Below are 114,212 nucleotides of genomic sequence, written 5' to 3'. Positions count from 1 at the left end.
TGATCGTGACGGGCTTTGCTCCAGTGCAGGATATTCGTCAGACCCTGACGCCTGAGCTGCGCATGGATAAAGGCGAAACGGACTTGATCCTGATCGACCTTGGCCGAGGCCAGAACCGCCTGGGTGGTTCAATTCTGGCGCAGGTTCACAACAAGATCGGCCACAAGGCACCTGATGTGGATGATGCAGAGGACCTCAAGGCCTTCTTTGCAGTCATCCAGGGGCTCAATAAGGACGGGCTCATCCTGTCCTATCATGACCGTTCCGATGGTGGCTTGATCACGACGCTCGCGGAGATGGCATTTGCCGGTCACTGTGGCCTGTCTCTGAAACTGGATGCCTTGGCCGCTACCCGTGATGAACTGACCCGCGCCTTGTTTGCCGAGGAATTGGGTGCTGTGATCCAGGTGCCTCAGGATTTCACATCCGAAGTGCTGGCTCAGTTCACTGCTGCAGGTCTTGAGGATTGCGTGGCGGTCATTGGCCAGCCGGTAAACGGTTACGAGGTCAATATCACCTATAACGAGCAGAACGTCTTCAAGGCCGAGCGCCGCTCGTTGCAGCGTATCTGGAGCGAAACCAGCTATCAGATCCAGCGACTGCGTGACAACGCTGACTGTGCTCAGCAGGAATACGACGCATTGCTCGAAGAGAACAATCCGGGCCTGTCTGCCAAGCTGAGCTTTGATCCGAACGAAAACATCGCTGCACCTTATATCAAGACAGGTATACGGCCTCAGGTCGCGGTTCTGCGTGAGCAGGGCGTTAACGGTCAGGTCGAAATGGCTGCAGCGTTTGACCGTGCCGGCTTTGCCTCGGTAGACGTGCACATGAGCGATATTCTTGCTGGTCGTGTCGATTTGAACGACTTCAAGGGTGTCGTTGCGTGCGGCGGTTTCTCCTACGGTGATGTTTTGGGTGCCGGTGAGGGATGGGCCAAGTCGATTCTGTTCAACGCCCGTGCACGTGATGCGTTCCAGCAATTCTTCGAGCGTACGGATAGCTTTACGCTGGGCGTCTGCAACGGCTGTCAGATGGTCTCGAACCTGCGCGAGCTTGTTCCGGGCAGTGAATTCTGGCCACGCTTCGTGCGTAACCGCTCAGAGCAGTTCGAAGCGCGTATTGCCATGCTACAGGTACAGGAGTCGCCATCCCTGTTCTTTGCCGGCATGGCAGGCTCGCGCATGCCGATTGCTATTGCGCACGGTGAAGGCCATGCCGAGTTTAGGGACGCTGCGGCCCTGCAGGCAGCAGATGCCTCTGGCACCGTCTCGCTGCGCTTCGTTGACAACCATGGGCGTGTCACCGAGACGTATCCGGCCAACCCCAACGGCTCGCCGCTGGGTATTACGGGCCTGACCAGCCGTGATGGTCGCGTCACCATCATGATGCCGCACCCTGAACGCGTTTTCCGCGCAGTTCAAAATTCCTGGATCCCACGTGATTGGCAGGGCGAGGACGGCGGCTGGATGCGCATGTTCCGTAATGCGCGTGTCTGGGTAGACTGATAAGTCCGAGAAGGCCGGTCATACTGTTTCAGGTATGACCGGCCTTTTTGCATCTGGAGGATTTATGTACAAGTTATGCTTCTATGTGCCAGGCAGCCATCTGGAGTCCGTCAAGGACGCGGTATTTGCTGCAGGAGGTGGTCGCATCGGTAATTACGAGGCGTGCTGCTGGCAGGTCTTGGGAGAGGGGCAGTTTCGCCCCTGTGCTGGAAGCAACCCTTTTCTAGGGAAGATTGGCGAGCTGGAGCGCGTGGCAGAATGGAAAGTAGAGCTGGTCGTGACCGATGACTATGTAAAGCAGGCTGTCGAGGCGTTACGCAAAGCCCACCCCTATGAGACGCCAGCCTATGAGGTGTGGCAGCTGGCGTCATTCTAGGTCAAGGCCGAACGTTGTGACTCCTGTGCTTCAGGTGTGTACTGGAGCTTCAGGGGCGTATCTCGATCAACGTACCGTCCTTGACGAGTGTCCAGATTTCACGCATATCTGCATTGGTTAGCGCAATGCATCCATTCGTCCAGTTCAGCGAAGAAAAATACCACTCCGGGTATTCTTCATCGATAGGTGTGCCGTGAATCATGATCATGCTGCCCGGTGGCACGCCTGCTGCTTTTGCGCGTGCCAGGTCCTGTGCATTGGGATATGAGATGTGCATCGACAGATTGAACTTGTCGCTCGTCTTTCGCCAGTCTATCCAGTAGAAGCCTTCTGGCGTGCGCTGATCCCCTTCGCGAAACTTGGGCCCCTTGGGGAATTTGCCCAGTGATACCCGGTAAGACTTGATGGTTTCGCCCTTGCTGAGCAGCTCAAGCTTGTTTATCGACTTTATGACCAGCACCTTGTCGATTGTCCGGCCATCAAGTGTTGTTGTCGTGCTGGCAAGGCAGAGGGTAGAGAAAAACAGGCAACAGAAAGCAGTAAGCCAATACATCCGGCGCATTTGAAAAATAATCCCTAGCTAAGCGACTGCAGAAAGCAGCCAAGGCGTGCTGCTGTTCACTCTGTATATATCAGCTGGAGCTAGCGTTCCAGCATGGGTGCGATGCCTTCATGATGCACTGAATAGTGACCGGTTCGGCGATCAGCAAAAAAGCATTCTAGGGTACGCGCAATGGTCGGAAAAGCGAGTGACGACCAAGGGATATCTGCTTCGTCAAACAGGGCTGTTTCCAGGCTTTCTTCACCGATGCCAAACGACCCGCCGACAAGCTCGCCGCGGAAAAGCATATAGACCTGATTGATATGGGGCAGGTCGAATAAGGTATAGAGCTTGAGGTTGCCGACGTTAGCGCAGGCTTCCTCCCAGGTCTCACGGGCGGCGGCCTGTTCGATCGTTTCGCCGTTTTCCATGAAGCCGGCCGGGAGTGTCCAGTAGCCGCGGCGAGGCTCAATGGCGCGGCGACATAAAAGTACTTTATCTCCCCAGACGGGCAGGCATCCCGCCACAATGCGAGGGTTCTGGTAGTGCACCGTGTGGCACTGTGTGCAGATGTAGCGAGGGCGCGTATCCCCCTCGGGAACGCGCTGAACTAGCGTGCCGCCGCAATAGTTACAGAATTTCATGATGCCTCCTCGTCGTCCTGCCATCTTGCGAGGAGCTAAGGCTGCAAGCAAGGGGTTGGGCAAGCTGGATATTCCATGCCATGATGCCTCAAGAGTAAGCGTGTGGAGAAAGCATCGTGGATGAGTTGCTCCATCGATTGCGGCATTATCGACCGCGTCACCTGGAGACAGATCGTACACACCCCGAAGCCGCCGTATTGTTGCCTATTATTCGAGGTGATGATCCTGAGCTGGTTCTGACGCTGCGCGCCAGCAATCTGTCGACGCATGGGGGAGAGGTCGCATTACCAGGTGGGCGACGTGATCCGGAAGATCCGGACCTTATTCATACAGCGCTGCGTGAGGCGTATGAGGAGATTGGTCTGCCGCCGGGGCTGGTTGAAGTAGTAGGGCCGTTGAGCCCCTTGATTTCTTATTACGGGATCAAAGTAACGCCTTATGTCGGCATTATTCCCGATTACGTGGAGTACACGCCCAACGACGCTGAAATCGCAGCCGTATTTACGGTTCCGCTCAGCTTTCTGTGCGAAGTGCCTCCAGAAGTCACGCTGAGGATCGATGAGCAAGGGCGACGTTCCTATATCCCAAGTTATCAGTACGGTGAGTATCGGATCTGGGGCCTGACGGCTGCCATTATCGTGGAGCTGGTCAACCTGCTCTATGATGCCGGCATTTCGCTCCATGAGCCGCCTCATTCAGTTGAGAAATGATGCCTTTTGATGCACTTCTGCCATCAGGCCAAGTAGAATTCATGCCAACGATACGTTATCAGGCCGCTGCCTGTACGAGATGACAGCCTTGGACATGAATGAAAACGAAAAGCCTGTTCGCTCTCCCTGCGTGCAAGTCTGTGTGCTGGATGAGGCCGATATGTGCACAGGATGCCAGCGCACCGCTCAAGAAATATCTCAATGGGGACGCATGACCAACACCGAGCGGCGTAGGGTCTTGCAGCTGTGTGAGGAACGTGCCTGCGCCGCTGGCCACTATTTCTAAGGGCACCTCAGATAGCGATCGAGTGCGTTGTCGCTATGGGGCAGCCCGGTTAAACCCATGACTGTATACACCAGAGGATGCTGCATGACCCAGATAGGAACTCCATTGTCACCTACCGCCACTCGCGTTCTGTTATGTGGCTCTGGTGAGCTTGGTAAAGAAGTTGTCATCGAGCTACAGCGTTTGGGTGTGGAGGTCATTGCCGTCGATCGTTATGCCAATGCACCGGCCATGCAGGTAGCCCATCGTAGTCATGTCATCAATATGCTGGATGGCGCCGCGCTTCGCGCGATCATCGAGCAGGAAAAACCTCATTACATCGTGCCCGAGATCGAGGCAATTGCCACGGCAACCCTCGTTGAGCTGGAGGGCGAAGGGTATACCGTCGTGCCTACTGCACGCGCTGCGCAGCTGACCATGAACCGCGAAGGTATTCGCCGTCTGGCTGCGGAGGAGTTGGGTTTGCCCACTTCACCGTATCACTTCGCGGACACCTTTGAAGAGTATGCCGCTGCCGTCGAATCTGTAGGCATGCCTTGTGTCGTGAAGCCGATCATGAGCTCCTCCGGCAAGGGGCAGAGTGTTATCAAGTGCAGCGAAGACATTCAGGCCGCCTGGGATTATGCTCAGGAGGGCGGACGAGCGGGTAAGGGACGCGTCATTGTTGAAGGCTTTATCGACTTTGATTATGAAATTACCTTGCTGACAGTTCGTCATGTCAATGGTACATCCTTCTGCGAACCTATTGGTCATCGTCAGGTAAAAGGTGATTACCATGAGTCCTGGCAGCCGCAAGCGATGAGTCCCAAGGCACTTGCTGAGTCCGAGCGTGTTGCCAGGGCGGTCACCGAGGCGCTGGGCGGGCGTGGTCTGTTTGGCGTTGAGCTGTTTGTAAAAGGCGATCAGGTGTGGTTCAGCGAAGTCTCTCCACGTCCCCATGATACAGGCTTAGTAACGCTGATTTCTCAGGATCTCTCTGAGTTTGCCCTTCATGCCCGTGCCATTCTGGGATTACCGATACCGGTCATTCGCCAGTTTGGTCCATCAGCCTCTGCCGTACTGCTGGTTGAAGGACAATCTACCCAGACAAGTTTCGGCAATCTAGGTGCAGCGCTAAGTGATCCGGATACGGCCCTGCGCCTGTTTGGCAAGCCTGAAGTGGCAGGGCAGCGCCGAATGGGCGTGGCACTGGCTCGAGATGAGTCGGTGGAAGCGGCCCGTGAAAAGGCGACCAAGGCGTCGCAAGCCATCAGCGTAACGCCTTAATCCTTCAGGACGACAGCCCTGCCTGCACAGGGCTGCCGCTTGATTACAATTCCCGATCTCGTGTTTCCTTAAGGCACAGTACGGCAATCAAGCTGATTAGCGCCGCTGCGGAAACATAACCTCCTACCCAGCTCAAGCCTCCGGTATCGGCCAGCTTCTGCGCAATATAAGGCGCTACCGAGGCACCCAGGATGCCGCCAAGGTTATACGCGGCCGAGGCGCCGGTATACCTGACGTGGGTGGGGAAAATCTCCGGTAACAGCGCGCCCATCGGTGCGAACGTCATACCCATGAGAAACAGCTCCAGCGCTAGGAAAAGCGCAATGCTACCTGTTGAGCCATGGGTAAGCAGCGGCTCCATGGCAAAGCCTGACAGCAGGGCGGCTGCTGCACTGATTGCTAGAACTGGTTTGCGGCCATAACGGTCGGCAAGCCAAGCCGACAGAGGTGTAGCCAGAGTCATGAACAGAACGGCAAAGCACAGGAGCCCTAGAAAGCCCTCTCGGCTGAACCCTAGTGTTTTAACGCCATAGCTCAGCGAAAACACCGTTGAGATATAGAACAGCGCATAGCACACCACCATGGATAAGGCGCCCAGCAGCATGGGATGCCAGTGCTTGGTAATTGCTTCGGTTAATGGAAGACGCAGCTTTTCGTGTCGCTCCATCGCTTTAGCAAATACTGGTGTTTCACTTAATTTGAGGCGGACATAAAGGCCAACCATTACCAAGGCGGCGCTCAGGATGAAAGGAATTCGCCAGCCCCAGGCCTTGAATTGCTCGTCCGATAGCAGCACGGCCAGCGCGAGAAACAAGCCGTTAGCCGCAAGGAAGCCGATAGACGGGCCCAGTTGGGGGAACATGCCAAACCAGGCTCGCTTGTTCTTCGGCGCATTTTCCGTTGCCAGCAGCGCGGCGCCACCCCATTCTCCGCCCAGTCCAAGCCCTTGGGCGAATCTGAGAACGCACAACAGCACGGGGGCCCAGCCACCTATGCTGGCATAGCCAGGGAGCAGGCCGATCAGCGTGGTCGAAACACCCATCAAGAGGAGCGAAGCCACTAGAGTGGATTTTCGACCAATCCGATCGCCGAAATGGCCAAACAGTGCAGAGCCGAGAGGACGGGCCAGGAAAGCGATGCCAAAGGTGATGAATGCGCTGAGTGTTTGCGCAATCGCAGATGTTTGTGGAAAGAACACCGGGCCGATGACGAGTGCAGCGGCGGTAGCGTAGACATAAAAATCGTAAAACTCGATAGCCGTGCCGATAAAGCTTGCCGTTGCGATACGGGCTGTAGAGTTTGCAGGCGCGGCAGGCGAAACAGGTTCCGCCTCGTAGGTTGCAGTAGCAGTCATTGGATGTCCCAGGCGCTGTCGTTTTTTATGGCCTGACTCGTACGCTTGCCCGGGTAGGGCACAGGTGCGTAATCATCCGGTGCGGATGTGAATCGTTAGCCTGTTATGACGCGGCTCTATCGGCGAGGGGGTAACCGCAGAGAGAGACGTTTAGCTGGGTAAGCCTTTGGATTATGGACAAGCCTTGCCGGAAACGGCAAGGCTTGCGAAGGGCAAAGGGCCTATGAGGCGATCTTCAGATATGCAGGATGAATTCACGTACCAGCTTGCTGCCGAAATACGCGAGCATCAACAGGCAGAAGCCGGCCAGTGTCCAACGGATGGCCTTGTGTCCACGCCAGCCCATGCGATGACGCCCCCACAGCAGGACGCCAAACAGGACCCACGCCACACAGGACAGAACCGTCTTGTGCACTAGGTGCTGGGCAAGCATGTCTTCGAGAAACAGCCAGCCGGAAATCAGGGACAAGGACAATACAGCCCAACCTGCCCACAGAAAACCAAACAGCAGGCTTTCCATGGTTTGCAGAGGGGGGAAGCTCCGGATCAGCCCCGATGGGTGCTTGTTCTTGAGCTGCCTGTCCTGAATCAATAGCAGCAACGATTGAAAAACAGCCAGTGTTAACAGACCGTAGGCAACAATCGAGAGCAGGACATGGGTTAATATGCCCGGCGTGATATCAATCGGTTGAACAGTGCCCGACGGTAACACGTCAGCTAGGAGCGTCGTAATGGCTCCTAAGGGATAAATCAGTACCAGTAATGTCTGTAACGGCATGCGGATGCAGCCGAGCAGAATCAGGAGTATGGCTACCGCCGCGATCAGGCTGGACGCATCAAAAAAGTCCAGTGAAAGACTGCTGGGTAGAATCAGCTGAATGAACAAGGCCGCGCCATGGGCGAGCAACGCTACTACGCCCAACGAGACCAAAAGGGTATTGTTGGGACGCTTGCGCGTGGTCAGACACACACTTTGATAGGCCGTGGCGACACTATAGAGAAGGGCAGCCGTCAGGCTGGGCAACAGGGATGACATAAATCCTTGAATCACTGAGCCGAAAGCAGATGAGTTTGGCACAGATGCCAGTGTTCAAGGAAGACTGTAGACGATGCCAGCCGACGTCCTCTTCGTTATACTTCACAACCTGCCGCCAGTTTTGGACGCATTTGCATGTTTGAAAACCTGACAGATAGACTTTCACAGAGCCTTCGCCATATCACTGGCAAGGCAAAATTGACCGAAGACAACATCAAGGACACGCTGCGTGAAGTGCGCATGGCGCTCCTTGAGGCGGACGTGGCGTTGCCGGTCGTCAAGGATTTCGTCAATAAGGTCAGGGACCGTGCCGTAGGCACTGAAGTCTCTAAGAGCCTCACTCCTGGCCAGGCCTTCGTGAAAATCGTTCGAGCCGAGCTCGAAGAGCTGATGGGGGCTGCAAACGAAGATCTGGCTCTCAATGTCTCTCCACCGGCCGTTATTCTCATGGCCGGTCTGCAGGGTGCAGGTAAGACCACTACAGCAGGCAAGCTGGCGCGCTTCCTGAAAGAACGCAAGAAGAAAAGCGTTCTTGTTGTCTCTGCTGACGTCTATCGTCCTGCCGCGATCAAGCAGTTGGAAACCCTGGCTCATGAGGTCGGCGTTACGTTCTATCCCTCCGATATCAGCCAAAAGCCTGTTGCGATCGCCGAAGCTGCTGTGCGTGAAGCCAAGCTCAAGTTTATTGATGTCGTAATCGTGGATACCGCTGGTCGTTTGCATGTCGATGCAGAAATGATGGCTGAAATCCAGCAGGTTCATGCCGCAATCAAGCCTGCCGAAACGCTGTTTGTTGTGGATGCCATGACGGGTCAGGACGCGGCTAATACCGCCAAGGCCTTCAATGACGCGCTTCCCTTGACAGGCGTCGTGCTGACCAAGGTCGACGGTGACGCCCGGGGCGGTGCGGCATTGTCCGTGCGAGCCATTACAGGCAAGCCGATCAAATTCCTGGGTATGGGAGAAAAGAGCGAGGCGCTGGATCCTTTCCATCCTGATCGTATTGCTTCCCGTATTCTGGGTATGGGCGATGTGCTCAGCCTTATCGAGCAGGCCGAGCAGAACCTGGATAAGGAAAAAGCCGAAAAGCTGGCCAAGAAGCTCAAGAAGGGCAAAGGGTTCGATCTGGAAGACTTCCGTGACCAGCTTCGCCAGATGAAGAGTATGGGCGGCCTTGGCTCGCTTATGGACAAGCTTCCTACCATGATGGGTGGTGTCAATTTATCCCAGATGGGAAATGCTCAGGGAGCAGCCGAAAAACAGTTTAAGCAAATGGAGGCCATTATCGACTCCATGACGCCTGCCGAGCGGCGTGATCCTGAAACAATCAGCGGCTCGCGCAAGCGTCGAATCGCCATGGGTTCCGGAACCCAGGTACAAGATGTAGGACGCCTTATCAAACAGCATAAGCAGATGCAGAAAATGATGAAAAAGGTGACCTCCAAAGGCGGCTTGTCAAAGCTTATGCGTGGCATGGGTGGCATGTTCCCAGGAGGAATGCCCAAGCTGTAAATCCCCAGGTTGCTGCCGTTGGGCGATCAGCCCTGCATACGATAGGGAAAAAGAGTTTGCAATCGCTCGGATTATCCTTAGAATATGCGGCCTTTCGGGCCTGAGGCCCAGCGTGCGTAACATTTGTAAAGCACCGACTACAGGAACAAAGTTCACATGTTAACCATCCGTCTTGCCCGTGGTGGCTCCAAGAAGCGCCCCTTCTATCACCTGACCGTGACTAACAGCCGTAACGCCCGTGATGGTCGTTTCGTTGAGCGCATCGGCTTCTTCAATCCGGTTGCTTCCGGTAATGAAATCCGTTTGTCTGTTGACTCCGAGCGCGCTAGCTACTGGCTGAGCCACGGTGCACAGCCGTCTGAGCGCGTTGCTCAGCTGCTCAAGGACTCTGCTAAGGCAACTGCCTGAAATTTATGAGTCAGACGCCTGCGCCTGAAGAGGACCTGGTTGTCCTCGGTAAGATTGTCTCGGTGTATGGCGTGCGTGGCGAAGTGAAGGTCTATTCCTTCACCGACCCCTTGGACAATCTGCTGGAGTATCGTCATTGGACCCTGCGTCGTGATGGCGAAATCCGCAAGATAAGTTTGGTAAAGGGCAGCCTTCACGGCAAAGTCCTGACGGCCAAGCTTAAAGGTCTGGATGATCGCGAAGAGGCGCGAGCCCTTTCAGGGTTCGAAATTTGTGTGCCTCGCCATGAGCTTCCAGGCCTGAACGAAGGTGATTACTACTGGTATCAGCTCGAAGGGCTGAAAGTGATCAACCAGGAAGGGCAGATGCTCGGCGTGGTGGATCATTTGCTTGAGACTGGTTCCAACGATGTCATGGTGGTAAAGCCATGTGTCGGCAGTCTGGACGATCGCGAACGCTTGTTGCCCTATGTTCTGGAGCAATTCGTCAAGTCGATTGATCTAGTGGCAGGTGAGATGCGGGTTGACTGGGACGCGGATTTTTAAATCATGCGTGTCGACGTCATCAGTATCTTTCCTGAAGTATTCACAGCCGTCCGTGATTTCGGAATTACCGGTCGTGCGGTCAAGCAGGGGTTACTTCAACTCAATTGCCTGAGTCCGCGGGACTATACCGAAGACCGGCATCAGACTGTTGATGATCGTCCTTTTGGGGGTGGTCCCGGCATGGTGATGAAAATTCAGCCATTGGAGCGGGCATTGAATGATGCACGCAGCAAGGCTGAGGGCTCGGTAAAAGTAATTTACCTTTCCCCTCAAGGGCGACAGCTGTCGCAGCAAGGGGTAAAGGAGCTGGCGAAAGAAGAACACCTCATTCTGATCGCTGGTCGTTACGAAGGTATCGACGAGCGCTTTATTGAAGCGCACGTTGATGAAGAATGGTCGATTGGTGACTATGTGCTGTCTGGCGGCGAGCTGCCAGCAATGGTCCTGATCGATGCGGTGACGAGGCTACTGCCTGGAGCGTTGGGGCATGTAGATTCCGCCGAGCAGGACTCGTTTACGGACGGTCTGCTCGATTGTCCTCATTACACTCGACCTGAGGTGTATGAGGGACGGCGGGTACCTGATGTGCTGCTCAGTGGTAATCACGAGCATATCCGGCGTTGGCGTTTACAGCAGTCCCTTGGAAGGACCTATAAACGGCGCGCTGATCTTCTGGAAAGACGCTCGCTTTCTGGAGAAGAGCAGAAGCTGTTGGCGGAATTCCTTCGTCAACAGGACGATAGTTAACGTATCGATGGCAGGTCTGACGGCTTGTCTTAGGAGCACACTAGCATGACCAACAAGATTATTGCACAGCTTGAAGCTGAACAAATGAACAAGGAAATCCCGGCTTTCGCGCCCGGTGATACCGTAATCGTTCAAGTAAAAGTAAAGGAAGGCGACCGTCAGCGTCTGCAGGCCTTTGAAGGCGTTGTAATTGGCAAGCGTAACCGCGGCCTGAACAGTGCTTTCACCGTTCGCAAGATTTCCAACGGTGTAGGTGTAGAGCGTACCTTCCAAACTTACAGCCCCATGATCGACAGCATCAGCGTCAAGCGTCGCGGTGATGTTCGTAAAGCCAAGCTGTACTACCTGCGCGAACTGTCTGGCAAGGCAGCACGTATCAAGGAAAAGCTGGCTTAATTCAGCGATTCCACAAAAAAGCAGCCCTAGGGCTGCTTTTTTGTTGCGTGGATGAAAAGTCAGTATGGTGAGTTAGCTAAGCGAGTTCCCGGATGTCCATGACCCCTAGAGAGCAAGAAATCGCACGCCGAACAGAGCTGTCTGAAACGCGCGTGGCCAAAGCGGTATTTCCTCCTAATACCAATCATCATCACACGTTATTTGGCGGGCAGGCGATGGCGTGGATGGATGAAGTCTCTTTCATTACGGCGACACGGTTTTGCCGTTTGCCGCTGGTAACGGTATCGACCGACCGTATCGATTTTAATCACGCCATTCCAGGTGGCTCTATCGTTGAGCTGATTGGTCGAGTGATAAAAGTGGGTAATACCAGCATCAAGGTGGGTGTCGAGGTTTACCTCGAGAGTATGTATAACGAAGGACGTGAACTGGCGATCAGTGGTGCGTTTAGCTTTGTTGCAATCGATGAGGATAAGCGTCCTATCGCTGTTCTGCCGGACTTCCCTCAACACTCTTGAGTTGTAACACTGCCGATGCGAGATCATCCGTACATCAATCGATTTTTGGATGCCTTATGGCTTGAGAAAGGCTTATCCGAACACACGCGTGACGCCTATTCCAATGATTTAGGGCAGTTCAACGCCTGGTTGACGGAGCAGGGCGTTTCGCTTGAAAAGGCTGGTCGAGAGATGATTCTTGATCACTTGGCCTGGCGGCTGGACAAGGGTTACAAGGCACGCTCAACGGCGCGTTTTCTATCGAGCGTTCGTGGTTTTTATCGATATGCGGTTCGTGAAGGACTGATCGATGTTGATCCTACGCTACAGGTCGATATGCCTCGCCTTGGCGCTCCTCTACCCAAAAGCTTGTCCGAGGCAGATGTCGAGGCATTGCTTGCCGCACCGGATACTGATGACCCGCTGGGCTTGCGTGATCGAACCATGCTGGAGGTACTGTATGCAACGGGTCTTCGAGTCAGCGAGCTGGTTGGGTTGACGCTTCAGCAGGTAAATCTGCGACAGGGCTCAATGCGGGTGTTTGGCAAGGGAAACAAGGAGCGTCTGATTCCTCTGGGGGAGGAGGCTATCAATTGGCTGGAGCGGTATGTGAAGGAAGCGCGCGGCCTGTTACAGAACGGGTTGGCATCTGATGTGCTGTTTCCGAGCCTGCGTGGGACTGAAATGACGCGGCAGACCTTTTGGCACCGCATCAAGCTGCACGCCCAGGTGGCCTGTATCGATAAGCCGCTTTCACCCCATACGCTGCGCCATGCCTTTGCAACCCATCTGCTCAACCATGGTGCTGACTTGCGTACCGTACAAATGCTTTTAGGCCATTCAAGCCTTTCGACAACCCAGATTTACACACATATCGCCCGGGCTCGTTTGCAGGCTCTGCATGCGGAACATCATCCTCGCGGTTAAATTGTAGGGTCGGCCTCTGTGGTAGGCTGGCAGCTATTGTTCACAGGAGTTATTCATGCGCATTACTCGTTTGGTGCTGGCGGTTTGCCTGGGGCTCGCAAGTACTTTTGCAATGGCTGAATCCGAGCAGGCTATCCGTAAGACCTTGAGTGCATTACAGCCTGATCTGGGTATCGAGTCGATTGGGAAAAGCCCTTTTGAAGGCCTTTATGAGGTTCAGCTCAAGGGCGGGCGTATCCTGTATGCCAGTGCTGATGGGCAATACATCGTTCAAGGATACCTGTACCAGTATAAGGACGGTCACGCCGTTAACCTGACGGAACAGGCTGAAAATGCAGCAGTGGCCAAGCAGATCAATGGCTTGGACAAGCAGCAAATGGTCGTCTTTCCGGCCGTGGGCGAGACGAAAGCTCACATTACCGTTTTTACGGATACCACATGCCCTTATTGCCAGAAACTACACGGCGAAGTTCCCAAGTTGAACAAGCAGGGTATCGAGGTGCGTTATCTGGCATTCCCGCGTCAGGGTTTAAATTCGGCGGGGTATAAGCAGCTTGAGGCAGTATGGTGCTCTAAGGATCGGGCCGAGGCGATGGAGCGCATGTTCGAGGGTAAGGAAATCAAGGCTGCCTCCTGTGATGATCCGGTTGCGAAGCAGTTCACTCTGGGGCAACAGATTGGCATTCAGGGCACGCCTGCCATTATTCTTGCCAATGGACATATGATCCCTGGTTACCAGCCAGCGTCAGAATTGGTAAATGACGCGCTGGCAGCCGGTAAATAGGTATAGTGCAGTCATGACGGCCGAGCTAAGCTCGGCCGTTTGGTCTTGATGATAAGCCTGAGCGATACGTGGCAGCCAAGCGGCGTGCTTGAGGTAAACTCCGTTTCCAAGTTTTTATCAGCCCGGGTGTTCTACCGAGGCCTACAACAGGGGAATAAAGCGTGAAACCGGTAAAAGTGGGTATTTGCGGACTGGGTACCGTGGGTGGCGGTACTTTCAATGTGCTCAAACGAAACGCTGAAGAGATTGCACGTCGTGCCGGCCGTGGTATTGAAGTAGCACAGATTGCTCAGCGTCGTCCTAATCCCAAGTGTGATACCGGTATTACCCCGATTACCGACGATGTGTTCGCTGTGGTGGATAACCCGGAAATCGACGTGGTGGTCGAGCTAATTGGTGGTTACACAGTGGCCCGTGAATTGGTCATGCGTGCAATCAACAACGGCAAGCATGTGGTTACCGCAAACAAGGCGTTGATCGCGGTGCATGGCAACGAGATTTTTGCCAAGGCGCGTGAAAAAGGCGTCATCGTAGCCTTCGAAGCGTCGGTTGCTGGAGGCATTCCTGTTATCAAAGCTGTGCGTGAGGGCCTTGCGGCTAACCGCATCAATTGGGTGGCGGGAATCATCAACGGTACTGGCAACTTTATCCTGACCGAAATGCGCGAAAAGGGCCGTACGTTCGAAGACGTACTCAAGGAAGCCCAGGCGCTCGGTTATGCCGAGGCGGATCCAACCTTTGATGTTGAAGGTATCGATGCGGCGCATAAACTTACCATTCTGGCATCCATTGCCTTTGGTATTCCGCTTCAGTTCGATAAGGCCTACACCGAAGGCATTACCACGCTGACCACGGCCGACGTTGGTTATGCCGAGGCGCTGGGTTACCGCATCAAGCACCTGGGCGTTGCGCGCAGCACCGAGAAGGGTATTGAGCTACGTGTTCATCCCACCCTGATTCCAGCCGATCGCCTGATTGCCAACGTAAATGGGGTAATGAACGCCGTCATGGTCAACGGTGATGCGGTGGGTTCGACACTGTTTTATGGCGCAGGCGCTGGTATGGAGCCAACGGCTTCTTCCGTAGTGGCTGATCTTGTCGATGTGGTACGTGCCATGACGTCAGATCCGGAAAATCGCGTTCCGCACCTGGCCTTCCAGCCTGACGCTTTGTCCGATCATCCGGTATTGCCTATCGAAGCCTGTGAGAGCGCCTACTACCTGCGTATCCAAGCCAAGGACCATCCAGGTGTGTTGGCCCAGGTGGCAAGTATCCTGTCGGAGCGTGGCATTAATATAGAGTCGATCATGCAGAAGGAAGCCGAGGAACATGACGGCTTGATTCCCATGATTCTGCTGACCCACCGGGTACATGAACAGCATATGAATGAAGCCATCAAGGCGCTTGAGTCACTTGAGGATGTGGTAGGGGCTGTTGTTCGTATCCGAGTCGAACATCTGAACTGATCCAGGCCGGCCGGATAATGGATCCGGCTATCAGCTGCTCTAATTGAAGGTTAAATCGATGCGTTACATCAGCACCCGCGGCAATGCGCCAGCGTTGAATTTCGAAGACGTTCTGTTGGCTGGCCTGGCCAGTGACGGAGGTCTGTATGTGCCGGAAAATCTGCCGCGGTTTACTCAGGAAGAGATTGCTTCCTGGGCTGGGCTGCCTTATCACGAGTTGGCGTTCCGCGTCATGCGCCCGTTCGTTGAGGGCAGTATCAGCGATACCGACTTCAAACAGATTCTTGAGGAAACGTATGGCGCATTCGCTCACAGTGCGGTTGCGCCGCTGCGTCAGCTTAATGCCAATGAATGGGTGATGGAACTTTTTCATGGCCCAACCCTGGCGTTCAAGGATTTCGCATTACAGCTGCTGGGCCGTCTGCTGGATCATATTCTGCTCAAGCGGGATGAGCGCGTCGTGATCATCGGCGCTACTTCGGGCGATACGGGGTCTGCTGCTATTGAGGGCTGCCGTCGTTGCGAGAATGTAGACATTTTCATTCTGCATCCTCACCAGCGTGTATCTGAGGTCCAGCGCCGTCAGATGACGACCATCCTTGGCGAAAATATCCATAACATCGCCATCGAAGGCAATTTTGATGATTGTCAGGAGATGGTGAAGGCGAGTTTTGCCGATCAGAGCTTCCTCAAGGGCACGCGTCTGGTTGCCGTAAACTCGATCAACTGGGCGCGCATCATGGCCCAGATCGTTTACTACTTCCATGCAGCGCTGCAGTTGGGTGCCCCGGCGCGCTCCGTAGCATTCTCGGTTCCGACCGGTAACTTTGGCGATATATTCGCAGGATACTTGGCGCGTAACATGGGGCTGCCTGTAAGTCAGCTTGTTGTAGCAACCAATCGCAACGATATCCTGCATCGCTTCATGAGCGGCAACCAGTATTTCAAGGAAACGTTGCACGCCTCGCTATCGCCCTCCATGGATATCATGGTGTCGTCCAACTTCGAACGTTTATTGTTCGACCTGCACGGACGTAACGGTGTGGCGTTGGCCGAGCTGATGAGCACGTTCAAGGCCACGGGCAAGCTCTCCGTTGAAGAGGATCGTTGGGTTGAAGCACGTAAGCTGTTTGACTCATTGGCGGTAAGTGATGAAGACACGTGCGCTACCATCGCTGATGTCTTCAAGCGTACCGGCGAGGTGCTTGATCCGCATACGGCAATTGGTGTCAAGGCGGCGCGAGAGTGTCGTCGTAACCTGTCTACGCCGATGGTAGTGCTAGGAACAGCACACCCCGTCAAGTTTCCTGACGCGGTCGAGAAGGCCGGTATTGGTAAGGCGCTGGAGCTTCCGGCTCACCTGAGCGATCTATTCCAACGCGAGGAGCGCTGCACTGTGCTGCCTAACGCCATTGAGGCGGTACAGGCTTTTGTCGCTCAACATGGTAATCGCGGCAGGCCGCTCTAAATAGCGTTCAGGGGCGGATGCTGTTCTGGCATTCGCTCCTGACCAGCTTCCCCTTGCTCGTTTGATTGACACGCGTGCTGCCAGGAGGGCTGCCGTGACTTTGAGCATGCCTACGCTACTTGTGACCAATGTGTATGTACTCGTTCTGCTTGGCGTGCTGATGCTATTTGCATGGGCAAGAGGGAGCCGCGAGGCAACTCTGGGCTTTCTGTGCGTGATGCTATGGTCGGGCGCGCTGGGGCTGGTAATAGGTAGCCTGCGTGGACGAGGAATGGATGCGTTGCCTATCATGCTGGGGAACGTGCTTGTTCATGTCTGTTATGCCATGGGGTGGACTGCCATGCGGGCTTTTTCCGGGCGACGAGTACTCTGGTCCGGAGTGTGGGCTGGAAGTGTCCTATGGTTGCTTGCCTGTCTAATTCCCGCATTTTATGGCTCGCTGGCCGCGCGAATTCAACTGAGCTCGCTGGTAATTGTCAGCTATACCGTGTTGGCAGGTTATGAACTCTGGCGCTCCCGGAACGAAAATCAGGTATCGCTGGCGGCCTTGTTCAGTCTGTTTGGATTGCACAGTGCTTTTTATGTCGGTCGTTTCTTTCTGGATCGCTCACTGCCGTTCGCCGGGGAAAGTCATGGAATCGACTTTGCGGCGTTTCTGCTGCTCGAGACCTTGTTGTACAGCATTGGTCTGACGTTTGCGGCGACAGCCATGGTGCAGCAACGAACGGAGAGGCGTTACCGGCAAGCCTCGTTGACGGACTCGCTGACAGGTATTGGCAATCGACGGTTCTTCGTCGAAGACAGCGAAAACATGCTGCGTCACTGCCAGGTTCAGCATAGCCCTGTGACATTGCTACTGTGTGATATGGATAATTTCAAACAGCTCAATGACAGGCATGGTCATCAGGCTGGAGACCAAGCATTGGTAGCCTTTTGTGAGGTGGCCAGGATGCGGCTTCGAAAACGTGATGTTTTTGGTCGTTTGGGCGGCGAAGAGTTTGCGTGCCTGCTACCAGACACCACTACTGAAGCGGCGTATCAAATGGCTGAGCGGATGCGGAAGGAATTTGCTTCATGCTCACGGGTAGCAGGGGTTTCCTTGAGTATCAGCATTGGTGTAGCCAGTTCGGCGGAGGCGGGTTATGTGCTTGATTCGCTGATTGCCCTGGCTGATAAGGGATTATATGAAGCCAAGGGGCTCGGCAAGAATCGAAGTGTCATTAGCCAGCCTGTCTGAGCAAGCCACTTTTCAGGCGTTTTCACGGTACACTGGTCAGCTTTACTTTCGAGCGGACATTCATGGCCCTGCAAGCCACGCCTTATAAAGTTGAACTTAACCTGACGGATCTGGACCGCAGCGTCTACGAGAACCTGCGTTTTACCGTTGCTCGTCATCCCTCCGAAACCGAAGAGCGTCTGGCTGTGCGCATCCTGGGGTACGCCTTGTGGTACGGCGAGCAGCTTGGGTTTGGTCGGGGACTTTCCGATGTAGATGAGCCTGCCCTTTGGGAAAAGAGTCTCGATGATCGTGTACTGCATTGGATTGAAGTTGGGCAGCCTGATGCTGAGCGCCTGGTCTGGTGTTCTCGGCGTGCGGAGCGGGTCAGCTTGCTTGCCTATGGCAATTTGCGGGTCTGGCAGAGCAAGGTAGTCGATTCGGTGAAGATGTTGAAGAACCTGAACATTGCAGCGGTGCCTGTTGAGCCGCTGGCTGCATTGGCTACTGACCTGCCACGCTCGATCAGTTGGAGCGTAATGATCAGTGAGGGGACTGTGTTCGTGACGGACGAGCGTGGTCAACACGAGCTTCATCTCGACTGGTTGATGGGTGAGCGTTGATTCATCGGAAAACACTTTAAAAGCCATGGAAGCAGACGCATCTTGAATCTATCCATGGCTTGAGCCGTCTGTTCGGCCTGTTCTCTATTTCTGTTGTAATACTTGAGTAATCGATGCGTATCGAACTTCGTTCCCTGCCGGATGAATTGCCCGATCTGGGTGATCTTCCGCCGCTACTGACCCGTCTTTATGCCGCGCGTGGCGTGAAGAGTGCTGATGAGCTTGAAAAAGGGCTGGCGCGGTTACATCCCTATCGGTTGTTCAAGGGGATGGATGACGCCATCGAATTGCTGGTCGATGCGCTGGCCAAGCGTCAACGCATTCTGGTCGTGGGTGATTTTGACGCTGATGGCGCAACCGCTACCAGTGTGGCTGTTCTTACCTTACGCAGCCTGGGCGCCGCTTGGGTCGATTACCTTGTTCCCAATCGCTTTGAATACGGGTATGGGCTAACGCCTGAAATCGTCGCGGTTGCCCGGGAGCGCCAGCCTGATCTACTGGTGACCGTGGATAACGGAATTTCCAGCATAGACGGTGTCGAAGCCGCCAAAGCCGCAGGAATGCGCGTGCTGGTGACCGATCACCATTTGCCGGGCCATGAGTTACCTGCTGCTCATGCGATCGTTAACCCCAACCAGCCTGCCTGTGAGTTTCCCAGCAAGTGCATTGCTGGCGTGGGCGTTATCTTCTACGTGATGCTTGCACTGCGGACGCGGCTGCGTGAAGAGGGCTGGTTCGATGCGCTGAACATAAAAGAACCTAATCTGGCTGAGCTGCTGGATCTGGTTGCGCTGGGCAGTGTTGCCGACGTGGTCCCGCTGGACGCCAATAACCGGATTCTGGTCCATCAGGGATTAGCGCGTATACGTGCCGGTCGCGCTCGTCCGGGGCTTAGAGCATTGCTGGAGGTAGCTGGGCGGCAGCCGGGTAAGATTACTTCTACTGACCTGGGATTCATTCTGGGGCCGCGCCTCAATGCGGCGGGGCGGCTGGATGATATGTCGCTTGGAATCGAGTGCCTGCTGTGCGAGGACGAAGCCCTTGCACGAGACATGGCCGTCCAGCTGGACCAGCTCAATAAGGATCGAAAGCTGATCGAGCAGGGCATGCAGCGTGAGGCCTTGGCGCAGCTCAAGGAGTTACCCAGGGACGATATGCCGTTCGGATTATGTCTGTTTGATCCCGAATGGCATCAGGGCGTCATTGGTATTCTGGCGTCTCGTCTCAAGGAACGTTACCACCGGCCCACGCTGGCCTTTGCCGATGCCGGTGACGGCATGCTCAAGGGCTCGGCGCGTTCGGTTCCAGGGTTTCATATCCGTGATGCGCTGGATGCTGTTGCGGCGCGTCATCCTGGGCTGATCACTAAGTTCGGCGGGCACGCCATGGCAGCGGGGCTATCACTGCCTCAAGAGAATTTCGGTGCGTTTGCTGCGGCTTTCGATGCGGAAGTCAGACGGCATCTAATCGAGGATGATCTGACAGGGCGTTTGCAGTCGGATGGTTCGCTGGAAACCTGCGATTTTCAACTGGAGATTGCACGTGCACTCAAGCATGCTGGCCCCTGGGGGCAGCATTTCCCCGAGCCGATGTTTCACGGTGTGTTTGAGGTCGTGCAGCAGCGTATTGTAGGTGAGCGGCATTTGAAGCTGGTCTTGAAGAGTGAGTGCGGAAGCATCCAGCTGGACGGCATTGCGTTCAACATCAATCGCGAGGTCTGGCCGAATCCGCAAATTCGCTGGGTCGAAGCTGCCTACCGCCTGGATGTGAACGAATTTCGTGGTCAGGAAAGCGTGCAGCTGATTGTGGTTCACCTGACGCCAAAGTGAAGTAATAGGCCTCATAAAAATAGTTGCATTGCTATCGAAATGATCATTCCGGCAAAGTAAGGCTCTAATAGATTCAAGTCATTGTGCCGAGAGCGATCATGAGCAAACTTTTTGAGCCTTTTACCCTTCGCCAACTGACGCTTCCGAATCGCGTTGTGGTTTCCCCCATGTGCCAATATTCGAGCGAAGACGGTTTCGCCAATGATTGGCACTTGGTCCACCTGGGCAGCCGTGCCGTTGGTGGCGCGGGTCTGGTCATCAGTGAAGCTGTTGCCGTTACGCCAGAAGGTCGTATTACTCCGCAGGATCTGGGTCTATGGAAGGACGAGCAGATCGAGCCGCTGCGCCGCATCACTCAATTCATTCAGTCACAGGGCGCGGTACCAGGTATCCAGATTGCCCATGCCGGGCGTAAAGCCAGTACGTGGCGTCCTTGGGAAGGCAAGCACGGCAGCGTTCCTATCGCTGAAGGTGGCTGGGTTCCCGTAGCTCCGTCAGCGATAGCCTTTGACCCCCAGCACACACGTCCTACCGAGCTGGATGCTGAGGGTATTGCCGGTCTCACCAAAGCCTTTGTCGCAACAGCCGAGCGCGCACTGGCTGCCGGGTTCAAGGTTGCGGAAATCCACGCGGCCCACGGTTATCTGCTACATCAGTTTCTTTCACCGATTTCAAACCAGCGTAGTGATCAATACGGTGGCAGCTTCGATAACCGTATACGTTTCCTGTTGGAGGTTACACAAGCCATTCGGGCAGTCTGGCCTGATGAGCTGCCTGTCTTTGTTCGGTTATCAGCAACCGATTGGGTCGAAGATGGCTGGAATGTGGACGAGACGGTAGAGCTGGCCAAGCGCTTGAAACCCTTGGGTGTCGATCTGATTGATGTCTCCTCGGGAGGTACTGCGGCAAACGCCGAAATCCCGGTAGGCCCAGGTTATCAAACGCAATTTGCAGAGCGGGTTCGCAAGGAGGCTGATATTGCCAGTGGCGCCGTTGGCATGATTACCGATGCAGCCCAGGCTGAGCACATCATTCGTACCGGTCAGGCCGATGTGGTACTGCTGGCACGCGAACTGCTGCGTGATCCGCACTGGCCGCTGCAGGCCGCTGAAGCATTGCGCGACAAGGTTTCCTGGCCCGCACAGTACGTTCGCGCGGCACACCGGGATACGCCCCTTCGCAAGCCGCTATCGTTCGATTGACCCTGTCAGGGCGAGCTTCCAGTAGGTTCGCCCTGTTTAATCCTCCCTCCAAGCGTCCCTGCAATATCTCGCAGCAGAAGAGCGCTCCGCTGCATGAACCATCTGCCGGTGTGTCTTGCCCTAATAGGTATCTGCCATTATCTGGAGAGCAATGATGCAAACACGTGGCCTGCTGGATCAATTACTCAAGACAGGGCAGGACATGCTCGCCAAGCAGGGCGGCCTGTCCGGTGCACTTGGAAAGTTGAATCAAGGTAATACGAAGTCTCAAACCCCTTCGTCGAAAGACCCTCTGGGCGGCATGCTGTCGAGTGCGGGCGGCGGAGCGCTGGCCGCTAGTGTGTTGGGGATGCTTTTGCGCGGCAAGGGCGCCAGCCGTATGGGAGGTGGCCGGATGGCCAAGTATGGTGGGCTGGTCGCGCTGGGTACGCTGGCCTACCAGGCTTATACAAACTGGCAGAAAAGCCAGGCCAATGCGCCTCAGACCGAGCCTCAGACAGTGGATCGTGCGCCGGAAGGAAAGGTGGAGCAGCACAGTCAGGCCATTCTGAAGGCACTTATTGCGGCAGCCAAGGCAGACGGGCATATCGATGATCAGGAGCGTAAGCTCATTGATGACGAAATGAATCGACATGCAGATGATCCTGAGCTTCAGAATTGGCTGCGTCAGGAAATCAATAAGCCACTGGACCCTGCCGAAATTGCTGCCAGCGCCAAGACGCCGGAAATGGCTGCCGAGATTTACCTGGCAAGTCTGTTGATGGCCGATGATCAGCAAGTGATGGAAAAGGCCTATCTCGACGAGCTGGCGCGTCATCTAAACCTGGATCCCGCCCTCCGGGCTGAGCTGGATAGCAAGGCCAAGGGCTGATCATGCGTCCGGGCCGTCTTGCTCGGCGGTCTGGCACATCAAGACATATTGATGTTTGCCGGGGGCAGTCTGGTGGTAGGCCTGCTCTTCCTACGTGAGACCCGCCACGTCGATATCCATGCAGATTGAGCGCGCTGCGAAGTTCAGGTCGGCTGCGTAAGCTGCACTATATACGTTGCGCTACCTGAATCGGACGTGCTGTGACGGTAAACGCCAAGCGGCATGAGTCGACCGGAGCCTGCAGCAGTGCTTTTCTATGCTGCTGTAGGCCATTCGGAGGGGCTGAATAACGGAGGGACGAACAAATACCCGCAAAGGCTGCCGGATCGGAGCCGGTTGCAGTATACTCGCAGGCTTTTCCACGTTTTCCGCGAGTGATTGCCAGCCATGGAAATCAACCCGATTCTGAACAGTATCAAAGACCTCACCGGACGTACCCAGACCATTCGGGGGTATCTTTGACTACGATCATAAAAAAGATCGTTTGACCGAAGTTGAGCGCGAGCTCGAAGATCCAAGCGTCTGGAACAAGCCTGAGTACGCTCAGAGCCTTGGCAAGGAGCGCGCCCAGCTGGCTCAGGTAGTCGAAACCCTTGATGAGCTTTCCGGTGGTCTGGCCGATGCAAACGACCTGCTGGAAATGGCTGCCGAGGAAAATGACGAAGGCGCTGTCAATGATGTGGCCACCGAGGTCGAGCGTTTGCGCGAGATTCTCGAGAAGCTCGAGTTCCGTCGCATGTTCAGTGGCGAGATGGATCCGAACAATGCCTACCTCGACATCCAGGCTGGCTCCGGCGGCACTGAGGCTCAGGATTGGGCCAATATGCTGCTGCGCATGTACCTGCGCTGGGCAGACAAACACGGCTTCGAGACGACCATCATGGAGCTCTCCGAAGGTGAAGTGGCAGGGATCAAGGGCGCAACCGTTCATGTGAAGGGTGAGTATGCGTTCGGCTGGCTCAAGACTGAAATCGGCGTACATCGGCTGGTTCGCAAGAGTCCATTCGATTCGGGCAACCGCCGCCACACGTCGTTTACAGCCGTCTTCGTTTCGCCGGAGATCGATGACAACATCGAAATCGAGATCAACCCAGCCGACCTGCGAATCGATACCTACCGTTCCTCCGGCGCGGGTGGTCAGCACGTTAACACCACGGACTCGGCGGTGCGTATCACCCACGTGCCCACCAACACGGTGGTCAGCTGCCAGAACGAGCGTTCCCAGCACGCCAACAAGGACACCGCCATGAAAATGCTGCGGGCCAAGTTGTATGAGCAGGAAATGCAGAAACGTACGGCCGCTTCCCAGGCGTTGGAAGACTCCAAGTCCGATATCGGCTGGGGCCACCAGATCCGCTCCTATGTACTCGACCAGTCTCGGATCAAGGATCTGCGTACCGGCATCGAGAACAGCAACTGCGATGCGGTACTGGACGGCGACCTGGACGAGTTTATCGAGGCCAGCCTCAAGCAGGGCCTGTAACACTACCTTAAACGCCCTCTCCGACAGGAGAGGGCTGATCCCGTGATGGAAATACCCAGACCATGAGCGAACAACCTTTAGACCAACATGCCCAAGAGCAGGAACACAACAAGCTGATTGCCCAGCGCAAGGAAAAGCTTGCAGCCCTGCGCGCCGAGCAGCGCATCGCGTTCCCGAATGACTTCCGCCGCGACAGCTACTGTGCGGACCTGCAGAAAGCCTATGAAGGCAAAAGCAAGGAAGAGCTGGCCGAAGCGGGCATCAAGGTCAAGATTGCTGGCCGCATCATGCTCAACCGCGGTGCGTTCATGGTTCTTCAGGACATGACCGGCCGGCTTCAGGTTTATGTAGACCGCAAGAAGCTGCCAGCGGAAACGCTGGAAGCCATCAAGACCTGGGATTTGGGCGATATCATCGCGGCCGAGGGCACACTGGCCCGCTCCGGCAAGGGCGACCTGTATGTAGACATGGACAATGTTCGTCTGCTGACCAAGTCTCTGCGTCCTCTGCCTGACAAGCATCACGGCCTGACCGATACCGAGATGCGCTACCGTCAGCGCTACGTCGACTTGATCGTCAACGACGACGTCCGCCATACGTTCCGTGTACGCTCGCAGGTGATCGCTCACATTCGCCAGTTCCTGCGGGATCGTGACTTCCTCGAAGTCGAAACGCCCATGCTGCAGACCATCCCAGGCGGTGCGGCGGCCAAGCCCTTCGAGACGCATCACAATGCGCTGGATATCGATATGTTCCTGCGTATCGCTCCAGAGCTTTATCTGAAGCGCCTCGTAGTAGGTGGCTTCGAGCGCGTGTTCGAGATCAACCGCAACTTCCGTAACGAAGGCGTATCGACTCGGCATAACCCCGAATTCACTATGCTTGAGTTCTACCAGGCGTATGCCGATTACGAAGACAACATGGACCTGACCGAGGAATTGTTCCGCGAGCTGGCCATGGCGGTTCTGGGTACCACCGATGTGCCATACCAAGGCAAGGTCTTTCACTTCGGTGAGCCGTTTGCACGCTTGTCCGTGTTCGACTCGATCCTGAAGTACAACCCCGAGATCAGCGCTGATGATCTGCGTGACATCGAGAAAGCACGTGCGATTGCCAAGAAGTCCGGTGCGGACGTCAAGGGCTTCGAAGGGCTCGGCAAGCTACAAACCATGATTTTCGAAGAGCTGGTCGAGCACAAACTGGAGCAGCCTACGTTCATTACTCAGTATCCGTTCGAAGTCTCTCCGCTGGCCCGTCGTAACGACGACGATCCAAGTGTGACTGACCGCTTCGAGCTGTTCATCGGTGGCCGTGAAATCGCCAACGCCTATTCCGAACTTAACGATGCGGAAGACCAGGCTGAGCGCTTCCACGCTCAGGTGGCCGATAAGGACGCCGGTGATGACGAAGCCATGCATTTCGATGCCGACTTCGTGGCGGCGCTGGAATACGGCATGCCGCCAACGGCAGGTGAGGGCATCGGTATCGACCGTCTGGTCATGCTGTTGACCGACTCTCCGTCGATCCGTGACGTAATTCTGTTCCCGCATATGCGCCCGCTGTAAGCAGTTGCTGTAAACAAAGAACCGCCTTTATGGCGGTTCTTTTATTTCTGGCGTACCGAGATCTGTCGAACCGCCGTCTACCCAGACAGTCGATACGCTATCCTGCATACGTCAGGGTTTGTCTTCCCTGTAATGAGGTGGGCATGAATTCACGCAAGGTGAAAAACCAGTACCAAGAGACGATTCGCACGCTTTCCGATCGTATCGTGGCGGCCCAGGCCCCCATCCGGATTCTCGATGCGGTGAAGTGGGATGATGAGGTCAAACAGCGCTTTCTCGATGGCAAGGGCAAGATGCTACCCCCGGTGGATCGCGCCTACTATGAACAGCGGCCGTTGGGGTTCGACCCGGATGAGGTCAAGGGCGAGTTTCAAAGCATCGAGCGGGAAGTGACCCGGCACCTGGGGCAATTCAGCCCGGTGGGGCAAATCATGCGGCGTATGTGCCGTGAGTACCGCATGGTCGTGCGGATGCTTCAGGCGCGAGGGACGCGAGATTTTGGCCTGATCTCGCAGGAGCTCTATGGGGCGGCGTCCGATGCCTTTCATGCCGGTGACCCGACCCTGGCTGATCTAGGCATGATGATGTCGGACTATCTGAACAACATCGATAAGCGCAGCGATCTCAAAGACGAGCCCAAGACACTCACCGCCAAGGAAGCTGCACCGATGCTGCAGCAGCGTCTGAATGCAGTGTTTGGAGAAGACGAAGGCACTATCCGTGTGTTCGAATCAGATGGAATCGTTGCCGACGCTGCCGCAGGTGCGGATTACATCAAGATTCGGGCGGACGCCATGTTCAACGAGCGCGATATTCGTGCGTTGGAGGTTCATGAGGGGTTGGTCCATGTCGGGACAACACTGAACGGTCAGAATCAGCCGATCTGCACCTTTCTCTCGAAAGGACCGCCATCGTCCACCGTTACGCAGGAAGGCTTGGCTATCCTCATGGAGGTCATTGCCTTTACTTCTTACCCTTCACGCCTGCGCAAGCTAACCAATCGTACCCGTGCTATTCACATGGCAGAGGAGGGTGCTGATTTTCTGGATGTCTTCCGATTCTATGAGGAGCAGGGTTACAGCCTGGAGGATGGTTACCAGAATGCCAGTCGCGTATTCCGCGGTTCTACGCCTTCCGAGTTACCGTTTACCAAAGACCTCTCCTATCTCAAGGGCTTCATTCTCATCTACAACTACATTCAGCTGGCCGTTCGTAAGGGCAAGGTAGAGCAGATTCCCCTGTTGTTTTGTGGCAAGACCACCCTGGAAGACATGCGCATCCTGAGCCAGCTGGTTGAAGAGGGTCTAGTCGCGCCGCCCAAATACCTGCCGCCCCAATTCCAGGATCTCAATGCCTTATCGGCCTGGATGTGTTTTTCCAACTTCCTGAACCATCTCAGCCTGGATCGAATCGAAGCGGATTACGCCAATATCATTTGACCACGCCGACGCCTTGTGTCGGCTTACAGGAGTAAGCCATGCCCAGTCATGAGATCGATTACCGCATCATTGGCGAGTCCATGCAGGCGGTGGAAATCGGACTTGATCCCGGCGAGACCGTTATCGCCGAGGCAGGTGCCATGACCTATATGGAAGAAGACATCGATTTCACTGCCCGCATGGGGGACGGATCCGGCGGAGTGCTGGGCAAGCTGTGGAGCGCTGGTAAACGCATGATGGGCGGCGAATCGCTATTCATGACGCACTTCACTAATGAGGGAAAGCGCAAGCGTCATGTAGCCTTCGCTGCGCCTTATCCAGGACACGTTGTGCCGGTTGACCTCTCAGCTATTGGCGGTACGCTTTTCTGTCAGCGCGATGCCTTCCTCTGTGCTGCGCTAGGTACGCGTGTAGGCGTAGCGTTTAACCGCCGCCTGGGGGCCGGCTTCTTTGGTGGTGAGGGTTTCATCCTGGAAAAGCTGGAAGGCGATGGTCTGGCCTTCATGCATGCGGGCGGTACGGTCATTCGCAAAGAGCTCAATGGGGAAACGCTCCGGCTTGATACCGGGTGTCTGGTTGGTTTTACCGAAGGTATCGATTACAGCATTGGCTTGGCAGGCGGCCTACGCAGCATGCTGTTTGGCGGTGAGGGCTTGGTGTTGGCAACCTTAAAAGGACACGGCTCCGTATGGGTCCAAACGCTCCCTTTTTCACGTCTCGCTGAGCGCGTCTATGAAGCAACGACCAAGGCGCAAGGCGAGAAAGGCAGTGAATAGCCATTCATTGCTCGTAGAGGTTTGAATGAAAATTCGGGTATGGCAAGGGGATATTACCGCGTTGGATGTTGATGTCATCGTCAATGCGGCGAATGAGCGTCTGCTAGGCGGGAGTGGCGTTGATGGCGCGATTCACCGGGCAGCGGGTCCTGAGCTCTTGGAGTATTGCCGACGACTGGGCGGATGCCCGGTTGGAGAGGCCAAGCTTACGCCTGGTTTCAATCTTCAGGCCCGCTTCATCATTCATACCGTCGGGCCGGTTTGGAGCGGAGGCAATTCAGGTGAACCCGAGCAGTTAGCGCGGTGTTACCGAAACACGTTGGCGCTGGCTGAAAGTATCGATGCCCGTACCCTGGCCTTTCCTGCGATCAGCTGTGGTGTCTATGGATATCCTGCGGAGCAAGCGGCACGCGTTGCGGTATCCGTTCTCCAAGAGCCCAGACCGGAAGGCAGCTCGGTTCGTGAAGTCATCCTCGTAGCGTTCTCCACTGAAATGGCAGAGGTATTAACTAACGCTACGCTCATTGATTGATCACCCGCCCATAAAAAAGCCCGACATTAGCCGGGCTTTTAGGACGGTCACCTATTACATGCGTGGTGCAACCGGATTCGCGTCGTTGGAAATAGTAACCTCTACGCGACGATTCATGGCGCGATCAGCTGCGGTAGAGTTGCTAGCTACCGGGAATGCCTTGCCATAGCCTCGGGTTACGATGCGATTAGGCGATATGCCCATGCTGACCAGCGCGGTCTTGATAGCATTCGCACGGCGCTCGGACAGCTGCTGGTTGTATGAGTCGGAGCCAGTGCTATCAGTGTAGCCTTCAACAATGACCTGACGTTCTGGGTTCTGCTGCAGGAAGCTGGCTAGCTGCTGAACGTTGGTCATGCCTGCGGGCTTAAGTGTGGCCTGGTTCAGATCGAATAGTACGTTGCCAAAGGTTACGACAGTACCACGATCCGTCTGCTTGGCGTTAAGCTGGCTTTGCAGCTGCTTGAGCTGCGCAGTACGGGCATCCAGACGAGCCTGGGTACGCTGTGCGTCAACGCCTTGCAGTTGCTGCTCGGTCATGCGCAGTTTGACAGTTTGCATGGCCAGTTGAATGCGCTGGTTGGCCAAGTACGCTAGCTGGTCGACTTTCTTTTCATTCTCGCCTTCACGGTAAGCACGGCTGGCTTTATCTACCCAATCGCCTGCATCTTTGGTTTCCAATGCCGCTAATTGAGAAGCTTGGGGCTGTGCCTGCAAGGCAGCATAGTCAGCCTGGGCCTTCTCAAGGTTCGGGTTTGGTGGAGTCGAACAGGCAGCCAGGGCGATGCTCAGGGCAGATACGGCAGGGATAAGAAACTGTTTACGCATAACATTCATCCTTTAGGCATAAGACGGGAATAGGGGATGGGTCAGCTTATTGCTGGCGTTGGTTCTGCTTTTGCTGCAGCTCGCCGTTGATCATCCCTTCCTCGCGGATCTGCTGAATGCTCTTCTGAGCGTCCTGGAGGGCTGCATCAGCCTTGGCAGCCTGGGTCTTGCGAGTTGCAAGACGTGCGTCCCACTCGGCCTGCTCAGCCAATTGCTTGGCCTTTTCGTAGTTCTTTTCGTTCAGTGCTGTTTGAGCCTGTGTCCACTTGTCCTGGGCGGATTTAGTTTCCAGCGGAGCGTACTGGTTACCGCCACCACTTACCGCTTCATTGACTGCGGATTGAGTAACGGCCATCTGCTCACTAGGCGGATCACCTGCGCAGCCGGTTAGGATCAGTGCACTGCCTAGCGCCAGTGCAGCGAATTTCAGACCACAGGCCTTTTGTATCGATTTCTTGGCAGTCAATGTATTCATAGGGCTCAGCTCCATTAATAGTCCAAACAGCTAAATTGTTCCCTGGCTGACAGGGTGGCCGAGGCCTTTTATTACCTTCGCTATTTATCGGATCGAAGGTTATTGACAAAAAAGCCTCTTATTTACTGACTAACGTATGGACCGCTTCAAGTCACGAAATGTTCATCCTTTGTCTAAAAATCCATAGCACGCTAAGCGGTAAAACAGCATTTCAATCTAGCTAATGGCTTGTTCTGGCTAGAGTTATTGTGCGTCTGCCGATCATGTGGACGAATCGTTTTTGTTGAGCTCAGCAAGGTACTTCTTCGACAGTTCCAGAAAGCGTGGCGTAGGGCCAACATCTTCATAAAGTGGATCACCCAGCTCGTCCGTTGCTACGACTCGCTGTCCCTTGACATAGGGAAAACTGGCTTCAAGTTCCTCTAGCGCCGCGCCTACCAGCTCAGCCAAGAGTTCTTCTACGCTACGCTTTGGATACATTTCGTGGAGGGCATGCAACCGGGCCGCGGATTCAAGGTCCAGAACCAAGTTGTAGTGTGCGTGGGCCATACGGCCTGTAGCGTTCTGCTCCCATTCCTGTACGAGCTCGCTGATCTTCATGAGAATCTCCTTCGCCTGACCGTTTCGTTGCAGTTCTACAAAAGCTAGACAGCAGAGTGTCGTACGAGGTCCCTGGCGCAGGTGTGCTAGAACAACAAAGAGAACAACGAAAGAGGGATAAACATGGTCGTCGAGATTGATGTTCGTCTGCGGGAAGATGTTCACCGACTGGGAGAGCTGTTAGGGCAGACCATTTCCGATCAGTATGGTCCTGCCTTTCTGGAAAAGATCGAGCGTATCCGAAAGGGCGCGAAAGCTTCGCGTGGCGGGTCGCTCCGTGGCGAAAGACAGCTGTCTGAGACGCTCAATTCGCTGGATGAGTCCGAGCTGCTACCAGTTGCCAGAGCCTTCAACCATTTCCTGAACCTGGCCAATATCGCCGAGGAGTATCACCGTATCCGTCGGCGTGGTGCTGACGAGCCGGCACCGCTGGAAGACCGGGTGCTCCAGGAAGTTCTGTCCCGGCTTAAACAGGCGGGGCACACTGGGCCAAAGCTTGCCGAGCAGCTGTCTCAGCTGAGTGTCGAGTTAGTTCTCACGGCGCATCCAACGGAGGTTGCTCGCAGAACGTTGATTCAGAAGTACGAGGAGATTACCGAGCAGCTGGCAGCCCAGGATCACGATGATTTGACGGCTGCCGAGTGGCACGAGGTGCACCAGCGACTGCGCCGCCTTATTGCGGAAGCCTGGCATACTGAAGAGATTCGCCGACAGCGGCCCACGCCTGTCGATGAGGCCAAATGGGGATTCGCAGTTATTGAAAACTCGCTTTGGCATGCAATACCCAGACTGCTGCGACAAGTAGACGAAACCTTACAGGAGGCTACTGGAGAACGTCTGCCGTTGCTGGCAACGCCTGTTCGATTCGCTTCCTGGATGGGCGGCGATCGTGATGGGAATCCGAATGTAACGGCTACGATAACGCGCGAAGTACTGCTGTTGGCACGCTGGATGGCGGCAGACTTGTACATGCGTGATGTAGACCGCCTTGCATCGGAGCTTTCCATGCAGCGTGCCTCGGCTGAACTCATGGCAGAGGTAGGTGATACACCTGAGCCGTACCGCGCCCTGCTCAAGCAACTACGCGAGCGACTCAAAGCCACGCGCGACTGGGCTGCCAGAGCCGTTCATGAGCCTCATATCCCCAGCACAGGGGTGCTTGAGCACAATGAAGAGCTCCTGGGACCTCTCAAGCTCTGCTATGAGTCGCTCCATGCCTGCGGAATGGGCGTTATCGCTGACGGGCCGTTGTTGGATGCGTTGCGTCGCGCTACTACCTTCGGACTTTTCCTGGTGCGGCTGGATATCCGTCAGGATTCGACCCGCCATGCGTCAGCCATGAACGAAATTACAGAATATCTGGGGCTTGGCAGCTATGCCGAATGGGATGAAGCGCGTCGGCTGACGTTTCTGGAGACCGAGCTTTCCAATCGCAGACCCTTGCTGGCACCGGATTACACGCCCTCGGCAGACACTGCCGAAGTGCTTGCAACCTGCCGTGTAATTGCCGAGTCACCTGCAGCAGCGCTGGGGTCCTATGTGATATCGATGGCGGGCTCAGCGTCAGATATCCTGGCCGTGCAACTCTTGCTCAAGGAAGCAGGCGTACGTCGACCCATGCGGGTGGTACCTTTATTCGAGACACTGGATGATCTTGATCATGCAGGCGAGGTCATTGAAAGCCTGCTGGCGCTGCCAGGCTATCGCGAACGGCTTCAGGGACCCCAGGAGGTCATGATTGGCTATTCCGACTCGGCCAAGGATGCAGGAACCCTGGCTGCGGCCTGGGCGCAGTACCGTGCCCAGGAAGCCTTGGTAGACATCTGCAGTCGGCAGGGTGTTGAACTCATCCTTTTCCATGGGCGCGGAGGCACGGTGGGACGTGGTGGCGGTCCTGCCCATGAGGCGATCCTTTCGCAGCCGCCAGGTTCGGTCTGCGGCCGTTTCCGGGTAACGGAGCAGGGCGAGATGATACGCTTCAAGTTTGGTCAGCCCGATATCGCGCGGCAGAATCTCAACCTTTACCTAGCTGCTGTCTTGGAGGCTACATTACAGCCGCCTCCAGTCCCTGAGCCGGAGTGGCGGGCTGACATGGATCGTCTGGCTGCAGACAGCCTGAAGGCTTATCGTGGCGTGGTACGGGAGCATCCCCAATTCGTTGACTACTTCCGCAGGGCTACGCCTGAGCAGGAACTGGGCCGTCTGCCCTTGGGCAGCCGCCCGGCGAAGCGTCGTGAGGGCGGGGTGGAAAGCCTGCGTGCCATCCCTTGGATTTTTGCCTGGACACAGACCCGCCTGATGCTGCCTGCCTGGCTAGGCTGGGAAACAGCGTTGGCTAGGGCCCTGGAGCGGGGTGATGAGCAGCGGTTACAGCAGATGCGTGAGTGCTGGCCGTTCTTTCGTACTCGCATCGATATGCTGGAAATGGTTTTAGCCAAGGCTGACGGAGACATTGCCCGGCTCTATGACGAGCAGTTGGTGCCGGAGCAGTGGCGTGCGCTAGGGCAAGAGCTCCGCGACCTGTTGTCGCAGGCGGAGCGCTCTGTATTGCGTCTGACCGGTCAGGGCGAGCTGCTGGCTCACAACCCTCAAACGCGGGCGTTTATTGCCGTACGTAACATCTACCTTGATCCGCTACACCTGCTTCAAATCGAGCTGCTGGAACGTTCTCGGCAGGCTGGAGAGGGCACGGCAAGCCCCCTGGATCAGGCCCTGCTGGTCAGCGTTGCAGGCATTGCGGCAGGCCTTCGCAATACGGGTTGAGGGCCGGTCCTGTTGTTTGAAAACGTCCTGTCTGCTCCTCATGAGGGAGCAGCAGGACGGTCAGCCAGGCAATCCTTCCATTTCATCTGGAAAGCACGAATAAATCCCTGCGACTTTTAGTGGCTTGTGCCCCCTCGTGATGCTGTGTATTTTGAATCCCCTTGACCGTCAAACGGCCAAATAAAACATCGAGACAGCCTGAGGATCGCAATGGCTCTGTTGAGCGGGCCACTTCAAGGCAAGTCCTGGATACCATCATTTAAGGAGCGACGTGCATGCGCGTGATACTGCTAGGGGCGCCCGGTGCCGGTAAAGGTACTCAGGCTCGGTTCATTACCGAGAAGTTTGGCATTCCGCAAATTTCCACTGGGGACATGCTGCGTGCTGCCGTCAAAGCCGGGACTCCGCTAGGTCAGCAGGTCAAAGGCGTCATGGACAGTGGTGGCCTGGTTTCCGACGAGATCATTATTGCCCTGATTTCCGAGCGTATTCTGGAAGCCGATTGCTCCAACGGCTTCCTCTTTGATGGTTTCCCTCGCACCATTCCACAGGCCGAAGCGCTGAAGAATGCTGGCGTCACCATCGATCACGTGCTTGAAATTGCCGTGGATGATGAAGAGATCGTCAAGCGTATGTCGGGTCGTCGCGTACACCCGGCTTCAGGTCGTGTGTACCATACGCTCTACAATCCGCCGAAAGTCGAAGGTAAGGACGACGAAACCGGAGAGGATCTCGTTCAGCGTGAAGATGACAAAGAAGAAACCGTACGTAAGCGTCTCGATCTGTACCATTCCCAGACCAAGCCGCTGGTAGACTTCTACCAGAAGCTAGCAGACGCTGAAGGCACGCCGAAGTGCAGCCGGGTTGAAGGTGTCGGGTCCGTCGAATCGATTACGGCCAAGGTACTCGAAGCGCTCAAGTAAAGGCGTTTCTATCTGTTGCCAAACGGTCCTTTCAGGGCCGTTTTTAGTATCTGAAGGGAAAATGCAAAAAACCAAAAGCCAGCCTCTCAAATAAGAATAGTTGAACTCCTTTGTCTTGCGCTCAGTCCTAATAAGGCACACAACGAAATTAGGAGAACGCTATGAGCAGCACAACAGATAAGATCAAAGGCACTGCGAACGAAGTAGCGGGTAAAGCCAAGCAAGGTGTAGGTGAGGCCACCGATAATCAGAGCCTCAAGAATGAAGGCGATACCCAAGAGATCAAGGGTAAAGGCCAGAAAGTGGTTGGCGATGTCAAAGATGGCGTCAAGAAAGCCGGCAACCTGTAAGCATTAGAGATTCGATCAACGGCCATCTTCGGATGGCCGTTGTCGTTTCTGGAACTTATACTGGCAGACTTTGCTGTTTTGTCTGGATACCACCGATGCCTACGCTGTTGGCCATTGATACTGCTACCGAAGCTTGTTCTGTTGCGCTCCTCCATGAAGGAAGCGTCATGTGCCGCTATGAAGTGATTCCCCGTATGCATGCACAGAAAGTGCTGCCCATGGTTCAAGAACTCATGGCTGAATCAGAACTTGCGCTAACGGCCATAGACGCCATCGCATTCGGTCGCGGTCCTGGCGCATTTACCGGCGTGCGTATTGCGATTGGTGTTGTTCAAGGCCTGGCTTTCGGTCTGGACCGGCCAGTGCTGCCGGTGTCCAATCTGGCTGCACTGGCGCAGCGGGCTTATCGTGAGCGAGGCGTTAATCAGGTAGCCGCCGCTATCGATGCACGTATGGATGAGGTCTACTGGGGTTGTTATCGCTTGGAGCAAGAGGTGATGCAACTGGTTGGAGTTGAAGCGGTGCTTCCTCCCGAGCAGGCGCAGCTTCCAGCAGGCAGTGCAGGAGAATGGTTTGGGGCCGGTACAGGATGGGGGTATGTTGGCCGCATAGCCGCTTCTGTTGCCGAAACGGATGGTAATCTTCTGCCCCATGCCAAGGATATCCTGACCCTGGCGACGTATGCATGGAGTCAGGGAGGCGCCGTATCAGCAGAAGAAGCGCAGCCTGTCTATTTGCGTGATCAAGTTGCCACGCCTAAGCAGCCACGCTGATCCGGCCTCGACAGCAACAGGCGACAGGCGGTAAAACCCTGTGTGTATTACTGAGTTCAATAGATGAACTGCTGATTTCATCGACCGTATGGTATTTGAGATAGTTTGCTAAGCGCAGGCGATCTCATACAGTGGCGATACTGGCAAAAGGGCATTAATCATGCGTATCGATAGCTACACTTCCTCTTACTCATTAGATCGTCCTGGTCGTAATCGGGCGGACAGCTCGTATCATGAGATACAGAATGAGGAAGAAGTCCGTCGTGAGCAGCCCGCTACGGGTAATGTTTCCTCGCAGGGGTTGGGTACTGCGCCACTGATTCGCAGAGTCGAGTCAACCCAGCCAGATGATGAAGTGACCAGTGATGCTCAGCTGCTGACAGCGCGGGAATATGTTCTCTATGAACAGCCGATCAGCGCCCGTAGCGCACGTGCCATTGCCAGTTACGACAGTATTGCCATGCTGCCACGAGATACCGGGGCCGCTCAGGTAGTAGGCCTGGACTTTTATGTCTGAAGCTTGATGCTGCCTTATTATATTGGTTGCCCATCATGGAGTGATCCTCACTGGCGAGGTTCACTCTATCCAGCATCTACACGATCCTCGGAGTTTCTTCCGCGCTATGCTCAAGTGTTTAACGCGGTAGAGGGAAACACCACGTTCTATGCCGAGCCCTCTGTCGAGACGGTATCGAGATGGGCTGAGTTGATGCCGGATCACTTTCGCTTCTGCGCCAAGTTTCCTCGCGAGATCAGCCATGACGGTGATCTAAGAGCCTGCTTATCCCATGCGCATTCCTTCATGCAGTTGCTGGTCCCGTTAGGGAGGCGTGTCAGCCCATACTGGCTTCAGTTTTCTTCAAGCTTTGGTCCGAATCGACTGGCCGAGCTGGCTGATTTTCTGGATGCACTGCCTTCCTCAGGGCGAATAGCAGTAGAGGTGCGACATGACGATTTTTTCAGCAAGGGTATGGCTGAGCGTGAGCTCAACAATTTGCTGATGGCCAGAAATGTCGAGCGTATCGGGCTGGATTCCCGTGCCTTGTTCAGTAGCGAACCGGTCTCCGATGTCATTCGTGACGCGCAAGCCAAAAAGCCTCGCGTGCCTGTCCGTGTTCCTGCTTTTACCCAATCACCACAGATCCGCTTCATTGGTCGGTTGGAACTTGAGGCCAATGATATCTATCTAGAACCTTGGGTGAATAAATTTGCAGAATGGATCAAGGAAGGGCGTACCCCTTACATATTTCTGCATACACCTGACAACCGTCATGCTCCTGAACTTGCCATGCGTTTTCATGCGCAACTGCAGGAGCGCTTGCCGGAACTACCGCCATTGCCAGTCATGGCTGAGCCTGTCGAGCAGCTAGGCTTGCTGTAAGCCAGATCATATACGCCAGTCATGACCGCTCACCGTCAGGACAGGTATGCGTTACGTCTTTGCTCTAATGTGCTTGATCATTCTGGTGGCCGGGGTCGGTCTGGCCTATGACTGGATCCGTGTTCCGCCTCAATGGAATCCATTTAAGCCGCTTGATGTGCGACAGCCACCCAATTTTCTGACCCGATACAAGCTGATGAGGCTGCAACACGATCCTGAGCTATGCGCACAGGCGTTGCAGACGTCACCGCTGCGCTACGCCCAGATGCCTGCTAATGCCGGGACCAAGCAGTGCCCGCTGGAGAATGTCGTTAGGGTGCAACGCTCCAATGTAGCCTTCAGCGGCAGTTTCCTTGCGACATGTCCTTTAGCAACAGCCTACGCCTTGTTTGAACTGCACACGTTACAACCAGCAGCAGAGGCCGTTTTCGGGCAGCGTGTCGTCAGTGTCGAGCATTTTGGAAGTTTCGCCTGCCGCAATATCTATCATCGTGCCAATGCCCGTCGTAGTGAGCATGCTACCGCCAATGCGTTGGACTTGGCTGGCTTTCGCCTGGAGAACGGACAGCGCATTACCGTAGCGCGTGATTGGAAAGGGGACGATAGCAAGACACGGTTCTTACATTTGCTTCGAGAAGGAGCCTGTAAATCCTTTAACACGACGCTGTCTCCAAATTACAACGCGGCGCACCATGACCACTTTCATCTCGACATGGGGGGCTTCCATGTGTGCCGTTAAGCGTGCCTATCCGGCAGCGCTCTGGCAGAATGCGGGCTTTGTTTCTTGATTGACCTTGTCATGATTACTGATCCAAGTGCTGTCGCCGTTTCCATCCAACCGCTTGATGCCGCATGGCAGGGACAGGCAGATGCCTTGGGCTTGCAGCTAGGCCTGCCTGTCACCCAAGCGCCTGAGACGGATTTTGTGCTTCAGTTGGGGGCGTCGGGTCTTCAACTGGTTCAGCGTGGCCCAGATGCGCCAGGACCGGTGCGGGTTGATCTTTTGGAAGGTGCAGCAGCGCATCGGCGACGGTTTGGAGGCGGCAGTGGGCAGATGATTGCCAAGGCTGTCGGTGTTGGCACAGGCATACGTCCGAGTGTACTCGACGCCACGGCCGGCCTTGGCCGTGATGCCTTCGTTCTGGCGACGCTGGGCTGCGCGGTCACATTAATCGAGCGCCAGCCCTTGATTGCTGCTCTGCTTGAGGACGGTCTAAGGCGTGCAACAGGCGACGAGGAAGTCGGCGCTATCGTGGCGCGCATGACCCTTCTCAAGGGAAATGCCATTGAGTTGATGCGGAAGATGGATGAGGCACCTCAAGTGATCTACCTCGATCCCATGTTTCCCCATCGTGATAAGTCGGCGCTGGTAAAAAAGGAAATGCGCATTTTTCGTCCCTTGGTAGGTGATGATCCTGACGCACCAGCCTTGCTTGAGGCTGCCCTCGGGTTGGCCAGTCATCGCGTGGTGGTGAAGCGTCCACGCAAGGCGCCTCCTATCGAGGGGGCGAAGCCCAGTTATAGTCTGGATGGCAAATCCAGTCGCTACGATATTTATCCCAAAAAGGCGTTGGGCAAGGGCTAATCGCTAGTCAGTCGCTCGGCGCATCCAGAGCCGGTAGACCGGTTGTGCCAGGAAAAGAACCAGCAGCAGCCGAAGCACCTGCATGGCGGTGACCAGCGGTACCAGCAAATGCAATGCTTCGGCGGTCAGGCTCATCTCGGCGATACCTCCAGGTACCATCCCCAGCAAAAGCGAGCGGGCATCGAGTCCGGTCAACCAGCCCAGTCCCATTGCAATAGGGGTGGCAATGAGGATGGCCACGCAGGTAGCCAACACCGTGCGTGCCATGAAGGCGGGCGCCTGGCGAAAGAAGGGGCGATCGAAATAGCATCCTAGTGAGCTGCCAATGAGCCACTGGCCGATGTCCCCCGCTCCTGCAGGTAAGCCGATATTCAAATTGAATGTCACGCTGGCTGTAATGCTGGTCAGGAGAGCGCCCAATTGCCAGGCGTTTGGCAGTCGCAGCTTTTGAAAGATGAATGCCAGACCGGCACCGGCCACCATGATGGGCAATAACCAATAAAAACTGACTTCAATAGTGTGCGAAACAAGAGCATGCTCGCCACCAAATAAATACTTGTAAGCTGCCGGAACGCTTAACAGCACAAACACCATTCTCAAGCTCTGAGCAGCGGCCACTCGAGCCAGTACGGCGTCATTGCGTTTGGCCAGATTGACCATTTCATTGGCGCCCCCAGGCATGCTGGCAAAAAAAGCAGTTGCATGGTCCTCGCCGCTGCGTCGCAATAACACGATGCCTATCACACTAGCGGTGACGGTCAGCACCGTGCCAAGCACAATGATCAGCGCGTGCGCTGCAATCTGTTCAACAATGGTCTGGTTGAAGTGTAGGCCAATGCCTGTGGCGATCACCCATTGGCCTCCTTTGCGCGCGTGAGGCATTTCCTGAGTCAGCCAGCCACAGCAGCGGATAGCGATAACTCCAAGCAGTGAGCCGATCATCCAGGGAAGGGGCCAGTGCGCTAGACTGGCCAAGTATCCTCCGGCTGCTCCGGCTAGGGGAGTCATCCACCAGGGCCGGAGCGAGACGATCAACGTTTGACAGAAACGCTTCACTGTTTGGTTTTTGCCTTTATCACGCGTTGGCCAAGTTGGCTTTACGGCGAAGAGAGCGACGACGCCAGATGCGAACTATCGGCAGGATCAACATGACGATGACCAGCAGCCATACGATTTGGCTGATGCCACTGGACCATAGAATGTCCATGCTGCCATTGGAGATCGAAAGCGCCCGGCGCAGGTTCTGCTCCATGAGGCCTCCCAGAATGAAGCCCAACAGCAGCGGCGACAATGGGAAGTCCAGCTTGCGCAGGATGTATCCAATGATTCCGATGATCACCATTAGGATCAGGTCAAACGTTGTCGCATGCACGGCATAGACGCCAATTGACGTGATGATGGCAATGATAGGGACCAATGCCCAGTTCGGTACTGCCAGGATCTTGGTGAAGACCTTGATCATGGGTACGTTCAGGATGAGCAGCATCACGTTGGCAATGAACAGCGAAGCGATCAGACCCCAGACCAGCGTAGGTTCGTTCTGAAACAGAAGCGGGCCAGGAGTGATGTTGTACAGCGTAAGGGCACCAATCATGACTGCTGTCGTTCCCGACCCTGGAACACCCAGCGTCAGCATAGGAATCATGGCGCCACAGCAGGACGCACCGATCGCGGTTTCTGGCGCAGCAAGGCCGCGAAGGTCTCCTTTGCCAAACTCACCCTTTTCACCAGCCATGCGCTTTTCAGTCATGTAGGCCAAGGCACTGGCCAATGTCGCACCCGCACCGGGCAATACACCCATGACAAAACCGCCAACAGCACAGCGAAGGTTGGTCAGAAATACCGACTTGGCTTCCTTGAAGTTGAACAGCATGCGACCTGTTGCCTTGACAGCTTCCTGGCCATGGTGGGTTTTCTCAAGCAGCAATAACACCTCGCTTACCGAAAACAGGCCCAGGACCAGCACAACAAACTGGATGCCGTCTGCCAGATGGATGCTGTCAAAGGTGAAGCGATAAACACCACTGTTGGCATCAATACCGATGGCCGCCAGGAAAAGCCCTAGCAACGAGGCGACCAGCGTTTTGACGGGTTTGTCACCCGCCATGCCTGCCAGACAGACAATGGCAAAGACCATCAGCACGAAGTATTCAGCTGGGCCAAAGGCAATTGCCCATTTAGCCAGCAGCGGGGCAAACAGTACCATGCCGCATGTCGCCACGAAGGCGCCAATAAAGGAGCTCCAGGCCGACAAGGACAGGGCTACGCCGGCCAATCCTTTACGGGCCAGTGGATAGCCGTCCAGGGTGGTCATGAGCGTTGATGCTTCGCCCGGGATGTTCAGTAGAATCGACGAAATACGTCCGCCATATTCACAGCCAAGGTAAACCGCTGCCAAAAGAATCAAAGCGGATTCAGGCGGCAGGCCTAGCGCAAACGCTACCGGGATCAACAGGGCCACCCCGTTGATAGGGCCTAAGCCTGGGAGCAGGCCAACCACGGTTCCGATCAGCGTACCGATCAGGGCGATAATAAGGTTGGTAGGCGTTAAGGCAACACCAAAGCCTTGGGCAAGAAAATTCAGGGTTTCCATCTTAGATCTCCAGGCCGTCTAGGATGCCCAAGGGCAGTGGAACGTCCAGAATGCGATCGAACAGGATGTATAGGCAGATGGACATGACAATGCTGGTCACGAGGCTGGGCAACCAGCGCCCGCCATAGAGTCGAGCAAACAGAAAGCCTGCAACGATGCTGCTGGGAACAAAGCCGAATGGCTCGAACAGCAGGGCGTAAGCCAGTAGCAGCAGAACGCAGCTGACTACCTTGCGCGCAGTTGGTGCATCCATGGGTTGTTCGTCATGGGCGTGATCAATTGGCGTAGGCTTGATCAGAAGGTAAGCCAGCCCTGCTGACATCAGTCCCAGCATCAACATGGGGTAGGCGCGGGGGCCGACCGGCTCGTAAGAGAACGGTGCCTGATAATCCAGGGCAAGGTACATCATGACCAGGCCGGCAATTAGCCAGACGCCCAGAAAGAGACGTTGAAAAAGCATGGCATTTCCCTCGAACGCTCCGCCTGCGCGGAGCGGCAGGTAGTGTTATTGGATCAGGCCAAACTCTTTAGCCATACTCCGGTACTTGGCAACTTCCTTCTGTACATAGGCATCCAGCTCACTGCCAGTCATGGCAAAGGGGAAAAGCTCACGCTGGTCGCGTAGTTTGGCAAAGTCATCCGAAGCCAGCAGTTTGTCGAAGGAGGCTTTCCACCAGTTGTAGTCTTCATCACTGACTTTCGGGCCAAGGTAATAGCCACGCACTACAGGCCATACGATGTCGTATCCCTGTTCGCGAGCGGTTGGGATGTTGGCCATGGCAGGCTCCTCCAGACGGTTTTCAGAAAAGACCGCCAGGATTCTCATATCACCGCTCTCGATGTGAGGCATAGAGTCGGAAATATCCGTACTGCCCACCTGAATATGCCCACCCAGCAGAGCCGTTGCGATCTCGCCACCGCCTTCCAATGAGACATAGCGGAGGTCACGCGGATTGATACCCGCGGCCTTGGCAACGAGCGCGGTCTGCATCCAGTCCTGGCTACCGACGGTTCCGCCAGAGCCAATGACCACTTTGCCTGGATCCATTTTAAGCGCTTCGACCAGATCGCCAAGGGTCTTGTAGGGAGAATCATTCTTTACGGCGATGGCACCGTAACTGGTTCCTACTGCTGCCAGCCATTTAACGGCCTTTTCATCGAAGCGGCCAAACTTGCCTTGTGCCAGGTTGAGCAGGGAGCCGCTTGAAAACGCAACGATTGTTCCACCGTCCTTGGGGCGTTGTGCCACGACGGTATTGTAAGCCACTGCGCCTACACCTCCTGGCATGTAGGTAACCCGCATAGGTTTTTCTAGCAGCTTGGCGTTTACCAGCGCGCTCTGGGCAAGTTTGCAGGTCAGGTCGAAACCACCGCCTGGAGAGGCTGGTGCAATACATTCAGGGCGTTTGGGTTCAGCTTGCAGCTGTGTGGAGAGCATTGCTGCAACAGCAGCGATTGCCAGGGGGCGTAGGGATAGGGCCATGGTTATCTCCTTTTGTTTTTATAGTGCGGAACGGCAACGGAGCAGCGTGATTCTATTGCTGAGGCAATCTTGCGTCAGTTAAAAACTGATACGTAAACAGGTAGCGAGCCTGACGGCTGGCGAAGTGCGTAAGTAGGGTAGGGCGGAAGAGTTTCCGACGAGGCGAGTATGCGACGGGTCTGCATAATGGGATTCCGTATTGTTGTTTTTGTAGGGTCTTTGGTGCGTATAAGGCTTATTAACCTGATCGTAGTGGCACAAGCTTTCACGAAGCTTTCAATCTGAAAGGATCTAGACCATTTATCAGTCGCTCTGGGTACACTGAGACGATCTAACACGATTTCGGAGAATCGAGTGCGTATCTTGCTCGTCGAAGATCATCTGTCACTGGCTGAAAGTGTGGCGCAGGCGCTGAAGGGAGAAGGTTGGACTGTCGACGTCATCAATGACGGTGTCGCTGCTGACCTGGCACTGGCAAGTGAGGAATATGCATTGGCCATTCTAGATATTGGGTTGCCGCGAATGGATGGCTTCGAAATCCTGGCCCGTCTTCGTGAGCGGGGTAACCGTTTGCCGGTATTGATGCTGACGGCGCGCGGGGAAGTGAAGGATCGGGTTCAGGGGCTTAACCTAGGGGCTGACGATTACCTGGCTAAACCCTTCGAACTTACCGAGCTCGAAGCTCGAGTCAAGGCACTGCTTCGACGCAGTGTGTTGGGCGGCGAGCGCCAACAGCGCTGCGGCCCGCTCGTTTATGACCTCAACACCCGACGCTTCACGCTTGATAATGAGCCCTTGACCCTGACCTCGCGCGAGCAGGCAGTGCTTGGCATTCTGATTGCCCGACCCGGTCGGGTGATGAGTAAGGAACAACTGGCTTCCCAGGTCTTTGGTCTGGATGAAGAAGCCAGCCCTGAGGCCATCGAAATCTACATACATCGTTTGCGCAAGAAGCTTGAGGCCAGTGCTGTTCGTATCGTGACCTTTAGAGGGCTGGGCTACCTGCTGGAGTTTTCAGGTGCTTGAACGCAGGGAAGGCGTGAGGGTAAGCCCGGAAAGTTCTGAAGCCAATAGCAGTGTTGTCATCGAGGGCAGTCTGCGAGGTCGATTGCTTGGCCGTCTGGCTGTCTTGCTGGCCTTGTTATTGATCGTGAGCAGCCTTAGCGCCTATATCAATGGTCGCCAGGTTGCCGACACCGCCTATGACAGGACGCTTTTGGCATCAGCCCGAACCATCGCAGCCGGGCTGTCCGCAGAGGACGGTACCCTGAGGGCCGATGTGCCCTATGTCGCGCTAGATACCTTTGCTTATGACAGTGCCGGCCGAATCTATTATCAGGTGCTTGACATTGAAGGGCATCTGACCTCCGGGTACGAAAATCTTCCGCCACCTCCTCCGGATACGCCGCTGACTCAGGACTATCCTGCCTTGGCGCGTTTCTATGACGGACAGTACCGGGGGCAAGGTGTACGGGTTGTCAGTTTGATGCAGCCGGTCAGTGAAACCAATATGAACGGCATGGCTGAAATACGGGTAGCGGAGACAGAGCAGGCTCGTGAAAACATGGCGCGTAGCCTGCTGGTTGATACCTTGTTGCGGCTCTGCCTTCTTTCCGTGGGAGCTTTGCTGCTGGTTTGGTGGGTTGTAAGCGTAGCGCTTCAGCCGCTTGAGCGATTAAGGGCTGCGGTTGAGGAGCGTCAGGCGGACGATTTGCGTCCGCTGCCTAGGGTGGTGATTCAGCGGGAGCTGTTTCCCTTGGTAAGCGCATTGAACCAGTTTACGGTCAGGCTGAGAGGGCTCTTCGAGCGTCAGGCTCAGTTCATTGCCGACGCTGCCCATGAATTACGTACACCACTGGCCGCGCTAAAGGCTCGCCTTGAGCTGGGTGTTCGTGAGCAGAGCCCGCAGCAATGGCATGCAACCCTGCTTGATGCCCAGCGCAATACAGACCGCTTGGCTCATCTCGCCAATCAGCTCCTGTCCCTGGCAAGGATCGAAAGCGGGGCACAAGCCATTGCCGAAGGTGGAGCAGAGCGCATCGAGTTGGGAGCCTTGGCCAGAGATCTTGGTCTTGCGCTTGCGCCGCTGGCCTATAAGCGAGGTGTCTCGCTGGAGCTGGAAGCGGAAGCTGAGGTATGGGTAAAGGGCGAGCCAACCTTGCTCAATGAGTTGTTATCCAACCTTATCGATAACGCACTGGCTCACACGCCTGAAAATGGTACGGTCATTATCCGGGTGCTCACACCCTGTATTCTTGAGGTCGAGGATGATGGCCCGGGTATTCCTGCCGATGCGCGAGCGCACGTTTTCGAGCGCTTCCACCGGCTAGATCCCCAGCGGGGCGGTGCCGGGTTGGGATTGGCTATCGTAGGAGAGATCTGCCGCGCCCATCAGGCTGCTATAACCTTGCATGATGGCGCGGCGGGAGGGCTGCGTGTAAGGGTTGTATTCCCTGACGAGCGCGTGATCCCCAATATCGATTGGACGGCCTATTGAAGGAAGTGCTTGGACTGTTCCAGTGCTTCCCCTAGATCCTCATCGGCCTTGATGTCGGTAGAAGGATCCAGCCCCAGCTTTCTGAAGGAAGCGATAGGCGTCCAGTCCATTTTAGTCAAGGGATGCTCCGTGCCGCTAAGGCTCTGCAGGTAAGCAACCTGAACAATGTCGGCGTAATCCACCTTGGGCGTATTGCGCTCGAAGTCCAGATAATCCTGAGGCACGTTGACAATGGACTCCTGGAAATCCCAGGCTTTCAGAATCCGCTTCCCTATCTTGGGATGGATTTCCTCGATTACACGATCCAGTGTCAGCGAGTTGGCCAGCAGTGAACTGTGCTCTTCGGCATACGTCAGGATGGGTAGCACACCGATCTGATGCACCAGGCCCGCCAGTGCAGCCTGATCGGGAGAAAGGCGAGTGAAGTGCTTGCACAGAACATAGCTGATGCCCGCGATTTCCGTGCTTTTAGCCCATACCTCACGCATCTTGTGATCAACCGCGTCGGTAGTAGCTTGGAACATCTGCTCCATTGCAAGTCCGATTGCAAGATTGCAGGTGTAGTTGATACCTAGCCGATTGATAGCGGTGTGAAGATCCGTGATCTCGTTGCTAATTCTGAGCAGCGGACTGTTTACTACCTTAATGATTCGCGCCGTCAATGCCGTATCGTTGCCGATGAGCTTGCCCATGTCAGCGCTTGTGACATCCGGGTCCTCGGCTGCCTCGCGAACACGCAGGGCCACTTCAGGTAACGTTGGCAGAACCAGCTGATCGTTTTCAATGGCCTCGTTGAGCTCTTGAGCTACCTGTTCGGCAAGCATGATCATTCTTTATCCCTCGAAAAGCATTCGTCTGATACGTCAGCGTTGAATTTCGCGATCCGTATCGATTACATAAGGCAGATCCAAGAGCTCGCACACGGGGCCCTCGTTAGACGCGAGATGAATGCGGCCATCCTCTTTCGCATCGATTTGTAAAACAGCCAGAAACTCTGTTCTACCGTCATCCCGCGCAGCCAATACCACTTCTCCCACGCTGCTATTATGCACCGGAGAAAACAGCTCGGTGCCAGGCGCTGGTGCATCAGCGTCTACCTTTAGGCGATAGAGTCGGCGCTTCAGTCGCCCAAGGTATTGCATGCGTGCGACGATTTCCTGACCGGTATAGCAGCCTTTCTTGAAGCTGACGCCATCCACAGCCTGCAGGTTGATCATTTGAGGAATGAACAGCTCGCGGGTGGGGCCGAACACCTGTCCGATTCCCTCGCGTATCTGGCCCAGCAGCCAGTGCTCTAGGACGACCTCAGGCGCTATGCTGCTTAATTGCTGATGGAAGGACTCAGCAAGCGCGCTAGGAGTCCAGATTTCGATACGCTGTCCACTCAGACGTATCGCTAACATGCCGTCAAAATGAGCAACACCATTAACCTGTTCGGGAAGAGTCAATGACGGCAGTGCTTTCTGCGCCGTCTCAACACTGGCGCCGAATCGCACCCATTCAGCACTTTCGTCTGCCAGCGTCGACTTGGAAAACACTGCGTATTTCTTTAGGTCCGTCAACTGCGGCTCTACTAATTCCTTCGCCATCGCCAGCAGGTATCCTTCCTGGATTTGCACGATGCGAAAGCTCGAAACCATTCTTCCCTTAGGCGTACAGCGAGCACCCAGGCTGGATGTTTCTGCATTGAGATAATTGATGTTGCAAGTCACTTGGCCTTGCAGGAATTTTCCCGCGTCCGCTCCGCGAATCGCCAGGATGCCTTCATGAGACAGTGCGCAAAAATATAAGGAGTCAGCCATAGAGCATCAACGGCAAGAGAATGAACGCTCATCATAGAACGCAGGCGTGTTCTTGTCAGTTGCGATAACAACAAGATGCTTTGCTGCAGGTAGAGCTGAGCAATCTGATGAACTCGCCTATAATGCGCCCAACTTTGAGGAGCCACCATGACAGACGAAACTGAACTCAAGCGACTTTTCTGGCACAGCCGTCGCGGCATGCTTGAACTGGACGTGTTGCTGGTACCTTTCGTTCAGGAAGTTTACCCTTCACTGAGCCTGCAGGATCAAGACCGCTACAAAAAACTCCTCGACTGTGAAGATCAGGACATGTTCGTCTGGTTTATGCAGCGGGGAGAGCCTGAAGATCCAGACCTAAAGTATATCGTTCGGATGATTCTGGATCGTGTCCAACCGGATTGAGCCGTTTGAATGCCACTGGCAGCACTCTCGACAATTATTTTGTGTCTATTGTGCGACCTTGCTGTTGGCCTTCGTCTCGTTATTTATGGCCAACATTCCGACATGGGCGGCCATCATGGGCGCTCTCATGTGTGTCGCCCATGCTGCCTGGGTAATTCCGGGCGCCATATTATTGCATCGGCCAAATGAGCCGCGCCGCCTGAAACATGATGAGAGCGGATGGCAACTCTGGTCTCCAGGGCAGGGGTGGCACCCTGTTCAGCTATGCAGGGATAGCATGGCGCTGCCGCTTATTATCGTGTTGCGATATCGGCGTGTAGATGAAAAGTGGACCCGGGCAGTTTGTATCCCGCCCGATGCCATGACGCCGGATGCTCACCGGCGTCTGCGGGTCAGGCTCAGGTTTGCGCAGCGACGTTGGGCGGCACCAGAATAGTATCCTGTACCTGATTGCACGGCCTGGGATAATCCAGTGTGTAGTGCAGGCCACGGCTTTCCTTGCGCGCCATGGCGGAGCGGACAATCAACTCTGCTACTTGGGCAAGATTTCTAAGCTCAATCAGATCACGGCTTACTTTGTAATTGCTGTAGAAGTCATCTATTTCTTTCATTAAAAGCTGTATGCGGTTGTAGGCGCGTTGCAATCGTTTGTCGGTTCGGACGATGCCTACATAGTTCCACATGAAGCGGCGCAGCTCCTCCCAGTTGTGCGTAATAATGACATCCTCATCCGAATCGGTTACCTGGCTGGCATCCCAGTTGGGAAGGTGGGGAGGGTGCTCTGTCTTGTCGAGTTGACTCTCGATATGCCTGGCCGCTGAGCGCGCATAAACGAAGCATTCGAGTAGTGAGTTGCTGGCCATTCGATTGGCACCATGCAATCCCGTAAAGCTGGTTTCTCCGACGGCATAGAGCCCCGGCAGGTCAGTACTTCCGTTTTCATCTACGCATACCCCGCCGCAGGTATAGTGAGCAGCTGGTACGACAGGGATTGGCTCGTGGCGAATATCGAAGCCCAGGCTCAGGCATCGCTCATAGACCGTAGGAAAGTGTGCAGTAATGAAGTCGGCCGGCTTATGGCTAATATCGAGATGGACATAAGGAATGCCAAGTCGCTTCATCTCATGGTCGATCGCCCGGGCTACGATATCGCGTGGCGCCAGTTCGGCTCTCTCGTCAAAGCGCGGCATGAACCGCTCACCGTTTGGCAGCTTCAAAAGAGCCCCTTCGCCTCGCAATGCTTCCGTAATCAAAAAGTTGCGGGCCTGCGGATGATAAAGGCAGGTAGGGTGGAATTGATTGAATTCCATATTGCCTATACGGCAGCCGACTCGCCATGCCATGGCAATGCCGTCACCGCAGGCGCTTTCTTGGTTGCTGCTGTACAGGTACACCTTGCTTGCTCCACCGGTCGCTAAGACTGTAAAGCGTGCACCGTATGTATCAACTTCACCGGTGTTTCGGTCAAGTACGTATGCACCTAGGCAGCGGTTGTTTTTTAGTCCGATCTTGATGCCTGTAATCAGATCGACCGCAACCTGTTGTGAAAGCAGATGAATATTAGGCCGTTCCTTAGCGGCAGCCAGTAGAGTATCGAATATTGCAGCGCCAGTTGCGTCGGCAGCGTGGATGATCCGTCTATGGCTGTGGCCACCTTCACGGGTAAGATGAAGAGGAAACCTTTTCTGCGCGTCTCCTTCGCTTCGAGTAAAAGGAACGCCTAAGTCGATTAGCCATTCCATGGCCTCACGGCTTCTTTCCACCGTGAAACGAACAGCCTGTTCGTTGCATAATCCAGCACCCGCTATCAATGTATCCTTGACGTGGGAGTCTATGGTGTCGTCCTCATCCAGCACAGCGGCTACGCCACCCTGTGCCCAGTAGGTTGAACCATTGGAAAGGTTGCCTTTGCTGAGAACTGCGATCCGAAGGTGCGAGGGTAAGGTTAGTGCCAGAGTGAGGCCAGCAGCGCCGCTGCCGATGATCAGAACATCATGATCGATGTGTTGGCCCATATATCGTCTCTTTTTGTTGGTTTAGCTATACGATTAACTAGCGTAATGGCGATGTCATTCTATGGAGGAAGGAACTTTATAGGGCCCGGAGCCGTCCATGTGAGGATAATTTTCCACACGGACAGTAAAAAGTGGCCGAGAGAATGAATAGTGGAATGACTGCTAATAGCTATCAGCGGATGTCGGCGGAAGACCGGCTTACCGATCAGCGAATCGAAGACAAGGTTCGCCCGATATCTGCCGTGGGGAGAACTTTTACGCAGCACCCTGGTCTATCCAAACAACAGGATGAGAAGGGTGAAGCGGGTCTCCTTCGGAATCAACAAGGAGTTCCCATGCAAACCCAGGAACAGGATCAGCAGCTTGTCGAGCGCGTGCAGCGAGGCGATAAGCGTGCATTTGATCTCCTGGTGCTGAAATACCAGCACAAGATTTTAGGGTTGATCGTGCGCTTCGTGCACGACACCCAGGAAGCGCAAGACGTAGCGCAAGAAGCTTTTATCAAAGCCTATCGCGCGCTAGGGAATTTTCGTGGTGATAGTGCGTTCTATACCTGGCTATACCGCATTGCGATAAACACAGCAAAAAATCATCTGGTTGCTCGTGGTCGTCGTCCACCGGACAGCGACGTAAGCGCAGAAGATGCTGAGTTCTATGAAGGCGACCATGCTTTAAAGGATATCGAGTCGCCTGAGCGGTCGTTGTTGCGGGACGAAATTGAAAGTACCGTTCATCGCACTATTCAGCAATTGCCAGAAGATTTAAGGACCGCGCTAACTTTGCGTGAATTTGAAGGTCTTAGTTACGAGGACATTGCAAATGTGATGCAGTGTCCAGTAGGTACAGTACGCTCGCGCATATTCCGTGCGCGGGAAGCCATCGATAAAGCCCTGCAGCCTTTGTTGCGGGAAGCATGAGACAGCGGCGACAGCTATGAGAGAGGTTGATATGAATCGTGAAGCTCTGCTGGAATCACTGTCCGCTGTTATGGATAACGAAGCGGACGAACTGGAAGTCAGACGTGTACTCGCGGCGACAAGCGAGGACCCTGAACTCCGTGCTACTTGGTCCCGTTATGCAATGGCTCGTGCAGTCATTCGCAACGAACCTATCATGCCAAAGCTTGATATCGCATCTGCAGTGTCAGCTGCGCTGGCTAACGAAGAGGCGCCTGTGGTGACTACACCTGCTGCAGTGGCTAAGCCCAAGGCAAGCCGCTGGAGTGCGATCAGCCGAGTGGCAGTCGCGGCCTCTGTAACAGTGGCTGTATTGGCAGGTGTGCGCCTGTATAACCAGGAAGGCGTATCTGAGCAGATGGCCCAACAGTCTCCAGCACTTATCAGCGTACCGCAGGTACAGAGTCCTGCTGTATTGGCTAATTACAGCGAAGAAAGTGCTCAGAATGCTGAGTCCAAGGCGGCTAACCCGGCTGCAATGGCCAACCCACAGCTGCCTGGTTACATTCGTCAGCATGCACAGCAGGCTACTTTCAACAGTGTTGAAGGTTCAGCGCTTCCTTATGCACGTGGTGCTAACGCAGAAACTCGTTAATCCCTGATAAGGAAGAGCATGCGGTTTGCTCCAGTTATATATGGAATAGGCGGTTTGTTACTGATGGCTCAATCAGTACAAGCCGCCGAGTCAACGGATTGGTTGAACAAGCTATCAACCAGTGACAAGGTTAATTCCCAAGGTTCTTTTATCTACGAGAGCAATGGGAATCTAACTTCACATCATATCGCCAGAAAAGTCGATGCCAATGGGGATGTTAAAGAGCGTCTCTACCGGCTTGATGGCACTCCTTATGAAGTAGTGCGTAATAATAATCGCATTATCTGCAGTACTTCAGCAGATGATCAGGTTGATGTGGCAAAAAGCCTTGCTCCCAAATTGAGGCCTGATCAAATCGATAAAGGGTATACCCTCAAGCATCTCGGAGAGTCGCGCGTTGCAGACAATCCCACGGATGTCATAGCGTTTATTCCCAGAGATTCCTATCGATACGCTTATGAAATGCAACTAAGCAAGTCGACTGGACAGGTCCTCAAGTCGACCACATTCGATCAAAAGGGTAATGCACTGGAAAGACTACAGTTCATTACTTACTCGTCGCTTGCGCCAAGTGCAGCTGAGCTTGATCCTAAAGGTGACTGTGCTCCTGGCGCGGAAGCGGAAGAGGCGAGCCATGCAGACCAGGCTACATGGGCGGCTTCCTGGCTTCCCTCCGGCTTCGAGCAGGTGCGATCATTGAAGAGCTGGCAGGCAGGTGGGGACGAACGACCTGTACAGTACCTTCTATACAGCGATGGTCTGAGTAGTTTTTCTGTATTTGTTGACTCTGATAGTCATACAGCGATGACCGATAGTCGAAACCAGTTTGGTCCTACCAGTGTCGTATCCAAGCGCATCAATCCATCTGACAAGGATGTGTTGATTACTGTCGTAGGCGAAGTTCCTGCCGGTACGGCCGAGCGCATAGCGTTATCCGTACGGCCCGACTAAGTCTGTGCCGCTAATAAGTACATGTTTCTTGATACTCATAGGGAGTATCAGGAAACATTCAGCTTTTCTATGGTATTTCGTCAGGTGACTCTTTTAAGGCGGTTCGTCTGCTGCCTGAAGTAGTGATGCGGTGGGTACTGCACCATCGCTTGGTAAAAGCTAACTGTTAGCACTGTCTGTCCCCTGAAAGAACGGGAGCTGTATTTCATGCGAATGTTTAAACATTACCTGGCAGCCTTGATGGCAACATGGGCGCTAGGCGTATCGCTATTGGCCCATGCGGATCTTCCAGACTTTACTCCGCTGGTAGAGTCGGCAAGCCCTGCCGTTGTTAATATCAGTACTCGCCAAAACCTGCCGGCTAGCCGTGGCGGTGCCATGTCCATGCCTGATCTCGAAGGGCTGCCGCCAGGTATTCGTGAATTCTTCGAGCGAAGCATTCCTCAAATGCCGCAAGGGCCGGACAGTCGTCGGCGAGAAGCCCAGTCGTTGGGGTCCGGTTTTATTATCTCGGCTGATGGTTATGTCCTGACCAACAACCATGTGGTAGCCGATGCGGACGAAATCATCGTGCGCCTTTCTGACCGAAGCGATCATACTGCCAAACTAATTGGTGCTGATCCGCGTACAGATGTGGCGCTCCTCAAGATTGACGCCAAGAATCTTCCGACCGTTAAGTTAGGTAATTCTGACAAGCTCAAGGTCGGTGAGTGGGTGCTGGCTATTGGTTCACCCTTCGGGTTCGACCACTCCGTGACAGCCGGTATCGTAAGCGCCAAGGGGCGTAGCTTGCCAAACGAGAACTATGTTCCATTCATCCAGACGGATGTTGCGATCAATCCTGGCAATTCTGGTGGCCCGCTGTTCAATCTGAGTGGGGAAGTGGTAGGTATCAACTCTCAGATATTTACGCGTTCGGGCGGCTTTATGGGGCTTTCCTTTGCTATCCCAATCGATGTCGCTATGAATGTGGCCAATCAGTTGCGTACCGAGGGTAAGGTGACACGCGGTTGGTTGGGAGTTGTCATTCAAGAAGTAGACAAAGACCTGGCAGAGTCCTTTGGCTTAGAGAAGCCAGCCGGCGCTTTGATCGCACAGGTTTTGGAAAACGGACCTGCAGCCAAGAGTGGCTTGAAAGTGGGAGATGTCATCCTGTCGGTTAATGGGCAACAGATTGTTGAGTCAGCAGATCTGCCTCATCTGATCGGTAACCTGAAGCCTGATGCCACCGCGGAAATGAATATTGTGCGTGAAGGCGCACGCAAGACCGTATCCGTTAAGGTCGGTGATATGCCCGATGATGATTCCATTGCAGCCTCAGGTCAGCCCGGCGCTGAGCGTAGCAGTAATCGAATGGGGATTGCTGTTGCGGATCTGACTGATGAGCAGAAGAAAAGCCTTCAGTTGCAAAGTGGCGTGGTAATCAAGCAGGTAACGGACGGACCGGCTGCCATGATTGGCTTGCGTCCGGGCGATGTGATTACTCATTTGAATAATCAGCCGGTTTCCTCGGCGCGCCAATTCCAGGACACAATGAAGAAGCTTCCTGCCGACAAGTCCATTTCCATGCGCGTCATGCGTGATGGCCGAGCCAGCTTTATTACCTTCAGGCTGCCCAAGTAAGGCCTATGAGGCGAGGTGGAAACACCTCGCCTTTTTACCTTATGTAAGTCCGTGCGTGACGGGTTTCCATAGTATCGGGTAAACTCCCAGGCTATTTTTTCCAGCGGGCATTCCGCTGCTGGCCTTTCGAGTGTTGATCCGTGAGTGACCTAAGTCATATCCGTAACTTTTCCATCATTGCCCACATTGACCATGGCAAGTCGACGCTAGCCGACCGCTTTATTCAAATGTGTGGCGGCCTGTCCGACCGCGAAATGGAAGCCCAGGTGCTGGACTCCATGGACCTCGAGCGCGAGCGCGGAATTACCATTAAAGCTCACAGCGTGACGCTGCACTACAAGGCGCAGGATGGTAAAACATACCAGCTCAACTTTATCGATACCCCTGGGCATGTCGACTTCACCTATGAAGTAAGCCGCTCTCTGGCTGCCTGTGAGGGCGCTTTGCTCGTTGTTGATGCTGCTCAGGGCGTTGAGGCTCAGTCCGTAGCCAACTGCTATACAGCGATTGAGCAAGGTCTTGAAGTCATGCCTGTGCTCAACAAGATGGACCTGCCCCAGTCCGAGCCAGAACGCGTTAAGGCAGAGATCGAGCACATCATTGGTATCGATGCCACTGACGCGGTTCCCTGCTCAGCCAAGAGTGGCATGGGTGTTGTCGATGTCCTGGAGCGACTGGTCAAGGTAATCCCTGCTCCTGAAGGCAATATCGAGGCGCCTCTACAAGCATTGATCATTGATTCCTGGTTCGACAATTATCTAGGTGTTGTGTCCTTGGTACGCGTCAAGCATGGACGTGTGAAAAAAGGCGACAAGATTCTGGTGAAGTCCACCGGCAAAGTACATCAGGTGGATAGTGTTGGCGTCTTTACGCCTAAGCATACCGAAATGCAGGATCTCAAGGCCGGTGAGGTAGGTTTCATTATCGCTGGTATCAAGGAGATCCTGGGGGCGCCAGTAGGTGATACGCTGACGCTTTCCAGCACGCCAGACGTAGCCATGCTGCCGGGCTTCCAAAAGGTCAAGCCTCAGGTCTATGCAGGCCTCTTTCCGGTCAGCTCGGATGATTTTGAAGACTTCCGCGAAGCGCTGCAGAAGCTGACCTTGAACGATGCGTCTTTGCAGTACGAGCCTGAAAGCTCAGAGGCACTGGGCTTTGGCTTTCGCTGCGGTTTCCTCGGTATGCTCCATATGGAGATTATCCAGGAGCGTTTGGAGCGCGAATACGATCTGGATCTGATCACGACTGCACCGACTGTAGTGTTTGAAGTCGTGCATAAGAATGGCGAAATCGTATACGTAGACAACCCCTCAAAGCTGCCTGATCTTGCGTCGATTGCGGAAATGCGCGAACCGATCGTGCGGGCCAATATTCTTGTGCCTCAAGAGCACTTGGGCAACGTCATAACCCTGTGTATTGAGAAGCGTGGTGTGCAGCGGGACATGCAGTTCCTTAGCAGCCAGGTTCAGGTTAGTTATGATCTGCCTATGAATGAAGTTGTTCTGGACTTTTTCGATCGACTCAAGTCCGTTAGTCGTGGGTATGCTTCGCTGGATTACAGTTTTGATCGCTTCGAGGCTTCTAATCTGGTCAAGCTTGATGTCCTTATTAATGGTGAGAAAGTCGATGCGCTGGCATTGATCGTTCACCGAGACAAGGCTCACCACAAAGGTCGCGCTCTGACAGAGAAAATGAAGGAGCTGATTCCACGTCAGATGTTTGATGTGGCGATCCAGGCAGCTATTGGTGGGCAGATCGTAGCGCGGACAACCGTAAAGGCATTACGTAAGAACGTATTGGCCAAGTGTTACGGTGGAGACGTATCCCGTAAGCGTAAGCTGCTAGAGAAGCAGAAAGCGGGTAAGAAGCGGATGAAGCAGGTTGGTAGTGTGGAAATTCCACAAGAAGCCTTCCTGGCTGTACTCAAAGTGGATAGCTGAGAATATGTCATTCAATTTTCCTTTGCTTTTGGTTATCGCTGTCGCAGTGTGTGGCGGTTTGGCACTGTTTGATTTGGTCTTTCTGGCGCCACGCCGGCGTACAAGAATTGCGACATACGAAGGGCAGGTTACCGAGCCCGATCCAGTTGCTTTGGATAATTTGAGGAAGGAGCCACTCTTGGTTGAGTATGGGAAGTCATTCTTTCCTGTGCTCGCCATCGTTTTGGTTCTGCGGTCGTTTCTGGTGGAGCCTTTCCAGATTCCTTCGGGCTCAATGAAGCCCACATTGGAAGTAGGCGATTTCATCTTGGTAAACAAGTTCGCCTATGGAATCCGTTTGCCGGTTATCGATACTAAGATCATCCCGGTTGGAGACCCGCAGCGTGGTGATGTCATGGTATTTCGCTACCCCAGCGACCCCTCCGTTAATTACATCAAGCGTGTTGTAGGCTTGCCTGGCGACACCATTCGCTATACTCCAGAGAAGCAGCTTTTTGTGAACGGTCAATTGGTCTCAAAGCAACTGATCGGAGAGGAGCCTGGCTCTTTGGGTAGTGCAAAGCTATACAAAGAGAAATTAGGCGAAGTAGAGCATGTCATTCGTGAGGAGATGACTCGTTATAACCTGCCGGCGGATAGTCAGTGGGTTATACCGGCTGGTCATTATTTCATGATGGGGGACAACCGGGATAACTCCAATGACAGTCGTTACTGGAGCGACCCTGGTATTCCACACGAATTGCTTGGCATGGTTCCCGATAAAAATATTGTTGGCAAAGCCTTCGCTGTCTGGATGAGCTGGCCTGACCCAAAGGTCAAAAATTTACCTAACTTTTCCCGTGTAGGGATCATTCATTAAATAGGAAATGCGTCATGTCTATGTCGCACAGGCAAAAGGGACTTTCCTTCATAGGCTGGCTGCTAATGCTGTGCATTATTGCTTTCTTGGCAAGCACAGCCTTTAAGCTTATTCCTCATTATCTGGATTATCAGGCGATGACCAAAGTCATCACCTCTATAGAAAGTGAGAAAGCGATAAATATTCATAGCGTGCCCGATGTGTATTCGTATGTAAGCAAGGGCATGCAGGTTAATAGCATTAATGATATTGACCTTGATAAAGCCATGCAGGTGAAGACTGAGGACAATAGATTCCTTATCCATCTGAATTATGAAAAGCGTGAACCTCTAATCCGTAATATTGATTTAGTGGTTCATTTTGAACGCGACTTCCGTATAAGTATCCCGTGAACCCACCCTTAGATCGTCTCGAGCGCCGGCTCGGTTACACCTTCAAAGACCAGGGCCAAATGGTCCTGGCTCTCACTCATCGCAGTTTTGCCAGTAAGAATAATGAGCGTCTTGAGTTTCTAGGAGACGCTATTCTTAACTTTGTGATTGGCGAAGCGCTCTATCAACATTTCCCTCAGGCCCGTGAAGGCCAGCTTTCTCGCCTGCGCGCAAGATTGGTAAAAGGAGAGACCTTGGCTGTCCTGGCCCGTAGTTTTGAGATTGGAGACTATCTCCGGCTAGGCTCGGGCGAGTTGAAAAGTGGCGGCTTTCGCCGCGAGTCTATTCTGGCAGATGCGATGGAGGCTCTGATTGGCGCTATCTATCTGGATGCTGGGATGGAAGCCGCCAAAGATCGGATCATGGCTTGGCTAGGGCCGCAACTTCGTGAGCTTACGCCAGTCGATACGAACAAGGATCCCAAAACACGCCTTCAGGAGCATCTGCAGGCGCGGGGCTGTGAGTTGCCAAAGTATGAAGTGGTCGCGATCGAAGGCGAGCCACATTGTCGCGTCTTTTTCGTCGAGTGCGACATATCGATGCTAAGCGAAAAAACCAGTGGCCAAGGGCCCAGTCGCCGCATCGCAGAACAAATAGCTGCAACAGCCGCGTTGATTGCTTTAGGAGTAGAGAATGGCCATGACTGACCCGGTATCCCGTTGTGGATACGTAGCTATCGTTGGGCGTCCTAACGTGGGCAAATCTACTCTGCTGAATCATATCTTAGGGCAGAAGCTTGCTATCACCTCTCGAAAGCCCCAAACGACACGTCATACGTTGTTGGGTATTAAGACAGAAGGGGATGTTCAGGCTGTTTATGTCGATACGCCTGGTATCCACAAAGAGAATCAAAAAGCTCTCAATCGCTATATGAATAAGACCGCATCCGCAGCCCTCAAAGATGTAGATGTAGTTATCTTTGTGGTGGATCGCATGCGCTGGACTGAAGAGGATGCGTTCGCTCTAGAACGAGTCCGCCATGTCAAATGTCCGGTGATTGTGGCGGTTAACAAAACGGACCGCATGGAAGATAAAGCAGAGCTTCTACCTCAGTTGAAGTGGCTATCCGAGCAGTTGCCTGAAGCAGAGGTTATCCCTATCTCTGCGCAAAATGGTGTGAATCTGGATTCCCTCGAGAAGCTTGTAGCGGATCGGCTGCCTGAAGGGGACCACTTCTTTCCTGAGGATCAGCTTACTGATCGTAGTAGCCGTTTTCTGGCTGCAGAGCTCGTACGTGAAAAAATTATGCGTCAGCTGGGTGCTGAACTTCCCTATCAGGTCACGGTTGAAATTGAGGAGTTCAAACAGCAAGGGAATGTGTTGCACATCCATGCGCTGATTCTGGTAGAGCGTGATGGACAGAAAAAGATACTCATCGGAAATGCAGGTGAGCGAATCAAGCGGATTGGTCAGGATGCTCGGAAAGATATGGAGACCCTCTTCGATTCGAAGGTCATGTTGAACCTTTGGGTGAAGGTAAAAAGCGGCTGGTCAGACGATGAGCGCGCACTCCGCTCTTTGGGATACGCAGATCTTTGATGCAGGAACCTGAGAAAGTCTTCGTTCTTCATGCGCGGCCCTTTAGGGAAAGTAGCACGCTCGTAGACTTTTTTTCACTGCGTGGGAGGTTTCGAGCAGTCTATCGAGGCGCTCGTGGAAAGTCTGGCAGTGTTGTTCGGCTGTTTCAGCTATTTGAAGGGCAGTTCCGGGGACGTACTGAATTAAAAACAGTTCACCGCATGGAGCCTTTGGCTCCTCCCTTTCTTCTGAGCGGAGATGCTCTGTTTAGTGGCCTTTATCTCAATGAGCTCATCGTACGTCTTCTTTTGCCAGAAGAGCCGCACCCGGCGATCTTCCATCAGTATGCAAATACTTTACGTGCATTAAGTAATCATGCAGACGTGGAACCTCCGCTAAGGAACTTCGAGTGGACGTTTCTCGATGAGCTGGGTTATGGCTTTTCATTAGAAGTAGATAGTCGCGGCAACGCTATAGATCCCAAAAATATCTATCGTTTTGTTCCAGATGAAGGCCTTGAATGTATACCTGTGTATCAGCCTGGTGCATTCCAAGGAAGTGAGCTGCTGGCTTTGTCTGGTGCTGACTGGAATGACGCGGGTGTCCTTAAATCAGCTAAACGACTCATGCGCCAGGCTTATGCTCCGCTGCTTAATGGCAAGCCACTTATTAGCCGTGAATTGTTTCTTAAGTGAGAGTTGAATGCGATGTTTGCTAGCCGACTTTTATTAGGCGTCAACATTGATCATGTGGCAACTTTGCGCCAGGCGCGCGGTACACGTTATCCCGATCCTCTTAAGGCAGCGCTTGATGCAGAGGAGGCCGGTGCAGATGGAATTACACTGCATTTACGTGAAGACCGTAGGCATATTCAGGAGCGAGACGTTCGCCTCTTCAAGGCAGCCCTTCAGACGCGCATGAATCTTGAGATTGCAATAACTCCGGCGATGCTGGATTTGGCCTGCGATGTCAGGCCGGAGCATGTCTGTCTTGTACCTGAAAAAAGGGAAGAATTGACAACGGAGGGTGGCTTGGATGTTCTAGGACAAGAACATAGGATAAGGGAAGCTATTGCTAGGCTTGCGTCGGCAGGTTGTCAGGTATCACTTTTTATCGATCCCGATCAGCAGCAAATAGAGGCCGCCGCGAGAGCTGGCGCTCCTGCCGTTGAACTTCATACAGGAAAGTATGCGGATGCAGCGAGCGAAAAAATTCAAACCCTTGAACTTGAGCGTATTAAAGACGGTGTTGAGGCGGGTTTATCTAACGGGTTAATAGTGAATGCAGGTCATGGCCTTCATTACCATAATGTAGAGCCAATAGCGTCAATCCCAGGTATTAATGAGTTGAATATAGGTCACGCCATTGTGGCCCATGCTGTATTCGTTGGCTTTAAGCAAGCAGTAATAGAAATGAAAGCGTTAATGTATTCGGCTTGGCTCAAAAATAAAGCTTGACCTGTGAGCGGAGGGGCCTATAATGCGCCCCACTTCCGCTGCAACGGAACAGTAAAAGCCTTGTAGATCAATGGCTTAGCTGTTTAGTCAAGGTCAGGCCTCCGGTCTGGCAGAAGTGGAAAGAGGGAAGCGGTAGTTGACAAGCCCCTGGGCTTGTGTAGAATACGCCTCCCGCTGCCAGAACAGGTTTTCTGATCCGGCAGGTCCGGCAAGCGGTTCGGCTGGTTAGACCGGTTGAACAAAAAGCTTGACAGGACAAGAGGTTAGCGTAGAATGCGCGCCTCGGTTGAGACAAGGTCTTAACCAACCGCTCTTTAACAAGTTGAATCAAGCAATTCGTGTGGGTGCTTGTGCTGTAAGACTGATGGATCGACAAGATTATCAGCAAGACAAGTAACACTCGTGAATTCGAGAGTTTATTTGCGATTGCTGAGCCAAGTTTAGGGTTTTCTCAAAACCCGGATATGTTTGAACTGAAGAGTTTGATCATGGCTCAGATTGAACGCTGGCGGCAGGCCTAACACATGCAAGTCGAGCGGATGAGGAGAGCTTGCTCTCTGATTCAGCGGCGGACGGGTGAGTAATGCCTAGGAATCTGCCTGGTAGTGGGGGACAACGTTTCGAAAGGAACGCTAATACCGCATACGTCCTACGGGAGAAAGTGGGGGATCTTCGGACCTCACGCTATCAGATGAGCCTAGGTCGGATTAGCTAGTTGGTGGGGTAACGGCTCACCAAGGCGACGATCCGTAACTGGTCTGAGAGGATGATCAGTCACACTGGAACTGAGACACGGTCCAGACTCCTACGGGAGGCAGCAGTGGGGAATATTGGACAATGGGCGAAAGCCTGATCCAGCCATGCCGCGTGTGTGAAGAAGGCCCTCGGGTCGTAAAGCACTTTAAGCTGGGAGGAAGGGTTGTAACCTAATACGTTGCAGCTTTGACGTTACCAGCAGAATAAGCACCGGCTAACTCTGTGCCAGCAGCCGCGGTAATACAGAGGGTGCAAGCGTTAATCGGAATTACTGGGCGTAAAGCGCGCGTAGGTGGCTTGGTAAGTTGAATGTGAAATCCCCGGGCTCAACCTGGGAACTGCATCCAAAACTGCCTGGCTAGAGTACGGTAGAGGGTGGTGGAATTTCCTGTGTAGCGGTGAAATGCGTAGATATAGGAAGGAACACCAGTGGCGAAGGCGACCACCTGGACTGATACTGACACTGAGGTGCGAAAGCGTGGGGAGCAAACAGGATTAGATACCCTGGTAGTCCACGCCGTAAACGATGTCAACTAGCCGTTGGGGTCCTTGAGACTTTAGTGGCGCAGCTAACGCAATAAGTTGACCGCCTGGGGAGTACGGCCGCAAGGTTAAAACTCAAATGAATTGACGGGGGCCCGCACAAGCGGTGGAGCATGTGGTTTAATTCGAAGCAACGCGAAGAACCTTACCAGGCCTTGACATGCAGAGAACTTTCCAGAGATGGATTGGTGCCTTCGGGAACTCTGACACAGGTGCTGCATGGCTGTCGTCAGCTCGTGTCGTGAGATGTTGGGTTAAGTCCCGTAACGAGCGCAACCCTTGTCCTTAGTTACCAGCACATCATGGTGGGCACTCTAAGGAGACTGCCGGTGACAAACCGGAGGAAGGTGGGGATGACGTCAAGTCATCATGGCCCTTACGGCCTGGGCTACACACGTGCTACAATGGTCGGTACAAAGGGTTGCCAAACCGCGAGGTGGAGCTAATCCCATAAAACCGATCGTAGTCCGGATCGCAGTCTGCAACTCGACTGCGTGAAGTCGGAATCGCTAGTAATCGTGAATCAGAACGTCACGGTGAATACGTTCCCGGGCCTTGTACACACCGCCCGTCACACCATGGGAGTGGGTTGCACCAGAAGTAGCTAGTCTAACCTTCGGGAGGACGGTTACCACGGTGTGATTCATGACTGGGGTGAAGTCGTAACAAGGTAGCCGTAGGGGAACCTGCGGCTGGATCACCTCCTTAATCGATAGATCCCAGCTTTGGCATAAGCTCCCACACGAATTGCTTGATTCACTGAAATAAAGACGCGAGATGAGTCAAGACTCAAGCGTTAGACGATTGGGTCTGTAGCTCAGTTGGTTAGAGCGCACCCCTGATAAGGGTGAGGTCGGCAGTTCGAATCTGCCCAGACCCACCAATCGATGGGGCCATAGCTCAGCTGGGAGAGCGCCTGCTTTGCACGCAGGAGGTCAGGAGTTCGATCCTCCTTGGCTCCACCATCTAACACCGCGTTAAAGCTCAGAACTGAGTGCTTACCCCCCCCCCCCTAAGGGTTGGGTCGGAGCATTGACTTCTGAACTTTGTTTTCAGACTGTTCTTTAAAAATTTGGGTATGTGATAGAAGTACGAACACATAGGCTGTTTCACTGCAGACTATGTGGTCAAGGTAAATTTGCGAGTTCAAGCGCAAGTTTTCGGCGAATGTCGTGTTCCAAACCAAACATAACTTCAGATTCTTTGGGGTTATATGGTCAAGTGAATAAGCGCATACGGTGGATGCCTTGGCAGTCAGAGGCGATGAAAGACGTGATAGCCTGCGATAAGCTTCGGGGAGTCGGCAAATAGACTGTGATCCGGAGATCTCTGAATGGGGGAACCCACCTGACATAAGTCAGGTATCTCACACTGAATCCATAGGTGTGAGAGGCGAACCAGGGGAACTGAAACATCTAAGTACCCTGAGGAAAAGAAATCAACCGAGATTCCCTAAGTAGTGGCGAGCGAACGGGGACTAGCCCTTAAGCTCAATTGATTTTAACCGAACGCTCTGGAAAGTGCGGCCATAGTGGGTGATAGCCCCGTAGGTGAAAGGATCTTTTGAGTGAAATCGAGTAGGACGGCGCACGTGAAACGTTGTCTGAATATGGGGGGACCATCCTCCAAGGCTAAATACTACTGACTGACCGATAGTGAACCAGTACCGTGAGGGAAAGGCGAAAAGAACCCCGGAGAGGGGAGTGAAATAGAACCTGAAACCGTATGCGTACAAGCAGTGGGAGCCCACTTTGTTGGGTGACTGCGTACCTTTTGTATAATGGGTCAGCGACTTATATTCAGTGGCAAGCTTAACCGTATAGGGAAGGCGTAGCGAAAGCGAGTCTTAATAGGGCGTTTTAGTCGCTGGGTATAGACCCGAAACCGGGCGATCTATCCATGAGCAGGTTGAAGGTTAGGTAACACTGACTGGAGGACCGAACCCACTTCCGTTGAAAAGGCAGGGGATGACTTGTGGATCGGAGTGAAAGGCTAATCAAGCTCGGAGATAGCTGGTTCTCCTCGAAAGCTATTTAGGTAGCGCCTCATGTATCACTCTGGGGGGTAGAGCACTGTTTCGGCTAGGGGGTCATCCCGACTTACCAAACCGATGCAAACTCCGAATACCCAGAAGTGCAAGCATGGGAGACACACGGCGGGTGCTAACGTCCGTCGTGAAAAGGGAAACAACCCAGACCGTCAGCTAAGGTCCCAAAGTTGTAGTTAAGTGGTAAACGATGTGGGAAGGCTTAGACAGCTAGGAGGTTGGCTTAGAAGCAGCCACCCTTTAAAGAAAGCGTAATAGCTCACTAGTCGAGTCGGCCTGCGCGGAAGATGTAACGGGGCTCAAACTACACACCGAAGCTACGGGTTCATCGCAAGATGAGCGGTAGAGGAGCGTTCTGTAAGCCTGTGAAGGTGAGTTGAGAAGCTTGCTGGAGGTATCAGAAGTGCGAATGCTGACATGAGTAACGACAATGCGAGTGAAAAACTCGCACGCCGAAAGACCAAGGGTTCCTGCGCAACGTTAATCGACGCAGGGTGAGTCGACCCCTAAGGCGAGGCTGAAAGGCGTAGTCGATGGGAAACAGGTTAATATTCCTGTACTTCTAATTACTGCGATGGGGGGACGGAGAAGGCTAGGCCAGCTTGGCGTTGGTTGTCCAAGTTTAAGGCGGTAGGCTGACTGTTTAGGTAAATCCGGACAGTTAAGGCCGAGAGCTGATGACGACTCTTCTTATGAAGAGGAAGTGGTTGATGCCATGCTTCCAGGAAAAGCCTCTAAGCTTCAGGTAATTAGAAATCGTACCCCAAACCGACACAGGTGGTCGGGTAGAGAATACCAAGGCGCTTGAGAGAACTCGGGTGAAGGAACTAGGCAAAATGGCACCGTAACTTCGGGAGAAGGTGCGCCGGTGAGGGTGAAGGACTTGCTCCGTAAGCCCATGCCGGTCGAAGATACCAGGCCGCTGCGACTGTTTATTAAAAACACAGCACTCTGCAAACACGAAAGTGGACGTATAGGGTGTGACGCCTGCCCGGTGCCGGAAGGTTAATTGATGGGGTTAGCGCAAGCGAAGCTCTTGATCGAAGCCCCGGTAAACGGCGGCCGTAACTATAACGGTCCTAAGGTAGCGAAATTCCTTGTCGGGTAAGTTCCGACCTGCACGAATGGCGTAACGATGGCGGCGCTGTCTCCACCCGAGACTCAGTGAAATTGAAATCGCTGTGAAGATGCAGTGTATCCGCGGCTAGACGGAAAGACCCCGTGAACCTTTACTGTAGCTTTGCACTGGACTTTGAGCCTGCTTGTGTAGGATAGGTGGGAGGCTTTGAAGCGAGGACGCCAGTTCTCGTGGAGCCATCCTTGAAATACCACCCTGGCATGCTTGAGGTTCTAACTCTGGTCCGTTATCCGGATCGAGGACAGTGTATGGTGGGCAGTTTGACTGGGGCGGTCTCCTCCTAAAGAGTAACGGAGGAGTACGAAGGTGCGCTCAGACCGGTCGGAAATCGGTCGCAGAGTATAAAGGCAAAAGCGCGCTTGACTGCGAGACAGACACGTCGAGCAGGTACGAAAGTAGGTCTTAGTGATCCGGTGGTTCTGTATGGAAGGGCCATCGCTCAACGGATAAAAGGTACTCCGGGGATAACAGGCTGATACCGCCCAAGAGTTCATATCGACGGCGGTGTTTGGCACCTCGATGTCGGCTCATCACATCCTGGGGCTGAAGCCGGTCCCAAGGGTATGGCTGTTCGCCATTTAAAGTGGTACGCGAGCTGGGTTTAGAACGTCGTGAGACAGTTCGGTCCCTATCTGCCGTGGACGTTTGAGATTTGAGAGGGGCTGCTCCTAGTACGAGAGGACCGGAGTGGACGAACCTCTGGTGTTCCGGTTGTCACGCCAGTGGCATTGCCGGGTAGCTATGTTCGGAAAAGATAACCGCTGAAAGCATCTAAGCGGGAAACTTGCCTCAAGATGAGATCTCACTGGAGCCTTGAGCTTCCTAAAGGGCCGTTGAAGACTACAACGTTGATAGGTCGGGTGTGTAAGCGCTGTGAGGCGTTGAGCTAACCGATACTAATTGCCCGTGAGGCTTGACCATATAACACCCAAACAATCTGTTGTTTGGTAAAGACCAGCCGAAAGCTTGGTTGAACCGCAAATACCGATCACATACCCATTCGGGGAAACGACTAGACACCGGTTCCCCACCCGAATTGCTTGACGACCATAGAGCGTTGGAACCACCTGATCCCTTTCCGAACTCAGAAGTGAAACGATGCATCGCCGATGGTAGTGTGGGGTTTCCCCATGTGAGAGTAGGTCATCGTCAAGCACCTATACCCAAAACCCCCAGGCCTAACCGCCCGGGGGTTTTGCTTTTGTGGCAGAAATAAAAGAGATAGGCTGCTCTTTCCTGCGTGGCCTGCTGGCTAATCTTGTAAGGCGATATAGCAGCCGTATAGACAGCTGCTATGCAAAGGCTTTCTATGGCTTTTCGGCTATGAATGTGGCACGCAGTGGGGCCGGAAGACCTTCTATAGTGCGGCTCATATCAGTAGTGTCAAGAAAGTCAGGCAAAGATTGAAATTTCATCCATTCAGTAGAGCGCTGCTCCTGAATAGAGGTTCTGCTGATATCCGCCAGTCTTATATTTTTGAATCCCGCCCGACGCAGCCATAGTTCTAATGCTGCAGGCGAGGGCAGAAACCAGACATTCCTCATTTGAGCATAACGATCTTCTGGTACCAGTACAGTCTGCTCGTTTCCTTCTACAACTAATGTCTCGAGTACTAATTCACCTGATGAGCGCAGACATTCTTTAAGTGCTAGAAGATGATCAATGGGCGAGCGTCTATGGTAAAGCACGCCCATCGAGAAGACGGTATCGAACCCGTTGAGAGAGGGGGGAAGCTCTTCAAGCGTTAGAGGAAGACTCCAAACTGGAATATCGGGCAAATACTTTTTCATGGCCATAAACTGACATAAAAAGAGCCAGTTAGGATCAATCCCGATTACTGTATGAGCGCCGGCACCTACCATGCGCCATGCGTAATAGCCGTTCCCGCAACCTACATCCAAGACAACCTTATTGTTCAGATCCAAGTGTTTGGACACGCGCTCCCATTTCCAGTCGGAACGCCATTCTGTGTCGATGTGAATACCGAAGATATCGAAAGGGCCTTTGCGCCAGGGTGATAATTGAAGTAGCGCGTTTTTTAAGGTTTGTTGAGCCTCAACGTCTAAAGGCTTTTCTAGACAAAACCTATCCTTTAAAACAATCGAATCGGGCTTTAAGTCAGGTAGGGTCTTGAGAGCTGTTTGCCATCTCGCAAGGTCGCCATGACCTTTTTCAAGCTTTGCTGCAATCGCAGGTGGCAGACTGGCTAACCACTTTTCTAAGGGGCCTTCACCCAAGCGATTGGCAAGGCCTTCAATATTTAGTGTGTTGATCATGGAAGAGCTACAAACGAAGCGAAGTTGAAGCATTGAAACCAAGGTATAACTGAACTAAAGCCAGCCTCTTTCAAGCGCGCACGATGTACTTCAATGGAGTCAATCATCATGACATTCTCCAAAGCGCTACGCTTTTGAGCGATTTCCATCTCGCTGTAGCCGTTAGCTCGCTTGAATGCGATGTGAAGGTCGTTAAGCAGTACTTGCTCTTCTCGAGATTCAAATCTGATCTTTTCCGATAGAAGCAAAGCGCCCTTTGGGTGAAGGGTACTGTGAATTTTACGCAACAGGCCTAGGCGTTTTTCAGGAGCGATAAACTGCAAAGTGAAATTCAAAGCCACCACTGATGCAGGCTGAAAATCCAGCGAAAGGATATCCGTTTCAACAATATCAATAGGTAGCAGTTGCTCATACATTGAGCTTTGCGCAGACATGTATTCACGGCAACGCTCAATCATGGCCGCTGAATTATCAACCGCAACAACCTTTGTTGATTCACTCTGAACGTGCCGTCTCAGCGACTGGGACACCGCGCCTAGAGAGCAGCCTAGATCATAGAGAATCGTGTTAGGCTGAGCGAATTGTGCAGCAATAACGCCTATATTTTCGACGATAGTGGGATAGCCTGGTACTGAACGCTTGATCATGTCGGGGAAGACCCGAACGACATCTTCGTTAAACGCGAAGTCGGCAACAGTAGCCTGTGGCTTGGCAAATAAACGGTCCTGCTCACTCATTAAGAGGTACCACTAGAAAATGTAAATGGTGTAGCTGAGCGGTGAGTAGCTATTTTACTTCGATACGACAAGTAAAGGCCTTTTCGGGAGTGCTATCTGCGTCCCAGGGCTGCTGATATTGCAGCTTAAGCTCAGTCGCTCCTGATTGAATCGCTTGGAAGCGCCAGGAAGATATTCCTGCCGAGCCTATTCCATCTTCGCTCTCGTCAGAGGATGAAAATACCTCAGGCCCTAGGCTTTTCAGCACGGAAGGAATCGTGTTTTCGAGCTTCCATCTATAGCCTGTTGTAGGGGCACTGGGAAGTGAGAGGTGTAGCTCTTGACCTTGTGTTAGTAAAAGAGGTTTACAGCGCGTGCGCTCGTTGATTGCGACGGTATGCTCGGGGCTGCTTGCACAGCCGGTCATTAGCAGCGTTGTCAATAAAGCGCAAAGCGTAGCTGATTTTAACATTCGTATCTCCAACCAAACTCTTCAACCGGCTGCAAGGATAACGAAGTTAAGATAGGCAAGGGCAAGCTCGTACACAAACTGCCCTTGCTAATGGATTAAAAAAGGATTTTGGCTACATCTGCAAAACGCTTTGCAAAGTGGACAGTCAGCTCCTCCTTCAAGTACTCAGGAAGCTCTTCGAAGTCTCCTTTGTTAGCGTCTGGCAAAATAAGCTCAAATATTTTCTGCCGACGTGCTGCGATAACTTTTTCCCTGACGCCACCAATGGGCAAAACCTGGCCGGTTAAAGTCAGCTCGCCTGTCATGGCTACATTTTTCTTGGGTGCCTGATTTCGTGCCAAAGATAACAAGGCGCTGGCCATGGTAATACCGGCACTTGGTCCGTCTTTAGGAGTAGCACCTTCTGGAACATGCAGGTGTACAAAGGCTTGGTCGAAGAACGTAGGATCTCCCTTGAACTCCTTCAGGTGGGAGGTAACGTAGCTGTACGCAATTTCAGCAGACTCTTTCATGACCTCGCCCAATTGACCGGTCAGTTTGAATCCACGGTTTAAGGTATGAATGCGCGTAGCTTCTACAGGTAAGGTAGCGCCTCCCATGCTGGTCCAGGCCAAGCCGGTGATAATGCCTACGCCGTTTAGAACCTGTTCCTTACGGAAAACAGGCTTCCCTAGATAACTTTCGATGTCACTCGCACCTACCTTGATCCGGAGCTCAGGTTCTTCAATGAGCCTTAGAACAGCCTTACGTACCAGCTTACCCAACTGTTTTTCAAGTTGGCGTACGCCAGCCTCTCGAGCATAGCCTTCAACGATACTTTTCAACGCGCTGTCGCTGATGGTCAGGCGCTCTTTAGACACACCGGCTTTTTCCAATTGCTTAGGCCACAAGTGGCGTTTAGCAATCGCTTGCTTTTCTTCCGAGATATAACCTGAGAGGCGAATGACTTCCATACGGTCCAGAAGAGGCCCAGGAATGGAGTCCATGGTGTTTGCGGTGCATACGAACAATACATTAGATAGGTCTAGTCGCAGATCCAGATAGTGATCCAGGAAATCTACATTCTGTTCAGGGTCCAGCGTTTCCAGCAAGGCAGACGCAGGGTCACCTTGATAGCTGGCTCCCATCTTGTCTATTTCATCCAGCATAATGACTGGGTTCATTACTTTCACATCACGTAAAGCTTGAACAAGCTTGCCCGGCATGGCTCCGATATAGGTACGACGATGCCCCTTGATCTCTGCTTCGTCTCGCATACCGCCTACGCTGAAGCGATAGAAGGGGCGGCCCAGTGATTCGGCAATCGATTTGCCGATACTGGTTTTACCTACGCCTGGAGGGCCTACCAAAAGTACGATGGAGCCAGATACTTCCCCTTTGAACGCGCCAACAGCCAGAAACTCAAGAATGCGGCTTTTGATGTCATCAAGGCCGGCGTGGTGACGGTCCAATACCTTACGCGCACGTTTTAGATCAAGGTTGTCCTTGCCCTGTATACCCCAGGGTAAATCGGTGGCCCAATCCAGATAGTTACGTGTGACACCATATTCAGGCGAGCCGGTTTCAAGGATAGATAGCTTATTAAGTTCGTCGTCGATGCGTTTACGTACCGGTTCCGGCAGGACTTTGCCTTCCAGGCGCTGCCTGAAGCTTTCGAGGTCGCTGCTGCGGTCATCTTTCGTTATACCCAGCTCCTGCTGAATCAGTTTGAGCTGTTCTCGAAGGAAGAACTCTCGTTGCCGCTCATTGATTTTTCGGTTGACCTCAGCAGACAGTTCTTTCTGCAAGCGTCCGACCTCAACCTCTTTACGCAGCAATGGCAAAACCTTTTCCATGCGCTTAAGGATCGGGACGGTATCCAAAACCTGCTGCAATTCTTGACCAGGTGCGGTTGTCAGGGCGGCAGCGAAATCTGTTAAAGGCGAGGGGTCGTTGGGGCTGAAGCGGTTGAGATAGTTCTTCAGCTCTTCGCTGTAGAGTGGATTGAGTGGAAGTAGCTCCTTGATGGCATTAATCAATGCCATGCCATATGCCTTGACCTCATCGCTTGGGTCAGTCGGGGTCTTGGCATGCTCGACTTCAACAAGATAAGGATGCTTGCGTCTCAGCCAGCCGCTGATCCTGACGCGGGAAAGACCCTGCGCTACAAATTGCAGCTTGCCGTTTTCCCGACTGGCATGATGGATACGAACCAGTGTGCCGTGCTCTGGCAGGTTATCAGGGTCGAAGCTGTTTCCATCCTCGGGAGGATTGTCCATATAGAACAATGCCAGACAGTGATGATCGGTTTTGGCCACCAGCTCCAACGTTTCGGCCCAAGGCTCTTCATTCACAATAACAGGCAATACCTGCGCTGGGAAAAAAGGCCGGTTATGGATGGGGATGATGTAAAGCTTGTCGGGAAGATTTTGTCCAGGCAGTGCAAGGCCGGTCTTTGAACCGTCGCCACTGATGATTTCGGGAGTATGTTCCTGATCGCTCATTGACTTACCTTAGAATGACTATTTGCGACCAACATGGGGAGGGCTTTGAAGCTTTTCAATGTGGTCGATGGCTGCTCTAGGCTTGACCGCAGATAAATAGGCAAGTGCGCTTCATTTGAGTAAGTGCACATAAACAAACTGGCTCCGTCCTATGTTGTTTGCTTGGCTATTATCCCTGGAAGGGCGAGGTAGAGAGCGTGCCGCCTGCAAGCCTGCACTGCTCTTGGCGAACGTGTTTATGCTTTTACAAGGTTAGGCGATAACCAGACGTTGATTGTCTATCTTGATGAAGATGACATGACGGAAAACGTTTCTAATGTCATGGAAAGGTTGCGTGTTTTAGCGCGTTATCCTGCGCCGGACCCAGTTTTCAACACATGTTGTATTACGCCTGTGAAGAACTGTTCTCGTTACGGCAATGACCAGCCTCTGTCCAAAGCTCTGTTGACGGGCCTGCTTCAGGCGCTTTATGCCCTTTAGATCGATAAGTGATCATTTCCATTAGCCGGGGCGTTGGATTTTGAGGCGATTGAGTACTATGTCAGTGCTCACCTTGATCGCCGAATCACGGTGGCGGAATTAACTTGGCAAGTCCCGCCAAGCCCTAGTTATTTCCATATCCAGTTTAGGACGTTACAGGCATGACGCCGCATTGATAGCTGTTGAAGGCTCGCCTGGGTTAGACGCTCCATCTGCTGCGCGAGACGGAGATACCCTTTAGGCGAGTAGCGGCCAGATGCGGCGTTTTCTGCCAGAATACGTAAGGCTATTGGGCTTCGCCTTGGCTAGAGAGCGCTAGATTCCTTTACAAACATCATAGCGCCTCAACTATCCCGACACTGTGCCGATAAGGACGAGTAGGTAATTGCCAAGCCGTGTTCGAAGGATAACCTCATGTCTTCATCTATGATGCGTATAGCGCGGTGGCTAACCGGTGGGCTTATGGCACTCTCTGTTCCGGTATGGGCCACTCAAGTGCATATCGCAGTTATCGATGGACAGGATAATCCGTTAGCGGATGCGGTTGTTGCGTTAAGCGGAGGCACTAATCTTGCTGTGCTCCAGCCTGCGGTCATGGATCAACGGGAACGTCGTTATGTGCCGCATGTACTGGCGGCTCATACCGGAACGCAGGTCAGTTTCCCTAATAGTGATAATGTTCGTCATCAGGTGTATTCCTTTTCACCTGCCAAGCGATTCGACTTGCCTCTTTATCACGGCATTCCAGCTGATCCAGTAACATTCGACAGACCAGGCGTTGTCGTATTGGACTGCAATATTCATGATTGGATGGTGGGTTATATCGTTATTACCGATGACCCATGGTTTGCTGTCAGTAACGAAAAAGGTGAAATAACGTTCGATTTGCCACCCGGCAAATACGATGTCTCTTTATGGCACCCCTTTGCAAAGGCCAGACAGCTGACTCATGGAGGGGATCTGATTGTATCGGCCACTGCGGTGGGCACAACTCGATACGCTATTGAGATAACGCCTGGTAATGGACCCTCAGAGCCGGCGCCGAGTGCGTTGGAGCAAGCCTTTCGGAGCGCTGCCGATGACGCTGCGAAATAGCTTTCAGGCGCGCATCGCTAGCGCCATGTTCATCCTGGCGTTGCTAACCATCGGAACGGTTTATTTTGCCGTAAAGGCTGCTACCCAATCATCTGTACGGGCTGAGTCGCTTTCACAGCTCAATACCGGCGCTCGGGTATTCGAGCGTCTTGTGGAGATGCGCGGACGGCAACTGCATGACACGGTACAGGTTTTGACATCCGATTTTGCTTTCAAAGGAGCTGTCGCTTCTGGAGATGGGCTAACGATAACTTCAGCGCTAGCTAATTATGGCGCTCGGATCAAGGCGGATGAGGTGTTGCTGCTTGACCTAACGGGAAGGGTAATCAGTAGTACCGTTTCGCTCTATACAGTTGGGTCGATATTTCACGAGGGCAACAAGGTCCAGGTAGACGGTGCAACTGATCAAACGATGCGTATCGTTTCCCTGCAACGTGTTCCGCATCTGATGGTCGAGGCTCCTGTACTTGCCCCTCTACCGGTTGCGCGCGTAGTAATGGGCTTTGCCATGGATCAGAGCCTGGCGAGCGAATTGCGCTCGCTAAGCGGCCTGGATGTGTCTTTTATTGCGCAAGAGGGGGGCGTTCCAGGTGAGCCGATCAGTACCCTTTCGGATCAAGCCGCTGACGAGCTGCTAAGCCATCCGGCCAATGAAATCAGGCTAGGCAAACCGTTGCCGCTCAGATTGGATGGTCGTAACTATCTGACGGAGCGGCTGACGTTAACTGATGCCGATACCTTCAAGGTATCCGCTTTTCTGCATCGTCCGCTTGACGAAGCCATGAAAGCGTTTTCTCCTCTCATGCATCAGTTGTTCTGGATAGCCGTACTGACGCTTGTCCTGGCGCTGGGTCTGGCTTTACTTATTGCAAGAGGGGTTGCTGAGCCTGTTCGACGATTGGCGGCTGCTACCCAGCGGATCGGTAACGGCGATTACACCACGCCAATTGCCCTGGCGCGAAGTGATGAGTTTGGCCGGTTAGCCAGCACACTTGACACCATGCGGATCGGAATCGCCGAACGAGAGCGGCAATTGAGCCATAACGCACTTCATGATGCGCTTACAGGGCTTCCCAATCGGGCGTTGGCCATGGAGCGACTGTCTCACGCCATTGCGGGGGAACAGTCTGTTGCGGTCATGTATCTGGGGCTTGAGCGTTTTCGAGAGGTCAATCAGAGCAGTGGCACTGCAGGTGGAGATGTGGTTCTGCAAACCATTGCAGATCGACTTAAACGTCGTGTAGGAAATGGAGATTGTGTTTCTCGTCTGGTTGGCGACGAGTTCCTGCTGCTGCTCAATCCAGGTACGCCTGATACTGCTCTGGCAGCCGCTGAAGAAATTCAGCAGGCAATTGCTTTGCCTATTGCTGTAGGGCTGAACGAATTCAAGATGAGCTGCCGCGTGGGGGTGGCTTGCTACCCTCAGGATGGTCATGAGGCCCATGAGTTGCTCCTGCGGGCCAGTATTGCAATGCGGGACGCAGGCAGTCAGGCCGGGCGTCTGCAGCTTTACGAGAATGGTCGGGACGACGCTTATTACCGTCAGATCAGTCTTATCAGAGATCTTCAGCATGCAGGCTCAAGGGGTGAGCTGCTCTTGCATTATCAGCCCAAGCTGAGTCTGAATGGACGGGGGCCTTTCATGGCTGAGGCGCTTCTACGTTGGCAGCATACTCAGTTCGGTATGGTATCGCCGGGGGAATTTATCCCGTTGGCTGAGCGTACCGGCAGCATCACCCTATTGACGATTTGGGTAGTCGAGGAAGTGTTTCGGCAGTTGGAAGAGTGGAACGAGCAAAGCCTGACTGCGCGAGTGTCTCTTAATATATCCGCTGCCGACTTGGTTGATGGCGATCTCCCCAATCGTTTGGAGCGACTACTTAAAGGTTCGACTGTACGAGCAGACCAGCTTGTTCTGGAGGTAACGGAAAGTGCCATCATGCAGGATCCTGAGCGAGCAGTAAGCATTCTGCAACGTCTCCGGGATCAGGGTATCAGTCTGTCCGTAGATGACTATGGTACCGGCTATGCTTCATTGGCTCATTTGAAACGCCTGCCGGTAAGCGAGTTGAAGATCGATCAGTCGTTTATTCGCGACCTGAGTGATAACAGCGAAGACGCTGTGATTGTTCGCTCCACTATCGACATGGGACATAACCTTGATATGAAGGTTGTTGCCGAAGGTGTGGAATATGCTCAGGCGCTGGAGTTGTTGACGCTATGGGGCTGCGACATGGTGCAGGGTTACCTGATCAGTCGTCCGCTGCCGGCGCAGGCGTTTAAGCATTGGATGAGTGACCGCGGTGTTCAGACACCTGTTGAGGCGCTAGCACTGTGACGCGCTCATGGATCGCCGCGGTCGCGATACTTCTTGTCATGAGCTTCCGACCCGCTTGGGCGGATGATGGGCGTCTGCTGGCCACCTTGTTCCGACGCAAAACAGATTGTTTGCGCGTCTTGCGCCTATACGCAAAGACATTATTCATCAATGATAAGCGTGTGAGGCGCAACCAATCGGTTGCACCTGTCTCTTTCGTCGCTCAATCAATCCTGCTGACATAGAAGGTTAAGACCTTGTTTCAGGAAGCGTTTTTGATTGTCAGTGGCTATCCCAACTTGTTTGCCAATTCCGTAGAATGTTCATCCGGCTACGGTTGCACTTCGTCTGATGACGCTTTTGTCGTCTGGTAGCCCAAGGTAATACCTAATTTGATCCAAACACGCCAGGAAACTGGTAGTTCCAGAAGACAGAATGGAACTCTGTCTGGTGCATACCTGATGGGTTGCCCAACGGTGACGGCACGTGCGTCGCCCTCTGCCAACGTGGGAGCGATGAGTAATTGATCCCACAACAACAAATAATGAGGGAATAATGAGCGTCAATACTCCAACGTTGATCACTTTCCTGATCTATATCGCTGCCATGGTCCTGATCGGCTTTCTGGCATGGCGATCTACAAAAAACTTCGACGATTACATCTTGGGGGGAAGAAGCCTCGGTAGTGTGGTGACAGCGTTGTCCGCCGGTGCTTCGGACATGAGCGGCTGGCTGTTGATGGGGCTGCCAGGCGCTATTTTTCTCGCCGGTATTTCTGAAAGCTGGATTGCCATTGGCCTGATAGCAGGTGCCTGGCTGAATTGGCTTCTGGTTGCAGGTCGGCTACGTGTCCATACCGAGCACAACAATAATGCTCTGACACTGCCAGACTATTTTACGCATCGCTTTGAGGATCACAGTCGTGTCCTGCGTATATTCTCGGCAATCATCATCCTGGTTTTTTTCACCATCTACTGTGCTTCCGGTATTGTGGCTGGGGCTCGTCTGTTTGAAAGCACCTTTGGCCTTTCGTATGGAACAGCCTTGTGGGCGGGTGCACTGGCAACCATTCTCTATACCTTTGTAGGCGGCTTTCTGGCAGTAAGCTGGACGGATACTGTGCAAGCTACGCTCATGATCTTCGCCTTGATTCTGGCGCCAGTCATGATACTCAATGCCACAGGTGGTCTTGAGCCAGCATTTGCTGCCATCGAAAGCGTAAACCCCGCCCATTTCGACCTTTTTAAAGGGGCTACCTTCGTTGGCGTTATTTCATTACTGGCCTGGGGACTGGGTTATTTTGGCCAGCCTCATATCCTGGCACGCTTCATGGCTGCAGATTCGGTCAAGTCAATGCGCTCAGCACGTCGAATCGGTATGACCTGGATGATTCTGTGCCTGGCGGGTGCGGTGGGTGTAGGCTTCTTTGGAATTGCTTATTTTGCCGCGCATCCTGAGCAGGCTGGCGCAGTGACAGAAAACCCTGAGCGGGTTTTCATCGAGCTGGCGAAGCTGCTGTTCAATCCATGGGTGGCCGGTGTTCTGCTGTCAGCCATTCTGGCAGCTGTCATGAGTACACTAAGCTGCCAGCTTCTGGTCTGCTCAAGTGCGCTGACTGAAGATTTCTATAAGGCTTTCCTTCGCAAGCACGCATCCCAGAAAGAGTTGGTGTGGGTAGGACGTCTCATGGTTCTTCTGATTGCAGTCATTGCGATCGCAATCGCTTCCAATCCTGAAAACCGCGTATTGGGACTGGTCTCCTACGCCTGGGCAGGTTTTGGTGCAGCCTTTGGTCCGGTTGTCCTCTTCTCGCTCCTATGGAAGGGGATGACACGTAACGGTGCATTGGCCGGTATGATCGTTGGTGCTGTGACTGTGGTGGTCTGGAAGCAGCTGGGATGGCTTGGCCTGTATGAAATTGTGCCTGGCTTTATTCTTGCGAGCCTAGCTATTGTTGTATTCAGCCGACTGGGTAGCGCTCCGAGCGCATCAATGAAGCAGCGCTTCGAGGTCGCGGAGCAGGAATACCGCAATAGCTGAGAGGAATGTCAGCTAAGCGTAAAGAATGGTGAGCTGGGGGTAAAGTCGTTCGAGAAAGAACGATGTGCCGGGTAGTGTTGGCTTTACAGGCTCCTTTGAGGAGGAGCTTTTAAATAAGCTGATCGACCTGCGAGGTAAACCATGCGTCATCGTGCTTTGCTAGCGACTACTTTAGCGGTCAGTTTGCTGCTGAGCGGCTGCTGTGGATGGTGGGGGCCTCATGGAGGTCACCATGGAGGTCCCGGTGGGCCAGGGCCAGGATTTGAACAAGGGCATGGCCGCCCCTAAAAAAGCCGGAGCAATTGCTCCGGCTTTTTTATCGCTGCTTTGTAGCGTCAAACCTGGTACGTCATTTGCTCAGCCGATGGTTATCGGTCAAGTATTTATCCAATAGTGTTCGGAGGATAATCATGCCATGGCTCTTTCGACATAGCCGCTGGACAATAGGCTTGTTGCTGATTGCGAGCCTAAGCGTAGCCGCAGCGCCTGCACCTTTCTTCAAATGGCGTAGCAAGTTCAACGGGCAGGTGGTATGTCAGAGGACATCACCCGGCGATGGATGGGAACGACTGGCAGGGCCGTTTCGAGATATCGGCTGTCAGCAGTCTGGAGAGAAGCCGTTACAGCGATGGGACAGGGTAACTGCTTCCCCACGGTCCTGAGGAAGCAGTATTTATCAGGTCAAGGCGTCTCGTTGGTGTACAGGGCGGCCTTGATCAAGTCCTGCCCGATCTGTTTCTCGAAGTGCTGCCATACAGGTAGCATGGCTGCTCTCCAGCGCTGACGCTGATCATTGGTTAACGTGATGACTTCATTGTTACCAGCACTCACGATCTTGGCCTTGTCTTTCTGATTGAGTGCGTCTGCCTGTCGATTCACCTCATAGGTCACTTCGCCAAGAATAGTTTCCAGCTTGATGCGAACATTAAAAGGAATCTGGCGCCAGAAGCTGGCGTTGGTAATAAGCATGTAATCCAGAGAGCCATGGTTGCTCTCGGTGATATAGCGCTGCTGCTCGTAAAGATGCTTGCTATAAAGGTTGGTCCAAGGGTTTTCTGCTGCGTTGATGGTCCCGTCAGCAAGTGCCTGGTTTACCTTGCTGAACGACAGCTTGACGGGCGTAGCACCCAACGACTGGAATTGAGACTCAAGGACGTCCGAATCCTGAATGCGAACCTTTAGGCCTCGCATATCTTCCGGCTCACGCAGCGGCTTCTGAGCGGAAAGCTGCTTCATTCCGTTATGCCAGTAAGCCAGCCCTGCGATGTTCTGCTTTTCCATGGACAGGAGCAGCTGTTGTCCGGTTGGCTTGCTTTGGAACCGGTCCAGTGCGGCCTGGCTGTCAAACAGGAAGGGTAGGTCAAACAGCTTCAGTTTGGGTGAATAAGTACCCAGTTTGGCCAATGCCACTGCCAGCATTTCTACCTTGCCATCTTGAAGCGCCTGAATTTCTTCCTTATCGCCATACAAGGATGAGTTGGGGTATACCTCTACCTTGACGGTCCCTCCCAGCTGTTCCTCTACCTTCTTCTGAAACAGTAGCGCACCCTGGCCTTTAGGCGTATCTGGCGCGGCAACATGCGAGAAACGGATAACGATAGGGTCGGCTGCCATGCTTATTACAGGAGAAAGCATGGTGAGCGTGCATACCAGGAGTTTGGAAAGAGAGCGGTACATGTAGAAGTCCTTGAGGCGCATCAAGTAATTGCCAGTTCCAGGTTTGGCGGGGGCGCCACTTTATCAGTGAGATCCGTCTCAATCGAGTGCCGACAGGCAGGCGACGTATGGTCATTCCGACCTTTTGACAGAACGCAAGACAAACACGGCGTCTAAGTTCAATAGACTTCAGGAGGATCGTTCATGACTTCTACCCCTTCGGCGGCACATGGCTTTGCCATTCCCTACCTTCGCTACCACGACGCTCCCGCTGCCATTGACTGGTTACGCCTGACGTTTGGGTTCGAGGTAAAAAGCCTGATCTCGAATGAAGACGGCAGTATCGAATATGCACAGCTTGTTTATGGACAGGGAATGCTCATCGTAACGTCCGTGCTGCATAACGATGTGGATGCCTATATGGTCCAACCGGAACAGGCTAGAGGGGTGACTCAAGGAGTGTATCTGGTAACCGATGAACCTGATGTCTTATGCGAGCGTGCCAAGGCATCGGGTGCCGATGTGATCATTGATATCCGTGAGGCGCCTTATGGAGGCCGTTCCTTTACTTGCCGGGACCGTGAAGGGCATCTCTGGAGCTTTGGCAGTTTTAATCCGTGGAAGGATGAGCCTGCCAAAACATCGGGTAACGGGTATGCCACCGAAGGGTACACGTCATGAAAACGGTTCGTTTACCTGACGGCACAACTGTCCCTGCGCTTGGCCAGGGTACTTGGCATATGGGTGAGCAGGCATCAGCACGTGAAAGAGAAATACACGCTCTACGCCGTGGGATCGAGCTGGGTATGACCTTGATCGACACGGCTGAAATGTATGCCGAAGGAGGTGCTGAACATGTCGTTGGCGAAGCCATTCAAGGTCAGCGTGACAGTATTTTTCTGGTCAGCAAAATCTATCCCCACAATGCGAATCGCGAGGGTGTTTTGCAGGCATGCGATCGCAGCCTCAGTCGTCTGCGTACAGATCGTATCGACTTCTATCTTCTGCATTGGCGGGGAAGAACACCGCTGAGCGAAACGGTAGAGGCATTCGAGACGCTGCGAGGACAAGGCAAGATTCTGCATTGGGGCGTGTCGAATTTTGACGTGGACGATATGCTTGACCTTGCGGACGATCGCTGTGCCGCGAATCAGGTTCTGTATAACCTGGAGGAGCGAGGCATTGAGTTTGACCTCCTGCCTTGGTGCCAACGGCAGCAAATGCCTCTTATGGCTTATTGTCCGGTAGGGCAGGGTGGCGGCATGCTCCAGCATCCAGCTCTTCTGGCCGTCGCGGAGCGACTTGAGGTTACACCGGCTCAGGTAGCGTTGGCTTGGGTGCTTCGACAGCCTGGGGTGATCGCCATACCCAAGGCCGTCGGGCTTGATCATATCGAGCAAAATGCCAAATCTGCGACGCTTCAACTGTCGGAGCACGATCTGGCATTACTTGACGCGGCGTTTCCTCCGCCCCGGCGAAAGCAGCGGTTAGCGATGGTATGAGTATGTCGTCAGGTTTGGCCCCTGATAACGGCTCTCAGAGGAAACCGGTTAGGGTGACAGGCCTCTGCTACGGCACGAGGTAATGGCAGTGGCTCATTGTTCAACCAAGCCGCCAACAGCTCGCCGGAAAGTGGCGCGGTGATCAGGCCGCGAGAACCGTGGCCTGCATTGACAAACAGGTTATTCAGCCAAGGTACCGGACTCTCTGGTACTTGCCGAGCATCTTTGCCGAGAATGGAATAAGTATGCGCAAAGGCGGCAGCATCAGCTATCGGGCCCACGACTGGAAGATAGTCAGGGGTCGTACAGCGAAACGCAGCCCGTCCTTCCAGTATTGCTGGATCCAGTTGTTCGGCGCCAAGTGCCTTGGCCAGCACGGGTGAGAGGGCATTAAGTAATGCAAGATTACCTTTATGTTCTTCAGTGCACAGCTCAAGATCGTCACGCTTGAAGTCGAAGCTGGCTCCCAGTGTATGGAGATGATTCCGTGGAGGAGCAATGTACCCTTCACCGCAAACTACGCATTGCAGCGCCTGGCTTGCGCGTGTCGCTGGCAAATGAGTTATCTGTCCACGAATACGTTTGAGTGGTAGTTGGGCGTTCTCTATCAGTGTTGCCGTCTCGGTCGCGCTGGCCACCACAACAACAGACGCTTGAGCTAAAAGTGCTTCGTTGCCGTACACCTTCCATTGGGCGTGGTGACGCCCGAGCCGAATAGCCTCCTGATGGGTCATTAGCGTGATATTGGGATGCTGCAGTAAAAATCGACAGAGCGCAGGTGGATGAACCCAGCCCGACTCCGGAAAGTGAACTCCCCCTTGGGAAAGCTCAACCCCAGAAAGTTTTGAGGCTTCATCAGCACTGACTCGGCGCAGTAAAGCTGATGGCAACCGTTCTGCTAGTTGCTGCTGACGTTTGTCCTCGGCAGGGTCAGTAGCCAGTTGTATCGTACCGCACCCATCCCAGTTCAATGTTTTGTCCAGACCCTCCAGCAGACGACGGGTATAGCCAAAACCGCTTAAGGCTAAGCGGGTAAGCGGTGTGAAGTGAGGGGAGAGTTTAAGGTATAGAACGCCTTGCAGATTGCCAGACGCCTCTGCTGCAGAAGTTGCATGGCGCTCCAGAACCGTTACCTGCCAACCGCGCATTGCGAGACTGGCCGCTGTCGAAGCGCCTGCCAGCCCTGCACCTATTACTATGGCTGTTCTAGGGCCGATATGGAGCAGCGGCCGCTCAAACCATGGCTTGACAGAGCTAGGTACCGGCGACACAAGACTGCCTTTGAGCATTTCCCGCTTATGTCCAAAGCCTTGCACTTTCTTCATTGCAAAGCCGGCCTCTATCAGGCCGCGGCGAACAAATCCGGCACAGGTAAACGTAGCGAGTGTTGCATCATCAGCCGACAGCCGGGCTAGTTGCCCAAACAGAGCGCTTGTCCACATGTCCGGATTCTTGGCTGGAGCAAATCCGTCAAGAAACCAGGCATTGCACCGAGCATCCAGCTCCGGCAGACAATTGAGTACATCCCCTACCAAAAGCGTTAGCGTAACTCGGCCATCATCTAGGGAGAAACGCTGAAAGCCAGCATGTACGGCAATATATTGAGCCAACAGCGCGTCGGCGTAATCCACTAATTCAGGCCAAAGGGCCAGAGCTTTTTTCAGGTCCGAAGCACTCAGCGGGAATTTTTCAACACTAACGAAGTGCAGCCGGGCCTCAGCGGGTGCTGTCTGTGTAAAGAGCTGCCAGACACAAAGAAAATTGAGTCCCGTTCCAAACCCTGTCTCACCAATCGTGAAGGCCTCACCTGCATGAAGCGCGGCGAAACGACGTGGGAGCTCATTTTGAGCCAGAAAAACGTAACGGGTTTCTTCAAGGCCACTCGCCTTGGAAAAATAGACATCGCCAAAGGAGCGGGAGATCGGTTGACCCTGATCGTCCCAGTCCAACTCGGCGTGAAAGGTATCTGACATCGACTGCACTGCTTATTTGGGCCAAGCAAAGCGCAAGTCTAGCCGATCCGAACGCGAGATTTTAGAGGAATTAGCCAGCTCGCTTTTGAATTTCAGCGGCCTGGGTCATTCTGGAGATATACCGTCCGATCTGGTGCTCGGCCTCTTCACGGGTAAAAAAAGGCCCTTCGAGCGTACCTTCTCGCGTTGTGAAGAAATAATTGCCATTAACCCAGCTAATGCGCTCGCTGCGAAAGTGAGTGGCTGAATTACTATCTTCAGTGCGCTTACCAAACATGACTGATCTCCGAACCGATTTACTTTCTGACCGCGCAAAACAGCGTTGGTTTGCTTTACCGTCAACTATTTTGGCTATGGATATATTGCCAAGCGTTTCCAGAATGGCAGAGTTACAGCGCAAGTCGTATCACTAAAGGTGTAGGTGATAATTCGCTACCTGAAAAGCTTGAGATATAACCGCTGAACATTAGAGTTCAGTTTTTAGGTATCTGTTGCGTCCATTCATCCAGACACGGTTGATTGGTAGTCGCCTCGCTGTTATCTGTATATACATCCACCCTGTGTTCGAAAGACCTTCTTCATTCAACTACGCAAAAACGGGCTTCTTTTGTTAAGGTCCGTAGCGGTACTGTGACCCTCCATGCACGCTACTCGAATTCTGGAAGATCCGTTTTATTACCTGAATAATTTCCACACGGTACTGGCCTGGACCGGCGAGCGTTACAGTGATCTTCTGAATGAGACGGAGAGGGTGTTTCTCCAGGTTTTTCCTTCGCTTCCTAAAGCCTCGCAGGCCCTGTTGGTTAGAATGGTCATGCGCAAAGGGGCGCTGTTCCGAGGCAGCAAGCTGTGCTACCAGGAGATTGGCTGCCCCCATCAAGCAGTGTTGCCACTGGTTGAGCTGGGCTGGGTATCGGATAGGCCGGTACTTTCTCTAGAGCAACTGTTCGGTTTGCTGAAAAAGGCAGAATTGGCTCAGGTCTTTCCTGAGCAGTTATCTCGCTCATCTTTAAAGAAGTCAGAGCAGCTTGAAGCGCTCAAGGCTGACTTTAATGATCCGAGGCTGCTGACGGAATGGTGCAGCTCGCTAGATGACCGCGTCTATGAAATTACCGTCACAAACATATGTGACCGATTAAGGCTTATGTTTTTCGGTAATTTACATCAGGACTGGAGCGAGTTCGTCTTATCGGATCTCGGAATTTTCCGTTATGAAAAGGTGGAATTTTCTGATTCATCACGGGGCTTCCGTGTCCGCAAAGACATCGATGATTACGTAGCACTGTATGACTGTCGTGAGCGCTTTCGTGACGGAACTGCATTGGACGACATTCTAGATGTGCTCCCCAGATTACCGTTAGATAATGATTGGCTGGAGGCACGCAGAGGTAAACTGACTTATGAGGTTGCCTACTGCTGTGAACAGCAGGGCAACTTTACTGCCGCCCTGGAGCTTTATCAAAGTTGCCGGCATCCTGGCGCAAGAATTCGCGCTATCCGTGTACTAGAAAAAACCGAGCAGTATAAAGCCGCTTTCGAACTGGCCTGCCAGGCAGAGCGAGCTCCAGAAAGTGACAGTGAAGCCCAGCTATTGGCCCGCATGTTACCCCGACTGCGGCGTAAGTTGAGTATGCCCAAGTTGCCCAAGCGCATCGAACGCTGCGTTGAGCGTATCAACCTGACGTTACATCGTCTGGATGCTTGTCGTCCTGTTGAGTTATGTGTTCAAGAGTATCTGTCGGGACCTGATGCGCCGGTCTTTTATGTTGAAAATATCCTGATCAATGCGCTACTTGGTCTTTTATGCTGGGACGCAATTTTTGTTCCGTTGCCTGGAGCCTTCTTTCATCCTTTTCATCGCGCTCCTGCCGACATTCATATGCCGCAATTCGCAACCAGGCGTGCACAGCAATTTGAAGCATGCCTGTCTCAGCTCGAAAATGGTTGTTATAAGGAAACCATCAAACGCAACTTCCTGGAAAAGCAGGGTATCCAGGCCCCTTTTATTGCATGGGGAGCCGTAACGGCAGAAGTATTGGAGCTAGCATTGCAGTGCTTGCCTCCCCAGCATTTACGCGTGTGGTTCGAGCGAATACTTCAAGATGTAAAGGTCAACCGGACAGGATTTCCAGACTTGATCCAGTTCTGGCCCCACGAGCGACGGTACCGCATGATCGAGGTGAAGGGACCGGGCGATCGTCTCCAAGATAATCAGGTTCGCTGGTTGGATTACTGTATGGCTCATGAAATGCCGGTATGTGTGTGTTATGTGCAATGGAAGGAGTCTGTTGCGTGCAGTACAGCGTTGCTGTAAGGGCTCTGTGTGAGTTTGTTGCTAAGCAGGGAGACCTTGATCTGCGTTTCACGCCATCACCGACAGCCCTTGAGGGCATTCAAGGACATGGCATCGTTACCGCGCGTCGAAAGCAGTCTTACCAGCGGGAGGTAGCGCTGGAGGGTGAGTACAGGCATCTTCGCATCAAAGGGCGGGCCGATGGATACGACCCGGAGCTGAACCGGCTCGAGGAAATAAAAACTTACCGGGGCGACCTGACTCACATGCCGCCCAATCATCGTCACCTGCATTGGGCACAAGCGAAAATATATGGATGGCTGTTCTGCCAAAAATTGTCGCTTCATGAGCTCGAGCTGGCGTTGGTGTATTTTGACGTAGGCAGTCAGAAGGAAACTACTCTGCTTGAGCAGTTTACATCTGGAGTGCTTAAAGAGTACTTCGAACGGCAGTGCAGCCTGTTTCTGGACTGGGCTGAGCAGGAACTGACTCATCGTGAGCACCGCCAGCGTTACCTGGAGGCGTTACCCTTTCCACATGCCTCCTTTCGTACGGGGCAGCGTGATCTTGCCGAGGCTGTCTATAAAGCGGCCCATGTAGGCTGTAGCCTCATGATCCAGGCGCCCACGGGGATAGGCAAAACCATTGGCACCTTGTTTCCATTGCTCAAGGCTATGCCACGGCAAAATCTGGACAAGGTCTTTTTTCTTACCGCAAAGAATTCTGGTCGGCAGTTGGCTTTCAATGCGATGGGCGCTATCACTCAGGCCGCACCAAAGCTTTCGCTGCGTATTCTGGAACTGAGGGCACGCGACAAGGCATGTGAACACACGGATAAAGCATGCCATGGGGAATCCTGCCCTCTGGCCAAGGGGTTCTATGACCGTTTGCCCCAAGCCCGGCAAGCCGCCTTGAGGGAAAAGGTACTGGATTATGACTCGCTACGTACCATAGCGCTTGGATGGCAGGTTTGTCCTTACTACCTGAGTCAGGAGATGGCGCGCTGGTGCGATGTCATCGTAGGGGATTACAACTACTACTTTGACAGCAGCGCTATGCTTTTTGCCTTAAAGGAGCAGAGCCAATGGCGGATCGGAATCCTCGTTGATGAAGCTCATAATCTATTGGAGCGTGCGCGGGGGATGTATACCGCCTCTCTGGATCATGCTGTGGTAGCGTCACTTCGCAAAGAGAGACATCCAGTGCTGAAGCAGCCACTGGATCGGATCAATCGTTGCTGGAATACCTTAATCAAGGAACAACCTTCAACCTATCAGGCATACGACGAAATTCCCGCGAAGTTGTTATCCGCGCTGCAAAAAGCGATTTCAGCTATAAACGACCTGCTTAACGAGACGCTGGCTCCACTGGATGCCACGCTTCAGCGTTTCTATTTTGATGCAATTCAATTCGTTCGGATGGCTGAAAGTTTTGGTGAGCACTCACTGTTCGAATTACTGAAAAAAAATGAGCTGGCACGTAAGCCAGCCGTGCAACAGTCCGTTGTAACCATACGGAATGTGGTCCCGGCACCTTTTATCGGCCCGCGCTTCAACGCAACCCATGCCGCTATTCTTTTTTCCGCGACCTTAAGTCCGCCTCACTTCTTGCGGGATACGCTTGGGCTTGCAGCGGGTACACCTTGGGTTAACGTAAAGTCCCCGTTTGCGGCGGAACAATTATCGGTTCGCCTCGTAGACAACATTTCGACGCGTTATCAACACCGAGAGCAATCCCTGCGGCCCATTGCTGAGTTAATGGCTTGGCAGTACAGACAGGAGCCAGGAAATTATCTAGCTTTCTTTAGTAGCTTCGACTATCTCGAAAAGACTGCATCGTTATTTTCCAATCTTTTCCCGGACATTCCGCTTTGGCTCCAGGCACGGCGGATGAATGAGGCAGACAGGGTCCAGTTTCTGCAACGGTTTACAAACACCAGCAGCGGTGTTGGTTTCGTAGTACTAGGGGGGAGTTTTGGCGAGGGTGTCGATTTGCCAGGGCAGCGGCTGATAGGAGCTTTTATCGCAACACTTGGCCTTCCTCAGATCAATCCTGCCAATGAACAAATCAGGACGAAGCTCGACCGACAATTTGGTACCGGTTATGACTATGCTTACTTTTATCCAGGTATGCATAAGGTCATTCAGGCAGCAGGTCGGGTCATAAGGACAACCTCTGATCGTGGTGTGCTGTACCTGATTGATGACCGTTTTGCTCAGTCCAAGGTCAGACGGTTATTGCCTGAATGGTGGAGGGCGCAGACCTTTCGATGGCCTTACAGCGTTAACCGGAAATAAGTCTGAAGGAAAAAGCGTAGGCTGAAGAGGCGGTAGTAGGGGAGGGGACTCAGGACCTGAACGAGTGGTCCAGGCCCTGAGGTGAGGCACTGTTAGCGAGCCATCGCTACCAGTACTTCAGAGGCAGGAACATTGAAGTCTACCGACATCATCACGCTCAGCGCAGTGATCGTAACGATGGAGAAGACGAACAATTTTCTTGCCCAGGCATTGTCATCGTTGGTCTTGTAGCCCATTAGAGCCATGCGCAACCAATAAACGCCCATGGCTGCTGCAACCACCAAGTACTTATAACCGGCGTAGCCCCCAATCGTGAGCGCTAGCGTAGCGGCCAGAAAGGCCAGGATATAGACCGTAATATGGCGCTTGGTTACAGGGATACCCTTCATGACTGGCAATACCGGAATTGAAGCTGCCCGATAGTCGTTCAGTCTGAAGATTGCAATGGCGTAGGAGTGCGGCATTTGCCAGAGGCAGAAAATCAGCAGAAGGATAGCGGCACCCATATCGAACTCATTGCTAACGGCGCAATAGCCGATTACAGGAGGTGCCGCACCCGACAGGCTACCCACTAAGGTGCCATACACAGATTTACGCTTCAGGCACAGGCTGTATAGACCCACATACACAACGAATCCCATGAGCCCAAAGGCTGCGGATAGCGCATTTACTTTGAAGTAAAGAAGCGCGATACCTGCAATGCCCAAGAGCGTGGCATAGGACAATGTGACACTTGGAGAGATAAGTCCTTGGACGAGGACACGATTTTTCGTCCGTTCCATGACCTTATCAATGTCACGGTCAATATAGTTATTGAAGACGCAGCCGGAAGCGATGACCAGAGACACCCCTACTGCGGTAGCTAAGAAAAGTGCTAAGTCGATGCTTCCTTTCGAAGCAAGGAAAAAACCTCCGGCAACCGAGATCAGGTTGCCGAAGATAATGCCTGGCTTCGTTATAAGTAGGTATTTCTTGATCATCGAAGCGACTCTTAGTGGGCCAGCATGTTGCTATGCATGCCGTGAATGATCCACAGCGAGCCCGCGACCACGATAACAGTAATCAGAATAGTGAAAGCAAAAGCGATCACATTCCAACGCTGCTCGGAGGACGTGTTCATGTGCAGGAAGAACACTAAGTGTACAAAGATCTGCACAAGTGCCATCACCCAGATCACGATCAGCGTAGCCGACTGTGACAACACAGGGTTCATGACAATGCCGAATGGGATCACGGTCAGGATGACAGACAGAACGAAGCCGATAATGTAAGACTTCACAGTGCCGTGGCTAGAGCCCGCATGGACGATATGTCCGTGTTCGTGAGCCATTACATAACCCCCATCAGATATACAACGGTAAACACGCAGATCCAGACGATGTCCAGGAAGTGCCAGAAGAGGCTCAGGCACATCAGGCGGGTCTGGTTGGTCGCAGTCAGACCTTTCTGGCTAACCTGAATCATCAGGATTGCCATCCAGATCAGACCGGATGTGACGTGCAGACCGTGAGTACCGACCAGGGTAAAGAACGCAGATAGAAACGCGCTACGCTGAGGGCCAAAGCCTTCAGCAATCAGATGATGGAATTCGTTGATTTCCATCACGATGAAGCCAAGGCCGAGCAGGAAGGTAACAGCCAGCCAGCCCAGCGCCTTGCTCTTTTGCTCCTTGTGTGCAGCGATCATGGCAAAGCCATACGTGATACTACTGAACAGCAGCAGGAAGGTTTCTACCAGAACATAAGGCAGTTCAAAAATTTCTTTACCGGTAGGACCGCCGGCAAAGCTACCGCTCAGGACAGCATAGGATGCGAAGATAGTCGCAAACAGAATGCAGTCCGTCATCAGGTACAGCCAGAAACCGAATACAGTCATGGATCCGGCATCGTGGTGCCCATGCTCCTCAGCATGGGCAACTTGGTTGTGAAGAACTTGACTAGACATAAGTTTAAGCCTGACTCGCTGCTAGTTTCTGGAGATGTTCATTCTCGATACGTGCCACTTCAGCGGCAGGTACGTAGTAGTCGATGTCATCGTCGAAGCTGCGAACGATAAAGGTAGCGATCATGCCGACGAATCCAACAGCAGCTAGCCACCAGATGTGCCAGATAAGAGCAAAGCCGAGGGCTAAGCTGAACATACCCATGATGAATCCAACGCCTGTGTTGCGCGGCATGTGAATGTCTTTGTAGTCAGCAGCTTTACGCTCAGCCAGACCTTTTTCCTTAGCTCCCCAGTACGCGTCGATATCATCAACAACCGGCTGTTCTGCGAAGTTATAGAAAGGTGGCGGAGAAGAAGTAGACCATTCCAGTGTACGGCCACCCCATGGATCACCGGTTACATCCTGGTTCAGTTTACGGTCACGGATGCTGACATAGTACTGAAGCAACTGGCATAGGACGCCGCACAGGATGATAGCTGTACCAATAGCTGCCACGATTAGCCAAGGATGCCAGTCCGGGTTGTCATAGTGGTTCAGACGACGAGTCATACCCATGAAGCCCAGTACATACAGCGGCATGAAAGCTACATAGAAGCCCACCAACCAGCACCAGAAGGCGTATTTACCCAGTCTTTCATTAAGCGTGAAACCGAAGGCTTTCGGGAACCAGTAGGCAACACCTGCAAAGTAACCGAATACAGCGCCACCAATGATCACGTTGTGGAAGTGAGCGATCAGGAACAGGCTGTTGTGCAGAACGAAGTCGGCACCTGGAACAGCCAGCAGAACGCCGGTCATACCACCGATACTGAAAGTGACAATAAAGCCAATCGTCCACAACATGGGAGTAGTGAAGCGGATACGGCCTTTATACATGGTGAAGAGCCAGGTAAAGATCTTCACACCGGTTGGGATGGCAATAATTGTCGTAGCGATACCGAAGAACGCATTGACGTTAGCGCCGGAGCCCATGGTAAAGAAGTGGTGCAGCCATACAATGAAGGACAGTACAGTAATGGCCAGCGTTGCCCATACCATGGACACGTAGCCGAACATGCGCTTGCCACTGAATGTAGACGCTACCTCAGAGAACACGCCAAAGGCGGGCAGAATGAGGATATATACTTCCGGGTGACCCCACGCCCAAATCAGGTTGACGTACATCATGGGGTTGCCACCAAGCTCATTGGTGAAGAAGTGCATGCCCAGATAACGGTCAAGCGAGAGCATAGCCAATGTGGCGGTCAGAATCGGGAAGGCTGCAACGATCAGAATACTGGTGCACAGGGCGTTCCAGGTGAAGATCGGCATTCTCATTAGAGTCATGCCAGTGGTACGCATTTTTAAAATGGTTACCACAAAGTTCACACCTGTTAACAACGTACCCAGGCCCGAAAGCTGCAATGCCCAGATGTAGTAATCTACCCCTACGCCCGGGCTATATTGAATACCCGATAGTGGTGGATAGGCTACCCAGCCGGTTGCTGCGAATTCACCTATGGCTAGAGACAGGTTGATGAGGATCGCACCTACCGCGAACACCCAGAAGCTGAAGGAGTTCAGGAAGGGGAAGGCAACGTCCCGCGCACCGATTTGTAGCGGCACGACAAGGTTCATCAGGCCAGTCACCATCGGCATGGCCACGAAGAAGATCATGATCGTGCCGTGTGCGGTAAAGATCTGGTCGTAGTGATGTGGAGGCAGATAGCCTTCTGCACCGCCGGCTGCGATAGCCTGCTGTGCACGCATCATAATGGCGTCGGAGAAGCCGCGGAGCAGCATGATGAGCGCCACCAGGATGTACATCACCCCGATTTTCTTGTGGTCAACTGTCGTGATCCATTCGGACCACAGGTAACCCCATTTCTTGAAATAGGTGAGGCCGATAAATACGGCTATCACACCCAGAATCATGGCACCGACCGCACCTACGATGATCGGTTCATGATAAGGAATGTCTGCGAGACTTAATTTTCCGAACATGATTTACTCCGCCGCACCTTCGTGCGCACTCTTATTCATTGCCTGATCCATTACCTGATCTACACGCTTGCTGTAATCGCCTTTCAAGTATTTATCGATGATGTCCTGGAAAAGGTGAGGAGCCACGGATGAGTAATACTCGATCGGGTGCTTCTCGCTGGGCATGGCCAAGTCTGCATAGACCTCAGAGCTCAGTGTCTTAGGAGAAGCCTTGACCTTGTCGACCCACGCGTTGAACTCTTCAGGTGTCGTAGCGTGTGCGATGAACTTCATATCCGAGAAGCCAGCGCCGCTGTAGTTGGCCGAGCCACCGCCATACTGGCCAGTTTCATGAGCCATCAAATGCAGTTGGGTCTGCATGCCACCCATGGCGTAGACCATGCTGCCCAAGGCCGGAATAAACAGAGTGTTCATGACGGTATCGGAGGTGATGCGAAAGTTAACCGGCGTGTTGGCCGGGAATGCAATCTCGTTGACCGTAGCGATGCCCTGTTCCGGATAAACGAAAACCCACTTCCAATCGGTAGCAATAGCTTCGATGGTAATCGGCTTGACGTCAGAGTCGAGTGGCCTGAAAGGGTCAAGAGAGTGGCTGGTCTTCCAGATGAGCACGGCCAGAATAGCCACGATCACCAGCGGAACACCCCACACCACCACTTCAATCTTGGTCGAGTGCGCCCAATTGGGTGCGTAATCGGCATCCTTATTGGAGGCGCGATATTTGATTGAGAAAAGGATCGCCATGACGATGACTGGGATAACGACAATCAACATCAGGCCAGTGGCAGTCAATATAAGGTGTTTTGATTCTAGACCTACTGGGCCTTTAGGGTCTAAAAGCGTCATGTTACAACCACTGAGTAAACCAGTGGCACCTAAAGCCAATAGGCTAGAAAAAATACTATGTTTCTTTTTTCTCATCTCACGACCTCGGTTGAGGGGCACTCTTCGTTTCAGGGGGATAGCCAGTAATCGGTACCATCACTTATTTAAGTGCGGCGCAGAAATAGGTCAGGCTGATGAAGCTTTGGGTGTCGCGGTCATTACAAACGTGTCGATGACGTCGTGCGTCATTGAGTCACATGTAAGGATATGTTACGACCGAAATCCATTTGAGCCAAGCTGAGCCAGTCTTGGGCCTACGTCTGGATTGCACGTTTCACCAGTCCTCCTTACCTAGCCTGCGTAGAGTGCGGGCTTGTTCGGGCCTTAATGTTGAAATCGATCGCAACTGGAAAACAGGACTCTCCCAGACAGGCTACGCGCTCGTGGTATTACCAAGCATAGCAGGGGATACATTTAAGGCTTGGCCGTGCCATGAATCTTATTCACGTCAGTGCCGTGTACCAAAAAATAACGCTGCAACTTGGGTAGCGTAAGCTGTACCAATAAGCACGAGGCCTATGCGGACGCGCTAATGGGCAGCATCCGGACCAATCTCGCTTGCTTACCAACCCGGTGGACTTGAAGCCATCTGCTTGCGAGCGAGCATATTGTTGCAAGTTGAAAATTCACCCTGCCTTATGTAGGCATATTGCTATCAATCAGGTGTTTTTTCTCTCTCTCAAGAGCGCTTCAAGGCACGCCTTATTGGGCCGTGCGCAGTTTAAGTTCATCTAGGGTTCACGTCTATCATTGAGTCGCTTTTAGGCGATACAAGGAGCTAGCTAAGTCCTTGATTTTTCAATACCTGCTTCAATATGTCGCACCTTGGTTGAGAGATTGTTGATTGTAGGGAATTGACAGCAGGCAAGCACTACAAAAAGAAGCGGAAAAGGAGTCGAAGCGAGAGTGCTAAAAATAAAGATTGTTACATATTATGAAATTATGTTTTGTCATGAAAGTGCGCTGACAAGCATACGCCAGCGCAACTCAAATAAGGTTTGGTTTCTACGAAGTCAGTTCTGTTATGCATATTGGGGCTTTCTTATTTAAAAGACTATTTATTAAGTTCAGGTAATTAATTTAGCAGCATACCTTTTAATAAAGGTTTCTAGTTCAAGTATGACCCCATTCTTTGCACATCTTGAAGCCATCTCAATCGTTGTTCCTCGCTACTTGCTCTTATTGGTGCGAATTCCAGATGTTCACGAATCTGTATGCCACACACATCCAAGGCCTCTCGCATCATGAGGCGATGCGGAGAAAGTCCTCTCAGGCGCTTCCAGGGAGTAGGCAGGCTGTCAGCAGTGACGATAAGGTCAGCGCTTCGGCCTGATAGAAGTTGTTCACCTCCCCAGATCTGATCGCGATAAGCGAATGCAAAGCCTGGCAAGAAAACACGCTCGATAAAGCCGCTTAAAAGGGCAGGTAGACCACCCCACCAGATGGGGTAAACAAATAGAAGATGTTCTGCCCAATGAATCAGTCGTTGAGCTTCCAGCAAATCTTCTTCAAGAATCTGGCTCTTATCGTAGCCTTCTCGAAGTACCGGGTCGAAACTAAGCTCTCCCAGTCGTAGTTCACGTACCACATGATTATGTTGGCGAGCCCCTTGTATATAGGCTGCGCTCAGCGCATGACAGAAGCTTTCGCTCTTGGGCGAGCCCTGGATAACCAGGACTCGTTTGCCATCGCCCTCTAGAGGTGTTGCGCCCGTTCTTGGCTCAGCCATGGCTGCCTGCTTCCAGCATGGTTTCAGGCCTTACCCACTCATCGAACTGCGCCTCGTTCAGATGACCAAGCTCAAGGGCCGCTGTTCTGAGGGTCTTATTTTCGGCATAAGCCTTCTTCGCAATTTCAGCGGCCTTGTCATAACCAATGTGGGGGTTCAAGGCTGTTACAAGCATCAGACCTTGCTCAAGGTGAGCTGCCATTTTCTCGGCGTCAGGCTCCATGCCGGCTACGCAATGTTTGTTGAAATTGCGGCAGCCGTCGGCCAGTAAGCGAATGGATTCAAGAATGTTATAGGCAATGACAGGCTTGAAGACGTTCAGCTGCAGATGCCCCTGGCTGGCAGCGAAAGTGATGGTGGTATCGTTCCCCATTACCTGGCAGGCCAGCATGGTCAAGGCTTCCGCCTGGGTTGGGTTAACCTTGCCGGGCATAATGGAACTGCCAGGCTCATTGGCTGGTAGCTTGACCTCGGCAAAGCCTGCCCTAGGGCCGGAGCCCAGCAGGCGCAGGTCGTTACCAATCTTCATGAGGGCTACAGCTAGCGTTTTCAGTGAGCCTGACAGTGCGGTAAGTGGTTCGTGACCTGCCAGGGCAGCAAACTTGTTGGGTGCAGTAACAAAGGGTAGGCCGGTAAGTGATGCAATTTCTTTTGCAATCGCCTCGTCGAAGCCTTTGGGAGAGTTGAGGCCGGTTCCTACTGCCGTTCCGCCCTGAGCAAGTTCATAAATGGCTGGAAGGGCTGCACGAATGGCGCTCTGGGCAATGTCGAGCTGAGCGACGTAGGCCGACACTTCCTGACCGAAAGTAATAGGTGTTGCGTCCATCATATGGGTACGGCCAGTTTTGACCAGACTCATATGGCGTGCGGCCTGCTGGGCCAGACCTCCGGAAAGCTCATCGATAGCAGGCAGCAGATCTCCCAGTACGGCTTGTGCGGTTGCGATGTGCATTGCAGTCGGGAAGCAGTCGTTGGAGCTTTGGCCGCGGTTGACATGGTCGTTAGGGTGCACAGGCTTCTTGCCGCCCTTGCCCTGGCCTGCAAGTTCATTGGCGCGCCCCGCAATCACTTCATTGACGTTCATATTGCTTTGGGTGCCGCTGCCGGTTTGCCAGACAACCAAGGGAAACTGATCATCATGACGCCCTTCAAGCACCTCATTGCTTGATTGCTCGATAAGGTCCGCTATCTCTTGCGGCAATTCGCCTAGCCCTGCATTCACCCGAGCCGCTGCTTTCTTGATCAGCGTAAGTGCATGCACGATCGCCAGCGGCATTTTCTGGCCACCAATGGCGAAGTTTTCCATGGAGCGCTGTGTCTGAGCTCCCCAATAGGCATTTTCGTCGACTTCTACAGGACCTAGGCTGTCGGTTTCGGTACGGCTCATGATGCTCTCCTGCATGCAGATTTGGGTGGTCGGCGCGCTGGCCAATGAAAGGCTTTCAAGCAGTGATGGGAAACCAATAGAGCCAAGGCTAGCGCTTATCGGTGATTAGTCTATTCAGATGTGGGGTGGGTTCCGAAAACATCAGGCGGGTCAGATTTCAGCTGGACTTACCATTGAAGATGCTGAAGCTTGCCTGAACGGAGCCGGAATACGACTTGAGTCATCGGGAAACACGTGGGCAGAATACGGATCTTTTAGCTATCGCTATTCATGTTTAAAGGATGTCCGATGAAGACTTTTCGTGCTGTCTGCACCGCTGTGATGCTCTCTGGTGTCAGTGGCCTGGCCCTGGCTGATGCGGCTAGCCATGCTGCCCAAGCCGAGCGGTTTCTAAAGCTGGCCAACGCCGACAAGCTTACTACACCGGTTTATGCCCAAGTGCATGAATTGTTTGATCAGCATTTCGCCCAGGCCAAGGCTCCGAGCAAGAAGGCTGTTCTTGAAAGCTACGTTGCGCGTGCTAATGCAACACTGGACAAGTCGATTGGTTGGGACAAGGTTAAGCCTGATCTGGTCAAACTCTATACTCAGAACTTCAGTGAAGCCGAGCTGAAAGACTTGATCGACTTCTACCAGTCTCCACTGGGTAAGAAAATGATGAACACGCTACCGCAGATCTCCATGCAGTCTGCCCAGCTGACCCAGGGCAAGCTCGAGCAGGCAGTTCCCCAGGTCAACAAGCTGCTGAGTGATATGGATAAGGAGCTGGGTGTTAAGCCACAGGCTGCTCCTGAAGGTAGCGGTTCCAAGAAATAAGCGAGACCTATCCATGAGTATGCGCGACCGTATTCTTTCAACGTTAAGCATGCTGCAGCCGCAGCATCTTGATGTTGTTGACGAAAGCCACATGCACAGCCGTGGTCAGGAAACCCATTACAAGGCTGTAGTGGTCAGTGAACAATTTGAAGGGTTGAATGCCGTTAAGCGGCATCAGAAGGTCTACGGGGCGCTGGGTGGGCTGATGGGTGAGTTTCATGCCCTGGCGCTTCATACCTACACACCTGAAGAGTGGGCCAGACAAGGAATGGCACCTGAGTCGCCGACATGTCGCGGTGGCAGCAAGCATGACGGACTGCACGGTTAGAAATGGCTGTGATCCGCTTGAGGGCTCTGTTCAAGCCCGTCGCGCTTCCTTAGACTTGTCGCTCCAGCGCCGGCCATTGCCGGCGTTGTGCATTAACCGGTCCGTCCCTTACGAGGACGACCACTGGAGAAGTCGACATGTCTGGTTCTATTGTTGTAGCTGCACTGTATAAATTTGTCACCCTTGAAGATTACGTCGAGCGCCGTGAGCCCTTGCTTACTGTCATGTTGGACAATGAGGTAAAGGGCACCCTGCTACTGGCGGAAGAGGGTATCAATGGCACCATTGCCGGCTCTCGGGCCGGAATTGATGCGGTTCTGGCTTTTTTGAAGGCAGACTCGCGTCTTGTTGATCTTGAGCACAAGGAATCCTATTGCGATGAGCAGCCGTTCTATCGGACTAAGGTCAAGCTCAAGAAGGAAATTGTTACCTTGGGCGTGCCGGGCGTCGATCCCAACAAGAAGGTTGGAACCTACGTAGATCCGAAAGACTGGAATGCGCTTATTTCAGACCCTGATGTTGTATTGATTGATACGCGCAATGATTACGAGGTCGGTATCGGGACCTTTACCAATGCGGTGGATCCCAAGACCAAATCCTTCCGCGAGTTTCCTCAGTATGTCAGGCAGAATTTTGATCCTTCCCGTCATAAAAAAGTGGCCATGTTCTGCACTGGTGGTATCCGCTGCGAGAAAGCATCGAGCTTCATGCTCAATGAGGGCTTTGAAGAGGTCTATCATCTTAAGGGTGGTATTCTGAAATATCTGGAAGAGGTGCCGCAGGAAGACAGTCTTTGGCAGGGCGACTGTTTTGTGTTCGATAACCGTGTAACGGTCAGGCACGATCTGAGTGAAGGGGAGTATGATCAGTGTCATGCTTGCCGGACGCCCATATCAGCTGCAGATCGGGAATCTGAGCACTACGTGCCTGGCATTAGCTGCTCTCATTGCTGGGACTCATTGCCAGAAAAAACACGTATCAGCGCACGTGAGCGTCAGAAGCAGATTGAACTGGCCAGGCAGCGGAATCAGCCGCATCCCATTGGTCGGGATCCCCGACAGGTTTCCAAGCTATCGCAGGAGGCTTGACCTATGAAGGCGCGATTGCTCTATGTGATGGATCCTATGTGTTCCTGGTGCTGGGGGTTCGCGCCTGTCATGGAAGCACTGGCTGAGCAGGCACGTCTCTATGGCGTGCCTATGCATCTTGTCGTAGGTGGGCTGCGTAGAGAGCGAGTCGCCATGGACGCCGCCGCTCGTGTACGTACCCTGTCCTATTGGCAGGCAGTCGAAGAAGCTACAGGTCAACCCTTCACAATTGACAATGCACTGCCTGAAGGCTTTGTCTACGATACAGAGCCAGCCTGTCGTGCGCTGGTTGTAGCCAGAGGATTGGATGAGCAGGCGGTATGGCCGCTGGCAAAGCTTATCCAGCGTGCTTTTTATGTGGAAAACAGCGATGTTACCCAGCCGGCTGTTCTTGTTGAGCTGGCAGAGAAGGCAGGACTGCCTCGCATTGAGTTTGCTCCGGCTTTCGATGCCCCAGAAACAAGAGCCGCAACCCAGGCGGACTTTGACTGGGCTCTCAATTTAGGCATTGCAGGCTTCCCAACCTTGCTGGCGGAGCGTGAGGGTCAGCTAGCGCTTGTCACCAATGGTTATCAGCCCCTCGATAACCTCTCCGAGCTTTTGGGCATGTGGTTGGTGCGCGGTACTGAGTTCTAGTCCGCCTATTGTCTTTAAACCCTCATGATCCCTTGAGGTCTATCAAGGTACGTCCTTGCCTATGGCTGCATATCAATGATTAGTATATCCAATACTGTTTCCCTGCCAGATACTGAAGTGGAATTGACGGCGGTGCGTGCTCAGGGGGCGGGCGGCCAAAATGTAAACAAGGTATCCAGCGCCATTCATTTGCGTTTCGATATTCGGGCTTCGTCGCTCCCGGATTTTTATAAAGAAAGGCTGCTGGCTCTGCAGGACACGCGTATTACGCGTGAAGGTGTTGTGGTACTCAAGGCGCAGCAATACAGAACGCAGGAGCAGAACCGTGAAGATGCATTAACGCGTCTTGCTGAGCTTATTCAGAGTGTTACCCGCGTTCAAAAAACACGTCGTCCAACCAAGCCAACGCTGGCGTCCAAAAAGAGACGACTCGAAGGAAAGACCAAGCGCAGTGCAGTCAAGGCAGGGCGTGGCCGGGTTGATTTTTCATAGAGGAGTTTGTACGGACATTTGATTTGTCTGCAGTGTTTCCTGAGCATGACTCCCTTCTTTTGATGTAAGCCTGCCTTTTTGATGGTAATCAGATTATCTGGCGCCTCGGCTGTCTTTCACCGGGACATCAGCGATTTGCGTTCCTGTCCATGATCAAGTGGCATCAGTACTGAGATAGCCGTTAAGACCTTTGTCGAATAGTTACCAAGGCGCTCAGCCAGTAAAACGGAACTACAAAAACAACAAACTTCTCCGTTGAGGTAACCGCCATGAGTGCCGCATCCCTCTATCCCGTACGTCCTGAAGTGGCCGCCCTGACGCTGACTGATGACGCTAGCTATAAGGCTCTATATCAGAAGTCCGTGATTAATCCAGACGGATTCTGGCGGGAGCAGGCCCAGCGGATCAGCTGGACAAAGCCATTTACTCGCGTCAAACAAACTTCATTTGACGATCACCTTGTCGATATCAAGTGGTTTGCCGATGGAATGTTGAACGCGTCTTACAATTGCCTTGATCGCCATCTCGAAACGCGGGGTGATCAGGTGGCTATTATCTGGGAGGGCGATGATCCTTCCGAGCATCGTCACATTACCTATCGTGAATTGCACGAAGAGGTCTCTAAGTTTGCCAACGCACTGCGTGGCCAGGATGTACACCGTGGTGACGTAGTCACGATCTATATGCCGATGATTCCAGAAGCAGTGGTGGCCATGTTGGCGTGCGCTCGCATCGGTGCGGTGCACTCTGTCGTCTTTGGCGGCTTTTCTCCCGAGTCATTAGCGGGTCGTATCAGTGACTGTCGCTCTAAAGTCATCATCACTGCGGACGAGGGTATCCGAGGCGGCAAGAAAACACCTCTGAAAGCCAACGTTGACGAGGCCTTGACCAATCCGGATACATGCTGTGTTCGTAAAGTCATTGTATGCAAGCGCACGCGTGCTCCCATTGCCTGGCATGCGCACCGCGACGTCTGGTATCACGACGTAACTCAGGTTGCCTCCGCGCACTGCGAGCCCAAGGAGATGGATGCCGAGGCGCCACTGTTCATCCTGTATACCTCAGGCTCTACCGGTAAACCCAAGGGCGTCATGCATACTACTGGCGGCTATATGGTTTATGCGTCACTTACGCATGAGCGGGTGTTCGACTATAAGCCAGGCGAGGTTTATTGGTGTACGGCTGATGTAGGCTGGATTACCGGTCATAGCTACATTGTCTACGGGCCTTTAGCCAATGGGGCTACCACATTATTGTTCGAAGGGGTCCCCAACTACCCGGACGTAACCCGTGTCGCCCAGATTATCGACAAGCATCAGGTAAATATTCTGTATACCGCTCCGACGGCTATCCGAGCGATGATGGCCCAGGGGGATGCGGCTGTTCGAGGGGCCGATGGTAAAAGTCTGCGCCTGCTGGGGTCAGTAGGTGAGCCGATCAACCCTGAGGCGTGGCACTGGTACTACAAAACCGTAGGACAAGAACGTTGTCCGGTTGTTGATACCTGGTGGCAGACCGAGACAGGCGGAATTCTGATCAGTCCATTGCCTGGCGCTACGGCCTTGAAGCCTGGCTCCGCTACACGGCCTTTCTTTGGTGTTCAGCCAGCACTTGTCGATAATGAAGGCAATATCATTGAAGGGGCTGCGGAGGGCAATCTGGTTATTCTGGATTCCTGGCCGGGACAGGCGCGCACGATCTACGGTGACCACGATCGTTTCGTGGATACCTATTTCAAGACATTCAAGGGTATGTATTTCACCGGGGACGGCGCCCGTCGTGACGAGGATGGTTATTATTGGATTACCGGTCGTGTTGATGATGTCCTTAATGTTTCGGGACACCGCATGGGTACGGCAGAGATTGAAAGCTCAATGGTTGCACATCCCAAGGTGGCCGAAGCTGCTGTGGTAGGAATGCCTCACGATCTCAAAGGGCAGGGGATCTATGTTTACGTTACCCTCAACTCAGGTGAAGAGCCTTCGGAAGCGTTACGTCAAGAGCTCAAGCAGTGGGTGCGTAAGGATATAGGGCCTATTGCAACGCCTGACATCATTCAGTGGGCGCCGGGGCTGCCCAAAACACGCTCCGGAAAAATCATGCGTCGGATCCTGCGCAAGATTGCTGTAGGTGAATATGACGCGTTGGGCGACATTTCAACCTTAGCCGATCCAGGTGTTGTTCAGCAGCTTGTTGATACCCATCGTGGCATGACTCAGGCTGTAGCATGAGTACGTAACAACGGATGCGCCGAAATGAGGCCATGAGTAACATCTAGGCTTCATTTCGGCGCATTCTCTCTTCCCTGGCTCTACACGAATTGAGCTAAGCAGCGGTTTCATAAGGAAATATTGTCCTTGGGCGCGCTTATTGCTTCGTATATCTATTTTTAATTTTTTTCAAGCATGCTATCGTATAGCCTGTCAAGACTGTTTAGGTCTGTCTAAAACCCTTCTGTAATTACTTGTCGCATAGACGAAATAACCCTTACTAGGCTGCCGCTAGAATGCCGCTACCCACGCTGCTGCATTGCTGGTGCCATGCATGTGCATAGAGTATTGCCATGCGTATTGGTAGCCTGGGCTATTAACTAACGTCCGCAGCCCATTCCTTCGTAGGAGCTTGCATGAAAAAGCTGGCATTGCTTGGCGCTCTCGCGCTGTCTGTCCTCACCAACGTATCTGTAGCGGCCGATGGCAAGCCGGTTCGCATCGGAATTGAAGCAGCGTATCCGCCCTTTGCCTCGAAAGCAGCCGACGGCAGCATCGTGGGTTTTGACTATGACATCGGTAACGCGCTGTGTGCTGAAATGAAGGTCAAGTGCCAGTGGGTTGAGCAGGAGTTTGATGGTCTTATCCCTGCACTCAAAGTACGCAAGATCGACATGATCCTGTCATCGATGTCCATCACCGATGAACGTAAGCGTTCCGTTGACTTCACCAATAAGTATTACAATTCGCCAGCCAAGCTGGTGATGAAGGAAGGCGCTCAGGTCAACGATATCAAGACTGACCTGAAGGGTAAGAAGCTAGGTGTACAGCGTGGCAGTATTCATGACCGCTTTGCTACCGAGGTACTGGAGCCTGCCGGCGTGAGCATCACCCGCTATAGCTCTCAGAATGAAATCTATCTTGATCTGACCGCGGGCCGTCTCGACGGCACATTGGCCGATGCTACCTTATTGGACGACGGCTTCCTGAAAACCGATGCAGGCAAAGGGTTTGCCTTTACCGGGCCTGACTTCAATGATTCCAAGTATTTTGGCGAAGGTATCGGTATCGCTGTACGCAAGAACGACGGTGAGCTGAAAGAAAAGCTGAACACTGCAATCAGCACCATTCGCGAGAACGGTACGTATAAGAAAATTCAGGACAAATACTTTAATTTCAATATTTACGGAAATTAACGAATCCTGATGAGGCGTGGTGGCTTCACTGCCATCGCGCCTGTTTTGTATCTGGGCGCTTGATTTTGTTGCGCTGAGGAGTTGTCCACTATGCTCAACGGCTACGGGGCGAATATTGTCGATGGTGCCTGGCTTACCATACAGCTGGCCCTGATATCCATGGTGTTGGCCTGCGGCCTGGGTCTGGCTGGCGCTGCCTTTCGCCTTTCACCGATACGCTGGCTGGCTTGGCTGGGCGATCTGTATTCGACAGTCATCCGGGGAATTCCCGACCTGGTATTGATTCTGCTGATCTTCTACGGTGGTCAGGATTTGATCAATCGTCTGGCTCCTATGGTGGGGTATGACGATTACATAGATATCAATCCGTTTGCAGCAGGTGTTTTTACCCTGGGTTTCATCTTCGGCGCATATTTGTCCGAAACCTTTCGAGGCGCTTTTTTGGGTATTCCAAAAGGGCAGGCTGAAGCGGGTGTTGCCTATGGCATGAGCGGCATCCAAGTATTTTTCCGAATTCTTGTCCCGCAAATGATTCGACTAGCCATCCCTGGATTTACCAATAATTGGTTGGTACTGACCAAGGCAACCGCGCTGATCTCTCTAGTGGGACTGCAGGACATGATGTTCAAGGCCAAGCAGGCGGCCGATGCTACCCGCGAGCCCTTCACTTTTTACGTGGCTGTTGCGGCTCTTTATCTGATTATCACCAGCGTGTCGCTTCTGTTGTTGAGGCTTGTTGAAAGACGTTATTCCGCAGGCGTTAAGGTGGCTGACCTATGATCTTTGACTACAACGTCATCTGGGAAAATTTGCCGCTTTATTTTAACGGGCTTCTGGTTACCTTGAAGTTGCTGGCTGTTTCTCTGGTCATTGGGCTGGCCGCTGCCATCCCGCTGGCGTTTATGCGGGTATCTAAGCGTATTCTGATCAATTTCCCTGCCTGGCTTTACACGTATGTAATTCGAGGAACACCAGGCTTGGTGCAGCTTTTCCTGATCTATTACGGCTTGGCTCAATTCGAGGTGATAAGGGAAAGCTGGCTCTGGCCTTGGCTCTCGAACGCCACGTTTTGTGCATGCCTGGCCTTTGCCATCAACACGAGCGCTTATACCGCCGAGATCATTGCGGGTAGCTTGAAGGCAACGCCGCACGGTGAGATCGAGGCGGCCCAGGCGATGGGAATGTCCCGTTCGCTCATGTATCGGCGGATCGTATTACCTTCTGCATTGCGTCGCGCACTGCCTCAGTACAGCAATGAGGTCATCATGATGCTGCAGACGACTAGTCTGGCCTCGATCGTAACCCTGGTCGACATTACCGGCGCAGCCCGTACAGTCAATTCCCAGTTTTATCTGCCTTTCGAGGCCTATGTCACCGCCGGCGTGTTCTACCTTGCGCTGACGTTTATTCTGGTCCGGCTATTCAAACTGGCCGAGCGGCACTGGCTCGCCTATCTGGCGCCTCGTAAACATTAAATATCGAGTACGAGCCGGGGCCTGTGCACTGGCTAGACTAATCAAGGCTTTGAAACCATGTTCAAACTTGAAATACAGGATCTACACAAGCGTTACGGTGATCATGAGGTGATCAAGGGGGTTTCGCTTGCGGCCAAGGCCGGCGATGTCATCAGTATCATCGGCTCCAGCGGTTCGGGTAAATCGACGTTGCTACGTTGCATCAATATGCTGGAACAGCCCCATGCGGGCAAAATCCTGCTTAATGGTGAAGAGCTCAAGCTGCAGTCTACCAAGCAGGGTGCGCTCAAGGCGGCAGATCCCAAGCAGCTGCAGAAGATGCGCTCGCGCTTGGCGATGGTGTTTCAGCATTTCAATCTATGGTCACATATGACGGTGATGCAGAACGTGATCGAGGCGCCAATTCATGTATTGGGTGTTCCCAAGGCTAAAGCCATCGAGCGAGCTGAGCGTTATCTGGCCAAGGTCGGGGTATCTCATCGTAAGGATGCATACCCTGCCCATATGTCGGGAGGCGAGCAGCAACGTGTAGCAATAGCTCGCGCGCTGGCCATGGAGCCTGAAGTTATGCTGTTTGATGAACCTACCTCTGCGCTGGATCCTGAGCTGGTAGGGGAGGTGCTCAAGGTGATGCGTGATCTGGCGCTTGAAGGGCGTACCATGGTGGTGGTAACCCATGAGATGGGCTTTGCCAGAGAGGTCTCCAATCAGGTTATCTTTCTGCATCAGGGGCGCGTCGAGGAGTCTGGCAATCCTCGTGAAGTTTTGGCTAATCCGAGCAGTGTGCGACTACAACAATTCCTGTCTGGCAGCTTGAAATAACATATGGCCATTCGTATAGGCTTTTTGATTTGGCCCGAAACCCGCCCTTTGACGGTAGCCCTGGCCGAAGAAGCCTTTCGAGTGGCTAGACGGCAGCAGGCCAGCGCTGAATACGTGCTTGAATTGATACGCATCGATCAGGCCGAGCAGCGCTTGACGCATATCTCCTGGCCCGCTCAGCTGGAGCACTTCCAAAGAGTGTTTTTGTTGGCGGATGAGATTCCGCAATCACTCTCGGTCCCGCTGAGTACGGCGCTAAAGCAGTGCGCTCGATCCGGAGTGCAGGTAGGGGCCATTTCAGCAGGCGTATTTCCGCTGGCGCAGTCAGGTCTGCTTGACGGGTACCGCGCTGCGGTGCACTGGCGCTGGCTGGATGATTTCACAGAGCAGTATCCCAAGGTTATCGCAACTAATCATCTGTTTGAGTGGGACCGTGACCGGCTCTCTGCTTGTGGCGGTCTGGCTATCCTGGACATGGTCTTGGCCATGCTGAGCCATGACCATGGGGCGGACCTGGCTGGTGTTGTCTCGGAAGAGCTGGTTGTCGAGCGAATCCGCGAGGGCAATGAACGCCAGCGAATCCCGCTAAAGAACCGGCTGGGCTCCAGTCATCCAAAGCTGACCCAGGCAGTCATGCTCATGGAGGCCAATATTGAAGAGCCGCTTACCACTGATGAAATTGCGCAGCATGTCTGCGTGTCACGTCGTCAGCTCGAGCGCATTTTCAAGCAGTACCTGTCACGTGTGCCAAGCCAATACTATCTGGAGCTTCGGCTGAATCGGGCACGCAAGATGCTGATGCAGACCAGCAAATCCATTATTCAAATTGGGCTGTCGTGCGGTTTTTCGTCGGGGCCTCATTTCTCCAGCGCCTATCGAAATTTCTTTGGTGTGACGCCGCGTGATGATCGTAATCAGCGGCGTGGTGCAGGACCGGATGTCGCGGTTGTTACCGAACGTTGAACCGGGGCTTGGGCTTGCTCAGTCAAACAGTAGAGACAGTTCATGCGCAGGTAATGCCTTGCTGAAATGAAAGCCCTGTACCTCGTCGCAGGCATCGCCACGTAGGTGCTCAAGTTGCTCTGCTGTTTCTACGCCTTCAGCCGTAACCGTCATGCCAAGGGATTGGCCCAACGTAATGATGGCCTGGACGATAGCGCGATCGTCTGGGTTTGTACCGATACCGGCGACAAAGCTGCGGTCTATCTTGATGCCATCAAAGGGGTAGCTGCGCAGGTATCCCAAAGAAGAAAAGCCTGTACCAAAATCGTCCATGTGGAGACGTATCCCGAGCGCCTTTAGGCTGTTGAGTGTCTCCAGCGCTCCGTCAGCATTGTCCAGCATGACGCGCTCGGTAATTTCCAGTTCAAGTCTGGAAGGGTCCAGCCTACTCTCGGTCAGCGCATTTTGTACCTGACTGATCAGGTCATGGCGACCAAACTGTCGGGGCGAGAGATTCACAGAAATACCTACCGGTTGTGGCCATTTGACAGCTACGTGGCAGGCGCGTTTCAGTACCCAATTTCCGATGGGAACGATAAGGCCGGTGTCTTCTGCCAGCGCAATGAAACTATCGGGTAGCAGCATGCCATGCTCAGGATGCTGCCAGCGTAATAGCGCTTCGAACCCGGTCAGCCGATTTCCCGTAAGCGAATAACGTGGCTGAAAATGGAGGCTCAATTCTTCTCTTTCCAACGCCTGACGGAGATCGTTCTCCAAGCGTCGACGGCTGGTAATCAGCTCGTTCATTTCGTGGGAGTAGAAACGCCATGTATTACGGCCCGCAGCCTTGGACTGATAAAGCGCAATATCGGCGAGCCGCAGAAGCTCCTCTGCGTTATTTGTATCAGAGGGCGCTAGTGCAACGCCTATGCTTCCTCCAATAAACACGGTCTGGTCATCCACTTTGATAGGCTGATGGAGCTGATCAATGATTCGTGAGCTCAGTGCAGAGATTTCTTCATGGTTCTGAAGGCGGGTCATCACGACAATAAACTCATCACCACCGACCCGCGCGACTAGATCGGCTTCTCGAATGCAATTACGCAGGCGCTTGGCCACTTCCCTGAGCACTCTGTCGCCCGCTGCATGACCCAGCGCATCGTTGACCGGTTTGAAGCGATCCAGATCCACACTTAACAAGGCCACAGGGGCAACGCGTGTTGATGGGCTTACATGCTTTTTTAGAAACTCGTTCAAACGGTTGCGATTGGGCAGATCGGTTAAGGGATCATGCAGAGACAGGTGCCTTACCTGAGCTAGCGCCTTGACCTCGTCGGTAATATCGCTGGCCGTGCCGCGAAACCCTTGCGTGCCGTCTTTTATCGGTCGCGCCGAGACACGGCAGGTCCGCTGCTTACCTTGTCGGTCATGATAATGACAGACGAGTGGAGTAGATGTAGAGGCGTTCCTTCGATGGTTCAGCCATGTTGTCAATGACTCATGGTCTGCTGTCAGCAGTTCATCAAGGTTTTTGCCAAGCCACTGCTCAGGTGTAGTGCCTGTAACTTCCTCGAAGCGCCCTGAAAGATAGGTCAGGCGGTACTGAGCATCGATTTCCCACAGCCAGTCCGACGCGGCCTCTGCTACGTCTCTAAAGCGCTCCTCGCTAACCGCCAAAGCTTCCTTGCTCTGAGTCAATTCAACGTAATGAGCTTCCATGAGTCGTGCCGTAGAAAGTGCATTACGCAGGACTAGCCAGGTTGACGCGATCAGCATGAGACCCGCGATACCGAAGTAGGGAAGAATCGAGTCAAGCAGCGTCTGCCCATGACGTGGCGGGTCCCAGGCCAAGTAGCTATCAGCGCCAGGTGCTAGACGAAGCGTGGACGAGCCTTCAATCTGAGGCGTCTGTGTAGTCCGCAGATTGACTAATCCATATTGCGTACCCAGCGCCTTGAGCTTGTCTGGTGTAAGGATATTGACGAAGAGAAGTACTGAGCGGGTACCGGGCCGCTCCTTAACGGTTGGGTCTTTTCCTGGCGTGATAGATCCAGCCGCAACGATGGCAGGTACTGAGTCGACTTTCAGGAGTTCACTGACTACCTCTTCCTTATTTTCAGGCGCGCGTGCCTTGTTCAGTAGAGCGTCAACATCGCCTTGTAACCATTGCCGGGCATCAAGAGGTGTTTGCTCACCCTCAAACAGTGAATAGACGGTTTTGTCCTGCGCATTTAGAACAAGTAATCCCTGAAAGCCATAGAGCTCATAAATCGACTCGCCCAGGTTTTCTCCGTCATACGCCCAGCTGATGTTGAGCTTAAGGTGCATGTTCTTGTAAAGCTCACCCCATTTGGAATAGTCAGATATATCCTTTTTTATGCTTGTATTCAGGTCTTCAAGGGCTTTTTGAGCAGCGTATAAGGTGTCTGCCTGAGCCTGTTGATCCTGGCTACGAGCGTTGTGGATCAACAGCCCACATGCGAGCGAAAACATCAGGAACAGCAATACTGTAACCAGAGGGAATACGCGACGGGTAAAAGTAGTACTGAGCATAGTAGGCAAAGGCGGCGCAGAGTGGTCTTGAAATATAGGCATTGATGGCAGATGGCCACTCTTAGGGAGGGAGGCATCCTATAAGATGTCGACTGATGTGTGAAATAATTCAGCTAAAACAGATATTAAACTAGCAGGCCTAGTGAGCTTGGCGAAATAGATATTCGTCTGATGTAAGGCGGGCGCCCATGAGGCAGTAAACGAAGAACCTTGGATAAGAGGCTTTCATTGCCAATGCGTGCTGTTTGAGCCTTAGTAACAGCACGCAGGACTGGATTTCTTTAATGGGTGTCAGTAGCACCGCCATAGTGCGCGCAGCCTGACATGCTCTTGCCATTGACACGCAGCTCCGCCTGAAGGGATTGAACCGTACCAGTGCTTTCATCAACACAGCGCTGCGGACTGACCCATAGCTCGACACGCTCGCCGTTGGCTTCGGTAGACAGGCTACGACTACCGTCGGGTAGTTGCTCCTGCAAATATGGAAGAGCCTGCTGGCTGCGATCGGTCGAGGCTATAACCATGCCCTGGCCACTTACTACCACATTCCATTCTGGAGTATGACCGGCTGCGCGAAGCGTCAGGCGCTTGAAATTAGGGTCTGAACAGCCGGGCCCGGTGTACTGCATGCGATACACTTCGGAAACGGCAAATACACCATCGCTTCCAGCCGGCCCTCCAGATTTCATCTTTCCGCGTAAATCTGCGAATAGGCTGCTGGCACCGCTATCGGCCGTCAACTCATGAGCATCGTTGATAATAGACGTGTTGGCCGCATCGTCTATTTGAAAGTAGCGATGCTCCTGACAGGGGCGAAAGAGTAACTGGTCATTCGCTAACCGCAAATCACCTTGCAGGCGTACGCCTTGAGACGCCTTGGACGAAGCGATGCTATCGCTCGGGGTGCTATGGCAGCCTGCCAGCAACGTGGCCAGCAAGGTCAGGGGCAGCAGCAAGCGTGGCGCTAACATCTAGAGCTCTCCATTGAAACAAGGGTGGCAACGTTACTGAGCTATATCCGTTAGGACAAGGCTGAAATGAACTTGTGCGCTCTTTTTGAACGGAGCGCACAAGCGATCCTTTAGCCTCCCAGGTAGGCCTTGCGTACGTCAGGGTTGGCCAATAGGGCTTCGCCGGTATCCTGCATGACGATATGACCATTTTCTAGAACGTAGCCGCGGTCTGCCAGTCTGAGCGCCTGGTTGGCGTTCTGCTCGACCAGAAATACCGTTACGCCATCCTCGCGCAGTTGTTCGATGATATCGAAAATCTGCTGAATGATGATGGGGGCTAAACCCAATGAGGGCTCGTCAAGCAGCAGGAGACGCGGATGACTCATCATCGCACGACCGATGGCCAGCATCTGTTGCTCCCCACCGGACATCGTGCCTCCGCGCTGGTGATAGCGCTCCTTCAAGCGAGGAAACAGGCCAAGAACCTTTTCAAGCTGACGATCATAGTCATGCTTGTCGGTAAAAAAACCGCCCATGGCGAGGTTTTCCTCGACAGTCAGGCGAGCAAAGACGCGGCGACCCTCAGGAACCACGGCGATACCCTTGCGCATGATTTCGGAGGAGTCTTTTCCGACCAGCTCTTCACCTTCGTAACGAATACTACCGCCAGCTGCCTTAGGAGAACCGCATAGCGTCATCAGGAGGGTAGACTTGCCAGCGCCATTGGCGCCGATGAGTGTCACGATCTCCCCTTTGTTGACGGACAGGCTGACCCCATGCAGCGCCTGGATCTTGCCATAGAAAGTCGAAACGTTTTCGAACTGCAGCATCACGCTTCTCCCAAATAGGCTTTGATCACGTCAGGGTTATTACGGATTTGCTCCGGCTTACCATCAGCCAGGGGGGTGCCCTGATTGATAACGACAATATGATCCGAGATGCTCATGACCAGGTGCATGTCGTGCTCAATGAGCAGAACAGTTACGCCGTGCTCGTCTCGCAGTAGGGAAATCAGCGCTTTCAGGTCTTCCGTCTCGCGAGGATTAAGGCCGGCGGCAGGTTCATCAAGCATGAGGAGTTGAGGACGTGTCATCATGCAGCGAGCAATCTCAAGACGGCGCTGTTGGCCATAGGCCAGATTGCCGGCAGGTCGGTTGGCGGCCTCGGTGAGGTTGACCTGCTCAAGCCAGTGGCGGGCAAAGTCCATGGCTTCAGATTCTGCGCGGCGAAAGTCGGGAGTTTTGAAGAGGCCGGCTAGAAAATTCGTATTCAGATGGCGGTGTTGAGCAACCAGCAGGTTTTCAACCGCCGTCATTTCCTTGAACAACCGAACATTCTGGAAGGTGCGTACGATGCCGCGTCGAGCGATCTGGTGACCCGGCAAGCCATGAATGGGCGTACCTCTAAGTAGAATTTCGCCTCCTGTTGGTTGATAGAAACCGGTCAGGCAGTTGAACACGGTCGTCTTGCCGGCGCCGTTCGGTCCTATCAGGGAAACGACCTGCTTTTCCTCGACGCTGATATTGACGCCATTGACTGCCAAGAGGCCGCCAAAACGCATGGTCAGATCTTTAGCTTGAAGAATAGGTTGGCTCATTTGCGCAGCTCCAAATGGGGGCGCTGCATCGGGAGCAGGCCTTGCGGCCGCCAGATCATCATCAGGACCATCATGGCGCCAAACATCAACATGCGATATTCACTGAACTCACGCATCAGCTCTGGAAGCAGAATCATGACAATGGCTGCCAGAATGACGCCCAATTGTGAGCCCATTCCACCCAGAACAACGATCGCCAAGATGATGGCTGACTCAATGAAGGTGAACGATTCCGGCGACACCAGCCCTTGGCGAGCCGCAAAGAAGCTGCCCGCGAAACCTGCAAAGCAGGCACCCAGCGTAAAAGCGGAGAGTTTGATAAGGGTCGGATTCAAGCCTAATGCACGGCAGGCGATCTCATCTTCACGTAAGGCTTCCCAAGCGCGACCGATGGGCATGCGCAGTAATCGATTGATCACGAAAAGCGTAAGCAGGACGAGCAGTAACGCAACCAGGTAAAGAAAGATCACCTTGTAGTTCGAGTTGTAGGCGATGCCAAAAAACTCATGGAATGTCTGCATGCCTTCAGGGGCACGCCGCTCAAACGTCAGGTTGAATAGCGTAGGCTTGTCGATTCCGCTAATGCCGTTGGGGCCGCCGGTGATACTGGTAAGGTTGCGTAGCAGAATGCGGATGATTTCGCCGAAGCCGAGCGTTACGATGGCGAGATAGTCACCTCGCAGGCGCAGCACGGGAAAGCCCAGCAAAAAGCCGAATAGCGCAGCCATCAAACCGGCAATGGGCAGGCAGATCCAGAATCCAAGGCCGTAATAGTGGGAGAGCAGGGCGTAACTGTATGCCCCTACGGCATAAAAGCCGACGTAGCCCAGATCAAGAAGACCCGCCAGGCCGACCACAATATTCAGACCAAGCCCCAGCATTACATAGATGAGAATCAGCGTAGCGATATCCACGGCTCCCCGTGAGCCGAAGAATGGCCAGACTAGCGCGACAAGAATTAGTCCGAGGATGACCCAACGTTGAACAGATGGCTCGGTGAGCTGGGTGCCTAGTTTGGTCAGTGGTGAGGTGTGGGTGCCCCTGGTTCGGCGCGGCATGGGAATGCGATCACGTACCAACTGCCATATGAACATAAGGGCGGCCGCCCCAAAAATGATCGTCAGGGTGGTTGGGCTGGCGCCATGGACTTCGAGCCCGATACCCACTGTGGTCAGTTTTAGCCCCAAAACAGGGTAGGCCACTGCGAGTACGAGAAGCGCACTGAAAAAAGCCGTTTTAAGCTGTTTGTTGAAAGGGGTACTGCTCATACTTTTTCTACCTCCGGACGGCCCAGAATGCCGGTCGGCCGGAACAACAAAACGAGGACAAGAAGTGTGAACGCCACGACATCCTTGTACTGATCACCAAAAATATCGGCCCCGAACGCTTCGGCTACCCCTAGCACCAGTCCGCCCAGCATGGCGCCTGGAATACTGCCGATCCCGCCCAGTACTGCGGCAGTAAACGCCTTGATACCTGCCAGAAAGCCCAGACTCGGATTAATGACGCCGTATTGCATACCGAGCAGAACAGCCGCGATGGCTGCCAGGGATGCGCCGATAACAAAGGTCAGGGCGATAATGTTGTTGGTGTTGATGCCAAGCAGGTTGGCCATTTTGATGTCTTCGGCGCAGGCTCGGCAGGCGCGGCCGAGACGCGAACGTGAGATGAACAGTGTCAATCCGAGCATGGCCAGAAACGTGACCACGAAGATCAGAACCTGCATGTACGAAATGACGACTCCACTCATGGCATCATTGCCAAATATGATGTTGCCAGGCAGCAGGCTGGGAATGGCCTTGTCCTTGGAGTCCTGTGCCAATAGCACTTCGTTTTGCAGGAAGATGGACATGCCGATGGCTGAGATCAGCGGAATCAGGCGATTACTGCCACGTAGCGGACGGTAGGCAATACGCTCAATACTGTAGCCATAGGCACTGGCAACAATAATGCTGGCAGCAAAGGCCGCAATCATGATGATCGGCAGACTATGAATGCCCATGAGTGCCAATCCGGCGATGACAATGAAGGCTACATAGGAGCCAATCATGTATACCTCGCCATGGGCGAAGTTGATCATGCCAATAATGCCGTAGACCATGGTGTAACCAATGGCTATCAAGGCGTAGGTGCTGCCAACGGTCAAACCGTTTACCAGCTGTTGAAGATAGTGGTAGAGCTCAGGCATTACTTTCTCCTGAATAGCGGCCACAGTGCTTTTGGCGTCTTGGCACGCCTACTCATTTGGAATGAACAAAGCCCACGGAGGATACCGTGGGCTTTTGAGGACGTTTGCCAGACAACGTGCTGGCAAGTTCCTGCTTAACGGTTACTTGGCTTCGGTCTTGGTGCCGTCGGCGTGCCACTCATAGACGACAAATTCGAAGTTCTTCAGGTCGCCTTTTTCGTCAAACGCCAGGTCGCCTGTAGGTGTGCTGAACGTATTGCTGCGCAGGGCCTCTGCTACAGCATCGGTTTCAGTGTTGCCTGCCTTCTTGATGCCATCAGCAATAACTTGCACGGCTGCGTAGGAGGGGAAGACGAACGGGCCGCTCGGATCCTGCTTCTTGGCTTTGAATGCTTCAACCAGGGCTTTGTTTTTCGGATCCTGATCGAAAGAGCGGGGAAGGGTTACAAGCATGCCCTCTGAGGATTTGCCTGCAATGGCGGAAATTTCAGAGTTACCCACACCTTCCGGTCCCATGAAGCGAACTTTCAAGCCTTTTTCCTGTGACTGGCGCATCAGAAGGCCGAGCTCCGGGTGGTAGCCGCCGTAATAGACGAAATCCACACCCGCCTGCTTCAGCTTGGAGATCAGAGAAGAAAAGTCCTTGTCGCCGGCATTGATACCTTCGAATACGGCAACTTTGACATTGGCGCCTTCAAGTGTCTGCTTGACGGCCGTGGCAATGCCTTCACCGTACTGCTGCTTGTCGTGGATGATGGCGACTGTCTTGGGCTTGATATGCTCGGCTATATATTTGCCGGCAGTAGGGCCTTGCATGTTGTCAAGACCAATGGTGCGGAAGATCAGTTTATGTCCGCGTGCCGTGAGATCAGGGCTGGTTGATGCTGGGGTGATCATCAGGATGCCTTCGTCCTCGTAGATATCGGACGCCGGCTGGGTGGAGCTGGAGCACAGGTGGCCAACCACGAATTTCACTTCGTCGTTGACGATCTTGTTGGCAACGGCAACCGCTTGCTTGGGGTCACACGCATCGTCATAGACTACGCCTTCGAGCTGCTGGCCATTGACGCCGCCAGCCTTATTGATTTGCTCGATAGCCATTTTGGCGCCGACAAATTCCATTTCCCCATATTGCGCTACAGGACCGGTAACCGGGCCGGCCAAAGCGATTTTTATTGTATCGGCAGCGACGCTGTAGCTGGTGAGTCCAGCCAGGGCCATGGCGGCGAATAGTCGGGAAAGACGCTGAGTTGCCTTATTCATAGTGCTCCACTCGAAATGCTTATTGGTTTTGGCAGATCACAAACGTTTATTGCAGTATTTATTCTTATTGCTGGCTTTCTTGTTATGACGATAAATCGGCATCGCAACGTGCGGAGTGTAGAGTGCCGATCACGGAATTGAAAAGTGGCACATCGACTGTATCGATACACTTTGTCGCATCATGTATCGGATACGAGCCGAAACCGGGCTGAAGACATGTCAATCCTGTCGACAATAAGCGGCAGCCGCTATCATGTCGCTTTATTTTTAGGGGTGACGTGATGTCCGAAACCAGCACTCTGTACGCTACGCTGTTGGGCCAGACCGCTGAAATCACATGGCAAGAGTTACAGCCGCACTTTGCCAAGGGTTCGTTGCTTCGGGTAGATGCCAAGATAGACTTGATAGAGGCGGCAGAAGCCATTGTTCAGGACAATACAGGCAAGGTTTCTGCCTGGCTGACGTCCGGGCAAATGGCCAAGGTGACCGAGGATGAAGCACGTGGTTTTCTGTTAAGCGATCCAACCTTTTGGGCGGTGGTCGTTGCGCCCTGGGTGCTTATACAGGCTAGAAACGGTAACAGCGGCGAGGCATGAGACCGCCAGGGTGAATCAATGACTGATCCACCGCTGCCGAATCCAGGCACTGAAAGCGTCTACCAGCAGTACCAGGATCAACATGGCCAGGATAATGGTTGCAGCCTGAGCGAGTTGAAACAGGCTGAGGCTGATTTGAAGCATTTGTCCTAGGCCGCCAGCGCCCACGAATCCCAATATCGTCGCCATGCGGATATTGTTTTCCCAGCGATAGAGAATATAGGCAAGCAGCTGAGGCCAGACGCTTGGCAGAATGCCATAGGCGAAGGCGGCAAGGCGTCCGCCGCCAGCCAGTCTGATCGCATCGCTGGGGGCGGACGGAGTGTTTTCCAGCGCCTCGGCAAACAGGCGACCCAGTACACCCGCCGTATGCAGTGCTAATGCAAGTGTGCCGGCATTGGGTCCTAGCCCTGCAGCCAGTACCATCAGTGCCGCCCACACCAGTTCCGGGACGGCGCGGAGGGCATTTAGCAATAACCGCGCAACTGCTTTGAATAAAGTACCGAGTCGGCCTGCCGCAGGCAGGGCCAGTATTATGCCAAGCAGGGCTGCCAATAAGGTTCCCATGGCTGACATGGCCAGTGTTTCCAGGCAGGCCCAAGCGATGGCGTATAGGTGACCGCGGGAGAAGTCCGGGGTAAGAAATCCGTTGGCAAACTTCGCCATTTGCGCAAGAGAGGTCCGCGAAAACAGCTCGATAAAATTCGTCTCAAGGTAAGCAAAGGACGAGGCAATGGCGGCTAGTACTACGATAACGGCGGCAAGACCCTTGATTTTCATCGTTACGGCTCTCGCAGCAAGCGGCTGATCAGGTCGGCCAGCATGACTAGTATCAGAAAGGTCAGCATCAGGCTGGCAACTTCTCCGCCAGCAAACATTCGCAGAGACAGATCGACCTGTTGCCCCAGCCCGCCAGCGCCGACAAATCCCATGACGACCGATGCACGGATAGCACACTCCCAGCGGTAGATTGTATAGGAGATCATTTCGCCGCTGGCGGCCGGTAGCAGTCCATATGCGAATGCCTGAAGTCGCGAGCTGCCACCCAAGAGCAATGCTCGCGTCGCGTCAGCAGGTACGGATTCAAAAATCTCGGCGTACACCTTACCCAGCATGCCACCATACGTGATGGCAATGGCCAGGACGCCCGCAGTTGGACCCAGGCCTACCGCTCGTACAAATAACAAGGCCCAGACAATTTCGGGAATGCTGCGCAGAATTACAAGAACGATACGTACCGTATTGCGAGTCGTCTGACCCAGCCACGAAGGGCGTCCTTGCCGATGAAGCGCGGAGATGGAAAGCGAGCGGGTTGCCAGCAGGGCTGCTGGAAAGGCGATCACCCAGGCGAGCGTCATGCCGGCCGTGGCAATGGCTAGGGTTTCCAGCGTGGCTTTGCCAACTATCGAGAGAAACTCCGAATCGTAGGCTAGCGGCCAGAATCCTGCCAGAAAGCTACCCATGATTCTGGCGTTCTCGCCGGTGAGCAAACCAGGAATATCCAGCTCGGACAGGTGAAGCCCAGGCCAGAGCAGTAAGAGCGCCAGCAGGCTGATGCCTAGACGAGGCAGGGCGGCAGGATCACGCGAGGGGGCAATCAGCATCGCGGTGGTGTGGCAGGCATGAAATAAACACTGGATGAGTTCTCTGGTGCCAATTGCTCATTGGCATACAACTGCTCCAGATCATAGGAGGTAACGGCTTGCGTTGCTTTGTCGAATACAATAACGCCTTGGCGTAGCCCAATGATTCGCGGGAAGTGTTTGAGCGCCAGCTCTATGCTGTGCAGGCTGGCGATCAGCGTTGCGCTTCGTGTTTCGGCCTCACGAGCGAGAATGGTTAGTGTATGGCTGGCAAGTACAGGATCCATGGCGGAGACAGGCTCATCCGCCAGTATCAGCTCAGGCGCCTGGTATAGCACGCGGGCAATGCCGACGCGCTGGAGCTGGCCCCCCGAGAGCTGATCGCAACGCTGATACAGCTTTTCTGACAGGTCCAGCTTTGCCAGAGCCTGTTGGGCGCCCGGACGATCCAGTGGATAGACAAGGCTGACCAGGCTCTTCCATAAAGGCCATTGGCCCAGGCGCCCAGCCAGTACCGCCGTTACGACGCGTTGCCGCGCCGGGAGGGGAGGTGCCTGGTGAATCAGACCGATATGTGCACGAAGCGACTTCAATCGGGACACGCTCAATGACCACGGATCGATCTGCAATACGGTGAGTTGTCCTGCCGTTGGC

At 53.4% G+C, this 114,212-nt stretch carries 106 protein-coding genes, 2 tRNA genes and 3 rRNA genes (2 of these 111 running past the window's edge); 73 read left to right on the top strand and 38 right to left on the bottom strand.

The genetic code is table 11. The annotated features are described in order from the left end of the window. Both purL and EAW52_RS15500 read left to right on the top strand, forming a co-directional pair. Window positions 1–1,508, top strand: partial view of a phosphoribosylformylglycinamidine synthase gene (gene purL / locus EAW52_RS15505; RefSeq protein WP_122043141.1) — the end only. 2,392 nt of this gene lie to the left of the window's left edge; the window shows 1,508 of its 3,900 coding nt (coding positions 2,393–3,900); the start codon falls outside the window, past its left edge; the stop codon is at window positions 1,506–1,508. Between the two features lie 64 nt (window positions 1,509–1,572). Continuing rightward, window positions 1,573–1,884, top strand: a complete 312-nt coding sequence (locus EAW52_RS15500; protein ID WP_122043140.1) for a YqfO family protein — start codon at window positions 1,573–1,575, stop codon at window positions 1,882–1,884. Window positions 1,885–1,933: 49 nt separating this feature from the next. Here EAW52_RS15500 and EAW52_RS15495 read toward each other — a convergent pair whose 3' ends face one another. Both EAW52_RS15495 and EAW52_RS15490 read right to left on the bottom strand, forming a co-directional pair. Beyond that, complete coding sequence (locus EAW52_RS15495) at window positions 1,934–2,437, bottom strand: murein L,D-transpeptidase family protein (RefSeq protein ID WP_122044820.1); 504 nt, start codon at window positions 2,435–2,437, stop codon at window positions 1,934–1,936. A gap of 89 nt (window positions 2,438–2,526) precedes the next feature. Then, on the bottom strand, window positions 2,527–3,069 hold the full coding sequence (locus EAW52_RS15490) for an NUDIX hydrolase (RefSeq protein ID WP_122043139.1): 543 nt from the start codon (window positions 3,067–3,069) through the stop codon (window positions 2,527–2,529). 113 nt (window positions 3,070–3,182) lie between these two features. On the opposite strand from EAW52_RS15490, the gene EAW52_RS15485 reads away from it, so the two are divergent. The 3 genes from EAW52_RS15485 to purT all read left to right on the top strand — a co-directional run bounded on the left by EAW52_RS15485 (window position 3,183) and on the right by purT (window position 5,331). Then, window positions 3,183–3,779 (top strand): CoA pyrophosphatase, encoded by a 597-nt coding sequence (locus EAW52_RS15485; protein WP_074827631.1) that lies wholly within the window; start codon window positions 3,183–3,185, stop codon window positions 3,777–3,779. 94 nt (window positions 3,780–3,873) lie between these two features. Next, window positions 3,874–4,065: a DUF1289 domain-containing protein gene (locus tag EAW52_RS15480; protein WP_073450372.1), complete on the top strand. Its 192-nt coding sequence runs from the start codon at window positions 3,874–3,876 to the stop codon at window positions 4,063–4,065. A gap of 84 nt (window positions 4,066–4,149) precedes the next feature. Then, window positions 4,150–5,331 (top strand): formate-dependent phosphoribosylglycinamide formyltransferase, encoded by a 1,182-nt coding sequence (gene purT / locus EAW52_RS15475; protein WP_122043138.1) that lies wholly within the window; start codon window positions 4,150–4,152, stop codon window positions 5,329–5,331. Between the two features lie 43 nt (window positions 5,332–5,374). Here purT and EAW52_RS15470 read toward each other — a convergent pair whose 3' ends face one another. Together EAW52_RS15470 and EAW52_RS15465 are read right to left on the bottom strand one after the other, a co-directional pair. Beyond that, window positions 5,375–6,685, bottom strand: coding sequence for an MFS transporter (locus tag EAW52_RS15470; protein ID WP_010797587.1), 1,311 nt, complete (start codon window positions 6,683–6,685; stop codon window positions 5,375–5,377). 235 nt (window positions 6,686–6,920) lie between these two features. Beyond that, entirely contained in the window at window positions 6,921–7,721 is an 801-nt protein-coding gene (locus EAW52_RS15465) for an inner membrane protein YpjD (RefSeq protein WP_010797588.1), read from the bottom strand. 135 nt (window positions 7,722–7,856) lie between these two features. Here EAW52_RS15465 and ffh point away from each other — a divergent pair, with 135 nt between their 5' ends. The 20 genes from ffh to EAW52_RS15365 all read left to right on the top strand — a co-directional run bounded on the left by ffh (window position 7,857) and on the right by EAW52_RS15365 (window position 28,007). Next, window positions 7,857–9,233 (top strand): signal recognition particle protein, encoded by a 1,377-nt coding sequence (gene ffh, locus EAW52_RS15460; RefSeq protein WP_010797589.1) that lies wholly within the window; start codon window positions 7,857–7,859, stop codon window positions 9,231–9,233. Window positions 9,234–9,389: 156 nt separating this feature from the next. Continuing rightward, window positions 9,390–9,641, top strand: coding sequence for a 30S ribosomal protein S16 (gene rpsP / locus EAW52_RS15455; RefSeq protein ID WP_010797590.1), 252 nt, complete (start codon window positions 9,390–9,392; stop codon window positions 9,639–9,641). A 5-nt stretch (window positions 9,642–9,646) separates the two neighbouring features. Then, window positions 9,647–10,186 carry a ribosome maturation factor RimM gene (gene rimM, locus EAW52_RS15450; protein ID WP_122043137.1) on the top strand — a complete coding sequence of 180 codons (540 nt, stop codon included), beginning with the start codon at window positions 9,647–9,649 and terminating at the stop codon, window positions 10,184–10,186. 3 nt (window positions 10,187–10,189) lie between these two features. Then, on the top strand, window positions 10,190–10,933 hold the full coding sequence (gene trmD, locus EAW52_RS15445) for a tRNA (guanosine(37)-N1)-methyltransferase TrmD (protein ID WP_122043136.1): 744 nt from the start codon (window positions 10,190–10,192) through the stop codon (window positions 10,931–10,933). A 45-nt stretch (window positions 10,934–10,978) separates the two neighbouring features. Next, complete coding sequence (gene rplS / locus EAW52_RS15440) at window positions 10,979–11,329, top strand: 50S ribosomal protein L19 (protein WP_019366570.1); 351 nt, start codon at window positions 10,979–10,981, stop codon at window positions 11,327–11,329. Between the two features lie 98 nt (window positions 11,330–11,427). Then, window positions 11,428–11,847, top strand: a complete 420-nt coding sequence (locus EAW52_RS15435; protein WP_122043135.1) for an acyl-CoA thioesterase — start codon at window positions 11,428–11,430, stop codon at window positions 11,845–11,847. A gap of 15 nt (window positions 11,848–11,862) precedes the next feature. Beyond that, window positions 11,863–12,753, top strand: a complete 891-nt coding sequence (xerD, locus tag EAW52_RS15430) for a site-specific tyrosine recombinase XerD (protein ID WP_372238859.1) — start codon at window positions 11,863–11,865, stop codon at window positions 12,751–12,753. Between the two features lie 55 nt (window positions 12,754–12,808). After that, window positions 12,809–13,537, top strand: a complete 729-nt coding sequence (gene dsbC, locus EAW52_RS15425) for a bifunctional protein-disulfide isomerase/oxidoreductase DsbC (protein WP_122043134.1) — start codon at window positions 12,809–12,811, stop codon at window positions 13,535–13,537. Between the two features lie 161 nt (window positions 13,538–13,698). After that, window positions 13,699–15,003 carry a homoserine dehydrogenase gene (locus EAW52_RS15420; protein ID WP_122043133.1) on the top strand — a complete coding sequence of 435 codons (1,305 nt, stop codon included), beginning with the start codon at window positions 13,699–13,701 and terminating at the stop codon, window positions 15,001–15,003. Between the two features lie 58 nt (window positions 15,004–15,061). Beyond that, on the top strand, window positions 15,062–16,471 hold the full coding sequence (gene thrC, locus EAW52_RS15415) for a threonine synthase (protein WP_122043132.1): 1,410 nt from the start codon (window positions 15,062–15,064) through the stop codon (window positions 16,469–16,471). 94 nt (window positions 16,472–16,565) lie between these two features. Beyond that, window positions 16,566–17,708 (top strand): diguanylate cyclase, encoded by a 1,143-nt coding sequence (locus EAW52_RS15410; protein WP_256680601.1) that lies wholly within the window; start codon window positions 16,566–16,568, stop codon window positions 17,706–17,708. A gap of 62 nt (window positions 17,709–17,770) precedes the next feature. Further along, the gene (locus tag EAW52_RS15405; RefSeq protein ID WP_010797600.1) at window positions 17,771–18,310 is read left to right on the top strand and encodes a YaeQ family protein; all 540 of its coding nucleotides are present in this window, start codon (window positions 17,771–17,773) and stop codon (window positions 18,308–18,310) included. A 113-nt stretch (window positions 18,311–18,423) separates the two neighbouring features. Further along, the gene (recJ, locus tag EAW52_RS15400; RefSeq protein ID WP_122043130.1) at window positions 18,424–20,139 is read left to right on the top strand and encodes a single-stranded-DNA-specific exonuclease RecJ; all 1,716 of its coding nucleotides are present in this window, start codon (window positions 18,424–18,426) and stop codon (window positions 20,137–20,139) included. 98 nt (window positions 20,140–20,237) lie between these two features. Then, window positions 20,238–21,341: an NADH:flavin oxidoreductase/NADH oxidase gene (locus tag EAW52_RS15395; RefSeq protein ID WP_074827610.1), complete on the top strand. Its 1,104-nt coding sequence runs from the start codon at window positions 20,238–20,240 to the stop codon at window positions 21,339–21,341. A 154-nt stretch (window positions 21,342–21,495) separates the two neighbouring features. After that, entirely contained in the window at window positions 21,496–22,212 is a 717-nt protein-coding gene (locus EAW52_RS15390; protein ID WP_019366562.1) for a tellurite resistance TerB family protein, read from the top strand. A 387-nt stretch (window positions 22,213–22,599) separates the two neighbouring features. Continuing rightward, a protein-coding gene (prfB, locus tag EAW52_RS15385) for a peptide chain release factor 2 (protein ID WP_100217761.1) occupies window positions 22,600–23,695 on the top strand; the annotation gives its coding sequence in 2 pieces (ribosomal slippage) (window positions 22,600–22,671 and window positions 22,673–23,695; 1,095 coding nt in all). 62 nt (window positions 23,696–23,757) lie between these two features. Further along, window positions 23,758–25,260 carry a lysine--tRNA ligase gene (gene lysS / locus EAW52_RS15380; RefSeq protein ID WP_122043129.1) on the top strand — a complete coding sequence of 501 codons (1,503 nt, stop codon included), beginning with the start codon at window positions 23,758–23,760 and terminating at the stop codon, window positions 25,258–25,260. A gap of 143 nt (window positions 25,261–25,403) precedes the next feature. Next, window positions 25,404–26,699: a flavohemoglobin expression-modulating QEGLA motif protein gene (locus EAW52_RS15375; protein WP_122043128.1), complete on the top strand. Its 1,296-nt coding sequence runs from the start codon at window positions 25,404–25,406 to the stop codon at window positions 26,697–26,699. 38 nt (window positions 26,700–26,737) lie between these two features. Further along, window positions 26,738–27,475, top strand: a complete 738-nt coding sequence (locus EAW52_RS15370) for a TIGR00266 family protein (RefSeq protein ID WP_122043127.1) — start codon at window positions 26,738–26,740, stop codon at window positions 27,473–27,475. A gap of 25 nt (window positions 27,476–27,500) precedes the next feature. Further along, a complete protein-coding gene (locus tag EAW52_RS15365) occupies window positions 27,501–28,007 on the top strand; it encodes an O-acetyl-ADP-ribose deacetylase (protein ID WP_122043126.1) in 507 nt (168 codons plus the stop codon). A 54-nt stretch (window positions 28,008–28,061) separates the two neighbouring features. Here EAW52_RS15365 and EAW52_RS15360 read toward each other — a convergent pair whose 3' ends face one another. The 3 genes from EAW52_RS15360 to EAW52_RS15350 form a co-directional block, all read right to left on the bottom strand. Then, window positions 28,062–28,835 (bottom strand): OmpA family protein, encoded by a 774-nt coding sequence (locus EAW52_RS15360; RefSeq protein ID WP_122043125.1) that lies wholly within the window; start codon window positions 28,833–28,835, stop codon window positions 28,062–28,064. 46 nt (window positions 28,836–28,881) lie between these two features. Next, window positions 28,882–29,325: a DUF4398 domain-containing protein gene (locus EAW52_RS15355; protein WP_026004043.1), complete on the bottom strand. Its 444-nt coding sequence runs from the start codon at window positions 29,323–29,325 to the stop codon at window positions 28,882–28,884. 246 nt (window positions 29,326–29,571) lie between these two features. Further along, complete coding sequence (locus EAW52_RS15350) at window positions 29,572–29,910, bottom strand: pilin assembly protein (RefSeq protein WP_122043124.1); 339 nt, start codon at window positions 29,908–29,910, stop codon at window positions 29,572–29,574. Window positions 29,911–30,033: 123 nt separating this feature from the next. Between EAW52_RS15350 and ppc the strand changes: the two genes are divergently transcribed. The 8 genes from ppc (at window position 30,034) to EAW52_RS15310 (ending at window position 37,685) form a co-directional block, all read left to right on the top strand. After that, window positions 30,034–32,673 carry a phosphoenolpyruvate carboxylase gene (ppc, locus tag EAW52_RS15345; RefSeq protein ID WP_122043123.1) on the top strand — a complete coding sequence of 880 codons (2,640 nt, stop codon included), beginning with the start codon at window positions 30,034–30,036 and terminating at the stop codon, window positions 32,671–32,673. A 275-nt stretch (window positions 32,674–32,948) separates the two neighbouring features. After that, entirely contained in the window at window positions 32,949–33,596 is a 648-nt protein-coding gene (gene adk / locus EAW52_RS15340) for an adenylate kinase (protein WP_010797616.1), read from the top strand. Between the two features lie 161 nt (window positions 33,597–33,757). Continuing rightward, entirely contained in the window at window positions 33,758–33,946 is a 189-nt protein-coding gene (locus EAW52_RS15335; RefSeq protein WP_010797617.1) for a CsbD family protein, read from the top strand. Window positions 33,947–34,041: 95 nt separating this feature from the next. Further along, window positions 34,042–34,719 (top strand): tRNA (adenosine(37)-N6)-threonylcarbamoyltransferase complex dimerization subunit type 1 TsaB, encoded by a 678-nt coding sequence (gene tsaB, locus EAW52_RS15330; RefSeq protein WP_074827590.1) that lies wholly within the window; start codon window positions 34,042–34,044, stop codon window positions 34,717–34,719. 160 nt (window positions 34,720–34,879) lie between these two features. Next, window positions 34,880–35,236: a hypothetical protein gene (locus tag EAW52_RS15325; protein ID WP_010797619.1), complete on the top strand. Its 357-nt coding sequence runs from the start codon at window positions 34,880–34,882 to the stop codon at window positions 35,234–35,236. A 6-nt stretch (window positions 35,237–35,242) separates the two neighbouring features. Beyond that, window positions 35,243–36,100 (top strand): DUF72 domain-containing protein, encoded by an 858-nt coding sequence (locus EAW52_RS15320; RefSeq protein ID WP_074827587.1) that lies wholly within the window; start codon window positions 35,243–35,245, stop codon window positions 36,098–36,100. Window positions 36,101–36,146: 46 nt separating this feature from the next. Continuing rightward, on the top strand, window positions 36,147–36,839 hold the full coding sequence (locus EAW52_RS15315; protein WP_122043122.1) for an extensin family protein: 693 nt from the start codon (window positions 36,147–36,149) through the stop codon (window positions 36,837–36,839). Window positions 36,840–36,899: 60 nt separating this feature from the next. Next, entirely contained in the window at window positions 36,900–37,685 is a 786-nt protein-coding gene (locus EAW52_RS15310) for a class I SAM-dependent methyltransferase (protein WP_122043121.1), read from the top strand. A gap of 3 nt (window positions 37,686–37,688) precedes the next feature. Here the strand turns inward: EAW52_RS15310 and EAW52_RS15305 are convergent, their stop codons facing one another. The 4 genes from EAW52_RS15305 to EAW52_RS15290 form a co-directional block, all read right to left on the bottom strand. Further along, the gene (locus EAW52_RS15305; RefSeq protein ID WP_122043120.1) at window positions 37,689–38,693 is read right to left on the bottom strand and encodes an AbrB family transcriptional regulator; all 1,005 of its coding nucleotides are present in this window, start codon (window positions 38,691–38,693) and stop codon (window positions 37,689–37,691) included. Window positions 38,694–38,760: 67 nt separating this feature from the next. Next, window positions 38,761–40,278 carry a tripartite tricarboxylate transporter permease gene (locus EAW52_RS15300; protein ID WP_010797624.1) on the bottom strand — a complete coding sequence of 506 codons (1,518 nt, stop codon included), beginning with the start codon at window positions 40,276–40,278 and terminating at the stop codon, window positions 38,761–38,763. 1 nt (window position 40,279) lies between these two features. After that, entirely contained in the window at window positions 40,280–40,738 is a 459-nt protein-coding gene (locus tag EAW52_RS15295) for a tripartite tricarboxylate transporter TctB family protein (RefSeq protein ID WP_122043119.1), read from the bottom strand. A 45-nt stretch (window positions 40,739–40,783) separates the two neighbouring features. Beyond that, complete coding sequence (locus tag EAW52_RS15290; protein WP_177411935.1) at window positions 40,784–41,767, bottom strand: tripartite tricarboxylate transporter substrate binding protein; 984 nt, start codon at window positions 41,765–41,767, stop codon at window positions 40,784–40,786. 348 nt (window positions 41,768–42,115) lie between these two features. On the opposite strand from EAW52_RS15290, the gene EAW52_RS15285 reads away from it, so the two are divergent. Continuing rightward, window positions 42,116–42,787: a response regulator gene (locus EAW52_RS15285; RefSeq protein ID WP_122043117.1), complete on the top strand. Its 672-nt coding sequence runs from the start codon at window positions 42,116–42,118 to the stop codon at window positions 42,785–42,787. A 58-nt stretch (window positions 42,788–42,845) separates the two neighbouring features. Continuing rightward, window positions 42,846–44,258 (top strand): sensor histidine kinase, encoded by a 1,413-nt coding sequence (locus EAW52_RS15280; protein ID WP_051370242.1) that lies wholly within the window; start codon window positions 42,846–42,848, stop codon window positions 44,256–44,258. Here the strand turns inward: EAW52_RS15280 and EAW52_RS15275 are convergent. Together EAW52_RS15275 and EAW52_RS15270 are read right to left on the bottom strand one after the other, a co-directional pair. Further along, entirely contained in the window at window positions 44,252–45,088 is an 837-nt protein-coding gene (locus EAW52_RS15275; RefSeq protein ID WP_010797629.1) for an HDOD domain-containing protein, read from the bottom strand. The genes EAW52_RS15280 and EAW52_RS15275 overlap by 7 nt on opposite strands. 33 nt (window positions 45,089–45,121) lie before the next feature. Then, complete coding sequence (locus EAW52_RS15270) at window positions 45,122–46,060, bottom strand: folate-binding protein YgfZ (protein WP_122043116.1); 939 nt, start codon at window positions 46,058–46,060, stop codon at window positions 45,122–45,124. 147 nt (window positions 46,061–46,207) lie between these two features. On the opposite strand from EAW52_RS15270, the gene EAW52_RS15265 reads away from it, so the two are divergent. Beyond that, a complete protein-coding gene (locus EAW52_RS15265; protein WP_019366542.1) occupies window positions 46,208–46,462 on the top strand; it encodes a succinate dehydrogenase assembly factor 2 in 255 nt (84 codons plus the stop codon). Next, window positions 46,446–46,898: a protein YgfX gene (locus tag EAW52_RS26430; protein WP_122043115.1), complete on the top strand. Its 453-nt coding sequence runs from the start codon at window positions 46,446–46,448 to the stop codon at window positions 46,896–46,898. The genes EAW52_RS15265 and EAW52_RS26430 overlap by 17 nt, the downstream gene beginning before the upstream one ends. On the opposite strand, the gene nadB is transcribed toward EAW52_RS26430, so the two are convergent. Next, window positions 46,861–48,477: an L-aspartate oxidase gene (nadB, locus tag EAW52_RS15255; RefSeq protein WP_122043114.1), complete on the bottom strand. Its 1,617-nt coding sequence runs from the start codon at window positions 48,475–48,477 to the stop codon at window positions 46,861–46,863. The two genes, EAW52_RS26430 and nadB, sit on opposite strands and share 38 nt — an antisense overlap. Window positions 48,478–48,812: 335 nt before the next feature. Between nadB and rpoE the strand changes: the two genes are divergently transcribed. From rpoE to rrf, 16 genes are all read left to right on the top strand, one after another. Further along, window positions 48,813–49,394 carry an RNA polymerase sigma factor RpoE gene (gene rpoE / locus EAW52_RS15250; RefSeq protein ID WP_010797633.1) on the top strand — a complete coding sequence of 194 codons (582 nt, stop codon included), beginning with the start codon at window positions 48,813–48,815 and terminating at the stop codon, window positions 49,392–49,394. A gap of 31 nt (window positions 49,395–49,425) precedes the next feature. Then, on the top strand, window positions 49,426–50,028 hold the full coding sequence (locus EAW52_RS15245) for a sigma-E factor negative regulatory protein (RefSeq protein WP_122043113.1): 603 nt from the start codon (window positions 49,426–49,428) through the stop codon (window positions 50,026–50,028). 18 nt (window positions 50,029–50,046) lie between these two features. Further along, window positions 50,047–50,979: a MucB/RseB C-terminal domain-containing protein gene (locus EAW52_RS15240; protein ID WP_122043112.1), complete on the top strand. Its 933-nt coding sequence runs from the start codon at window positions 50,047–50,049 to the stop codon at window positions 50,977–50,979. Between the two features lie 207 nt (window positions 50,980–51,186). Continuing rightward, window positions 51,187–52,602 carry a DegQ family serine endoprotease gene (locus EAW52_RS15235; protein WP_019366536.1) on the top strand — a complete coding sequence of 472 codons (1,416 nt, stop codon included), beginning with the start codon at window positions 51,187–51,189 and terminating at the stop codon, window positions 52,600–52,602. Window positions 52,603–52,742: 140 nt separating this feature from the next. Then, a complete protein-coding gene (lepA, locus tag EAW52_RS15230) occupies window positions 52,743–54,542 on the top strand; it encodes a translation elongation factor 4 (protein WP_010797637.1) in 1,800 nt (599 codons plus the stop codon). A 4-nt stretch (window positions 54,543–54,546) separates the two neighbouring features. Beyond that, window positions 54,547–55,401 (top strand): signal peptidase I, encoded by an 855-nt coding sequence (gene lepB, locus EAW52_RS15225; RefSeq protein WP_010797638.1) that lies wholly within the window; start codon window positions 54,547–54,549, stop codon window positions 55,399–55,401. 14 nt (window positions 55,402–55,415) lie between these two features. Continuing rightward, on the top strand, window positions 55,416–55,793 hold the full coding sequence (locus EAW52_RS15220) for a DUF4845 domain-containing protein (RefSeq protein ID WP_122043111.1): 378 nt from the start codon (window positions 55,416–55,418) through the stop codon (window positions 55,791–55,793). Further along, window positions 55,790–56,479, top strand: coding sequence for a ribonuclease III (gene rnc / locus EAW52_RS15215; protein ID WP_122043110.1), 690 nt, complete (start codon window positions 55,790–55,792; stop codon window positions 56,477–56,479). The genes EAW52_RS15220 and rnc overlap by 4 nt, the downstream gene beginning before the upstream one ends. Continuing rightward, window positions 56,472–57,371 carry a GTPase Era gene (gene era, locus EAW52_RS15210; protein ID WP_122044819.1) on the top strand — a complete coding sequence of 300 codons (900 nt, stop codon included), beginning with the start codon at window positions 56,472–56,474 and terminating at the stop codon, window positions 57,369–57,371. Before rnc ends, era begins: the two co-directional genes overlap by 8 nt. After that, the gene (gene recO / locus EAW52_RS15205; RefSeq protein ID WP_122043109.1) at window positions 57,371–58,045 is read left to right on the top strand and encodes a DNA repair protein RecO; all 675 of its coding nucleotides are present in this window, start codon (window positions 57,371–57,373) and stop codon (window positions 58,043–58,045) included. The genes era and recO overlap by 1 nt, the downstream gene beginning before the upstream one ends. Window positions 58,046–58,057: 12 nt before the next feature. Beyond that, window positions 58,058–58,807, top strand: a complete 750-nt coding sequence (pdxJ, locus tag EAW52_RS15200; RefSeq protein WP_122043108.1) for a pyridoxine 5'-phosphate synthase — start codon at window positions 58,058–58,060, stop codon at window positions 58,805–58,807. Window positions 58,808–59,277: 470 nt separating this feature from the next. Then, a 16S ribosomal RNA gene (locus EAW52_RS15195) occupies window positions 59,278–60,814 on the top strand. 98 nt (window positions 60,815–60,912) lie between these two features. Further along, window positions 60,913–60,989: transfer RNA gene (locus EAW52_RS15190), tRNA-Ile, on the top strand. Window positions 60,990–60,995: 6 nt separating this feature from the next. Continuing rightward, window positions 60,996–61,071 (top strand) — tRNA-Ala (locus EAW52_RS15185). A 250-nt stretch (window positions 61,072–61,321) separates the two neighbouring features. Continuing rightward, window positions 61,322–64,212: ribosomal RNA gene (locus EAW52_RS15180) — 23S ribosomal RNA — on the top strand. 118 nt (window positions 64,213–64,330) lie between these two features. Continuing rightward, window positions 64,331–64,446: ribosomal RNA gene (rrf, locus tag EAW52_RS15175) — 5S ribosomal RNA — on the top strand. Together the 16S, 23S and 5S rRNA genes with 2 tRNA genes alongside form the textbook arrangement of a ribosomal RNA operon. 152 nt (window positions 64,447–64,598) lie before the next feature. Here rrf and cmoB read toward each other — a convergent pair. From cmoB to lon, 4 genes are all read right to left on the bottom strand, one after another. Continuing rightward, window positions 64,599–65,567, bottom strand: coding sequence for a tRNA 5-methoxyuridine(34)/uridine 5-oxyacetic acid(34) synthase CmoB (cmoB, locus tag EAW52_RS15170; protein WP_122043107.1), 969 nt, complete (start codon window positions 65,565–65,567; stop codon window positions 64,599–64,601). Then, window positions 65,564–66,304: a carboxy-S-adenosyl-L-methionine synthase CmoA gene (cmoA, locus tag EAW52_RS15165; protein WP_122043106.1), complete on the bottom strand. Its 741-nt coding sequence runs from the start codon at window positions 66,302–66,304 to the stop codon at window positions 65,564–65,566. Before cmoA ends, cmoB begins: the two co-directional genes overlap by 4 nt. Window positions 66,305–66,353: 49 nt before the next feature. Next, a complete protein-coding gene (locus tag EAW52_RS15160; protein ID WP_122043105.1) occupies window positions 66,354–66,755 on the bottom strand; it encodes a protease inhibitor I42 family protein in 402 nt (133 codons plus the stop codon). Window positions 66,756–66,850: 95 nt separating this feature from the next. Further along, window positions 66,851–69,238 (bottom strand): endopeptidase La, encoded by a 2,388-nt coding sequence (gene lon / locus EAW52_RS15155; protein ID WP_122043104.1) that lies wholly within the window; start codon window positions 69,236–69,238, stop codon window positions 66,851–66,853. An 894-nt stretch (window positions 69,239–70,132) separates the two neighbouring features. Here lon and EAW52_RS15145 point away from each other — a divergent pair. The 4 genes from EAW52_RS15145 (at window position 70,133) to EAW52_RS25975 (ending at window position 75,564) form a co-directional block, all read left to right on the top strand. Further along, on the top strand, window positions 70,133–70,813 hold the full coding sequence (locus EAW52_RS15145) for a methylamine utilization protein (protein ID WP_305955114.1): 681 nt from the start codon (window positions 70,133–70,135) through the stop codon (window positions 70,811–70,813). Then, on the top strand, window positions 70,797–73,151 hold the full coding sequence (locus tag EAW52_RS15140; RefSeq protein ID WP_122043102.1) for a bifunctional diguanylate cyclase/phosphodiesterase: 2,355 nt from the start codon (window positions 70,797–70,799) through the stop codon (window positions 73,149–73,151). Before EAW52_RS15145 ends, EAW52_RS15140 begins: the two co-directional genes overlap by 17 nt. Window positions 73,152–73,685: 534 nt before the next feature. Then, the gene (putP, locus tag EAW52_RS15135) at window positions 73,686–75,170 is read left to right on the top strand and encodes a sodium/proline symporter PutP (protein ID WP_010797651.1); all 1,485 of its coding nucleotides are present in this window, start codon (window positions 73,686–73,688) and stop codon (window positions 75,168–75,170) included. Window positions 75,171–75,390: 220 nt separating this feature from the next. After that, a complete protein-coding gene (locus EAW52_RS25975) occupies window positions 75,391–75,564 on the top strand; it encodes a hypothetical protein (RefSeq protein WP_162997647.1) in 174 nt (57 codons plus the stop codon). Between the two features lie 287 nt (window positions 75,565–75,851). Here the strand turns inward: EAW52_RS25975 and EAW52_RS15125 are convergent, their stop codons facing one another. Next, window positions 75,852–76,847, bottom strand: a complete 996-nt coding sequence (locus EAW52_RS15125) for a DctP family TRAP transporter solute-binding subunit (protein WP_122043101.1) — start codon at window positions 76,845–76,847, stop codon at window positions 75,852–75,854. 183 nt (window positions 76,848–77,030) lie between these two features. Here EAW52_RS15125 and EAW52_RS15120 point away from each other — a divergent pair, with 183 nt between their 5' ends. Beyond that, window positions 77,031–77,507, top strand: coding sequence for a VOC family protein (locus EAW52_RS15120; protein ID WP_019365874.1), 477 nt, complete (start codon window positions 77,031–77,033; stop codon window positions 77,505–77,507). After that, window positions 77,504–78,328, top strand: coding sequence for an aldo/keto reductase (locus EAW52_RS15115; RefSeq protein ID WP_122043100.1), 825 nt, complete (start codon window positions 77,504–77,506; stop codon window positions 78,326–78,328). The genes EAW52_RS15120 and EAW52_RS15115 overlap by 4 nt, the downstream gene beginning before the upstream one ends. Before the next feature lie 8 nt (window positions 78,329–78,336). Here the strand turns inward: EAW52_RS15115 and mnmC are convergent, their stop codons facing one another. Together mnmC and EAW52_RS15105 are read right to left on the bottom strand one after the other, a co-directional pair. Then, window positions 78,337–80,301 carry a bifunctional tRNA (5-methylaminomethyl-2-thiouridine)(34)-methyltransferase MnmD/FAD-dependent 5-carboxymethylaminomethyl-2-thiouridine(34) oxidoreductase MnmC gene (gene mnmC / locus EAW52_RS15110; protein WP_122043099.1) on the bottom strand — a complete coding sequence of 655 codons (1,965 nt, stop codon included), beginning with the start codon at window positions 80,299–80,301 and terminating at the stop codon, window positions 78,337–78,339. Between the two features lie 70 nt (window positions 80,302–80,371). Then, window positions 80,372–80,578 (bottom strand): DUF6316 family protein, encoded by a 207-nt coding sequence (locus tag EAW52_RS15105; RefSeq protein WP_122043098.1) that lies wholly within the window; start codon window positions 80,576–80,578, stop codon window positions 80,372–80,374. A gap of 363 nt (window positions 80,579–80,941) precedes the next feature. Between EAW52_RS15105 and EAW52_RS15100 the strand changes: the two genes are divergently transcribed. Continuing rightward, complete coding sequence (locus tag EAW52_RS15100) at window positions 80,942–82,615, top strand: VRR-NUC domain-containing protein (protein ID WP_122043097.1); 1,674 nt, start codon at window positions 80,942–80,944, stop codon at window positions 82,613–82,615. Continuing rightward, a complete protein-coding gene (locus tag EAW52_RS15095) occupies window positions 82,594–84,891 on the top strand; it encodes an ATP-dependent DNA helicase (protein WP_122043096.1) in 2,298 nt (765 codons plus the stop codon). Before EAW52_RS15100 ends, EAW52_RS15095 begins: the two co-directional genes overlap by 22 nt. Before the next feature lie 92 nt (window positions 84,892–84,983). Here the strand turns inward: EAW52_RS15095 and cyoE are convergent, their stop codons facing one another. From cyoE to EAW52_RS15060, 7 genes are all read right to left on the bottom strand, one after another. Further along, the gene (gene cyoE, locus EAW52_RS15090) at window positions 84,984–85,871 is read right to left on the bottom strand and encodes a heme o synthase (RefSeq protein ID WP_010797660.1); all 888 of its coding nucleotides are present in this window, start codon (window positions 85,869–85,871) and stop codon (window positions 84,984–84,986) included. 11 nt (window positions 85,872–85,882) lie between these two features. Next, window positions 85,883–86,221 (bottom strand): cytochrome o ubiquinol oxidase subunit IV, encoded by a 339-nt coding sequence (gene cyoD / locus EAW52_RS15085; RefSeq protein ID WP_010797661.1) that lies wholly within the window; start codon window positions 86,219–86,221, stop codon window positions 85,883–85,885. Continuing rightward, complete coding sequence (locus EAW52_RS15080) at window positions 86,221–86,835, bottom strand: cytochrome o ubiquinol oxidase subunit III (protein WP_010797662.1); 615 nt, start codon at window positions 86,833–86,835, stop codon at window positions 86,221–86,223. Before EAW52_RS15080 ends, cyoD begins: the two co-directional genes overlap by 1 nt. A 4-nt stretch (window positions 86,836–86,839) precedes the next feature. Then, window positions 86,840–88,819, bottom strand: a complete 1,980-nt coding sequence (gene cyoB, locus EAW52_RS15075; RefSeq protein WP_010797663.1) for a cytochrome o ubiquinol oxidase subunit I — start codon at window positions 88,817–88,819, stop codon at window positions 86,840–86,842. A 3-nt stretch (window positions 88,820–88,822) separates the two neighbouring features. Continuing rightward, complete coding sequence (gene cyoA / locus EAW52_RS15070) at window positions 88,823–89,740, bottom strand: ubiquinol oxidase subunit II (RefSeq protein ID WP_026003959.1); 918 nt, start codon at window positions 89,738–89,740, stop codon at window positions 88,823–88,825. Between the two features lie 1,072 nt (window positions 89,741–90,812). Further along, on the bottom strand, window positions 90,813–91,433 hold the full coding sequence (locus EAW52_RS15065; RefSeq protein WP_122043095.1) for an NAD(P)H-dependent oxidoreductase: 621 nt from the start codon (window positions 91,431–91,433) through the stop codon (window positions 90,813–90,815). Beyond that, on the bottom strand, window positions 91,426–92,820 hold the full coding sequence (locus EAW52_RS15060; protein WP_122043094.1) for a class II fumarate hydratase: 1,395 nt from the start codon (window positions 92,818–92,820) through the stop codon (window positions 91,426–91,428). Before EAW52_RS15060 ends, EAW52_RS15065 begins: the two co-directional genes overlap by 8 nt. Window positions 92,821–93,108: 288 nt before the next feature. On the opposite strand from EAW52_RS15060, the gene EAW52_RS15055 reads away from it, so the two are divergent. The 11 genes from EAW52_RS15055 (at window position 93,109) to EAW52_RS15005 (ending at window position 102,846) form a co-directional block, all read left to right on the top strand. Next, entirely contained in the window at window positions 93,109–93,636 is a 528-nt protein-coding gene (locus EAW52_RS15055; protein WP_010797667.1) for a DUF2059 domain-containing protein, read from the top strand. A 13-nt stretch (window positions 93,637–93,649) separates the two neighbouring features. Further along, on the top strand, window positions 93,650–93,964 hold the full coding sequence (locus EAW52_RS15050) for a BolA family transcriptional regulator (RefSeq protein WP_122043093.1): 315 nt from the start codon (window positions 93,650–93,652) through the stop codon (window positions 93,962–93,964). A gap of 137 nt (window positions 93,965–94,101) precedes the next feature. Next, complete coding sequence (locus EAW52_RS15045; RefSeq protein ID WP_122043092.1) at window positions 94,102–95,052, top strand: rhodanese-related sulfurtransferase; 951 nt, start codon at window positions 94,102–94,104, stop codon at window positions 95,050–95,052. 3 nt (window positions 95,053–95,055) lie between these two features. Beyond that, window positions 95,056–95,688, top strand: a complete 633-nt coding sequence (locus EAW52_RS15040; RefSeq protein WP_122043091.1) for a DsbA family protein — start codon at window positions 95,056–95,058, stop codon at window positions 95,686–95,688. A gap of 75 nt (window positions 95,689–95,763) precedes the next feature. Beyond that, the gene (gene arfB, locus EAW52_RS15035) at window positions 95,764–96,180 is read left to right on the top strand and encodes an alternative ribosome rescue aminoacyl-tRNA hydrolase ArfB (protein WP_074827520.1); all 417 of its coding nucleotides are present in this window, start codon (window positions 95,764–95,766) and stop codon (window positions 96,178–96,180) included. Between the two features lie 269 nt (window positions 96,181–96,449). Beyond that, the gene (acs, locus tag EAW52_RS15030; protein WP_122043090.1) at window positions 96,450–98,411 is read left to right on the top strand and encodes an acetate--CoA ligase; all 1,962 of its coding nucleotides are present in this window, start codon (window positions 96,450–96,452) and stop codon (window positions 98,409–98,411) included. Window positions 98,412–98,806: 395 nt separating this feature from the next. Continuing rightward, a complete protein-coding gene (locus EAW52_RS15025; protein ID WP_074827516.1) occupies window positions 98,807–99,586 on the top strand; it encodes an ABC transporter substrate-binding protein in 780 nt (259 codons plus the stop codon). 90 nt (window positions 99,587–99,676) lie between these two features. Beyond that, a complete protein-coding gene (locus EAW52_RS15020; protein ID WP_122043089.1) occupies window positions 99,677–100,366 on the top strand; it encodes an ABC transporter permease in 690 nt (229 codons plus the stop codon). After that, window positions 100,363–101,061 (top strand): ABC transporter permease, encoded by a 699-nt coding sequence (locus EAW52_RS15015; RefSeq protein ID WP_010797675.1) that lies wholly within the window; start codon window positions 100,363–100,365, stop codon window positions 101,059–101,061. Before EAW52_RS15020 ends, EAW52_RS15015 begins: the two co-directional genes overlap by 4 nt. Window positions 101,062–101,118: 57 nt before the next feature. Beyond that, a complete protein-coding gene (locus EAW52_RS15010; RefSeq protein WP_010797676.1) occupies window positions 101,119–101,883 on the top strand; it encodes an ABC transporter ATP-binding protein in 765 nt (254 codons plus the stop codon). Window positions 101,884–101,886: 3 nt separating this feature from the next. Beyond that, window positions 101,887–102,846: a GlxA family transcriptional regulator gene (locus EAW52_RS15005; RefSeq protein ID WP_019365888.1), complete on the top strand. Its 960-nt coding sequence runs from the start codon at window positions 101,887–101,889 to the stop codon at window positions 102,844–102,846. A gap of 18 nt (window positions 102,847–102,864) precedes the next feature. Here EAW52_RS15005 and EAW52_RS15000 read toward each other — a convergent pair whose 3' ends face one another. The 7 genes from EAW52_RS15000 to EAW52_RS14970 form a co-directional block, all read right to left on the bottom strand. Further along, window positions 102,865–105,378, bottom strand: a complete 2,514-nt coding sequence (locus tag EAW52_RS15000; protein ID WP_162997646.1) for an EAL domain-containing protein — start codon at window positions 105,376–105,378, stop codon at window positions 102,865–102,867. Window positions 105,379–105,659: 281 nt separating this feature from the next. Then, entirely contained in the window at window positions 105,660–106,349 is a 690-nt protein-coding gene (locus EAW52_RS14995; protein WP_010797680.1) for a hypothetical protein, read from the bottom strand. A 110-nt stretch (window positions 106,350–106,459) separates the two neighbouring features. Continuing rightward, the gene (locus EAW52_RS14990) at window positions 106,460–107,161 is read right to left on the bottom strand and encodes an ABC transporter ATP-binding protein (protein WP_010797681.1); all 702 of its coding nucleotides are present in this window, start codon (window positions 107,159–107,161) and stop codon (window positions 106,460–106,462) included. Beyond that, on the bottom strand, window positions 107,161–107,928 hold the full coding sequence (gene livG, locus EAW52_RS14985) for a high-affinity branched-chain amino acid ABC transporter ATP-binding protein LivG (RefSeq protein ID WP_122043087.1): 768 nt from the start codon (window positions 107,926–107,928) through the stop codon (window positions 107,161–107,163). Before livG ends, EAW52_RS14990 begins: the two co-directional genes overlap by 1 nt. Next, a complete protein-coding gene (locus EAW52_RS14980; protein WP_122043086.1) occupies window positions 107,925–109,196 on the bottom strand; it encodes a high-affinity branched-chain amino acid ABC transporter permease LivM in 1,272 nt (423 codons plus the stop codon). Before EAW52_RS14980 ends, livG begins: the two co-directional genes overlap by 4 nt. Then, entirely contained in the window at window positions 109,193–110,116 is a 924-nt protein-coding gene (gene livH / locus EAW52_RS14975) for a high-affinity branched-chain amino acid ABC transporter permease LivH (RefSeq protein WP_122043085.1), read from the bottom strand. Before livH ends, EAW52_RS14980 begins: the two co-directional genes overlap by 4 nt. A 141-nt stretch (window positions 110,117–110,257) precedes the next feature. Continuing rightward, window positions 110,258–111,379 carry a branched-chain amino acid ABC transporter substrate-binding protein gene (locus tag EAW52_RS14970; RefSeq protein ID WP_074827508.1) on the bottom strand — a complete coding sequence of 374 codons (1,122 nt, stop codon included), beginning with the start codon at window positions 111,377–111,379 and terminating at the stop codon, window positions 110,258–110,260. A 281-nt stretch (window positions 111,380–111,660) separates the two neighbouring features. Here EAW52_RS14970 and EAW52_RS14965 point away from each other — a divergent pair, with 281 nt between their 5' ends. Further along, the gene (locus EAW52_RS14965; protein ID WP_122043084.1) at window positions 111,661–111,975 is read left to right on the top strand and encodes a DUF2288 domain-containing protein; all 315 of its coding nucleotides are present in this window, start codon (window positions 111,661–111,663) and stop codon (window positions 111,973–111,975) included. 15 nt (window positions 111,976–111,990) lie between these two features. Here EAW52_RS14965 and phnE read toward each other — a convergent pair whose 3' ends face one another. The 3 genes in view from phnE to EAW52_RS14950 are tightly spaced (at most 2 nt apart) and all read right to left on the bottom strand, a layout consistent with a single transcriptional unit that may run on beyond the window. Continuing rightward, window positions 111,991–112,755 carry a phosphonate ABC transporter, permease protein PhnE gene (phnE, locus tag EAW52_RS14960; RefSeq protein WP_122043083.1) on the bottom strand — a complete coding sequence of 255 codons (765 nt, stop codon included), beginning with the start codon at window positions 112,753–112,755 and terminating at the stop codon, window positions 111,991–111,993. 2 nt (window positions 112,756–112,757) lie between these two features. Continuing rightward, entirely contained in the window at window positions 112,758–113,579 is an 822-nt protein-coding gene (locus EAW52_RS14955) for an ABC transporter permease (RefSeq protein WP_122043082.1), read from the bottom strand. After that, on the bottom strand, window positions 113,573–114,212 hold the 3' portion of the coding sequence (locus EAW52_RS14950; RefSeq protein ID WP_122043081.1) for a phosphonate ABC transporter ATP-binding protein. 161 nt of this gene lie beyond the right edge of the window; only the last 640 of its 801 coding nucleotides appear in the window; the start codon falls outside the window, past its right edge — the gene reads right to left on this strand; it ends in the stop codon at window positions 113,573–113,575. Before EAW52_RS14950 ends, EAW52_RS14955 begins: the two co-directional genes overlap by 7 nt.

It is taken from the genome of Pseudomonas sp. LTJR-52, assembly GCF_003691465.1.
Lineage (GTDB): Bacteria > Pseudomonadota > Gammaproteobacteria > Pseudomonadales > Pseudomonadaceae > Chryseomonas > Chryseomonas luteola.
Note: the sequence above shows the minus strand (reverse complement) of the source record. Positions and strands in the feature narration are given on the sequence as shown.

Excerpts from the sequence above, each read along its gene's own strand:
- EAW52_RS15500 (WP_122043140.1), top strand. The coding sequence starts at position 1,573 with ATGTACAAGTTATGCTTCTATGTGCCAGGCAGCCATCTGGAGTCCGTC.
- EAW52_RS15495 (WP_122044820.1), bottom strand. The coding sequence starts at position 2,437 with ATGTATTGGCTTACTGCTTTCTGTTGCCTGTTTTTCTCTACCCTCTGC.
- EAW52_RS15490 (WP_122043139.1), bottom strand. The coding sequence starts at position 3,069 with ATGAAATTCTGTAACTATTGCGGCGGCACGCTAGTTCAGCGCGTTCCC.
- EAW52_RS15480 (WP_073450372.1), top strand. The coding sequence starts at position 3,874 with ATGAATGAAAACGAAAAGCCTGTTCGCTCTCCCTGCGTGCAAGTCTGT.
- purT (WP_122043138.1), top strand. The coding sequence starts at position 4,150 with ATGACCCAGATAGGAACTCCATTGTCACCTACCGCCACTCGCGTTCTG.
- EAW52_RS15470 (WP_010797587.1), bottom strand. The coding sequence starts at position 6,685 with ATGACTGCTACTGCAACCTACGAGGCGGAACCTGTTTCGCCTGCCGCG.
- EAW52_RS15465 (WP_010797588.1), bottom strand. The coding sequence starts at position 7,721 with ATGTCATCCCTGTTGCCCAGCCTGACGGCTGCCCTTCTCTATAGTGTC.
- ffh (WP_010797589.1), top strand. The coding sequence starts at position 7,857 with ATGTTTGAAAACCTGACAGATAGACTTTCACAGAGCCTTCGCCATATC.
- rpsP (WP_010797590.1), top strand. The coding sequence starts at position 9,390 with ATGTTAACCATCCGTCTTGCCCGTGGTGGCTCCAAGAAGCGCCCCTTC.
- rimM (WP_122043137.1), top strand. The coding sequence starts at position 9,647 with ATGAGTCAGACGCCTGCGCCTGAAGAGGACCTGGTTGTCCTCGGTAAG.
- trmD (WP_122043136.1), top strand. The coding sequence starts at position 10,190 with ATGCGTGTCGACGTCATCAGTATCTTTCCTGAAGTATTCACAGCCGTC.
- rplS (WP_019366570.1), top strand. The coding sequence starts at position 10,979 with ATGACCAACAAGATTATTGCACAGCTTGAAGCTGAACAAATGAACAAG.
- EAW52_RS15435 (WP_122043135.1), top strand. The coding sequence starts at position 11,428 with ATGACCCCTAGAGAGCAAGAAATCGCACGCCGAACAGAGCTGTCTGAA.
- xerD (WP_372238859.1), top strand. The coding sequence starts at position 11,863 with ATGCGAGATCATCCGTACATCAATCGATTTTTGGATGCCTTATGGCTT.
- dsbC (WP_122043134.1), top strand. The coding sequence starts at position 12,809 with ATGCGCATTACTCGTTTGGTGCTGGCGGTTTGCCTGGGGCTCGCAAGT.
- thrC (WP_122043132.1), top strand. The coding sequence starts at position 15,062 with ATGCGTTACATCAGCACCCGCGGCAATGCGCCAGCGTTGAATTTCGAA.
- EAW52_RS15405 (WP_010797600.1), top strand. The coding sequence starts at position 17,771 with ATGGCCCTGCAAGCCACGCCTTATAAAGTTGAACTTAACCTGACGGAT.
- recJ (WP_122043130.1), top strand. The coding sequence starts at position 18,424 with ATGCGTATCGAACTTCGTTCCCTGCCGGATGAATTGCCCGATCTGGGT.
- EAW52_RS15395 (WP_074827610.1), top strand. The coding sequence starts at position 20,238 with ATGAGCAAACTTTTTGAGCCTTTTACCCTTCGCCAACTGACGCTTCCG.
- EAW52_RS15390 (WP_019366562.1), top strand. The coding sequence starts at position 21,496 with ATGCAAACACGTGGCCTGCTGGATCAATTACTCAAGACAGGGCAGGAC.
- lysS (WP_122043129.1), top strand. The coding sequence starts at position 23,758 with ATGAGCGAACAACCTTTAGACCAACATGCCCAAGAGCAGGAACACAAC.
- EAW52_RS15375 (WP_122043128.1), top strand. The coding sequence starts at position 25,404 with ATGAATTCACGCAAGGTGAAAAACCAGTACCAAGAGACGATTCGCACG.
- EAW52_RS15370 (WP_122043127.1), top strand. The coding sequence starts at position 26,738 with ATGCCCAGTCATGAGATCGATTACCGCATCATTGGCGAGTCCATGCAG.
- EAW52_RS15365 (WP_122043126.1), top strand. The coding sequence starts at position 27,501 with ATGAAAATTCGGGTATGGCAAGGGGATATTACCGCGTTGGATGTTGAT.
- EAW52_RS15360 (WP_122043125.1), bottom strand. The coding sequence starts at position 28,835 with ATGCGTAAACAGTTTCTTATCCCTGCCGTATCTGCCCTGAGCATCGCC.
- EAW52_RS15355 (WP_026004043.1), bottom strand. The coding sequence starts at position 29,325 with ATGGAGCTGAGCCCTATGAATACATTGACTGCCAAGAAATCGATACAA.
- EAW52_RS15350 (WP_122043124.1), bottom strand. The coding sequence starts at position 29,910 with ATGAAGATCAGCGAGCTCGTACAGGAATGGGAGCAGAACGCTACAGGC.
- ppc (WP_122043123.1), top strand. The coding sequence starts at position 30,034 with ATGGTCGTCGAGATTGATGTTCGTCTGCGGGAAGATGTTCACCGACTG.
- adk (WP_010797616.1), top strand. The coding sequence starts at position 32,949 with ATGCGCGTGATACTGCTAGGGGCGCCCGGTGCCGGTAAAGGTACTCAG.
- EAW52_RS15335 (WP_010797617.1), top strand. The coding sequence starts at position 33,758 with ATGAGCAGCACAACAGATAAGATCAAAGGCACTGCGAACGAAGTAGCG.
- tsaB (WP_074827590.1), top strand. The coding sequence starts at position 34,042 with ATGCCTACGCTGTTGGCCATTGATACTGCTACCGAAGCTTGTTCTGTT.
- EAW52_RS15325 (WP_010797619.1), top strand. The coding sequence starts at position 34,880 with ATGCGTATCGATAGCTACACTTCCTCTTACTCATTAGATCGTCCTGGT.
- EAW52_RS15320 (WP_074827587.1), top strand. The coding sequence starts at position 35,243 with ATGCTGCCTTATTATATTGGTTGCCCATCATGGAGTGATCCTCACTGG.
- EAW52_RS15315 (WP_122043122.1), top strand. The coding sequence starts at position 36,147 with ATGCGTTACGTCTTTGCTCTAATGTGCTTGATCATTCTGGTGGCCGGG.
- EAW52_RS15310 (WP_122043121.1), top strand. The coding sequence starts at position 36,900 with ATGATTACTGATCCAAGTGCTGTCGCCGTTTCCATCCAACCGCTTGAT.
- EAW52_RS15305 (WP_122043120.1), bottom strand. The coding sequence starts at position 38,693 with ATGACTCCCCTAGCCGGAGCAGCCGGAGGATACTTGGCCAGTCTAGCG.
- EAW52_RS15300 (WP_010797624.1), bottom strand. The coding sequence starts at position 40,278 with ATGGAAACCCTGAATTTTCTTGCCCAAGGCTTTGGTGTTGCCTTAACG.
- EAW52_RS15295 (WP_122043119.1), bottom strand. The coding sequence starts at position 40,738 with ATGCTTTTTCAACGTCTCTTTCTGGGCGTCTGGCTAATTGCCGGCCTG.
- EAW52_RS15275 (WP_010797629.1), bottom strand. The coding sequence starts at position 45,088 with ATGATCATGCTTGCCGAACAGGTAGCTCAAGAGCTCAACGAGGCCATT.
- EAW52_RS15270 (WP_122043116.1), bottom strand. The coding sequence starts at position 46,060 with ATGGCTGACTCCTTATATTTTTGCGCACTGTCTCATGAAGGCATCCTG.
- EAW52_RS15265 (WP_019366542.1), top strand. The coding sequence starts at position 46,208 with ATGACAGACGAAACTGAACTCAAGCGACTTTTCTGGCACAGCCGTCGC.
- nadB (WP_122043114.1), bottom strand. The coding sequence starts at position 48,477 with ATGGGCCAACACATCGATCATGATGTTCTGATCATCGGCAGCGGCGCT.
- rpoE (WP_010797633.1), top strand. The coding sequence starts at position 48,813 with ATGCAAACCCAGGAACAGGATCAGCAGCTTGTCGAGCGCGTGCAGCGA.
- EAW52_RS15245 (WP_122043113.1), top strand. The coding sequence starts at position 49,426 with ATGAATCGTGAAGCTCTGCTGGAATCACTGTCCGCTGTTATGGATAAC.
- EAW52_RS15240 (WP_122043112.1), top strand. The coding sequence starts at position 50,047 with ATGCGGTTTGCTCCAGTTATATATGGAATAGGCGGTTTGTTACTGATG.
- EAW52_RS15235 (WP_019366536.1), top strand. The coding sequence starts at position 51,187 with ATGCGAATGTTTAAACATTACCTGGCAGCCTTGATGGCAACATGGGCG.
- lepB (WP_010797638.1), top strand. The coding sequence starts at position 54,547 with ATGTCATTCAATTTTCCTTTGCTTTTGGTTATCGCTGTCGCAGTGTGT.
- EAW52_RS15220 (WP_122043111.1), top strand. The coding sequence starts at position 55,416 with ATGTCTATGTCGCACAGGCAAAAGGGACTTTCCTTCATAGGCTGGCTG.
- era (WP_122044819.1), top strand. The coding sequence starts at position 56,472 with ATGACTGACCCGGTATCCCGTTGTGGATACGTAGCTATCGTTGGGCGT.
- recO (WP_122043109.1), top strand. The coding sequence starts at position 57,371 with ATGCAGGAACCTGAGAAAGTCTTCGTTCTTCATGCGCGGCCCTTTAGG.
- pdxJ (WP_122043108.1), top strand. The coding sequence starts at position 58,058 with ATGTTTGCTAGCCGACTTTTATTAGGCGTCAACATTGATCATGTGGCA.
- cmoB (WP_122043107.1), bottom strand. The coding sequence starts at position 65,567 with ATGATCAACACACTAAATATTGAAGGCCTTGCCAATCGCTTGGGTGAA.
- cmoA (WP_122043106.1), bottom strand. The coding sequence starts at position 66,304 with ATGAGTGAGCAGGACCGTTTATTTGCCAAGCCACAGGCTACTGTTGCC.
- EAW52_RS15160 (WP_122043105.1), bottom strand. The coding sequence starts at position 66,755 with ATGTTAAAATCAGCTACGCTTTGCGCTTTATTGACAACGCTGCTAATG.
- lon (WP_122043104.1), bottom strand. The coding sequence starts at position 69,238 with ATGAGCGATCAGGAACATACTCCCGAAATCATCAGTGGCGACGGTTCA.
- EAW52_RS15145 (WP_305955114.1), top strand. The coding sequence starts at position 70,133 with ATGTCTTCATCTATGATGCGTATAGCGCGGTGGCTAACCGGTGGGCTT.
- EAW52_RS15140 (WP_122043102.1), top strand. The coding sequence starts at position 70,797 with ATGACGCTGCGAAATAGCTTTCAGGCGCGCATCGCTAGCGCCATGTTC.
- putP (WP_010797651.1), top strand. The coding sequence starts at position 73,686 with ATGAGCGTCAATACTCCAACGTTGATCACTTTCCTGATCTATATCGCT.
- EAW52_RS25975 (WP_162997647.1), top strand. The coding sequence starts at position 75,391 with ATGGAGGTCACCATGGAGGTCCCGGTGGGCCAGGGCCAGGATTTGAAC.
- EAW52_RS15125 (WP_122043101.1), bottom strand. The coding sequence starts at position 76,847 with ATGTACCGCTCTCTTTCCAAACTCCTGGTATGCACGCTCACCATGCTT.
- EAW52_RS15120 (WP_019365874.1), top strand. The coding sequence starts at position 77,031 with ATGACTTCTACCCCTTCGGCGGCACATGGCTTTGCCATTCCCTACCTT.
- EAW52_RS15115 (WP_122043100.1), top strand. The coding sequence starts at position 77,504 with ATGAAAACGGTTCGTTTACCTGACGGCACAACTGTCCCTGCGCTTGGC.
- mnmC (WP_122043099.1), bottom strand. The coding sequence starts at position 80,301 with ATGTCAGATACCTTTCACGCCGAGTTGGACTGGGACGATCAGGGTCAA.
- EAW52_RS15105 (WP_122043098.1), bottom strand. The coding sequence starts at position 80,578 with ATGTTTGGTAAGCGCACTGAAGATAGTAATTCAGCCACTCACTTTCGC.
- EAW52_RS15100 (WP_122043097.1), top strand. The coding sequence starts at position 80,942 with ATGCACGCTACTCGAATTCTGGAAGATCCGTTTTATTACCTGAATAAT.
- cyoE (WP_010797660.1), bottom strand. The coding sequence starts at position 85,871 with ATGATCAAGAAATACCTACTTATAACGAAGCCAGGCATTATCTTCGGC.
- cyoD (WP_010797661.1), bottom strand. The coding sequence starts at position 86,221 with ATGGCTCACGAACACGGACATATCGTCCATGCGGGCTCTAGCCACGGC.
- EAW52_RS15080 (WP_010797662.1), bottom strand. The coding sequence starts at position 86,835 with ATGTCTAGTCAAGTTCTTCACAACCAAGTTGCCCATGCTGAGGAGCAT.
- cyoB (WP_010797663.1), bottom strand. The coding sequence starts at position 88,819 with ATGTTCGGAAAATTAAGTCTCGCAGACATTCCTTATCATGAACCGATC.
- cyoA (WP_026003959.1), bottom strand. The coding sequence starts at position 89,740 with ATGAGAAAAAAGAAACATAGTATTTTTTCTAGCCTATTGGCTTTAGGT.
- EAW52_RS15065 (WP_122043095.1), bottom strand. The coding sequence starts at position 91,433 with ATGGCTGAGCCAAGAACGGGCGCAACACCTCTAGAGGGCGATGGCAAA.
- EAW52_RS15060 (WP_122043094.1), bottom strand. The coding sequence starts at position 92,820 with ATGAGCCGTACCGAAACCGACAGCCTAGGTCCTGTAGAAGTCGACGAA.
- EAW52_RS15055 (WP_010797667.1), top strand. The coding sequence starts at position 93,109 with ATGAAGACTTTTCGTGCTGTCTGCACCGCTGTGATGCTCTCTGGTGTC.
- EAW52_RS15050 (WP_122043093.1), top strand. The coding sequence starts at position 93,650 with ATGAGTATGCGCGACCGTATTCTTTCAACGTTAAGCATGCTGCAGCCG.
- EAW52_RS15045 (WP_122043092.1), top strand. The coding sequence starts at position 94,102 with ATGTCTGGTTCTATTGTTGTAGCTGCACTGTATAAATTTGTCACCCTT.
- EAW52_RS15040 (WP_122043091.1), top strand. The coding sequence starts at position 95,056 with ATGAAGGCGCGATTGCTCTATGTGATGGATCCTATGTGTTCCTGGTGC.
- arfB (WP_074827520.1), top strand. The coding sequence starts at position 95,764 with ATGATTAGTATATCCAATACTGTTTCCCTGCCAGATACTGAAGTGGAA.
- acs (WP_122043090.1), top strand. The coding sequence starts at position 96,450 with ATGAGTGCCGCATCCCTCTATCCCGTACGTCCTGAAGTGGCCGCCCTG.
- EAW52_RS15025 (WP_074827516.1), top strand. The coding sequence starts at position 98,807 with ATGAAAAAGCTGGCATTGCTTGGCGCTCTCGCGCTGTCTGTCCTCACC.
- EAW52_RS15020 (WP_122043089.1), top strand. The coding sequence starts at position 99,677 with ATGCTCAACGGCTACGGGGCGAATATTGTCGATGGTGCCTGGCTTACC.
- EAW52_RS15015 (WP_010797675.1), top strand. The coding sequence starts at position 100,363 with ATGATCTTTGACTACAACGTCATCTGGGAAAATTTGCCGCTTTATTTT.
- EAW52_RS15010 (WP_010797676.1), top strand. The coding sequence starts at position 101,119 with ATGTTCAAACTTGAAATACAGGATCTACACAAGCGTTACGGTGATCAT.
- EAW52_RS15005 (WP_019365888.1), top strand. The coding sequence starts at position 101,887 with ATGGCCATTCGTATAGGCTTTTTGATTTGGCCCGAAACCCGCCCTTTG.
- EAW52_RS15000 (WP_162997646.1), bottom strand. The coding sequence starts at position 105,378 with ATGCTCAGTACTACTTTTACCCGTCGCGTATTCCCTCTGGTTACAGTA.
- EAW52_RS14995 (WP_010797680.1), bottom strand. The coding sequence starts at position 106,349 with ATGTTAGCGCCACGCTTGCTGCTGCCCCTGACCTTGCTGGCCACGTTG.
- EAW52_RS14990 (WP_010797681.1), bottom strand. The coding sequence starts at position 107,161 with ATGCTGCAGTTCGAAAACGTTTCGACTTTCTATGGCAAGATCCAGGCG.
- livG (WP_122043087.1), bottom strand. The coding sequence starts at position 107,928 with ATGAGCCAACCTATTCTTCAAGCTAAAGATCTGACCATGCGTTTTGGC.
- EAW52_RS14980 (WP_122043086.1), bottom strand. The coding sequence starts at position 109,196 with ATGAGCAGTACCCCTTTCAACAAACAGCTTAAAACGGCTTTTTTCAGT.
- livH (WP_122043085.1), bottom strand. The coding sequence starts at position 110,116 with ATGCCTGAGCTCTACCACTATCTTCAACAGCTGGTAAACGGTTTGACC.
- EAW52_RS14970 (WP_074827508.1), bottom strand. The coding sequence starts at position 111,379 with ATGAATAAGGCAACTCAGCGTCTTTCCCGACTATTCGCCGCCATGGCC.
- EAW52_RS14965 (WP_122043084.1), top strand. The coding sequence starts at position 111,661 with ATGTCCGAAACCAGCACTCTGTACGCTACGCTGTTGGGCCAGACCGCT.
- phnE (WP_122043083.1), bottom strand. The coding sequence starts at position 112,755 with ATGAAAATCAAGGGTCTTGCCGCCGTTATCGTAGTACTAGCCGCCATT.
- EAW52_RS14955 (WP_122043082.1), bottom strand. The coding sequence starts at position 113,579 with ATGCTGATTGCCCCCTCGCGTGATCCTGCCGCCCTGCCTCGTCTAGGC.